This is a genomic window from Pantoea sp. X-Soil-TKNS-1211 (assembly GCF_059730495.1).
Window position 1 is genome coordinate 403390 of the sequence record NZ_AP035953.1, and the last position, 115343, is coordinate 518732.

The following is a 115343-nucleotide window of genomic DNA, read 5'->3' on the forward strand; positions in this document are numbered from 1 at the left end:
TAAATCCCCGTCAGCACAAAGGAGATCACAATCAGACCCACGCCGATGGGGATACCGCGCGTAACGTTAGTGCCGGGATGGAGCGGCGTACCAAGCCAGGCGGGGGCGAAGGCGATCAGCAGGATAAAACCGACGTATAACACCAGCATGATCAGACTGAGCACCAGCGCAAAGGCCTGGCGTTTATGCACCAGTTCCTGAAAACGTGGATTGCTCTCGATTTGTTGCCACACAGCTTCCTGTTGGTTTACGGCTTCGTTCATCACAGTTTCTCCAGAGGCAAGGCAGGCAGTAACCTCACGAAAAAGTGATGGTAACTGGCTGAATGTTCTAATTATTTAGTAAGTGCGATGTTGACGAGTACGACGGAGGGCAGCGGTGACGGCGAGGAGCCTGAGGGGACAGGCTGAACCTCACCGTCGGGTATTATTCCTTACGGCATTTTTATTGACTGTTTCTCTTCCAGCAATTTTTCCACTACGCCAGGATCGGCCAGCGTCGACGTATCACCCAGATTGCTGGTATCGCCGGTGGCGATCTTGCGCAGAATACGGCGCATGATTTTGCCGGAGCGGGTTTTCGGCAACGAGTCGGTCCAGTGCAGCACGTCTGGGGTGGCAATCGGGCCAATCTCTTTACGCACCCAGTTACGTACTTCGGTGTAAAGCTCCGGCGACGGTTCCTCACCGTGGTTCAGTGTAATGTAAGCATAGATCGCCTGACCTTTGATGCTATGCGGGATGCCGACCACCGCCGCTTCAGCAATTTTCGGATGCGACACCAGCGCCGATTCAATCTCAGCGGTGCCGAGACGGTGACCGGAGACGTTCAGCACGTCATCAACACGCCCGGTGATCCAGTAGTAACCATCTTCATCACGGCGTGCGCCATCACCACTGAAATAGCGATTCTTGAAGGTGGAGAAATAAGTCTGCTCGAATCGTTCATGATCGCCAAACAGGGTACGTGCCTGTCCCGGCCACGAATCGACAATCACCAGATTGCCTTCCGTCGCGCCTTCCAACGTATTGCCTTCGTTATCAACCAGCGCCGGTTGCACGCCGAAGAAAGGTTTGGTCGCAGAGCCAGCTTTCAGCTCGGTAGCGCCTGGCAGTGGGGTGATCATGAAACCACCGGTTTCAGTCTGCCACCAGGTATCGACGATCGGGCAGCGGCCATCACCAATCTTGTTGTAGTACCACTCCCAGGCTTCCGGGTTAATTGGCTCACCGACCGAACCCATAATGCGCAGGCTGCTGCGATCGGTGCCTTCAATCGCTTTATCACCCTCGGCCATCAGCGCCCGAATCGCCGTCGGCGCGGTGTAGAGCAGGGTAACTTTATGTTTATCCACCACTTCCGCCATGCGGCTCGGCTTCGGCCAGTTCGGCACGCCTTCAAACATCAGCGTGGTGGCACCGCACGCCAGCGGACCATAAATCAGGTAGCTGTGACCGGTGACCCAACCCACATCAGCGGTACACCAGTAAACATCTTCCGGGTGATAATCAAACACATACTTAAAGGTAGCGGCGGCATACACCAGATAGCCTCCGGTGGTATGCAGCACGCCTTTCGGTTTGCCAGTGGAGCCGGAGGTATACAGAATAAACAGCGGATCTTCCGCATTCATCGCTACCGGTTGATGCTGATCGGCTGCGTCAGCCATCAGATCATGCCACCACAGGTCACGTCCTTCACGCCAGCCGGTATCTTTACCGGTGCGTTTAAAGACCACCACGTTCTTCACGCTGGTGACATTCGGGTTATTCAGTGCGTCATCGACGTTTTTCTTCAGTGGAATACCACGCCCGGCGCGGATGCCTTCATCAGCAGTGATCACCAGTTTGGCGTTCGAGTCGATGATGCGTCCAGCTACGGCTTCCGGTGAGAAGCCGCCAAAAATCACGGAATGCACCGCGCCAATCCGCGCACAGGCCAGCATCGCGATCGCGGCTTCAGGCACCATCGGCATATAGATGGCGACCACATCGCCTTTCTTCACACCGAGGCTACCGAGCACATTGGCGAAGCGACACACGTCAGCATGCAACTGACGGAAGGTCAGGGTTTTGCTTTCGCTGGCGTCATCACCTTCCCAGATGATGGCAGGATGGTCGCCACGCGTTTGCAGATGGCGATCAAGGCAGTTGGCCGCCAGGTTGAGCGTGCCATCTTGATACCAGCGAATGGAGATGTTACCCGGTGCAAAAGAGGTGTTCTTCACCTGAGTGTACGGGGTAATCCAGTCGAGAATTTTGCCTTGCTCACCCCAAAAGGTTTCGGGATCGTCAACCGACTGTTGATACATCGCTGCATATTGCTCTGCATTAATCAGGGCGTTTTCGGCAATCGCAGCAGGAACGGGATGCTTGTGAATTTGGCTCATGGCTGACCTCCTTGAAGATGTTAATCATATGTCAATCAATAGTTAATTGAAGCCCGGCTCTGCGGCTTTGTTTCGGTTTTGCAGACTGGATCACGGCCTAAGCCTGTGGGTATTCGGCCGGCAAATATCACAGAATACTCAGGTGCAACTACGGCGCGCTGCGCGCCAACTCTGAGAAAAACCTGAACAAAATATCGGCAAACGCGCCCGATGGCTTTTTAGGCAATTCTGCATAGCTATGCGGAAAATTATCGAATTAAAACTTTTCATAACAGCGGGTTATGGTTCTCTCACGACATCAGCATTTTATGCTACAACGACGGATAAGATTTAAGCGAACCCGCCAGGGGTTGCATTTACCGTAGTGAAAATGGTACTTATCTCGCCCCTGGCAAGCCAGTATCCACTCAGGCTGCATCACAGGACGCGTGCAAAATGCGCGCAAGGTCGTACCGGATGCAGTCGATAATAACCCTCTATTTTATCGGGCTTTTGCTCACTTCCCTGTGTGTATCGTCTTCTGCACCTTCGCAGCAGAGCAAAGGGGTTTTAACTGAGGAAATAACGCGTTATGAAAGGTTTTAAACTCAGCCTCGCATGGCAGATATTGATTGCGCTGATTCTGGGCGTGGTGGTCGGTACGGTACTGCATAATCAGCCGGACGATCGTGAATGGTTAATCACCAATATTCTCAGCCCAGCGGGCGACATCTTCATTCATCTGATTAAGATGATTGTGGTGCCGATTGTGGTTTCCTCATTGATTGTTGGCATTGCTGGCGTCGGTGATGCGAAAAAACTCGGACGTATTGGTGTCAAAACCATCGTCTATTTTGAAGTGATCACCACCATTGCCATTGTGGTCGGCATCACGCTGGCCAACGTATTCCAACCCGGTAGCGGCATTGATATGTCAACGCTGGTAACGGTGGACATCTCTAAATATGAAGCCACAACCCAGGCGGTACAGGGTGCACCGCACAGCCTGGTGACCACCATCCTGTCACTGATCCCGCAGAACATTTTTGCCTCGCTGGTGAAAGGTGACATGCTGCCGATTATCTTCTTCTCGGTCTTGTTTGGTCTGGGGCTGTCGTCATTGCCTGCGGAACATCGTGATCCGCTGGTGGGACTGTTCGGTTCGGTTTCTGAAACCATGTTCAAAGTGACGCATATGATCATGCGTTACGCACCGGTCGGCGTGTTTGCACTGATTGCCGTCACTATTGCCAACTTTGGCTTTGCCTCGCTGTGGCCGCTCGCCAAACTGGTGCTGCTGGTCTACGTGGCGATTCTGTTCTTCGCTTTTGTGGTGTTGGGTGCAGTGGCGCGCTTCTGCAAACTGCGTATCACTACCCTGATGCGCATTCTGAAAGACGAGCTGATTCTGGCTTACTCCACTTCCAGCTCGGAAACGGTGTTGCCGCGCATTATGCAGAAGATGGAAGCCTACGGTGCACCTAAGGCCATCACAAGCTTTGTGGTGCCTACCGGTTATTCATTTAACCTCGACGGCTCGACCTTGTACCAGAGCATTGCCGCAATCTTTATTGCTCAGCTGTATGGCATTGACCTGTCGCTGACCGATGAAATCATCCTGGTACTGACGCTGATGGTGACCTCGAAAGGGATTGCCGGTGTGCCGGGCGTCTCCTTCGTGGTGTTGCTGGCGACACTGGGAAGTGTTGGTATACCGCTGGAAGGTCTGGCGTTTATTGCTGGTGTTGACCGCATCATGGATATGGCGCGTACTGCGCTGAACGTGATCGGTAACGCGCTGGCGGTGCTGGTGATTGCCCGCTGGGAAAACCAGTTCGATACCGAGCAAGCTGCGGCTTACGAACGACAGCTGCGTACGCAACCCGCTGCGTAATGATTTGACCGCAAACCCGCCACCCGGCGGGTTTTTTTTCTACTTGCTCTGCGCAAAACGCAAAAATTTCCCTTCTCAGCAGGTGAATTAACAATTCAGTTTGATATATAGTTTCGCGAATAAATTATTCTTTCACCGGAGCCTGTATGAAAATCGATCTCAGCCAGATGATCACTGAGGGGCGTAACCCGGCCAGCCAGCATATTGATGAGCTGTCGACGGAAGCGATGCTGCGCGTTATTAATGATGAAGACAAGAAAGTCGCGCTGGCGGTGGAGGCGATTGTGCCGCAGATTGCCGAGGTGGTGGATGCCATCACCGCCGCTTTTAGCCGGGGCGGTCGTCTGATCTATTGCGGAGCCGGGACCTCGGGCCGTCTTGGCATTCTCGACGCCAGTGAATGCCCCCCGACCTTTGGTACTCCGCGCAGCCAGGTGGTTGGCCTGATCGCGGGCGGACACACCGCGATTTTGCAGGCGGTGGAAAACGCGGAAGACAACGTTGAGCAGGGGGCACAGGACTTGCGCGACATCCAGTTCAGTGGCAACGATGTGTTGGTGGGCATCGCCGCCAGCGGTCGCACGCCTTATGTGTTGGGTGCGCTTGATTATGCGAAACAGCAGGGTGCCTTTTGCGCCGCGTTAACCTGCAACCCGAACAGCGCCATGGCACAGGTGGCGGATGTGGCACTGACACCGGTGGTGGGGCCGGAAGTGGTGACTGGCTCCTCGCGCATGAAAGCGGGGACGGCACAGAAGCTGGTGCTGAATATGCTGACCACGGGCGCGATGATCCGCAGCGGTAAGGTGTATGGCAACCTGATGGTGGATGTAGAAGCCACCAACCAGAAGTTGGTACAGCGTCAGATTAACATCGTCAAACAGGCGACAGAATGCGATGACGCCACGGCTCAGCAGGCGCTGGCGGCCTGTCAGGGGCACTGTAAAACCGCGATTGTAATGGTACTGGCGGGATTGCAGGTGGAAGAGGCGCAGGCGCTGCTGCGCCACAGCAACGGTTTTATCCGCCAGGCGTTACGCGAGGCACCATTGCGTTAATGTAAGGTGCCAGCGCGATTACACTGATACCTTTCATTGCAGGCTGGTGTGGATATCGACCCAGCTGTCAGCCGGAATATCGGTATAGTCACCGAGGGCGGCAGTGATGGTGCCATCTGAACTGCTCAGGGTATACTTCAGCGCCCTGATGCCGATGCCAATCGTATTGGCAGAGTCAGACTCGATGGTGGCCATCAGGTTCTGGATGCCTGCTCCGCCCGCGATCGCCGGATTACTGATTTTCCATAAAGATTTTTGCGTGACGATGGATGCGCCGGTGATTTTATATTTTCCCGTCGCTTCTTTGGTGACGGTAAATATACCGGACTGCGCGTAGCCGCGGTTAACCGCGCTAAAGTTATCGTTCTGTTTAAACGCATCTTGTACCGGCGAACGGGTAGCGTCCGCGATGGCGTCAGTGATGCGGATTACTGCCCCGGAGGTTTTCACCACACGTCCATCATTGAGAGGAACGTAGGTATTTGATGTTAAGGAATTTTCAGTCTCAACATACACAATGCCTTCAGGCTCTCTGGTGAGTTGCCGATCATCCGAAGGGTTGATAATGACTTTCTCCGCCCCGGAATTACCCGCCTCGGCATAGCGCAGTGGAATGAATGTTGCGCCTTCACTGCGTGCGGCAATTTTGGCATAGACGGTCAGCGTACTGTCCGTTGCGTTGTAGACGTAGCCGAATTGCGTCAGGTTTGAGATGTCATGCCGGTAATCCGATGGATCACGTAAATTGGTGATACGTAATACATGCTTTGCGGTCGCGGTATTGAGCGATGAGACAAATATGTCATTACACTGAATAAGATAGGTATAGATTGACTCTGCCAGGGTTCCCCCGGAGATATAGAGTCCCGTAAAGTTTGGACCTGAACTTCTTATACCGGTTTTCAGGGTGAATAACGCCACCCAACTCGGCTGGCTGACCCAGGTGGTGGGCTGCACATTTCCCTTCCTCAATGGCGGGATTAAATCCTTATCCGTTAAGGCACGTGGTGCGACGACGCCCGATCCCGCATAGGGTGCGCCATAGTCGGTATATTGCCCAGGTCCGGCAATATACATGTCCGCAGAACCGTCTGCCTTGGGCAGGAAGATCAGCGAAGAATGCAGCGTATCATCTTCAGCACCGGCGAAGGGTAAGCGCAATATGCTGCCATTCCAGCCAGCGACACCTTGCCCATAGGGTTCACTGAACGGAATAGCCACTCTGGCCGCCGTGGGTTTCCCCTCTTTCGACGCATAAGTCTGAAGACGTCCGCGTTCATCCATAATTAAAGCACCGCGGTTATCTGCCCCGCCAAAGGTTAATCCCGCTATCCCTTTGGGATCTGACACGCCTTGCACGACATCAAACTGTCCTCGCTGTTTTACCCGGTCAAATACTGACGATGCTCCGCTGCCCACGACTTGCTTGCCTTCACCGGCAAAGAAACCCCCAATCAGTTTGAACCCATTATCTTTGCCAATTTCAGCGCCTAACTTTTCTGGTTGAGGAACGCCAGGTAAGGGATGGGGAGTGGAATTGGACGCCGAACTTCGGCTGGAGAACAGCGCCAGGAGTGTCGAAGGAAGAACCCAGTGCAAAAGACGTCTTCTTGAAAGGGTCATGATGTCTCTCCGCCTGTAGATGGCTACAGCGCTGTCGATTGCTGTTGCCAGCCAATGTTATTGCCCGCTTTACCCCAGACATCCGGGCTGATATTGGTTGCTCCGGTTTTTAGTGCCGGTGAATCACTGGCAAGTTGCAGGATATTTTTTGCTTCTTTCATACCCGCAGGGGGGACCAGGGGAACGGTAAAGCGGAATTTAGGATCGACATAGCGCAAATCGTGGGTGGCTACACCCGGCAAGGCGGCGGGTGCGTCGGATGGCCAGGCTTCTGAAAAGAAGATGCAATTTTTGAAGGCATATTTGGTCAGCAATGTGCCAAATTCAGACACCTCTGCAGGGCTGATAAGATCGGAATTGTCCCGGTGTTTCCAGTAAAAAATACAATTTTCCAGCGTCATGGAAAGGGCGGCTGGATTGTCCTCTTTGTGTGGGTTGCAATAAAGAATATGATCATTAGCTTGTGAAATGGTGTCAATGAACAGGCAATTGCGCACCACGTTGTTATAGCAATAAAGAAAACAACAGGCTTTTTTCCAGTAAATATCTTCGGTGCGTTGTGTTCGGGCTACGCCATCGTTATAGGAAACAATGTATTCAATCACATTATCCACACAGCCCAGACCCTGGGTGTGGTAAAGCGTATAGATATCATCACTGAGTGGTTTATAGCCGTTAGCATGATACCAACTGTAAGAGAAGGGGCCCTGAACGAACATCAACGATTTCGCATTGTTGGTCAGGTAACCCCAGCGTAACAGGCAATTATTGCAGTGAAAATCCAAATCTAAGGCATAGCGATCGGGGGCGGCAGGGCCGGAACCGTGCACCTCAAAATTCTGCCCGGTGGCGTAAGCGCACGCCGACATCCACAACGGGACATCAGCTCGAGCGGTGGTCCAGGCATGCGGATCTTTTATCGGGTTATAGACATTGGTGCGATAGGACGAGTAATAAATATTATCCCAGCCAGACTCCCATTCATCACCCCGAATATCGCGGTTTTTATTTTTACTCGCCACGCCAGACAATAAAACACCGTAGTTAACAATATTGGTGAATGAAACATCAAGGATACGCACCCCATAACTCTTTCTTTGATCGCCATAATAGGTGCCAGGATCGGAAAGATTAAGATTGCCACGAATGAATATGCCGCAATTAATATTATCGCCATAAATATCATGAATAAATATTTTGTGAGCGATATTGGTCCGCTCTTTTACCATCAGGTGGACACAGGCGACTTCTTTGGCGGGAGCAGAACCCGAGATCGCTGCCGGATCACCAATAAAATCAATGTGGTGAATCTCCAGATTACAAATACCGTTGGCATCCCCCCTGAGCGAACCATACAAATAACCGCCAGTATGTTGTTCACCGGGAGGAGAGGAAAGCTGTAAGGAGTTGATATTAAAATTTTGGAAAATCGTATCGGTGTGACGTGTCGCGGCGTCTTTAGGATACCAGACAGGGTAAGCACCTTCGCCATAGGACGTCAGAACGCTCTGCGTGCCGGAGCGATTGAAGAAAAAGGCTAATGGATTCTGGCTGATATAGGACCAGGTGAAATGCGTGCCACGTTTGATGGACACGGTGACCGGATGGATAACCCCGGATGCGATGACTTCATCCATCGAACGCCAGGGTTTTTCCCGGCTCCCGTTACCCTGAGCCATCGCCGAGGGATCAACATAGATAAACTTCATTCTGAGATACCTTTCAGGCTACGCGAACAGAATCAGTTTGAAACTTACGGGTTTTGATAAAGGGTTTCTGTGCGACCACGTAGTGATCATCGGCAATATTGGTCATCGCAATGGCACCGGCACCAATAATGACATTATGACCAATTTCAATATCATCGCCGAGGATACAGGAGTTAACACCCATAGAAACATTATCACCAATCACAAAGTGTTTAGGATAAGACAGCTTATTCCCTCCGACGGTACAGCATTGTCGGATATTGAAATTTTTCCCAATCACGCAACCACTATTAATGATGACTGAGTAAGCATGCCAGACAATAAATCCGTGACCAATTTTGGTCCGATAGGAAATCTCAACGCCGAACATAAATTCATTAAAGAATTTATGCAGGATAACAAAAGCAAGCGTGACGGGGTAAAACACACGTACTCGTTTAGCGTGTAAAGACGCCATGCGATACAGAAGTACAACCAACTTCGATTTGATGCCAGGATTCATCTTAATTTCTGACAATGTTAGTTTGAGGCTATGAATGATGTTTATCATGATTCACCTTACATCGGATGACAATTAATCCTGTTCACAGGAATCGCCTGCGAGAACAAAATTTTAATATATAAAAATAAGTATGATGGGATAAGGTAATAATTTAAACTTTAGCTCTGTCTACACGATACAGAAGCTCAAGAAATTTCTCTGGTGCAACTCGGGTGGATACCCGAACAAGAAAAGCCGCAAGGTTGTTAGCTATTGATGCTGTCTTCAATTTACGTTTTAAGTTAAAAAGAGACACTTCACTTTTAATGTAGTTAAAACCTCTGCGCTTCTTCAACATGCCAGAGCCTGCCCGCACATTCAACAAAATATCTGTTAAGTTATGGGTGGTGAAATTCCCTGCGATTATTCTTAACCACAGGTTGTAGTCTTCCATAAAGAGATGGTGTTGATAGCCCCCAACTTTTTCCACTACGGATTTTTTAAACAGCACGCTCATATGATTAAACGGGTTTTTGAAACGTGAAAACTGTTTAATGTCATCATGCAGTTCCGGTAAACGTTTAAGTCGATGTTGACCTTCCTCATCAAACTCAATCACGGAGGCTCCCAATAACGCCACATCGCCATTTTCTGCCATATAGGCCATTTGCCGCTGGAATCGATGAGGAAGACATATGTCATCGGTATCCATTCGGGCAATGTATTCATAGGAGCAATGTTTCATCCCTTCAGCCAGCGCCAACCCCAGCCCGATATTGTTTTCCAGCTGGACCCGTCGGATGGGAAGTAAACTTTCCCAACGTGAAACCACGGACTCCAGTAATGAACCCACTGGACCATCCATCACCAGAACAATTTCTGTTGGCTGAAGGGTTTGCTGTTCCAGACTACGAAAACAACTATCCAGATTTTCTGCACTTTCCTTATAGTACAAGGACATCAACACGGAAAAATGTTGCTGTAACATAAGTCACCTTTTGCTGTGTGTGAAAAAATTATATTTTTTGATAAAGTTCGCTATAGCTAAGTGCCATTTTTTTTGCCGAGTAATTTTTTAAGTAATTATTTTTTGCGTTATCTGCCAGACTGGATTTTTCATCAGACAGGTAGTACTCATTCAGGCAGCAGATCAATCCATGTGTTGTTTTGTTAAATAAAAAACCACTTTTTTCTTCAAATGCGTTATGTACCTCTTGATGAGGTTCAATATCTGAGCAGATAAATGTCTTACCTGAAGCCATTGACTCAATCAGTGCGAGTGGCAGACCCTCAGCATGAGATGCCGAAATAAAACAATCAAAATCCTGGTAAACAGCGTGTGGTTGGTCAGTACTACCATGAAAAATGATTTTTTCATTATTGAATTCCTGGCGTAGAAATGCTTCATCGGTGCCTGCACCAATAATATGCAGCTGTGCATTTTTTCCCTGACACCATCCACTAAAAGCCTCAAGAATTTGCTGAACATTCTTTCTTTTGTTAAGTACGCCTAAATAAAAATAGTGAACCACCTTGTCATGATTCTGATTTTGCAGGAGACGTGGCTGTTCCACGCCATTAGGAATAGCGGTAACGTTATGCATCGCATGATAATTTACGCAATGCTTCATAACGGCATAGGAGCAGGCTACTTTATGAAAATGACGAATCATATAGCGTCCGACCAGACCTTCGAGCATGCCTTTAACAAATCCCTTGGTCTGAACAAAGTCCACTTCAAAATAATTATGTATTGTTGTGACTTGTGGCACTGAAGCGAATGATAAATAATTAAATATATCCGAGACGGTACAGTGGCTATGGATCACTGAAAATCCGCCTTTACGGATAAATCTCAATATCTGTAATACTGCGGTCCGTTTGAATAAGGTGATCTTAGCCCGCGTAGCGAATTCATCTTTTCGTTCGCCGTCATTAAGCGCCAGAACTTCTATGTCATAAAACTCTGGCAGGTTTTTGATAATATTGAGACAGACATTGACCGGTCCCGCATTTTTTAAACTTGGGACAATAAAAAGGATCTTATTTTTCATTTTTCTGTGTCTTTTAAATGAGTAATGAAGTTATCGGTGTTTTATCCAGTAGCCGTCATAATCAATATCATTGAGATATTTCTCAAAATCCCGTTCGGAGTAATTCATCAGAAAAACCGGGCTTGTCCAGGCATAAGACCATAGCCCACCCATCGATAACGTCCTGCGTTGCGTATAAATATTAATGATCAGCAGGCTAAGCAGCGCAAAGACGACAAGGTAATTTCTGAGAAGAATGCGAAATTTTTCCGAGTCAAACCCGGTTGCAAATAAATAGGTATAACAAATACGGATTGCCAGCAGATACTGAGCAATGTTGAGATAGCGACCCATAGCGGTATAAGAGATAGACATGATGAAACAGCAAGGAATGAACATATTCAAAAATCTATCGAAACCTTTCACCTCTCCTTTGCTCAAAAGGTAGAAAAAGAAAGTGGCCAATCCGAGCGAGCGGGTAATAATGGCGACGAAAATGGTGTTGCTATCATTCGGCGTCGCACTAAAAGTACCATCAACATAGCCATCCATTGCGTAATCGCCAATGCCCATAAAAGATAAGCTGGGCAGAATCGAGCGTAATGCCACTGAACTCAGCAGCCAGAAGAAAATGCTCAATGGCAAGACAAATTTCTTTTCAACTTTAAAAAATAAACTTGCCACAAATACAAGCAATACAAAAGACATAGAGAAATGCATAAGTAGCGCAAGCACCACAAATACACCACAGCGTAATTTACTTCTGCTGAAGTAGCAGGTGACGGCATAGATCATAAATACCAGTGCCGTACCGTAGCGGATGCCAAGGACGAGATTTAAAATATTCAGTGCCGAAAAAACCGTAAAATAGGCGAGGGCAAGCCTGGTCGAGGAAATATCTCGGTTTTCTCTTCCCGCATTTTCTATCAGCGTTACATTACGGAATGCTGCGAGTAACAAATAACACATCACACCACCGTAGAACGCAGGAATGAAAAAGAAAGGAATCTTCAGTAGCTGAAAAATCCATCCATTAACATAAAGCAGGATATCCGTATGGGCGCTGGCAATATCAGAAAAATTCGTACCAGGACCATAGGCATGGATCTCCAGATAGCGCCTGTAGAGATCGCCTAGCGGCGGAATTTTGATCAGCAGAAAGAAATAGAACATCGACATCACAAAAAAAGGTAGCCGATTCATGCCTTTTTTATCCAGCGATAAAAAGGAAAGAACCAACCCACCTAATGGAATGGTCATGCTCATCGCTAAGCTCAGGGGCATTAGCTTATTCATTCTCATCATAATAATGCGACCCTTGGTTATTGTTTCTGAGAGCGGATGAACTTTCTGACTTTATGTTTGGTAAGGATCAGCAGGTTATCAATGCTGGGATAGTTGAAGAATTCCTTAAAATTGATTTCATCCTTTCTATTCAGCTTGTCTTGAAAATAGAGTGATTTCAGATGCTGACGACTCAGAGAAGGTTGATGCGTAGTGATGAATTTCTGATAACCCTGCCATGCCTTACTACCAGTAGTAATACGAGGTCGGTCATCCTCAATATTCACGACGTAGCTGGCATCATCGATTCTGTAACAGGAACCATACTGCATGATCATCCGATACCAGAGATCATAATCTTGCCAGGCGGGGAAGTTGATATCAAAGCCACCAATATTCTTCATCATACGGGTTTCGATGAATACCTGGTTACCTACCCAATTTTTAAACCCCATCATATTTAGCGTGACATCACCGACATAACTCTTCCATTTTTTTTCAATGTCACGGTTTTTGAAGATCATGTTGGCGCAAAGAAAGGGTTTATTCAGTCTTTGGCTGGCTGTGACGAAATTAGCTATTCTCGTATTCAGAAAATAGTCATCATCATCAAGACCAGTAATAAATTCACCCCTGGCAATCGCAATGCAACGATTACGGGCATGACAGGCTCCCATCGGTACATCATTTTTAAGATAAACGATGCGACTATCCTGTCTTTGCATCTTCATAATTACCCATTCGGTGTCGTCTGATGAACCATCATCACAGATAATAATTTCCAGGTTTTTATAGGTCTGGTTTTGAACAGATGCTATTGCGCGTTTAACCAGTGACGAGCGGTTGTGCGTCGGGATATAGACCGTCACTAATGGTTGTGCGGCGTGCTTAGCATTCATGATGCGATCTCCTGGGGAATATGATGGACATCCCACTTCGTGTGAAATGTTAAAGTTTTAATTGGCTGCGTCAGTATGTGTGAATAATATTTTTATCCTTGCCTGGCGGACTCATAAGCATATTGGATATCACTGTAACGGTAGTATCCCCAGGAACGGAGTTTTGTCCCATTCAGAATGCATCCATTAATATTTATTCCGTTGCGTTCAAAACGACGTTGACTAATTTCGATTTCTTTAAGGGTGTTTTTATCACAGCGCACCACCAGCATGGTTGTTCCGGCATAAGCGCCGATAATTTCAGCGTCAGTAACCGCCAGCACTGGGGGGCTGTCTACCACCACTAAATCATAATTTCTCTCAGCCCAGCGCATCAATTCGCCAAACCTTCTGCTCATCAGAAGTTCTGTAAAACCCTCATTGATAGTGCCACGACCAATAAAGTGCAGGCTGTTACTTATCGTTAGCGGCTGGGTTGATTCAATGGGATTATTCGTAGCCAGAATGTCAGATAACCCTGATTTTTCCTTAACATTAAAAATATGGTGCGCAGTGCCTCTTCTTAAATCGGCATCAATCAGCAGCACTTTTTTTCCTGTTTGAGCCATCACCGCACTGAAATTGGTGCTGACGAAAGTTTTTCCTACACCGGCGCTGGCGCCCGAAATCATCAGAATATTGTTACGTGCTTCCAGCATGGCGAAATGTATATTGGTTCTTAAACTGCGCAACGCTTCGATTGCCAGGTCAGTGGGGTTTTCCCGCACAAGGAAGGCTTTTGCCAGTTTGTAGATATTTTTCTTGTTGCTTTTCTCGAGCCAGAGAGAAAATGGAATGCTGGAATAAACGGTCATTCCACGTTCTTCTAATTCCTCAGACGATTCCACCGTTTTATCCAACGCGAATCGAATAAAAATAATGTTTGCCGAGACCAAAAGACCAAGTAACAAGCCCTGAATAATGGTGATGTATTTATTCGGTGAAACCGGTTCAGGATCATCAAGCGGATGGTCGAGCACGCGCGCATTACCAATTGCACTGGAGACGGTGATTTTCAGTTCCTGCTGTCTGGACAGCAAGTGCATATAAAGTACTTGTCCAGAATCAACATCCCGGGTCAAACGCAATATTTCCTGCTGGACGGCTGGCATTGCCGATATCTTCTCTTTTAGCCCATCTCTGGCGGCCAGCAACGTATTGCGTTTATCCAGCAATGTTTTATAAACCGGATGACCTTTGGTATAGAGTTGTGAGATGTCAGCTTCGCTGATGGTTAGTTCATTAAGTTGATTATCAATATCTACCGATTGATCAAGAACCGACTGCGCTTCCAGCGGCAGGTCAACGGTGCCGTTTTTCTCCCTGGCGGCATTGAGCTTATCTTCATTGCGGTCTAACTCACTGCGCACTGCTGGCAGTTGCTGGTTCAAATACATCAGACTCCGGCTGTCCTGTGCAACCTGCTCGCTGATATTCTGGCTAAGATAATGCGCAGCGATATTATCCAGCACCCGCATGGTTTCGTGTTGATTTTCGCCGGTCAGCGTCAGCCTGATGATGCTGCTGTTGATTTCAGGATCCTGTACTGTCAGCTGATGCTGAAGTTTGTCGATGGCATCCAGTCTGGAGATAAAGGTTGCTGTGAATTGCGCACCGGGCAGCGCGTTAATACTGCCAACCAGAATCTTCATCCCTGCGTGTTCAAAAACTTTGCCAGTTTCTGCCACAAAAGAGGCATTGTTCCAGCCAATTTGATAATGGTGGTTATCAATGACGGTTAATGTCACCTGTTCGGTGTTTTCGTCAGTGGTGCCAGGCAGATAAAGTTGGTTAACATCGATTTTCCCAGTGGACTTTCCTGTCAACTTTGCCAGGGCCGCGCCAATAATCGTCATGTGTTTCGGCTCCACAACGACCTGTAAATTCAGGTCATCAACCGTTGCACCGAGGATATTTCTTGATTGCAGCAACTTCACATCAATCGCAGAGACGGGTTTACCCTCAGGCAGCTTACTATTCTGGTTAGCCAAAATGGCGTTGGTGCGTGCTGGCTCCACCTGAATAAGCGCATTAGCCTGATAAATAACGGGCGTCAATAATGTATAGGCCCATGCCAGCAGCATAAAACTGAGGGTGATAACCAATATTAAAAAACGAGAGTCGAGTAGTTCTGCGAAGAGTCTACTTGCATCGACCCCTTCTTCGTTATCCATTAGCATGCTTACAACGGGTTTCATGGCCATGGTTTTTATCCTGTTACCTTGATTCAGAAGTTACAGGCATAGCCCGCGCCAGACGATTGACGGAGAGAGACGACATTCAGATTGAATGTGTATGCGCTGCTGTAAAATAGTCATATAAAGTAAATCCAAAAAAATAAAATAATGGGCTATGTGTTTTGCGTTATTTATACAAGGATGTTAAAAGTAAAAATGTCCTGGAAAATTTTCTGTCGCAAAATTCATTATTGTTTTTTACGCATTTCAATAGCGAAATCTACTCATTTTTACTGATAAGAAACTATCGCGGAGTTTATCTAACGTGCGCCATTTGCTGGTTAATCCCTGAGACTGCACAAGAGCATAATTCAGGGAATTAACAACCTGTATCGCGACATTAATTTTTTCCGTCTTCAACATTTCTAGCCGGCTAAAGAACCCGGTATCGCATCCGTTTAATGCAAATTGACCGTCGAATACCTTCATGTTTTTTGCGGAAAACTTCTCGATTAATGAGCGATAGATCACCAGACCTAACCCTAATGATTTAACGCTGCTTTCCGTGTTGATGTTGAAACCATCGGCAGCGTTACACACCGACTCATTGATTATCGGATAGTAAACTCGGCCATCGAGCCGCCCACGAATACTGGGTATTTGTAAATCCACACCTTGCTTATGGTAGCGATCCAGACGTTTTATATATTCTTTGTTTAGTGTGCTGTCATCATCGCAAAAGATAAAACGGTCATAGGTTTCGTTTTTGTTGATGACATTGTTACAGACTTCTCCCAGTGGTAGATCACCAATCGACTCTTTGATATCAATGTTATTGACACAAAAACCCAGCGTGTGAATGAAATCTTTATCAAATTGCAACGGGTTTGGCCCCCGGTTGATGATCAGGAGGTCGGTATCCGCATACGATTTATTCATCATGCCATTGAGAATGCGTGAGTCTTTATAATTTTTACCGCTTAAAATTACAACGAAGATTGTTTTACGCATAGGAAAACCTTTAACTATTGAGTTTAGCGTTTAAAAGCACCCTTGTTATTCCGAGGGGGTTTTCATTGACTCAGTTCTGTCATCTTTTTTTTCATCTGCATAGACGTAATTATATTGATTATATCCATAGACATAATAATTACTTGCCTTGTTGAGCACGCTATTAAGAATACAACCTTTGATTTTTACTCCCACCTGTTCGAAACGTTTGATACTGACTTGTACTTCTTTGATCGTATTGACTTCAAATCGTGCAACCAACATCGACGTCCCGGCATAACGTCCAATAATTGCGGCATCGGTTACCGCCAGAATCGGTGCGGTATCAACAATCACCAGATCATAATTATTTGATGCCCAGGTCAATAGCGCTTCGAATCTCTGATGCGAAAGTAATTCTGCCGGGTTTGGTGGAACACTTCCGTGTGAAATAAAATCGAAGCCTGCACCAGAAATTTTTTTGTCTAAGTCAACCGCGCTGACCTGTCCAGAGATAATGTCTGATAGCCCTTTCTCTCCACGATAGTTGAACAGCTTATGGGCATAACCTTTGCGCATATCGGCATCAATAAATAACACCCTCAGTCCAGACTGCGCGACAACTGCGGCTAAGTTACTGGCAATAAATGTCTTACCCGCACCTGGTGTGGCGCTGGAGATCATTAATACGTTGTTTCTGGCTTGCAGCATCGCAAAGTAAAGGCTGGTGCGCAGACTACGCAATGCTTCGATAGCTAAATCAGCCGGGTTATCGATTGCCAGGAACTTGCTCTCAGAAACCAATTTTTTGTCGCCGAAGCGCTTTGCTGTCCTGCTATAGTTCTGCTTATGCAACCATTCGGACACCGGCACACTGGCATAAACACTGACACCCATGTTCTCCAGTTGCTCAGCTGATTCAATTGTCCGGCGTAACAGCATTTTTCCGGCAACCAATATCAGCGATAAAATAACGCCGGCTACCAGACCGGTCGCTACCATTTGTGATTTATTTGGCAGAACAGGGAATGGCTGGGTCACCGCAGTGTCAATAATATGTACATTGCCGATGATGCTTGATTTTGCCACACCCAACTCTTGCTGACGGTTAAGCAACTGCATGTAAATAGCTCGCCCGGAGTTCACGTCAAGACTCAGACGCTCAACTTCCTGCTGGGTCGCAGGCATCGTGGAAATACGCGTATTCAGGTTGTCGCGTGCCTGCAATAAGGTCTGGCGCTTTTCCAGCAACGTTTTATAGGTCGGGTGATCTTTGGTGTATAGCTGCGAAATTTCAGCTTCCCGGAAAGTCAGTTCATTCAGCTGACTATCAATATTCACCACCTGATCCAGTACGGCCTTGGCCTCCAGTGACAAATCCACCGAGTCTTTCTGGCGACGATACAGATTCATTTTGTCTTCTGCTGCATCGAGATCGCTACGCACCTGGGGTAGTTGCTGATGCAGAAAATCAAGGCTGTTGGTATCTTCAGCCCTTTGCCGGGCAACGTTCTGTTCTAAATAGTTCTCGCTGATAACGTTCAGGATCGTAGCGGCCCTGTCTTTGTCCTCACTACTCAATGTCAGCAGCAGGAGTCCGGTGCGCTTGCCCTGATCCTGAACATCGAAGTCATCCTGCAGACTGGCAATGGCCGCCTGGCGCGAAATATATTGCACGGTGAATTGCGTACCTGGTTGGGCATGCATGCTATCGACATTCAGTAACACACCGTCACGGGTGATGGGGCTACCCACTTTGCCATAGAAGTGGAGATTATCGTTCTCGACAAGAAAGCGCTCCTTATCCAGAATTGTTATTGTCACGCGCGGGGATTTAGCCTCTGTGCGCGGCAGATATAATTGATTGATGCTGAGTTCCCCCGGCACCTCTCCCGTCAACCTGGCCCAACCCCGGCCAAACAGCGGAAAATATTTCTGGCTAATGACGGCCTGTAAGTTCAAATCAGTAACGGTTTTGCCGAGGATCATGCGTGATTGCAGCAAGGCAATCTCGGGTGCGGAAACCGGCTCCCTATCTGGCAGTATTTGGCTGATGTCATTAAGCAGCGTATTCCCCTGTTTTTGCTCAATCTGAATCATCGCATTCGCCTGGTAAACTGGCGTGATGAAGAGAGCGTAAATAATCGCCAGCAGGGTAACGGCGCTGGTCACCCCAATAATCAATTTACGATGATCAAGCAATCCACCATAAATGCGCCCCAAATCGATTTCTTCTGATTTAGCGGTGACGATTTTATGTTTAATCGTAGTTGTCATGCCATGATTCCTGTGAAATCTACCAGTGAGCCTTTCGGCCCAACATTTACCGGTCTGATCAATAAATTGACAGACAGCGTAAAAAGCTCCGCTATAGCAGCACATCATTCCTGCCAGTACGGTATTGGTATTTTCAATTTCGCTTTATCTGCTCGCTCTATTTATTATTGGCCCTGAATAAACCTGAGTGATCAGCGTTGCAGGTAAGGAAAAATGCGTGAATATCCATAACGTTACATATGAAGGTGTCTGGAGTGAGCATTGGGTCACAAATTGACAACTTAATGTAAGATGGGACGCATCGTTATTATCTTTTTTGATAAATGCAAACCATAAATTGGTTTATAGAACGATACGAAAATTAGATATCGTCATAATAATTTCCTTACACGAAAGCATCTTTTTCATGCTTAGTAATATCTTCCAATTGGGTGTAAAGGAATATAGCTTATTTCTTAAAATTCGGGTGCCTCAGCGTGAATAGAATTCTCGTCTAAGAATTTGGCTATTCATTTGTGATTGGCTTATTATTTCTGCTTAACAATAATTTTTCGTTGTGTAAATCAGTTAACTTAATAAGCATCAGTTTTTATTGAAATGATTTTTCTCTGTGTCTGTGGGCTTCGGATTATGGCTATTTGACCGGGTTGCGTTAAGGGCATTCTCTCCTGGTAATCATTCACACGCCACGTAGATTTCTTGCGTGGGGAGTTCAGTAATTATCTGATAGAAATTGTGATGCAGAGGTGTTAGGTCATGATTTAACAGGGAGTTAAAACCTGGTTGGCAGGCTGCGAGTAATATGGCGATCCAGAGCCAGTAATCATCTGCGGATTTAACCTGCATGACTGACCAGGTAGCTGAATATATTCATCTGGATCGCTGTCTTGCGATATATATTACTGGACCTAAAAATGATGTTTTTCACAGGAAGCGGTAAAGCATAAAGGGGAGTGGAGAGGCGGTAGCATGATTCATCGCGTGCCTTTCTGTTTGGGGCAACTGTCGATACCCGCATGTCGTCAGGCAGGGAGAGCCAATTTAGCGAGTAAGATATTGATTTCATTTATCGTAACTAAAATTCTATCGATAATTTACGAATGACAGAAAGCTGCACGCCAGCATATCCTGCTTGATTCGAGTCGAAAATTATAAAGCCACGCTAAAGTAAGGTCGTTTGCCTGCCGAAAAGATAAAAAAGCGTTATCAATTTTTCTCCCTCTGCGGGCCTTGCAAGGACTGACTCATGCGTAATAACCAGCCCATCACTCAGCGCGAATACGTCTTTGACGATCATGCCACATTGATGTCCACCACCGATCTCAACAGCTATATCACCTACGCGAATGACGCTTTTATCGAAGTCAGCGGATTCAGCCCGGAAGAGGTCAATGGGCAGCCGCATAATATGGTGCGCCACCCGGATATGCCGCAGGAAGCTTTCGCGGATATGTGGGCAACGTTAAAGCAGGGGGAACCCTGGACTGCGCTGGTGAAAAACCGTCGAAAAAATGGCGATCATTACTGGGTACGCGCCAATGCTATTCCGGTGGTACGTGAGGGGCAGGTGCAGGGTTATATGTCGGTGCGGACCAAACCGACAGCAGAGGAGATTCGTCAGACAGAAGCGCTGTATCGCGATTTCCGTGAAGGGCGCGCCAAAGGGCGACGCTTTCATAAAGGGTTGATTGTTGGCCGGTTCAGTGCAGTACTGAAAACCCTGCCGCTGCGTTGGCGTATTCGTTCCACGCTGACGGTGCTGCTGCCGTTGTCGGTGCTGAGTGTCTGGCTGCTGGGGATGACACCGCTGGCTATCGGCTGCTTTAGCGGTGGCATGGCGGCGTTGTTGTTGCTGACCAGTTTGTGGCTGGAACAGCAAATTTCACGTCCGATAGAGCACATGTGTCGCCAGGCATTGAGCGTGGCAACCGGGGCCAGCCATAAAGTGGAGCAGATGGACCGGGTGGATGAAATCGGCGTCACGCTGCGTGCTATCGGCCAGCTCGGTTTGATGTTTCGCTGGCTGGTCGATGATGTCAGTGGTCAGGCGATCAACGTGCTGAGTGCCAGCGACGCCATTGCGCGCAGCAACGATGAATTAAGCCGTCGCACTGAACAGGCTGCCGCCAATGTGCAGCAAACCGCTGCGACCATGAACGAGATGACCGCGACGGTAAAAAGTAACACCGAGACCGCCAGCGAAGTGAATAACCTCTCCGTCAACACCAGCCATTCGGCGGTGAAGGGCGGCCAGGTGGTGCAGGAGATGGTAGGGATGATGGCTGAAATCGCCGACAGCTCGAAGCGTATCGCTAATATCACCAGTGTGATTGATAGCATTGCCTTCCAGACCAATATTCTCGCTCTGAACGCCGCCGTTGAAGCGGCACGTGCCGGTGAGCAGGGGAAAGGGTTTGCCGTGGTGGCCGGTGAGGTGCGAAACCTGGCGCAACGTAGTGCCACCGCCGCCAGCGAGATTAAAAACCTGGTGGAGACCAGTGCCAGCCGCGTGCAATCAGGTAGCGAGCACGCCGATGCTGCCGGGCGCACCATGCAGGAAATTGTTGAACAGGTGCAGCACGTCACTACGCTTATCGCGCAAATCAGCGGCGCCACCGCAGAACAATCCACTGCGCTGAGTGAAGTGAGTGGGGCGGTAGAAGATCTCGACGACATCACCCATCAGAATGCGGCGCGTGTGCAGGAGGGGGCGGAAGCCTCAGGACGCATGGCGCGTCAGGCGAACCGCCTGGTGGAAGCGATCAGCGTATTTCGTTAAACATCAGGCAGCATCTCCCGTCGGGCGCGCAATGCGCCTGGAGATTGCCCGACAATACGCTTAAACGCCCGACTGAAGGCCGCCAACGAACCGTAACCGAGGTGAAAGGCAACGCTTTCCATCGCCTCGCCCTCGTTGACGATACGCTGCACCGCCAGCCGCATACGCAGCTCGGTGAGGTAGCGCAGGGGCGTCATACCGGTGGCTGACTGAAAGCGTGCGGCAAACACCGAGCGCGAGCTACCGGATGCACGCGCCAACCGTTCGACAGTCCAGTTTTCCCCCGGCGCACGATGCATGGCGGCCATCGCCTGACTGAGACGCGGATCGCGCAGCGCCTGCACCAGGCCACTGCCTTTGCCGCACCCATTCTCGACCCAGCCACGGACAATTTGCGCCGCCACCACATCTGCCAGCCGTGACAGAATCCCGGCGAAGCCTGCCTGCCGTTGGCGCGTTTCACGTTCCATCGCATCAAGAATGGGCTGGATTTCCGGGTATTGCGCCAGCAGTGTGCTGACCAGCATCACGTCCGGCATGGTGTGCACCAGCGGCTGCATGCCACCCAGCTCAAACGCCATACAGGCGCTGAACAGCACCACGTCGGTGTTATCCACGCACTCGCCCTCGGCACCATCAATGGCACACACGCTGGCGCAGATGGGTTTGCTGTTAAAGGTGCTGATGGGTTCGCAATGCACCTCTTCGCTGGAGATCAACGCATGCGGTCGACCATGGGGGATCAACAAGGCATCTCCCGCCTGAAGTGGATAGATCGTCCCGGAGGCGGAACGGATCAACAGCGATCCGCGCCCGACAAAATGCAGCTGTGCCCGGCCTGGCGCGTCGTCATAACGCAGGCCAAACGGGGCGTTAAGGGCGATACGTTGATATTTGACGCCGTACAGGCGCATACCCATCAGCAGTTCGCTGGTCAGATCTTCATAGCGGCTCATACGATTCCAGACGAATTATCAAAAAACAAAGTTTCTGTATCATAGATCGTCTTGCTGTTGCTCACTATGCTCACACTTTAAATTTTTGTGATGGGGATCGCAGATGAGCCTGAATAGTGATGTCGTCGAACAGAGTTTGCCAGTGGAGAAACCCGCATGGGGTGCGGTGTTTGCGATGGCTTTCGGCGTATTCGGCCTGATTACCGCTGAGTTCTTGCCGGTAAGCCTGCTGACGCCAATTGCCGATTCATTGCAGGTTAGCGAAGGACAGGCCGGGCAGACAGTAACGGTGACGGCGCTGGTGGCGCTGCTGACCAGCCTGGTCATCGGCAATATTACCCGTCGTCTCGATCGCCGTATGGTGATGCTGGCGTTTACCCTGCTGCTAATTGCCTCAGCATTGCTGGTGGCATTTGCCCAGGACCTTACCATGATCTTGCTGGCACGTGTGCTGCTGGGGATGGCGATTGGTGGCTTCTGGACGTTATCGACCGCCATCACCATGCGGCTGGTGCCGAACGAACAGGTGCCGCGCGCCCTGTCGATTGTGTTTAGTGGGATTTCGCTGGCGACGATTATTGCGGCCCCGTTGGGCAGCTATCTGGGCGGGTTGATTGGCTGGCGCAATATTTTCCTGCTGACCAGCGCGTTAGGCGTTCTGGCGCTGTTCTGGCAGTTCTTTACCCTGCCAGCGATGCCGCCGGAGAACAAGGCGCGCAACGGAGGTGTGCTCGACCTGCTGCGTCGCGGCGTAATGCGCTGGGGTATGCTGGCGGTGATCATGATGTTTACCGGCCACTTCGCCTTCTTTACCTATTTGCGTCCGTTCCTCGAAAGTGCGGCGCAGCTTAACGTCAATCAACTGTCGCTGGTGCTGCTGGCGTTTGGCGTGGCGAACTTCTTTGGCACCTCGCTGGCGGGTTTCCTGGTGACGCGCAGCGTATCATTGACGCTGAGTGGTATGGCATTGGTGATGAGTGTCACCGCGCTGGTGTTGGTGAGTTTTGGCGGGGTCTCCTGGCTGGTGGGAGCGGGAGTCGCGCTGTGGGGCCTGGCATTCGGTTCGATGCCGACCGGTTGGTCCACCTGGATTTCGCGTGCCGTCCCGGATGATGCGGAGTCAGGCGGGGGTCTGCTGGTCGCCACCATCCAATTGGCGATTACCGTCGGTGCTGCCGCCGGTGGCTGGATGTTTGACTTGCAGGGTGCAGGTGGCGTGTTCCTCTCCAGCGGCGTGTTGATGCTGCTGGCGGCGATAACCATTTTCACCCGCGTGCGTCACCACGGGTAGACAAACCAGGCGATAAATCGCGTCGCTACAAACTGCACCTGCGCGTAGCGGCGCGATTTATCGTGTGCATTAACCTTCACCAATCACAGCGATAAATTCTGCCTTTTAACGAAAAGGCAGATTATTAACACTCTGCGTGAAAGCTAACCATATTGTGCCTTTTATATTCAGTTTATTTGAATAACAACCGCAAATCCCTCCGCTTTTTGTTGATCAATTTTCGGCCTATTATGTATCTCAACAAGGCGATGACGCCTTATCTAATCAAGCATTGACCGAGGAATTGACCATGAAATCTATCAAAACTTTTGCTGCTGTTGTTGCCCTTTCTGTTCTGCCGTTTGCCAGCTTTGCTCAGAGTGTGACAGCTACCGCGTCTACGCTGGACGGTGCCGAAGCGAAAATCGCTGCTCAGGCGCACGAAGCTGGTGCTTCATATAAAGTCACTGAAGCCAATTTCAACAACGGCGTGCACATGACCGCTGAACTGACCAAATAAGTCAGTTAACAATCTGTGCTGACAGGGTGCCTCCGGGCGCCCTGGCCGCGTTTAAGCAGATAAAATCCTGTCACTTTTCTTCTCAAATGATTACTATTCGCAAAAACTAATATCCTTCGTCGGCCCGCCTCGGGCTGTTTTTAACTATCTGGTTGCAATGTCGGGCTTTCATTCACTGCCGTGAGGCGGTGGTTTTGCTATGGAGAAGTCATGAAAGCGAATAAAACTGTGCAGTGGGTGCTGCGTCCACTGTTTCTGGCTACGGCTCTGTTCTCTGGCTCGGCAGCGATGGCGGCTGATGCTCAGGAACTGAATCAGCCAATTTCCAAAGGTGCTTATGAACTGGCGTTCAGCAACAGCGATAACGCGCTGTTCCTCGCTACGTCACAAAATGCCACCAATGAAAAAGGCGGCACCGTCTATCGTCTTGATCCGCAGAACCTGGCGGTGAAGCAGACCATTGACACCGATCTGAAAGCCTTCGGCGCCACCATCAATACCAAAACCAACACCCTGTACATCGGTAATACCGTCAATGCGGCGGTGACGGCTATTGATGCCAGCAGCGGCAAGGTGCTGAATACCCTGGTGCTGGATGCACGTAAACGCAGTGAAACCGTACGTCCGCTGCAACCGCGTGAGCTGGTGGCCGATGCGGCAACCGACCGCGTGTATATCACCGGCCTGGGACCGCAAAGCGTGGTATGGGTGGTGGATGGCAAAACCTTGCAGCTAATCAGCACCGTGCCGAACACCGGCAAAATGGGCACCGGCCTGGCATTGGATTCCGTCGCACAGAAACTCTACGTCACCAACGGTGACGGCGAGTTGGTCACCATCAATACCCGTCTGAACGCGATTGAAAAACGTCAGAAAATTGATGCGGAGAAGGATCACTTCTTCCTGAATATCGCGCTGGATACCAAAGGTCATCGTGCCTTCCTGAGCGACTCCAAACAGCCGCAGGTGCTGGTGCTGGATACCCGCACCCAGCAGGTCATCCATAAGATCGATGTACCGGAATCGCTGGCGGTGCTGTTTAACGCCGACCGTGACGAACTGTATGTGACGCACCGTAAAGCAGGCGAAATCAGCATTATCGACGCCAGCAGCTACAAGGTGAAACGCACCGTGAAAGCACCGGGTCTGCCAAACAGCCTTGCGCTGTCAGCCGATGGCAAAACCCTGTTTGTCAGCATCAAGCAGCCGGGTTCACGTAAAGAGCCACCAAAAAATCCGGATAGCGTGCTGCGTATCGCACTGTAATAAGAAGCCGTCGCGGCGCGATCAATCGTGCCGCGACGGCTGAAGGATGTTATTCCGATTCAGCCGCTTCGCGCATCATCTCTTCGTGCGGGATATCCTGCAAAATCTGCTCAAAACTGCGCAGACGTTTGTAGATCGACATCAGCTCCACCAGCGTTGACCACGAGGTGATCAGATACTGGAAAGACGAGCGTACCTGGTCAAACACGTTGGTGATCTGGTTGAGCAGACCGAGCGTAATGGTGCCCGCCACAATCGATGGAAACAGCAAAAACAGCCCGAACACATTATCCACCTGCAAGTAGAGAATGCGGGTGATGTTGAAGTACAGGTAGTGGAAGTAGAGGCGGAAATAGTTAAAACGCACCCGGCCAAACAGCTCGATCACGGTCGGCGGCGAGGCGCGTGAGGCGTCATCTTCACCGTAGACCAGTTCTTTACGATAGGCGGCTTCCACCCTTTGGTTACGGAACTCCAGCCCCGGCAGCTTAATCCCTACCAACGCCAGCAGGCCGGTGCCAAAAATCGACCACAGCACGGCGGCTATCACCAGCGCATACGGAATATTGCCCAGCAGCGGAATATCTTTCACATGATGAGACAAGGCGATCAGCACCGGCAGGAAAGCAATCAGCGTCATGATCGCCTGAATGAAACTCACCCCCCAGTCTTCCAGCGTGCTGGCGAAGCGCATGGTGTCTTCCTGTACACGCTGTGCAGCACCTTCCACATGACGCAGGCGCTGCCAGTTGTGCATGTAGTAGTTGTTCATCGCGGTACGCCAGCGAAACACCCAGTGGCTGATAAAGAATGAGTTCATCACGCCAATCACCACGGCGATTAACGCAATGCCCAAAAAGGCGATAACCTGCTGGTAAAACTCACCGATCTGCACCGATCCCGCTTTAGTTAACGCTTTCTGAATCAAATCGTAGAACGGACCATACCAGGCATTCACCGCCACACCAACCTGCACACCAAACCAGGTGACAAAGATGATCAACGCCGAACCCAGCACTGACCAGCGCTGCCACGGGTGGTTATCGACAATACGCCAGGCAATGGCAAACAGCGCCACCACCAGCCAGTAATAGGCGTAAAACCACAGTTGGCTGGCAGCGATAAAGCGCAACGCGTTATCAGGTAAGGGCTTACTCATCGCGGCGGCGATATTGGGCCACATTGCGGGTAAATCGCTGGCGAAGCCAAACCAGGCAAAAATCGCCAGCAAACTCCAGATAGCAGCCGAGCTGAAAAACAGCGCTGGCCGGGGAAAATAGGACTTAAACATAGACACTCCGCTGTGATCAGATCCCTTTATACCGTTTTGGGGACTTAACTGTCTGTAGGCTGTTGTATCAGACAATGACAATGTCGCGCCTGCGGTGTAAAGCAGCTGCGCAAAATGTTAATTAATTTGTGCGAATTTGTTTCCTTCCGCTAAATCTTTGTCGGCAACGATGTTACACTGCGATGCAATGTTACCGGTAACGGTGGCGCTGTATCCTTAAGCCCGCACATAAAAATCATTACAACGCAATTAGTTAACCTTTCATGCCACATTATATGCGGCACTGAGGCAATGTCATGTCAGAACACAAAAATGGTCACACGCGCAGGGATTTTCTGCTGAGAACCATCACCCTGGCGCCAGCAATGGCGGTTGGAACGACAGCCATGGGCGCACTGGTCGCGCCAATGGCTGCCGGTGCAGCGGAACAACCTGGTGCGCCGCAAAAAGCGCGCGATTACCAACCAGGGTGGTTCACCGCAGAAGAATTTGCGTTGATTACCGCCGCAGTGGCGCGGCTGATACCCAGCGATGAACGCGGCCCAGGCGCACTGGAAGCCGGAGTGCCGGAGTATATCGACCGTCAGATGAATACCCCATATGCCACCGGTAGCAACTGGTATATGCAGGGGCCGTTCAACCCGGATCTGCCGAAAGAGCTGGGTTATCAGCTGTCGCTGGTGCCACAGCAGATCTACCGTCTCGGTCTGGCGGAAGCCGATAACTGGAGCAAGCAGCAGCACGGCAAAGTGTTTGCTGAGCTGAGTGGCGAGCAGCAGGACGCGCTGCTGAGCGACTTCGAAAGCGGCAAAGCGGCGTTCACGCAGCTTCCGGCCAAAACCTTCTTCTCCTTCCTGTTGCAGAACACCCGCGAGGGTTACTTCAGCGATCCGATCCACGGCGGTAATCAGGGCATGGTGGGCTGGAAGCTGATCGGCTTCCCTGGCGCACGTGCCGACTATATGGATTGGGTGGAGCGCGGTGAACGTTATCCGTTCCCATCGGTGGATATTCGCGGGGAGAGGGCGTAACCGTGGCAAATGAACTGAAGAAAGTGGATGCGGTGGTGGTTGGTTTCGGTTGGGCCGGGGCGATCATGGCGAAAGAGCTGACCGAAGCCGGGTTAAACGTAGTGGCGCTGGAGCGTGGTCCACATCGCGACACTTACCCGGATGGCGCATATCCGCAATCCATTGATGAACTGACCTATAACATCCGTAAAAAGCTGTTTCAGGACCTGTCGAAAAGCACCGTCACCATTCGTCACGATGCCTCACAAACGGCGGTGCCGTATCGCCAACTGGCGGCATTTCTGCCGGGCACCGGCACCGGTGGCGCTGGTCTGCACTGGTCCGGCGTACATTTTCGTGTCGACCCGGTCGAACTGAACCTGCGCAGCCATTATGAAGCGCGTTACGGCAAAAAATTTATCCCGGAAGGTATGACGATTCAGGACTTCGGTGTCAGCTACAACGAGCTGGAGCCGTTCTTCGATCAGGCCGAAAAAGTGTTTGGCACCTCCGGCAGCGCCTGGACCATCAAAGGCACGTTGGTAGGCAAAGAGAAGGGGGGCAACCCGTACGCACCCGATCGTTCCAGCGACTTCCCATTGCCCGCGCAGAAGCGCACTTACTCCGCGCAGCTGTTTGCCCAGGCGGCAGAAGCGGTGGGTTATCATCCGTATGATATGCCGTCGGCCAACACCTCTGGCCCGTACACCAATACCTATGGCGCGCAGATGGGGCCATGTAACTTCTGCGGTTATTGCAGCGGCTACGCCTGTTACATGTATTCCAAGGCCTCGCCGAATGTGAACATTCTGCCTGCGCTGCGTCAGGAGCCGAAGTTTGAGCTGCGCAACAACGCTTACGTGTTGCGCGTCAATCTGACCGACGACAAAAAGCGCGCCACCGGCGTGACCTACCTTGATGGTCAGGGGCGTGAAGTGGTGCAGCCAGCGGATCTGGTGATCCTGTCAGCGTTCCAGTTCCACAACGTGCATCTGATGTTGTTGTCCGGTATCGGCCAGCCGTACAACCCGATCACCAACGAAGGCACGGTGGGGCGTAACTTTGCCTATCAGAACATCTCGACGCTGAAAGCCCTGTTCGACAAAAACACCACCACTAACCCGTTTATCGGTGCCGGTGGCGCTGGGGTGGCGGTGGATGATTTCAACGCCGACAACTTCGACCACGGTCCGTATGGTTTCGTTGGCGGTTCGCCGTTCTGGGTTAACCAGGCGGGCACCAAACCGATTTCCGGCCTGCCGACACCGCAAGGCACGCCCAACTGGGGCAGCAAATGGAAAGCCGCGGTGGCGGATACCTATAACCATCACATCTCGATGGATGCCCACGGGGCGCACCAGTCGTATCGCGCCAACTACCTCGATCTCGATCCTAACTACAAAGATGCTTACGGCCAGCCGTTGCTGCGTATGACCTTTGACTGGCAGGACAACGACATCAAGATGGCGCAGTTTATGATTGGCAAGATGCGCAAAATCACCGAAGCGATGAACCCGAAGATGATCATCGGCGGCGCGAAGGGGCCGGGTAGCCACTTCGATACCACTGTGTATCAGACCACGCATATGAGCGGTGGCGCGATCATGGGTGAAGATCCGAAAACCAGCGCAGTGAACCGTTATTTGCAGAGCTGGGATGTGCCGAACGTCTTTGTGCCGGGCGCGTCGGCGTTCCCGCAGGGACTGGGCTACAACCCAACCGGCATGGTGGCGGCGTTGACTTACTGGTCAGCCAAAACCATCCGTGAACAGTATCTGAAAAACCCCGGTCCACTGGTGCAGGCATAAGGAATTCATTGATGTTCAAAAACATTGTTGCCCTGGTGCTGGGCACGTTGTCGTTCGCCGTGCTGGCGGACGATCAGGCAAATGACGCCCTGGTAAAACGGGGTGAATATCTGGCGCGCGCCGGGGACTGCGTGGCTTGTCACAGCGTGAAAGGCGGCCAGCTTTTTGCCGGTGGCCTGCCGATGGCGACCCCGATTGGCACCATTTATTCCACCAATATCACCCCGGATAAAACCACCGGGATTGGCGACTACAGCTACGACGATTTCCAAAAAGCGGTGCGTCATGGTGTGGCGAAAAACGGTGACACGTTGTATCCGGCGATGCCGTATCCCTCATACGCGGTGGTGAGCGATGAGGATATGCAGGCGCTGTACGCATACTTTATGCACGGCGTTGCTCCGGTGGCGCAGGCCAATAAAGACAGCGACATTCCGTGGCCGCTGTCGATGCGTTGGCCGCTGGCCATCTGGCGCGGCATGTTTGCGCCGGATGTGAAAGCGTTCCAGCCTGTCGCACAGGAAGATCCGCAGTTGGCGCGTGGTCGTTATCTGGTGGAAGGGTTGGGCCACTGTGGTGCCTGCCATACCCCGCGTAGCATCACCATGCAGGAGAAGGCGCTGAGTAACGATGATGCGCACGATTATCTCTCCGGCAGCAGCGCGCCGATCGATGGCTGGAGTGCCAGCAACCTGCGCGGCGACAACCGCGACGGTTTAGGCCACTGGAGCGAGGACGATCTGCGTCAGTTCCTGCGCTATGGCCGCAACGATCACACCGCGGCTTTTGGTGGTATGACCGACGTGGTGGAGCACAGCCTGCAATATCTGAGCGATGAGGATATTGCGGCGATTGCCCGTTACCTGAAATCGCTGGGGGCGAAAGACGCCAACCAGGCGGTGTTTAAGCAGGATGACATGGTCGCGCAGGCGTTATGGAAAGGGGATGACAGCCAACCGGGTGCGTCGGTGTATGTCGACAGCTGTGCGGCCTGCCATAAAACCGACGGTAGCGGCTATCAACGCTTCTTCCCGGCGCTGCGCGGCAATCCGGTGGTGCTGGCGGAAGATCCGACTTCGCTGATCCATATCGTGCTGACGGGCGGTACGCTGCCTGGTGTGCAGGGTGCGCCAACGGCGATCACCATGCCGGCTTTCGGCTGGCGTCTCAACGACCAGCAGGTGGCGGATGTGGTGAACTTTATTCGTGGTAGCTGGGGGAATGGTGCCAAAGCCACGGTGACGGCGAAGGATGTTGCGTCGTTACGTAAGGATGAGACGGTGCAGGCGCACCAGGGTAACGCGGATATTAAGGTGCTGGAGCAGCAGTAGCATTACGTTTGCACTGGGGGGCGTTGGCTCTGAGGTGGTTTCGTTCGCACTGAGCGGGTTTCGTTCGCCACAAGCAGTGGCAGTTTCAGCTCGCCGGTGCGGCGACCGAGCAAAGGGTGCCTGGCCGCACCCTTTGCAATCCCGGGCCTCGCGCCAGCCGCTTTTTTTGCGCGATAAATCGCGCCGCTACAACTCAACGCCGCCTTTCGCCGCATCCATGCGGCTCATCCTGGCAGCATTCATTCGCTCAGCGAGTCCGGATGGCGCCCCACCCACCGCTGCACGTCTTCTGCTTTTCAGTCTCTTTCTTTTTGCTTTGTGTTTTGTGTTTTTTTTCTGCGGTCTTTAAGACGGTGGGGTGGGCGGCATCCACAGCGCCGAGCGCAGAGGGAAGGCCAGGCCGAGCCGCATGGATGCGGCGAGAGAGCGGAATGAGCCATGGATGGCGAATCCGCGCGTGCCGTGCGGCCTGAGTGATAAGCGAGGGGACAGCGCATAGCGCTGCGCGAGGACGCCGCAGGGCGCGGATTGCAAAGGTCCGCGCCCTCGGACCTTTGCCCGTCCGCCTGCACGATGCAGCTGAAACTCCACCATGTCTGGCGGGCGGAACCTTCTCAGAGCCAGACTGCTGCCGTCTGGCGGGCGGAACCTTCTCAGAGCTAAACCGCTGCCAGCAGGCGAACAACTTTAAATATTCTCCAAATCAATCCCACGCGTCTTCGGACCGTAAATCCCCACCGACAGCATTACCATCAACATACTCAGCACGATAAACGCAATCACCCCTTCGCTACCGGCGTACTGCAAAATCAAGCCAATCAGGATGCTACTAAACGCGGTAGACAGGCGGCTGAAGGAGTAGCAAAAACCCACCGCGCGTGCACGAATGTGCGTCGGGAAAATCTCGGTCTGGTAAGCGTGGTAGCTGAAGGTCAGCCAGGCGTTGCTGTAAGTAATCAGGAAACCACAGATAATCATCAGTACCGGGTTGGTCATAAAGGCGAACAGCGTGCCAAACACCACCGTCATCAACGACGACAGAACAATCTGCCACTTGTTCTCAAGCTTATCGGCGTAGCGGCTGCAAATCAGCGAACCCAACGGATAGGCGAGAGTGATGAAAAATGCATACAGCAGGCTGTGCGTTACCGTAGCCCCTTTGCCGGACAACAGCGCTGGCAGCCAGTTACCAAAGCCAAAGAAACCAATCGCCTGGAAGAAGTTCATCACCACCAGCATCAGGGTACGTTGGCGATACGCAGGTGCCCAAATTTCACTGAAACGGCCTTTCTTCGGCAGTTGCGCCGCCGCATCGCTGGCGGAAAAGTCTTCACCCGGCGCAATGCCACAGCGTTGTTCCATCGCGCTCAGCACGCGATGCGCTTCCTGATGCCGTCCCTGTTGCGCCAGCCAGCGCGCCGATTCCGGCAGGTTCTTACGAATAAACCAAATCACCAGCGAGCAGACCGCACCAGCAATCACCACCCAACGCCAGCCTTCCAGGCCCAGAATGGTTTGCGGCACCAGCCACCACGACATCAGCGCCACGGCCGGGACCGAAAGAAACTGGATAAAGAACGAAAAGGCAAAGGCGCGGCTACGCAGATGGGTCGGCACCCACTCGGAGAGATAGGTATCAATCGTCACCAGCTCAATGCCGAGGCCAATCCCCACCAGAAAGCGACACAGGATAATCATCTCGGCGCTTTGCTGGAATGCCATCAACAGCGAAAATGCGCCGTACCACGCCAGCGCACACATAAAGGTCAGACGGCGGCCAAAGCGGTCAGCGTAGGGCGCGAGTAGGCTGGCACCGACAAACAGGCCAAGAAAGGTGGCAGAGGCAAAGGCGGCCTGATCGGCAATACCGAACACTCCCGCGCTGCCGGTGTGGAATACGCCCGCAGCCAGTAACCCGGAGCTGATGTAGCCGGTTTCAAACAGATCGTAGAGTTCAAAGAAACCCCCAAGCGCCAGTAGCGTGATAAAACGCCACAGGCCAGCGGAAGAGGGGAGTGCATCAATGCGTCCGGCTAAGGTGCGGCGATCCGCAGCGATCAAATCGCCAGCCATCTCTGTTGTGCAGGCTGTTGTCATTTTTGTGTGAACCTCGGTATGACGGTGTTTGCAAAACTCGCGAACGGCTGAGATTGGTTTTAAAAATAATTAACCGTTAGCAAGCGAAGGAATAGCAGAATAATCAATTACGCACAGGTTGCCGAGAGGTGAGGCGGTGAGATTTTAGCAACGTACGTTGCAATTCGCGTAAGTGTGATCGCCGTCCCTGGCGATACGGTTAATGCAGGCTGGGATAGACCCCCGGACCGATCGGTAAACCCAGTGCGTACCAGACGATCAGCAACACAATCCAGGTGGCGAAGAACACCAACGGATAGGGGAAGATCAGCACGTACCAGGTGCCAAGTTGTGCATCTTTCTGGTAACGCTGGAGGAAGCCGAGGAACAGTGGCAGGAACGGTGACATCGGGGCCAGCGGTAGCACCGCTGAGTCGGCGATACGGAAGATCATCTGCGCAAAAGCCGGGTGGAAGCCGAGCAGCATAAACATTGGCACAAATACCGGCGCGAGAATCGACCAGATAGCGGAACCGCTGGCGATAAACATACACAGGAACGCCGACAGGAACATCAGACCGAGAAACGCCGGTGCACCGCTGATACCCGCACTCTCCAGCATATCCGTCAGACCAATCGCCATAAACTTGCCCATGTTGCTCCAGTTGAAGAAGGCGACGAACTGCGACAGCGGAAATACCATCACAATAAAGCCCGCCATATTTTTCATCGGATCAACCAGCAACTGCGGAATATCATCCGGGCGACGGATCTGTTTGGTCACCGCGCCATAGGCAATCGCCACCACAAAGAAGAACAGGATGATGATCGGCACAATGCCCTGAATAAAGGGTGACGGGATAATGCCACCGGTTTTCGGGTTACGTAGCGGAGCGTGTTCCGGCACCACCAGCAGCGCCATCAGCGCGATAAACACCAGCGCGGCGATACCTGCGGCTCGCAGTCCACGATTTTCCAGCGCGGTCAGTGGTGGCAGACGATCCTGATGGCCGCCGTTCCATACCGGCAGACGTGGCTCGATAAACTTGTCGGTCAGCACGGCCCCGGCAATGGTCAGCACTACCACCGATGAGGCCATAAAGAACCAGTTATCGATCACGCTAACGTGCACCGTGTCGCTTACCGCTTTGGCCGCTTCGGTGCTGATACCCGACAGCAACACATCGGTGGTGACAATCAGCAGGTTAGCGGTAAAACCGGATGCCACACCGGCAATCGCTGCCAGTAACCCCGCCACCGGATGACGTCCCACGGCGAGGAAGATCAGCGCACCGAGCGGCGGCATCACCACCAGCGCGGCATCTGAGGAGATATGGCTGAAGAAAGCGATAAACAGCACCATATAGCTGGCGTAGCGGCGGCTGACGCGTGACGCCATCTTGACCATCAGCGATTGCAACAGGCCGACCTTCTCTGCCAAACCGGCACCAATCACTAACGCCAGAATCGATCCCAGCGGGGTAAAGCTGCTGAAGTTCTTGATGATGTTGGGCAGGATCCACTGCAAACCGGACACGCTCAACAGGTTGTTGACCCGCACCAGCTCTCCGTTGGTTGGATTTTTCACCGCCAGATCGAAACCACTGATAATGGCGGTTGCGACCATCAGCACCACAATCAAATAGACAAAAAGTAAAAAGGGGTTCGGCACTTTGTTACCAACCCGCTCAATCCAGCTAAACAGCTTCCCTGGGCTGCGATTCTCCGTGGTGACTTCCATCGGCATTTCCTCGTCTCGTTATAGTGTGTTTGCGTAAAACTTTTATTGTTTTGGGTACGACTTCCCGCGCCTGCGTGGGCGCGGGTTTGTTATCAGGATGTCAGCTTCGACGGTTTGACATCGGGCGGAATTGGGCATTGATAAGGTTGATCGCTGCGCACGCGGGTGAACTCGTCGCGGCAGCGTCCCAGCGCGGCATCATCGGTCAGTAGCGTCAGCGCGGTAGCGGCCAGTACTTTTGCCGCGAGGCACATCCCTTTATGGGCGATGGCGGTGCGACCCTGCGCCACCAACTGCCAGGTATGCAGCGGCGTACCGAAGGCAAAGCAGGGGGCGAAGCACTGCGCGGTAGGGGTGACCCAACTGACATCGCCGACGTCGGTGGAGCCGTACAGCAGCTCGCGCGTCACCGCATAAGGGGCGACGGCGTCCATCAGCACTTTGTCACCCAGCGCTTCGCTCCATGCGACCCCGGCTTCACCGCCGGTACGCGCCGCGTTGAGTCGGGCATTGCGCAGATCGTCTTTGGTTAAGGTGGCACGAATCTGCGTGGCAAAGGCACGCTCCTCGTCGCTGTAATCCGGCAGGCCAAACTGATGCAGGTAGCCTTCCATCACCGCTTCCAGCGCGCGGTTCGGCACGTAGTTGGAGCAGGCTTTATCAAAGCGTACCGTCATTTGCGTGTCGGTCATCAGCGCTGCACCTTTGGCGATATTGATCACCCGCTGATAAATATCCTGAGCCTGGTCAAGCTGCGGCGCGCGAATCAGGTACAACACTTCGGCATCGGCTTGCACCACGTTGGGTGACACGCCACCGGTGTTGGTGACGGCATAATGCACGCGCGCCTCCTGTACGATATGTTCGCGCAGAAAGTTCGCGCCGGTGTTCATCAGCGTGACGGCGTCGAGGGCGCTGCGTCCCAGATGCGGCGAATTGGCCGCGTGTGCCGCCACCCCTTTGAAGTGAAAGGCCGCCTGGATATTGGCCAGGGTGCTGAGGTTAAACATGCCGCTGAAGCCTTCCGGGTGCCAGGTCACCGCCGCATCAACATCGTCAAACAATCCTTCGCGCACCATATAAGTTTTTCCGGAACCGCCTTCTTCGCCGGGGCAGCCGTAAAACCGCAGGGTGCCGCGTTGGCCGTGATCTGCCCACCAGGCTTTGATGGCGAAGGCGGCAGCCATCCCCGCCGTGCCCAGCAGGTTGTGGCCGCAACCGTGGCCGTTACCATTCTCCACCAGCGGCTGCGGCTCGGCACAGGCGGCTTTTTGGCTCAGTCCGGCCAGGGCATCGAACTCGCCCAGGATGGCGATCACCGGCTTACCGCTGCCGATGCTGGCGATAAAAGCGGTTTCAATACCGCCCACACCGCGTGCCACGCTGAAGCCTTCCTGCTCCAGCGCATCGGCCAGTAACGCCGAAGATTGCGTCTCTTCGAAACGGGTTTCGGGCACATCCCAGATAGCGTCGCTGATGGCGCTGAAGCGTGCCTGATGCTGATTGATGTAGTGGTCGATAAAGTCATGGTGGCTCATGACTGACCTCCGAACTGCGCCTGATTCAGCGCCAGCGTGGCGAGGGTTTGTACCGCGACCGCCATGATGCCTTCATCGAAATCGAACTTCGCGTTGTGGTGGCCTGCTGCCAGCTCGCAACCGAAAATTACGTAGGATGCCTGACCGCCGCGCTGTTGTACGCGCTCCAGCATATAGGTGGCGTCTTCGGAACCGGCGGCCTGTTTTTTGGTATCGACCACCGAATTGAACAGCCCCAGCGCTTCCGCCTGCTGGTGGATAAACGCCACCCACGGCTGGCTCGGCGTGCAACTGCGCGCGCCGCCCATCAGTTTGACCTCGGATTCAACGCCATACATCGCTGCGGCACCGGCGATCACGCGTAACGCCTGCTGATAAATATCGTCGTTCACCTGGTTGCTGACGCCGCGCGTCTCCACCTTCATCAGCGCGGTGTCTGCCACCACGTTGCGCCCGGTCCCCGCCTGCAATACGCCGACGTTAACGCGCGCCACGCCACCGCTATGTTGCGGCAGATTATGCAGCGCCAGCGTGGCCTGGGCGGCGGCCAGTAAGGCGTTGCGCCCCTCTTCCGGGCGACCACCCGCATGCGCACCGACGCCGGTGAACTGCACGTCGAGTTTGGTGGTGGCGAGGAAGCTGTCGCTGCCGCAAACGATTTCGCCAGCAGGCACACCTGTGCCGAGATGGATCGCGGTGAACAGATCCACATCATCCACCACGCCCGCAGCAACCATCGCTTTTGCGCCGCGCACACCCTCTTCGGCGGGCTGGAAAATCAGTTTGATGGTGCCGCTCAACTGGTCTTTCATCGTCATCAGCACGTTGGCGAGTCCGAGGCCGATAGTGGTGTGACCGTCATGACCGCAGGCGTGCATCATGCCCGCATTGCAGGAGGTAAAGCCCTCGCGTTGCGGCAGATGATCGGCGGCGCTGCTTTCATTGAGGTCGAGCGCATCCATATCGACGCGAAAGCCCATCACTGGGCCAGGGCGACCGGTTGCCAGGGTGGCAACAATGCCGCAGAAGCCGCCAGAGAAGTGACTGAGCCACTGCGGCAGTGCCCCTTGCGCCAGGGCGCGTGCTTCTTGTGCCGCCAGTACCTCAGCAGAGGGCAGCCCCATACGCGCTCCAGCATCAACCACTTCACGGCCCAGTTGCAGTTGATAACCAAGACGATGCAGTTCCTCGGCGACAAGGGTGGCGGTACGAAATTCCAGCCAGCCCGATTCCGCAAATTGATGCAGATCGCGCCGCCAGTTTTGCATCTGCGGCACCAGCGCACTGACGCGGTCGGAAAGGGTTTTCATCGGTTTATCCTTAATGTTGGTTTTTTATGCATTATCCCGAATCTACACAATGGTATTGGCATGCATAAGATGCGAATATCTTGTGCCTGATAAACAATGGTTATCACTGAGTAACTATGCCTGCTAACTTAAAACTGCATCAGCTACGTGCCTTTGTCGCTGTGGCCCGCCAGGGCAGTATCCGCGCTGCCAGCCGCCTGTCAGGTGTGTCACAGCCTGCGCTGACTAAGTCGATCCAGGAACTGGAATTGGTGCTTGGTGCGCGGTTATTTGAACGACGCCATCAGGGCGTCACCCTGACCGATATCGGTGATAACTTTTTCCGTCATGCCAGCCTGGTGCTGGAGGAGCTGCGTGTCGCGCAGGAGGATATCCACCAGCGACTCGGGCTGGCGGGCGGCAGGGTGAATATTGGCGTCGGCGGCAGCATCGCGCGTACCGTGATGCCACAGGTGATCAATCATTTTCACCGTGAATACCCGTTGGTGAAGGTGCGCATCGTCGAAGGCCAGTTGGTGGCGATGGTGCATGAGCTGCGCCAGGGAGAGCTGGATTTCACCATCAATACCTACGACCAAAGCCATCTCGATCAGGAGCTGACCTACGAACGACTGATGGAGCGTGATTATCAGGTGGTGGTGCGGAAAGGGCATCCGATGGCCCATGCACGCTCGCTGGCTGAGTTGCAGCATTGCGACTGGACCATGCCGACGCCGCAGGGCAGCTATTATCGGTTGCTGCACGATATGTTCGGTGAACGTGGCATGGCACCGAAAATCGTCGTCACCTGCGAAACGTTTATGGCCTGTACCAGCCTGGTGGCAAAGACCGATTTCGTCAGCATTATCTCGCGTGATGTGATTGAAGACCCGACCCACGGCGGCCAGCTGGTAGCGCTGGAGCTGGATGATCCGCTGCCCAAAGCGAACTTTTATCTGATTCAACGTAAGGACACAGCGTTGACACCGATGAGCGCCTATATGGCGCAGTTGTTCCGTCGCTATTGTCAACAAAGGTAAGAGTGCGGCCCGGCTCGCGTCCTGTTTTGCTGGCAGCCACTACACTTGGCATCGGGCGTTCACTGTGGAGAACAGACCATGCAAATTACACCTTATTTGTTTTATGACGGTCGCTGCGAAGAGGCCATCGCATTCTACCTTGAGGCGACTGACGGCGAGTTGCTCTTTAAAATGACCTTTGGCGATATGCCAGAAACAGAGTCAATGGACGGTTGCCCATCCGGTATGACTTTCCCGCCGGAACATATCATGCACGCGCATCTGCGCATCGGCCAGGGCGAAATTATGTTGAGTGATGGTAATCGCGAGGCGCATTACAGCGGCTTCGCGGTGAGCCTTTCCACGCCGGATGAATCGCAGGGCAAGCGTTGGTTTGATGCGTTGTCGGAAGGTGGTCAGGTGACGAAAAGCTGGGAGCCGACGTTCTGGGCTAACGGCTTTGGCATGTTTACCGATAAGTTCGGCGTGCCGTGGATGGTGAATGCGTATAAGCCAAGGTAACCCGTAGCGGCGCGATTTTTCGCGCAATTCCGTGCGCTGTGCCGAAAAACATTGCGCGATGAATCGCGCCGCTACGTATAGAAGCTTAACTGGTTTAGAAGTTGTAACCCACCACCAGGTAGTAACCCCAGCCGGTTGATTTCACTTCAAACGGACCATTGCCGAAGTTCAGCTCCTGGCCATCAGCCCACTGTCCACCATTGTGGAAATAACGCGCCACGGTAGAAACGTGCCAGTGGTCGTAGTTCAGCGACAGAATGTGGCTGGACGCAATCGAGTTGCTGGTACGCGATGGACCGGTTTCGTCACGCAGATCGGAACCCCAGTCAAAGTTGGTGAAGCCGATATAGCTCAGCTTACCGCCCCACAGATCGGTAATCGGCACAAAGTATTTCACTTTGAAGCGATAACCATCCCAGCTGTTTTCGTTGGCGGCACCGTAGTTCTGCCACTGGTATTTCGCATACACGTTCAGTGACAGGCCCACATCAGAATGGGTGTCGATGTCAGTGCCGAGACCCATATACCAGGTGTTCTGGCGCTGCGACGCATTGCGGCCCATGTCGTAGATGTAGTTGTTGGCGAAGTACCACTCTTTAAACGGACCGAATGCCAGGCTGGTGCCGGTCAGCTTATCGATGGAGAAACGCGGCTCAATTTCCATGAACAGCGGCGAACCGTGGTCGAAAATACCGTTAGCGTTGCTGTTGCCCAGACCGAAGAAGTTGGTCAGGTCGGCGTAGCCGTAGAAATCAAACCAGTCCTTTTTGGCAAAGGCTTCGTATTCCAGATACACGTCGTTATTAAACTGTGGTCCGAAACGGGTGTGGTAGCTGCCGACGACGTTGACGCTCTGATGCCACCAGTCGGAAAGGTATTGCGGATTGCTGTCTGCTGCTTGTGTTGCGCCGGTCCAGCTGCTGGCCAGTAAGGCCCCTGCTATCAATGCTTTATATTTCATTATCGTTAACCACATGCTCGTGATCGTCGCAAAAAAGCGCGATCGGTGTCAGTCGATCCCAGGGGTGGGCGGTGAATTGTTTTAAGCCGGTCTGAGCCGCCGGTTTTTAAAGCTCGCGTAGGGTGCCTGTAACAGTTCGATAGAAAATAGATTTTGATCACGTTTGTCAAAAAATGTTGCAATTCCATTCATTAAAAATGTGAGTTATGTCACATAAATGTCATGAATCGAACGGAACCCCGCAACCGTTTACGTTGTCGCGACGCGTCGCAAAATGCTATGGGGGAATCGGATGTAGCGGCGCGATTCATCGCGCATCTTTTTGCCCGTAACAGCGCGATAAATCGCGCCGCTACCGGAAGGTGAGGGGGTTAAGGTAAGGTGACTCGCACCTGCAAACCGCAAATCTGACCTTGCGGATTGTGGCAGTTCGACAGCGCCACCTGCATACGGTGCTTTTGCGCCACGCTGCGCACAATCGACAGCCCAAGGCCGCTGCCCTGCGCCTGCACATTGGGCGAGCGGGTAAAGCGGTCAAACGCGCGTTCAATAAAGCCTTCCGGCATCCCCGGTCCGTTATCAACAATGTCCACTACGGTGTGATTGCCGACGCGATGCAGCAGCACATCCACCAAACTCCCCTCGGGGGTATGCAGCATGGCATTGCCGATCAGGTTGTCAAACAGGCTGCGTAAATCGGAACGGCTGGCCTGGATACGGTAGTGGGTGGTGCCGTTAAAACCGATATCGATACCGCGCTTGTCGGCCACCACCATCAACTGTTCGATGCTCTCTTTCAGCAGATCTTCCAGCTCAATATTTTCTACGGTGGCGACCACCGACTGATCTTCCTGGCGCGAAATATTCAGCAGTTGCGTCACCAGATGGCGCGTACGCGTAACGCCCGCTTCCAGCTGATCAAACTGACGGCTGGCCTCGCCTGGTTGAATATGTTGGCGCAGATTCTCCAGTTGCAGCGTCACGGCAGTGACCGGCGTGCGCAGTTCGTGTGCGGCATCTTCGAGGAACTGCCGCTGCGACGACCAGGCGGCACGCAGTTTATCGAGCAGCGAGTTATAAGCCGCCACCAGCGGCAGGATTTCGTCTGGCAGGCCATCCGGCGGTACGCTATCGGGATGCAGCGTCTCCTGGGCAGCAATCTGGCGCGATGCCACGCGCAAATCTCGCGTAATGGCACGTACCACCAGCCAGATCACCAGCAGGGAGAGTGGCATCATTAAAATCAACGGGATAATGGCGGATAGCGCACGTTTCACCATCACGCTTTTCATATAACCGATGTTGTAGAGCACCTGAATGGCAGCGATTTCACTGCCGGGTTCACCGGGGCGATTGAAGACACGCCAGTCGCAATCTTCACAATCGCCGATCTTCACGTCACTCCAGCCTTTTTTCGTTTGCAACGGCGCATTTAGCTCCGGCCAGGAACTGGCACGCAACTGGTCATTATCATCCCACAGTTGAACGACATAGGCGCTTTTGAGCTTGTCGGCGTTGAGCATCAGCGGCATCAGGGCAGGGATGCGTTTGCTGCTGGCCCAGGCATCAGCGATCTTCGCCAGCTGATCGTCTTTCATATTGCCGATCATGTCGCCGTAGCAGCTATAAAAATAGGAGGTGACGCCGCCGATCATCGCCAGATGCATCACCAGCAGGGTGGTCAGCAGTTTATTACGTAAGGAACGCATAAAGGTGAAGGGTTTCATATTGCAGGGACTCGCCACCCCAGGCCGCGCACGTTGCGAATTACTTCATTATCCAGCTTGCGGCGCATGCCGTGAATTAAGACATCAACCGCATTGCTGGTGACTTCTTCGCCCCAGCCGTAGATGCGGTTTTCCAGTTGTTCGCGCGACAGAATGGCTCCCGGACGCTCCAGCAGCGCATACAGCAGGGCGTATTCACGCGCGGTAAGCTGCTCGCGCTGCCCTTTGTACAGTACTTCACGCGTCATCATATCGAGCTGTACGTCGCCGCTGCCTAACAGGGAATCCGCCGCACCGTGACGACGTCGGGTAATTGCTCGCATTCGTGCCAGTACCTCTTGCAGATCAAAGGGTTTGAGCAGGTAATCATCGGCACCACTGTCGAGACCCTGGACACGTTGGGCAACGGTATCACGCGCGGTGAGCACCAGCACCGGCGTCATATCGCCACGGGTGCGGGCGCGACGCAGCACATGGATGCCATCTTCACGCGGTAAACCCAGGTCGAGCAACACGCAGCTGTAGCCGCCTTCGCTCCAGGCATTGGTAGCAAACACCCCATCCCGCACCCAGTCCACCGACCAGCCCGCGGCTTCCAGCGCCTGCTGCAAGTTAGCGCCAATCATTTCATCATCTTCAACCAGCAGCACACGCATGATGTCCTCCCCAATGTATGCACAAAGTGTAGCGCCGTAAAATTAGCGCAGAATTACACCCGTTTTCCCCTTTGCTAATTCTGCGCTAATTTTCCGCTAATTAAGGGATAAATTTAACGCGCTAAAGTGGCTTTACTGGACATCACGTCGTATCAGGAGGAGCCATGAATCAGAGTCAATTTATCCGCAGTTTGCTGGACTGGATAGAAGACAACTTAGGACACGATTTGCATCTGGATGAGGTCGCACGCCGTTCCGGGTATTCCCGCTGGCATCTGCAACGTCTGTTTCGTCAGCACACCGGATTTTCACTGGCTGAGTACATTCGCCAGCGCCGGTTGACGGAGTCTGCGTTGACGCTGCTGAACAGTGATGAGGCGATCCTGCAAGTGGCGATGAGCTACGGCTTCGACACGCAGCAGGCTTATACCCGCACGTTTAAAAACTATTTTCGCGTCACACCGGGTCAGCTGCGTCGTCAGCGCCGCGTTGAACCGGATCGTCTGCTGTTTCCGCTGGCGGTGGCCAGTTGAGTCGCTAACCTGATTTCCCGTTGTTACGTCGTCGCGGGAAATCAGGTGCTATTCCGCATCAATCCTTTTAAGCTGCTGTTCTCCCTTACTCTGCCGGTTATGGACAATGGACAACAGCGACAATCTCACCGCCATGATGTTGTTTGCGCGCGTGGTTGAACGGCAAAGTTTCAGCGAAGCTGCTCGCACCCTTGGCGTATCAAAATCCTATGTCAGCCGTGAAATTGCCCGGCTCGAAGTGCGTCTCGGCATCAAATTATTGCAGCGCACCACGCGAAAGGTGGCGCTGACGGAACTCGGGCAGGCTTATTATCCTTTCTGCACCCGCCTGATTGATGAGATGCATCGTGCTGATGCCTTTGTGCAGCAGGTACATCAGCTGCCGACCGGCAATGTACGTTTGCAGGCACCAGTGACCTTTGGTTGCCAGTGCGTGGTGCCGACGCTGAACAGTTTTATTCGCCGCCATATTCATATCAATGTTGATCTCGAACTGACCGATCGCGTCAGCGAGGACCTGGACAGCGGCGTGGATGTGGCGATCGTGATTCGTGCACGCGCGCCGGAAACCCCTGATTATCGGGAATTGAATACCATCGACTGGGGCTTATACGCGGCCCCGGATTATCTGGCTGCGCATCCGGTCATTGAGCATCCCGAAAGACTCACGCGCCACGATTTGCTGCTGTTCCACGGCCCGGCTCATACCGCCGCGTTGCCGTTTCGCCGTGATAAACAACGTCTGGCGCTGGATGTGCGCAGCCGCTTCCGTGCCAATAACAGCATGGCGCTGCTTAACGCAGCACTGGCAGGAACCGGGATTGCCTATCTGCCTGCCTATATGACACGTGAGGCGCTGGTACGCGGGGAGATTGTGCAGGTGCTGCCGGAGTGGCAAATGGATCGTCTGCACAGTTATCTGCTGCTGAAAGCCCAGCCAGAGCCTTCCTCGCCGGTAACTTTGCTGTGCGATGCGCTGATCACCGCATTGGGTGAGAACTGATTGTTGCATTTTGGCAACAATAGCGTGCTGCATGGCAAATATCCCTGCCGATCTGTTTTCCACCGAATGCTGCTGTTAGCCTGAATATCAGCTTAATACAGGGATATGATCATGCAGCAACCTCCAACGGCGTTAGCGTCCGAACAGCAACACTGGAAACGCAATTTGTTTGTTTGCGTACTTGGTTCCTTCAGTACCATCGTAGCGATGACGCTGCTGCTGCCGTTTTTGCCGCTGTATGTGCAGCAGCTCGGGGTGCAGGAGCCGGCGGCGATTGCGCGCTGGTCGGGGGCGGCATATGGCGCAACCTTCCTCAGCGCCGCACTGACCGCGCCACTGTGGGGCAAGCTGGCGGATCGCTATGGCCGCAAATTGATGCTAATTCGCGCCAGCCTGGGGATGGCGATCGCCATGTCGCTGATTGGGATGGCGACCGCTCCGTGGCAACTGGTGGCATTGCGTCTGCTGGCGGGTTTGCTGGGCGGCTATGCCTCTGGCTCCACCATCCTGGTGGCGGCGCAAACGCCAAAAGAACAGACCGGCTGGGCGCTGGGAATGCTGTCGTCCGGCATTATGGCGGGCAACGTGGTGGGGCCATTGCTGGGTGGTGTGCTGCCGCCGTTGATCGGCATTCGTCATACTTTCTGGCTGACCGGTGCGGTGATTTTTCTCGCTTTTCTCGCCACCACTTTTTTACTGAAAGAAGCGCCGCGCCAGGCAAAAAAAGCGGTGCAGAGCAGCAGCGTCGAGGAGAAAGCGGTGAACCTGCCGGTGGTCCGTTTAATGTGGCTATCTGGCATGTTGCTGATTTTTGCCAATATGTCGATTGAGCCGATTATCACGTTGTATGTCGGGCAATTTGTCAGCGGCGATCATGCAATTACCGTCACCGCCGGTCTGGTGATGGCGGCGGCGGCTCTCGGCAGTATTCTTTCTGCCCCGCGTCTCGGGCGGCTGGCGGATCGTATCGGTCATGGCCGGGTGCTGGTTTTCGGTCTGATAGCCTGTGCGCTGCTGCTGATTCCCCAGGCGTTTATTACCGCCGCCTGGCAACTGGTGGTGCTGCGTTTCCTGATGGGGATGGCCTTGGGTGGGTTGATGCCGTGCGTCACGGCGTTGATTCGCCATAATGTGCCACAAACACAGGTGGGAAAAATGCTGGGGTACTCGACTTCAGCGCAGTATGTCGGCCAGGTCAGCGGTCCGCTGTTTGGGGGCTTTGTCGGCGGCGCGTTCGGCATGCGTCCGGTGTTTCTGGCAACTTGCGTTATCATGGCGTTGTGTGCGGTGCTGAATGCGCGGGTGCTGCGGAAGCATTGATTCGTAGCGGCGCGATTTATCGCGCAATTCTGTGCTCGGCACTGGTAAAACCTGCGCGATAAATCGCGCCGCTACGGACGCTGATATAAAAAAGCGGACCTAAGTCCGCTTTATTTATAGCTATTTCTCATCCGGCAGTGCATAGGCAATCACGTAGTCGCCCAGCTTGGTACCAAACGAACCGTGACCACCCGCAGCGATGACAACGTACTGCTTGCCATCCACTTCATAGGTCATCGGCGTTGCCTGGCCGCCTGCTGGCAGACGCGCCTGCCACAGCATTTCACCGGTGTTGGTACTGAAGGCACGCAGGTAGTTATCTGCGGTCGCACCGATGAAGAACACGTTACCGGCTGTGGTGATTGGACCGCCGAGCATCGGCATACCCATCTTGAACGGCAGCGGAACCGGCGCGCTATCGCGAACCGTACCAATGCGTTTTTTCCACACGGTTTCGTTGGTTTTCAGGTCAACGGCAGAGACATAGCCCCACGCCGGTTGTTTACACGGCAGACCAAACGGTGACAGGAACGCGTTCAGTTCCACGCCATACGGCACGCCGTACTGCGGCTGGACACCAGATTCAGTACCAGAACCGCCTTCCGCGCCTTTCGGCGGCTCGATCGGGTTGCCCGGACCGCGCGGAATCAGTTTGGAGACGAACGGCAGCGCCATCGGGTTAGCGATCGCGATCTGGCGATGCGGATCGACCGCAATACCGCCCCATTCAAACATACCGAGGTTGCCCGGGAACACCAGCGTACCCTGCTCAGACGGCGGGGTGAACGGACCGTCATAGCGCAGACGCTTGAAGATCACGCGGCACACCAGTTGGTCGTACATGGTTGCGCCCCACATATCCTTATCAGTCAGATTCTGCTTCGGACGGAAGGTCAGTTCTGAATAAGGCTGGGTCGGGGAAACGTGGTCACCTTTCGCTGCGCCCTGCGGAACCGGGGTTTCCGGCGCCGGAACCACTGGCTTACCGGTGCGACGATCCAGCACAAAGATGTTACCGGTTTTCGCCGGGGCATAAATCACCGGTACGGTGTTGCCATCTTTGTCGGTGATATCGGCCAGCGTCGGCTGTGACGGCAGGTCCATATCCCACAGATCGTGATGCACGGTCTGATACGACCACACCAGCTTGCCGGTAGTGGCGTTCAGCGCCAGTACGCTGCTCGCATAACGCTCCTGGTCTGGTGTGCGGTTACCGCCCCAGATATCCGGGGTAGACACGCCCATTGGCAGGTAAACGATATCCAGTTTCGGATCGTACACTGCCGGTGCCCAGGAGTTCGGCGAGTTCATGGTGAAGGTGTGTTCATCATCAGGAATCGCGTTAGGATCTTTCGCGCCCGGATCGAAGACCCACAGCAGTTTACCGGTGTTGACGTCAAAACCACGGATGGCACCAGACGGCTCACGGGTGGAGTAATTATCGGTCACCGCACCGGCAATGATGATGGTGGTATCGGTGATGATGGGTGGTGAAGTCGGCTCATACTGGCCCGGGGTCAGCACCGGCTGTTTGTGTTGCAGATCCAGCTCGCCGTTGTTGCCGAAAGAGGCACAACGCTCACCGGTTTCTGCATCCAGCGCGAACAGACGACCGTCGTTTACCGGCAGGTAAATACGGCGTGAGCACAGCGCAGGCTGGGTGTTGGACGCATCAGCAGCGGCCGGAACCTCATGGTAAGAAACACCACGGCAGGTTACGTGCTGGAAGGTCGGGTTTGGCTTCAGACCGGGATCAAATTTCCACTTCTGCTTACCGGTTTTCGCATCCAATGCGAACAGGATTTGGTGCGGTGAGCAGAGATACAGGGTGTCGCGGATTTTAATCGGGGTCACTTCATCAGTGATTTCACCCGGATCGTTCGGCGTCTTCAGGTCACCCGTCTGGAACTGCCAGGCAACTTGCAGATCTTTCACGTTATCCGCGTTGATTTGCTTCAGTGGTGAGAAGCGAGTGCCTTGCTGGTCACGCGCGTAAGCAGGCCAGTCGCCATCGGCGATGTTACTCAGCGGTTGTGCCTGCGGGGCATTGGCTGCGGTGGCTGGCAGGGTGCCATTCAGCTCCTGCGGATCGTGGAAAACTGCCCACGCCAACACCATGGCACTGGCTACCAGAGCGATGCCCATAATGCCCAGTGCACCTTTTCCGGCGTTGTTAAGTTTGCGATAGACAAACGGCAACACCAGCCAGACGCCAAAAATCACCAGCACGTCGGTACGCGGTGCCAGCGCCCAGAAGTCGAAACCGACTTCCCATACGCCCCACACCAGCGTAGCCAGCAGCAGCAGGGCGTACAACACCAATGCTGAACCGCTACGACGCCACAGCAGAATAGCGGTGATTAACATAATCACACCGCCAATTACGTAGTACCAGGAACCTCCAATGGCGGCTAACCACGCGCCGCCAATCAGCATAAACGCCCCTGTCAGTAGTGCGAACAGCACTGTCAGGAAACGAATTACGCCAAAAGATGAGGAATTTTTCCCCATAATGTTGACCTCTTTTTTCGCCATAAACTAAAGGAAACAACGCGTTGCGTCGTATCCCGATATAAGGTACGAGGTGATGTAAATGTTCTCTCCAAAACGCTTCCGTGACGTCTGATGATCCCTTTGCGTTAAATTTTATCTTAAAAACGTTAACAGGTTTGATCTTTTTAGCGCTTTGGACTTTGGAAGGGGGAATGACACAACATTTTATAAGGGCATTACCGGTAACATGCCCGAATTAATCGGGCTGTTTTGATAGAGTGCGCTATTTTGTGTAACCGTTTACACTTCAAGTAAATCGCTGCTGGTGCGTTGTTCTTGCCAGCCACTGATATGTAATCGAGCATAGCACTCATCCGTCAGTGTTAAAGCCGGAGTGCGTAATATCACCTCAGCCCCTCTTTCCCGGAAGGCAGAGAGCAGGAAAGGAAAGCTGAACTTGAGATAATTTTCGTTAAAAAAATCACCCGTAAGAACAATGCCACTGAGAGGAAATGTCTCAATATTTCGCCATTGTGTGCCTGGTGGTGCCAGGTCATACAACCAGAAGTGAAAATCTGCTGCCAGTGACGTTAATGCTGAACCTGCCTGATGTAATGCCGCATAGTTGATTGCCAGACGGACATTGTCAGACCGCAGCCAGGAATAATTATCCGGTGCCTGTAAAAAATCCGTAAGCCTATTTCCTTGTAAAGGGGTAATTATTAATGCTGTTTCATCAAAGAATTGGTTATGTAAGGAAACTATGTTGCGATCGTTAAGTGAGGTATAGCCATTCTGCCCGCAATTTATAAAGGGTGATGAATAGCAAACGCCCGTTATCCGGCCATCAAAGTGACGGATGCGCTCGGTAACATAAGGGTTGTATGAACTGTTTTCCATTTATCTCTATAAATATATTAATTAACTGGAAGGGTTTATTTATAATAAAAATGGTGCGACTGCTGCTGTTATCCGTTTTCTAATATAAAACGTTTCCTTCGTGAAAATCACTCTTTTTATCTGTCTCTGATATAGTGATATTAGGTATTATTAATACATTAATTAACGCCTTATTGTTGCTGTCTGGTGATTTACTCTATTTCACTAATAAAAAATAAGCCTGCTAATATTCAGAGTTCTATGCGTGGACATTTTTAATATAACCAATTGTTTTTAAAGCGCACGCCTTGCCGTTGCCTGTGGCGAAAAAATCCCGCACTCTGTTGCCTGAAAAAAAAGATAAGGAAAACCTTACCGGGGTTTTTCATAAGGGTTGGCGCAACGACGCTCACCGGAACCACAATTCAGGATGGGATATATATGGCTTCACTGACATCGGCAGCGGATAGCTCGCTGCTGCGGCACCGGTCGTTTGTCGCCTTCTGGCTGGCACGCACCTGTTCCTCATTTGGTTTTCAGATGTTTTCTGTTGCCGTTAGCTGGCAAATCTACTCGCTGACCAACAGCGCAATGGCGTTGGGAATGATCGGTCTGATGCAGTTTCTGCCGTCGGTATTGCTGGCGTTACCTGCCGGGCATCTGGCGGATCAGTTTGATCGGCGGCGTATTGTGCTGCTGGGGCAACTGGTCGAATGGGGAGCGTTGCTGGCGTTAGTAGCACTGACGTTGTTCAACTGGGCGGATAAAACCGCGATCTGGAGCCTGGTATTTCTGATTGCCGTGGCGAAAGCGCTGGAGTGGCCCGCGTTATCTTCGATGCTACCCGCGCTGGTGCCACCACAGATTCTGGCACGCGCCACAGCGGCTAACGCGGTTGGCGGCCAGGCGGCGGTGATCATCGGGCCAACGCTCGGTGGCTTGCTATACGTGGCCGGGCCGGATGTCGTATACGGCGTCTCCGCGTTGTTCTATCTGTTCTCGCTGCTGCTGGTCAGTCGTATCCGCTATGAACGCCCGCCGCAGACACGTTTGCCGATGAACCTCACCAACCTGTTTGCCGGTGTGCATTTCATTCGTGAGCGCAAGGATGTGTTGGGGGTGATTTCGCTCGATTTGTTTGCGGTATTGCTGGGTGGTGCAACTGCGTTGTTACCGATCTTCGCCAAAGACATTCTGCACACCGGTCCCTGGGGACTGGGGATGTTACGTGGTGCGCCGTCGGTGGGCGCGTTGGTGGTTGGCGTATGGCTGAGTCGCCACAAGCTGGAAAAGCACGTCGGGATGATCATGTTTGGCGCAGTGGCCGGTTTTGGCGTAGCGACGCTGATCTTCGCGCTCTCCAGTCAGTTGTGGCTGTCGCTGCTGGCGCTGGCGGCACTTGGGGCATTTGATATGGTCAGCATGGTGATTCGCGGTGCGCTGGTACAGCTGGATACCCCGGACGATATGCGTGGCCGCGTCAACGCAGTAAACGCCATCTTTATTAATACCTCCAACCAATTGGGCGAGTTTGAATCCGGCATGCTGGCGGCGTGGCTGGGCGCGGTGCCTGCTGCGGCGCTGGGTGGCATTGGTACGCTGGTGGTGGTGGCGATTTGGATGACTCTTTTCCCGCATCTGCGTAAACGTCAGCGGCTGGAGAATGAAGCTATGGTGCCGCAGGCAACAAAAACCGGCCAACAGGCCGGTTAAGGGTATTGCCAGTCCGTACTGCCATGACAAAGCTCGCGATCCGGGGGGCGGCGATCGCGAGCAGTGGCCGTCAGACGGCCGCTGTTTTCCCCAGGCTGGCGTCAAATTGTTTCCAGCTTTCTGTCATATCCACCACGGTTTTCGATTTTCGCGCTTCATCGATTTTTATCGCGGTGAGTCCCGCTTCCAGCGCGTCCACCACCGTGACCTTCAGCGGCGTTCCCTGTTTAATGTGTTTCACAATTTCTTCGGCCATCAACGCATCAGCGCCATAGTGACCATCGTAAGCGTTGCCACTGTAGACCGTGTCCACTTCGCGTTCTCCGGTTCGGGCGTTATGCACGCGGAAGTAGTTGCGTACAAAGTCGCCTTCCGCCATGCCGTCGGTGCCCATCACACAGAAACGACGGAACTCATCCGGCACGTTGAGGTTGGCGTGAAAGGCGAGGGTGGCACCACCGGCGTATTCAATCAGTGCGGTCTGGTAATCGACGATATCGGCGTCGCTATCAAACACCGCGTCGGTACTTGACCAGCCGCTCGGCTTGACGTGATACAGCTCGGAATCCGCGGTAACGGCACCCTGCGGCGCGTGTTGCGGGGTAAAGGATTTACGGCCGCCAAAGCTGGCGACGCGCACCGGACGCTCCCCCATCAGTCCCTGATACAGATCGATATCGTGGCAGCATTTTTCCAGAATGTAGGGACCGGCGTATTTCTCCAGGCGACGCCAGTCACGCTGGAAGAAGGCGCCGTGGTACGGCTTGATATGTTCAGTGGCTTCGATGGAGGTGATTTCGCCGAGACGTTTGTCATCACGCGCTGCCAGCAGATCGTGATACAGCGGTGAGTAGCGCAGCACCAGGCCCACCAAAATGCGTTCGTGACCGTACTGCTGCACCAGCTGAGCCATCGCCATGGTCTGTTCTTCGTTGATCACTACCGGCTTCTCAGTGAAGACGGTATAACCCGCAGCCAGCCCCTGGCGAATATGCTCAAGGTGCATAAAGTTCGGCGAACCGACCAGCAGCAGATCAAAGCCACCATGACTCAGCAGTGCGTCGATGCTGTCGAATGCCTTGCCGGGATCGATACCGAAGGTGTGAAGATTAGGTAAACCCGCCGGAGCTGGATCGACATAACCTACGACGGAGAACTCTGTATCGGCTTTGCTGAACTCTTTCACCACATGGGAAAGACGAAAGCCAAGACCAATAATGCCCACTTTCATGTTGTACCCCTGAAGCCCGTTGCCTGTTAGCCGCCCGACCCATCAGGCTGCTGATAATCTGACCGCTAACTTATTACGGCAGAAAAACTAATGTCAATGTATATCCTGGCGTGATAAATGTGTTATTTTGTTATTTATATGATTTTTATCATTTTTATTTGATGATTTGGCTTCCATATTTATTTGTTATTGCGATTTAAGTTTTTTTACCCTATCTTTCGCACATCTATAAAGAGTCATTCCGTGCGGTGCAAAGCAGGAGGAAGCGCGTGCAGTCACTGATGCTGGGTATTGATGGTGGTGGTACGCACTGTCGTGGACGTCTCACCGACGCTCAGGGGCAGTTGCTGGCGGAAGCGCGCGGTGGGCCAGCTAATGTCTGGTCTCAGTTTGACGCAGCGATTGACGCTATCGACCGGGTGATTGACGATCTTTTCACGCAAGCCGCATTACCTACGGCTGTGCGGGCGCGAACGGTGCTGGTGGCGGGGCTGGCTGGAGCCAATGTGGCGTCTGTTAAGGCGCGACTGGAGAGCTGGCAGCCGGTTTGTCTGGCGCGCTATGTTTTCACCGATGTCGAAATCGCCTGTGCCGGTGCGCATAATGGCGCGCCAGGTGCGGTATTTATCACTGGCACCGGCAGCCAGGGCGCGGCATGGGACGGCACGCAGTTTACGCTACTCGGCGGTTGGGGCTTTGCGCTATCCGATGCGGGTTCGGGTGCGGTACTGGGCCAGCGCGCACTCCGGCTGGCGTTGTTGGCACACGAAGGCATTGTACCCGCCTCGGCGCTGACACAACGCCTCATGGCGCATTACCACAACAGTCCGGAACAGATGCTAATCTGGTCACGTCAGGCAACACCAGCTGACTGGGGGCAGGTAGTACCGGAGGTTTTCGCTGCCGCGCAGGCGGATGATGTGCATGGCACGGCGCTGATTCAGCAAACCGCCGCCGATATTGCACAAATGGTGCAGCCGCTGCTGGCACGCAGCCACGGTAATCTGGCGCTGATGGGCGGCTTAGCTAAGCCGATTCAACCCTGGCTTCCGGCGGAGATCGCGGCCCTGCTGGTGCCGCCGCAGGGGGACGCGCTGAGTGGCGCAATTCGGCTCGCCAGCCAATTCAGCCAGAGCCAACCCGCATAACCTTTTCATTCTGCTGATAAAGAGAACCATGATCGCTCCGAACGTAACCGCCCGTATTCTGCGACTGATTGTCGAAAATGCACCCATCAGCCAGTCCGATCTTAAAGTGCGCAGCGGCCTGAGCATGTCAACGGTCTCGCAGGCGACCAATCGCCTGCTGACGGGCGGCATTGTGCAGGAGCTGGGGCTGCGACGTGTCTCGATGGGACGCCCGAAAACCCTGCTCGGTCTCAATCCTGACCACGCCAGCGTGGTGGGTATCCAGCTCAATGCTGAACGCAATCTGATCGTACTGACGGACCTTGGCGGCAACATTATCGGTGAGCAGCAGATGCCTTCCGGCGCGATGACGCCCAAACAGTTGGGTGATGCTCTGGCGAAATTTCTGCGTGGTGTTGAGGGCAAGAAAGTGGGCGCGATTGGCCTGGCGCTCTCCGGCCTGGTGGACGCCAGTAATGGCTATTGCGTTCGTTCGCGGGTGCTGGACTGGGACAATGTCCCGATTGCCCGACTGCTGGAAGAACGCTTCTCGCTGCCGGTATTTATCGAAAACGACGCCAACGCGTTAGCCATGGCGGCGCTGGTATTTGGTCAACTCGGCCATGCGCAATCGGCGATTATCGCCACCTTTGGTAAAGGGATTGGTGCCGGGATTCTGCTCGATCGCCAGCTCTATCGTGGGCGTCATGGCAAAGCGGGGGAGATTGGTAATGCCCTGCTGGGTGATGGCTCCGAACGCCTGCTGGAAGATGTTGCCTCATCGCAGGCGATTCTGCACCGGGTGGCTGCCACGCTGAAAGATGAGGTGCCGCAGGCGCTGCGCGACCTCGATATGCGCCCGACACCGGAAGTGTTGAGTGCGTTGGCGGAAGCCGGACATCAGTTGGGCATGTCGCTGGCGAACCTGTCGATTGCCTACGACCCGGACGTGGTCTATCTGGCGATGGAGCCACAGATGGCGTCGCGGATCCTGCTGGACCATATCACCCAGAGTTTCCAGAACTATCGGCTGAAATTGACGCCGCATATGACGCCGTTGCAGTTCCTTACTGAATCTAATCGGATGTGGGCGCAGGGCGCGGCGGGTTTTGCGGTGAATAAGTTGTTGGATTTGTTGGCCGCGCAGGCGGATGAAGAGATCGCGTCTTAAATCTGCGATAACCGATGTTCAACTGAGCGGGTTTCGTTCGCCTCGGGCTGATGCAGTTTCAGCTCGCCGGTGCGGCGACCGAGCAAAGGGTGCCTGGCCGCACCCTTTGCAATCCCGGGCCTCGCGCCAGCCTCCCTCGCCGCTGCGCGGTGCCTTCGCTCATTCACGCTGCCGACGGACCGGCGTCGATTCGCTCCTGCTCAACGCCGCCTTTCGCCGCATCCATGCGGCTCATCCTGGCAGCATTCATTCGCTCAGCGAGTCTGGATGGCGCCCCACCCACCGCTGCAAAACCTGTGCTTTGCCGTCTCTTTCTTTTTGCTTTGCGTTTTTTATTTATTGTTTTTCCTGCGGTCTTGCAGACGGTGGGGTGGGCGGCATCCATAGCGCCGAGCGCAGAGGGAAGGCCAGGCCGAGCCGCATGGATGCGGCGAGAGAGCGGAATGAGCCATGGATGGCGAATCCGCGCGTGCCGTGCGGCCTGAGTGATAAGCGAGGGGACAGCGCTATGCGCTGCGCGAGGACGCCGCAGGGCGCGGATTGTTAAGGCCCGCGCCCTCGGGCCTTAACCCGTCCGCCTGCACGATGCAGCTGAAACTACCTAATGTCTGGCGGGCGGAACCTTCTCGGTGTCATCCCGCACCAGCAGCCAGGACACACTCACCGCACCCGCATCCCCTGCTCATCAAACAACAAACAACTCCCGGCATCCAACTGATAGCGCATCGGTTCCCCGATCACATGATCAGCGACGTGCCGCTCCTCAATCACCAGCAGACGCTCCTGCCCGACATCCAGATAGAGATAATTGGTATGCCCCAGCATCTCGCTGAACGACAACGGTGCACTAAAACTCAGTGGCGCATCAGCTGCGCTGGCAAGCTGAAAATGCTCAGGCCGCACTCCCAGCGTCACTTTCTGCCCCTCACGGCAGGTCGCTGCCAGCTTCAGGGTTAACGCATGAATCCCCAACGATGGCACGCGCAGCTGCACCTGGCCGGGTGCCAGCGCCGCTACTTCAGCCGGTAAAAAGTTCATCTTCGGCGAGCCAATAAACCCGGCGACAAACAGGTTATCCGGGTCGCGATACAACTCCAACGGTGCACCAACTTGCTCAATCTGCCCCTTACGCAGCACCACGATACGGTCGGCCAGCGTCATCGCTTCCAGCTGATCATGGGTGACGTAAATCATGGTATTGCCGAGTGAAGCGTGCAGGCGAGCGATCTCAATACGCATCTGCAAACGCAATTCGGCGTCAAGGTTCGACAGCGGTTCATCAAACAGGAAAATGCGCGGATGGCGAATAATGGCACGGCCTATCGCCACACGTTGCCGCTGCCCGCCTGACAAGGCGCGTGGCAGGCGATCCAGTAATTCCGTTAAATGCAGACGCTCGGCGGTTTGGCGTATTGCCTGTTCAATCTCCGCTTTCGGGCGTTTCATCACCTCCAATGGATAGGCGAGGTTGCCGCGTACCGTCATGTTTGGGTAGAGCGCGTACGACTGAAACACCATCGCGATGCCACGCTCGGTAGCGGGTTGATGCGTCATATCAGCCCCCTCAATCAGCAGCTTACCGTCGCTGATTTCCTCCAGCCCGGCAATCATGCGTAACAGCGTCGATTTACCGCAGCCGGAAGGGCCAACAAACACCACAAACTCTCCGCTGTTGATGGTGAGATCGATACCGTGAATCACGTTCACGTTCTCATAGGATTTCTTAACGCTTTGCAGATGCAGGCTGGTCATGCTGTGTCTCGCTTAAAGTAACTGGCCCATATAGATGGCGTTGCTGCGCACGATCGGTGTGAAGCCGAGGCGCTGATAGAAACCGCACACCTGCTCGTTTTGCAGACTGACGCCAAGATGTACGCCGGAAACACCGGCCTGACGCAGCAGCGTCAGTAACTGCTCAATCAGCTTGCGGCCCCAGCCGCCTTGCTGTGCCGCAGGTAGCAGATTGATATGCAGATGCGCGGGCCATTGGCTTACCAACTGCTCGGCGGCGGCATCCGGCTGGCGGATGGCATCCAGTACTTTGCTGTCGAGTGGTGCACTGGCGGGCGTCGCACGATATTGCGCCTGCAACATTGGCCACCATTGTTGATTGAGGATCGCCTCAAATGCCCGCGTGTCCGGTACCGCCACCGCGTAACCGACCACCTCACCCTGCTGTTCCAGCACCAGGGCAAACTCAGGGACGAAGCGCGCGTAGGGGATCACAAAACGCAGGCCCGGCAGGGCGGGATCGGAATAGAGCGCAGTGGCGTCTTTACCCGCGTTGGCGGTTTCTAAGCAAATACGCGAGAGCGCGGGAAAATCTGCTGCGGTGGCGTGGCGAATAACACCTTCAGCCGTCATGGTGGAGCCTCTGTGGTCAGGAGATGAACAGTTTTTACGGTAATGAAAGCTGACTTAGTTTTCAAGGTGTAATAATTGCGTCATCCCGCAAAGCCAGAAAGAAACATAACCGCAGCGCATGACGGGGAGATGGCTACCGGGCCAGGCAGCGCTGGCTGGCCCTTGTTGCATGGGCCTTGCGCCCATTTATCTCCCTTTCCTTGCCATAACTATACGATTTTCATATGTTCTATCAGTGGCTTAATGGCTAGAAAAATTACGAGTGATTTATGCTGTTCATCATCAAGGCCAGACGGATTACTGCCGATTTTTGCTGAATTAAGCAGCATTCCCTGCTGATCAGCGGGCTTTTCTTCTCACTTTTTGCACTGCATCACAGAGCAAAAATTCCACGCTGCGTAGGTTTGACTTTCTTTTATTCATAAAGTAAGTATGGATAAGCGCGTTATTTCTGCTGAATCAACCTGCGGGATCTGCGGGTGTCGAGATGAAGGGATGCCAGTCATCTGTTGGAGAAACCGAGCATTATGTGTGAGTCAACCGTACGTTCGCAGTACTTCCATCGCTCTCTGCGCACCCTGTCTTGTCTGGTTTCCGCTGGGATACTGCTCGGCGCATCAATGGCGCAGGCCGCCAGCGTGACCCTGAACGAATGGGACATTTATAACTATCCGCAGCAGACCGAAGCGGTGGATCAGGCGATTAAAGTGTTCCAACAGCAGAATCCCGGAATTGTTATCCAGCGTTCAGTGCACTCCTTTGAAGATACCCGTATCCCACTCAAGCTGGCGCTGACTGCCGGTGATGGCCCACAGATCGCCCAGGTCAATCAGGGCGGTGGCGATATGGGATCGCTGGTGAAAGACAAACTGCTCTGGCCGCTGGATGATTACGCCAAAACCTATGGCTGGACCACCCGCTTCCCGGATTCGATTTTGAAACGCAACCGCTGGTCCGATACGCAGGATTTCGGCAGCGGCAAGTTGTATGGCGTTGCCAGCCTCGGCGAAATGGTTGGCTTGTACTACAACAAAGCGCTGCTGGATAAAGCCGGTATTGCGGTGCCGAAAACCCTGCCGGAGCTGGAACAGGCGATGGAAAAACTGAAAGCGCAGGGCACTGCGCCGATGATGCTGGGTCTGCTGGACGGTAATATGGGGCAGCAACTGCTGAGCACCCTTTGGGAAGCGCAGATTGAAAGCAGCGACCGCAAAAAACTGGATGACCTGATTTACGACGTCGGCGGCACCTTTAAAGATGACAAATTAGTCAAAGCCGCCAACATGATGAAAAGCTGGAATGACAAAGGTTACTTCTTCCCCGGTTTCCAGGGCATTGGTCATGACGATGCTGCTACGCTGTTCCAGAATGGCCAGGCAGCCTTCCTGGTAAGCGGCACCTGGTATCTCGGTCAGTTCAAAGACAACAAAGATATTCACTTTGCGGCAATGCCGATGGGTGAGGGCGTGCAGCATGCGTTAATGGTCGGCGGTACTGACCTGGCGTTCTCCATCACCAGCACGGCGAAAAGCAAAGAACAGCAGGACGCCGCCGCGAAGTTTATCGATTACATCGTGTCAGATGAGATGGCGAACCGCTGGCTGAAAGTCGGCTTCCTGCCAGCCAGCGCCAGCAAAAACGCGCAAATCCCATCGGATAATCCGCTGCTGGCGGAAACCTATCAGGTGTGGGTGACACTCAATGAACACGATGGCCTTGGTCACTACGTTGACTGGGCGACACCGACCATGAATGCCGAGCTGAACCAGAACGTGCAGTTGCTGCTGGCGGGACGTCAAACCGCTGACCAGATGGTCACCAACTTTGACAACAACTATCAACGTTACCTGAAAACCCTTAAGCACTGATAAATCCGGTCCGGCAGCGATGCCGGACCGCAAGCGAGTAAGGTTATGCTGAACAAATCTGCCTGGCGCAATGCGCTCTATCTGCTGCCCGCGGTGCTGGTGTACGCGGTCTTTCTGTTGCTGCCGCTGCTGGCGTCGCTGGGCATCAGTTTTACCGAGTGGGACGGCACCTCGATGCCGATCTTTACCGGCATCAGCAACTATATGCGCATGTTCAGCGACCCGGTGTTCTGGGTGGCGCTGGGCAATAATGCGCTGTTGATGTTGTTCTACACCCTGTTACCGATTGGCATCGGGCTGCTGCTGTGCAGCTTCCTGTATGAAACGCGCAGCAACAAGGAGCGCAGCCTGCTGCGTATCTTCTTCTTTCTGCCTTATATCATGCCGATGGCGGTACTTGGCGTGGTGTGGCGCTGGCTGTATAACCCGGCATTTGGCCCGATTGACCAGTTTCTGCGCGCCATCGGTTTGCCGCAACTGGCGATCTCCTGGCTGGGAGACTTCACCTGGGCGCTTCCTGCCGTAGGCTTTGTTGCCACCTGGTACTTCTTTGGTTTTTGTCTGGTGCTGTTTATGGCTGGCCTACAACGGATGGACCCATCGCTGCTGGAAGCGGCGGATCTGGACGGCTCCTCGCGGCGGCAGAAATTTATGCGTATCACGCTGCCGTCATTGCGCCCGGAGCTGCGCATTGCCTTGCTGCTGACGGTGATCGCCAGCCTGAAAGCCTTTGACCTGGTATATGTGATGACCCAGGGCGGACCGGGCACGGCGACGATGGTGACCAACATCTTTATGTATAAGCAGGGCTTTGACCTGCACTACTTCGGCTACGCCTCGGCAGTGGCGGTGTTCAGTATGATGATTGTGTTGTTGATCAACGCGTTAATTCACTTTGTTATTCGGGAGCGTCACTGATGCGTGGCACGCCAGTTGTTTCTCGTGCGCTTATCTGGATGGTCGCGCTGATGACCATCCTGCCATTTTTGATGGCGCTGATGACCTCATTCAAAACCCAGATGGAGCTGTTCCAGGGGGTGTTTACCCTGCCCTCTTCGCTCAACTTTAAAAATTACGTCACCGCCTGGCAGCAGGGCCATTTCAACGTTTACTTTATGAACTCGGTGCTGGTGGTGATCCCGGTGGTGATTTGCAGCATCCTGCTGGGCATTCTGGCCGGTTTTGGTTTCGCCTGGTTAAAGATCCCCGGCAAAAAGGTGATCGCCGCGTTACTCGCTCTGGGCATGGTGTTGCCCAGTGAAGCCTTTATTATCCCGCTGTACCACGAGTTGCGCTGGATGGGGCTGACCAATACTTATCTGGCGTTGATCCTGCCGCAGATTGCGCTGTCGTTACCCTTTACCACCCTGATGATCGCCACGGCGTTGCAACAGGTGCCGCGCGAACTGGTGGAGGCGTCGGTGATGGATGGGGCATCGCGGCGCAAAATTTTGTGGGGCCTTCTGGTGCCCGCTATCTGGCCGACGCTGTCAACGCTGGCGCTGCTGCTGTTTATCTGGACATGGAACGAATTCCTGATCCCGCTGATTCTGGTCAACAAGGACGAGTTGCGCACCTTGCCGATTGGCATGATGTTTTTCCAGAACAAAAACACCATCGATATTCCGGTACTGATGGCTGGCGCGATGATCGTGATCCTGCCGCTGGTGGCGGTGTTCCTGGTGTTCCAGCGCAAATTTATCAGTGGCGTGACCGAAGGCGCAGTGAAATAAGCGCCTTGTCCATCAGCGAAAGGTTTTCGCGCCGTGTGCATGCTGCAATGGTCTTACGCTGCAACTCAGGAGAACCGCATGCACCTTTCACTGGTTGATTTTCACCCCGTCGCGGATGGTGAAACCCTCGATACCGACTGTTTTCAACGCGCTCTGGATCAACTGGCGCAGCAGGGTGGCGGTACGCTGTCGGTGCCGCCGGGTCGCTATCGCCTCGGTACCCTCACGCTGGGTTCGCATCTCCACCTGCATCTGGCGGCGGGGGCCACCTTACTCGCCAGCCAACGTGTGGAGGATTATCAACACTGCCTGGCGCAGAGTCAGGCTGAACTGTCGCAGCATGTGCTGCTGTATGCGGTCGGTCAGCGCAATATCAGCATCAGCGGCAAAGGGGTGATTGATGGCGACGGTGAAGCCTGGTTTGCCGCCGAGAAGGATGAGCAGGGTTATCGCCTGCCGCGTCCGCAGCGCCCACGTATCATCGTGTTTGAAGATTGTGAACAGGTGACGCTACAGGAATTCACTATTGTGCAGGCACCGATGTGGACCGTCCATCTGGTGAGCTGCCGCCATGTGCACATCGATCACCTGACCATTGATAACGCCATGACCATGCCCAACACTGACGCGCTGGATATCGACAGCTGCGAAGCGGTGTTTGTCAGCAACAGCTACCTGAGTGCGGCAGATGACGCCATCTGCATCAAAACCACGCAAAAACCCGCCCACCTGCGACGCGCGGCGCGCCAGATTATGATCAGTAATTGCCAGCTACGTTCCTGGAGCTGCGCGTTCAAGATTGGCACGGAAACCTTTGATGATGTGGAAGATGTCACGGTCAGCGGCTGCACCATTTTCGACTCCAACCGGGCGATTGGCTTGCTGTCGCGCGATGGCGGCAATTTCCGCCGTCTGTTGTTCAGCAATCTGACGCTGGCCTGCCACCTTGCGCCACCCTGCCACTGGGGCAAAGCCGATGCGCTGTTTGCCTCGGTGCGCCCCCGTGATCCGGCGATCGCTCCGGGCATGATCGAACAGCTGCAATTCAGCAACGTCAGCGGCGTGATGGAAGGGGCAATTAACCTGCATAGCGAGGTGGCGGGACAGATCCGCGAGGTGATGCTGAGTAACGTGCAGTTGCGCCAGGTGGCAGCAGAAGGGCAGGGATATTACGATGTGCGCCCGCCGTGTAATCCTGAATCACCAACCGGGATGGGACTGGATAATGCCTACAAGTTGGATAGCGAGACCGGGCAGGCATTTGGGGTTGCCGCTTATCCACATGGCCTGCCGGGCGTGTTTGCGCGCGGGGTGGAGAATCTGCAATTGCACAACGTCACCATTGTGCGCCCGCAGCCTTTGCCAGCAGGCTGGCATAGCGAAACGGTGCAGATTCTGCCGTAACGGTGACGGATATTGCGCGATAAATCGCGCCGCTACGGTAACATCATGAAATCACGCCGCGACGATAACATCGCGCCCTGTGGTAGCGGCGCGATTTATCGCGCAGATTTTTCGGTTACAGCGCGGCGGCAATCGCTGCGCCCAGATCCTCGGTTGATGCCTTGCCGCCCAGATCCCGCGTCAGGCTAGTGCCCGCCGCCAGCGTACGTTCAATGGCATCCAGCACCGCCGCACCGGCTTCTGCATAGCCCAAATGCTCCAGCATCATTGCGCCACACCAAATCTGTCCGATCGGGTTGGCGATGCCTTTGCCCGCGATATCTGGCGCCGAGCCGTGTACCGGTTCGAACAGGCTGGGGAACTTCCCTTCCGGGTTGATATTGGCCGAAGGCGCGATGCCGATGGTGCCGGTACAGGCTGGGCCGAGATCCGACAGGATATCGCCAAACAGGTTGCTCGCCACTACTACATCGAACCAGTCCGGGTGCAGCACAAAATTAGCGGTCAGAATATCGATATGATATTTATCGACTTTAATTTCCGGGTAGCTGGCTGACATCGCTTCCACGCGGCTGTCCCAGTACGGCATGGTAATGGCGATACCGTTAGATTTGGTCGCCGAGGTCAGGTGTTTTTTCGGTCGCTTCTGCGCCAGCTCGTAGGCAAATTTCAGGATGCGATCGACGCCGGTACGGGTCATCACTGTCTCCTGAATCACCACTTCACGCTCGGTGCCAGGGAACATGGTGCCGCCGACGCTGGAGTACTCACCTTCGGTGTTTTCACGTACCACGTAGAAATCGATATCGCCCGGTTGACGATTCGCCAGTGGTGCTTTGACGCCCGGCATCAGACGGACCGGACGCAGGTTAACGTATTGATCGAACTCGCGGCGGAACTGCAACAATGATCCCCACAGCGAAACATGATCCGGAACGACATCCGGCCAGCCGACCGCGCCGAAGTAGATCGCATCAAAGGTTTGCAGAGTGGCAAACCAGTCATCCGGTAACATCTTGCCGTGCTGCTGCCAGTACTCGGCGCTGGCAAAATCAAACCATTGCCACTCCAGCGGAATATTGAATTTTTTTGCTGCCGCGTCCATCACGCGGATGCCTTCCGGCATCACTTCCTTACCAATGCCATCGCCAGGGATGACGGCGATTTTAAATGTTTTGCCGTTCATAGGGTCTCTCGCAGGTTGCTGTTGATGTTCTGCCCGCAGTATAACTTTGCATCATGGGGAAATAATTAGCCTGAGCAGCAAGCCAATGTTGAATAAAAGTAGAGAATCGCGCACTTCCACCGACGACCTGGCGTTTTTCGTGCGCATCGCCACCCTCGGTAGCCTGACGGCCGCGGCGCGCGAGCTGGGGCTATCGTTACCGGCAGTGAGCAAACGCCTGAGCCAGCTGGAGTTGCGGCTGGGGGTACAATTGCTACGTCGTACCACACGGCGGCTGGAACTGACACCGGAAGGCAAACGTTATCTGGAGGGAGCGCGTCCACTGCTGGATCAACTGGCGGAATTGGAAGAGTCAGTCAGCAGCCAGACGGCGGTGTTGCGCGGTTCACTGAATATCAATGCGTCATTTGGGTTCGGTCGCCGCCATGTTGCGCCGCTGGTATCGCGTTTTGCAGCGTTGCACCCGGAGTTGTCGCTCAGCCTGCAACTTAGCAGCCAGCCGCTAAGTTTCCTCGATGCGCACATCGATATCGATATCCGAGTCGGCGAGCCGCCGGATGCACGTCTGATGGCACGTAAGCTGCGTACCAATCCGCGTGTACTGTGCTGTGCCCCTGCCTATGCAGCACGCTGCGGCCTGCCCGACAGCGTGGCGGCGCTGGCACAACATAACTGCATTTTGCTGCGTCAGTACGAAAGCGATTTTGCCTTGTGGCGACTGACGGATGGCAGGCAACAAGTGACGCAAAAGGTGCGCGGCACTCTGGTCACCAATGACGGCGAGGTGGCGATGCAGCTGGCGCAGGACGGGCATGGTATTTTGCTGCGTTCGTGGTGGGATGCGCAGCACAGCATCAACAGTGGCGAGTTGTTGCATGTGTTGCCCGACTGGAGTGCGCCAGACGGCGATATCTTTGCCGTCTGGCAGCCGCAGCGTCAACTGCCGGTGCGTATCAGCGCCTTTGTGGAGTTTTTGCAGCAGACGTTATAAAGGCACATTCCATAACGACGCGATTTATCGCGCGGGTTTTGAATCTACCGCCTGACGATGGCGCTGCTGAATCGGGTAAAAGTCCCCCTCTTTCAGCGAGGTTTCTATTTCCTCCAGCGAGCGGCCTTTGGTTTCCGGCATCAGGAAGTAAACAAAGACAAAGCCAAGCAGATTAAGCAGCGCGTAGAACCACATCGCCCCGCCGATGCCCAGCCAGTTGACCATTGACAGCGCCGTCGCGGTCAGCAGCAGGTTAGACCCCCACAGCATCCCGGCGTGCAGGCTGGTCGCTTTTTCACGAATGCCCAGCGGATAGAGTTCCGATCCCATCAGCCAACCAATCACCTGAATACCGCCAGAGTTAAACACCATAAAACCAAACAGGCAGATGACGATCAGCCAGCTATGGCCACCGCCGTGTGCATCAAGACGGAACACCGCGCCCAGCAGCACCAGGCTGAGGATCGCCCCCGGCATCATCCACAGGGTGAGGGCGCGACGGCCAACATGGTCAACCAGCAGTTTGCCGATCACCGTTAATGTCAGGTAAATCACCGCCACACCCAGCGCCGAATACAGCGCCGTATCCCGGCTGAATCCGGCATTGGTGAGGAAGGTAGGGGTGTAGTAGATCATCATTTCAATGCCGGAAAGCTGGGTAAACGCGGCAATACCCAGCCCGACCAGCAATGCCGGGCGCAGCCAGGGTTGCTTCAGGTCGCGCCAGCTGGCGCTGGTTTTGCGTTCCACTTTGTCATGCACGCGCTGAATCGCACGAATCTCCTGACGCACCTGTTTTTCGCTGTCGCGTACCGTATCCAGCGCCAGATGCGCCTCTTTCAACCGCTTCTGGCTTACCAGCCAGCGCGGGCTTTCCGGCAGTGGCAGCATTCCCAGCAGCAGAATTACCGCCGGGATGGCGGCCACGGCAAACATGGTGCGCCAGCTCCAGATATCCTGCATAAAGGTACCAACCAGCGCAGCAGTGACAATGCCGACACCAATCGAGATATTGAAGAAAGTCACCAGACGGCCACGACGATCCGGGGGAGCCAGCTCGGCGATATACACCGGGACGATCTGTGACGCGCCTCCGACCGCGAAGCCAAGCACCAGACGTGCCACGCCCAGCCACACTGCGTTGGGCGACAACCCGGAGCCAATCACGCCGACGGCGAAAATCGCCGCGACAATCATCACCGTATAACGGCGGCCCAACTGGCTGGAGAGCCGTCCGCAACTGAGTGCGCCAATCACCGCGCCGACCAGAATGGCGCTGGTGACTAACTCCTGCGCATGAGACGAGAGCTGGAAATCATGGGTTATCTGCAACAGCGCGCCGGAAATAATGCCGGTGTCATAGCCATAAAGAAATCCGGCAATGGCGGCGATGGCGGTTGCTGTCAATAAAAAGGCATCTGCGCTGAGGAAGCGGTTGTTCTCTTCGCTGGCGCTGGCGGATAACTTTTCATTGTCAGCCTGTGCAGACGTGGGTTTCGGCGAATATCGCCAGGCGTTATTTTCTGATTCAGGCATAGTATTCCTTGCAGATGAATGACGTTATTTTTTATGCAGGGTTACAGTGCGGCCGAAATAATCGGCATTCACTCCTTGGTATTATTTTTAAGGTTTAAAGATATAGCATGACATGTGACCTGTGTCACATTTATGCGGTGAGTTATTAATCGGTTGAACCCAATTTAAAACAAATAAATGGGCGTAATTTTAATGCAATGCATTGTTTTTGTTTGTTTTATTTTTTGTGATTTTATTATGTTCTGAATTTCTCTGTTCGGTATTCTTGTTCTTTGCTAAATAAAAATAATCACTCCGTTTCGGACGGAATAATATCTCCTTATCCGAGCTATTCACAGAAAATATCACTGCTGTGTCGAAGATGTTATATGTTCGCTTGTTACCGTATCCCTCACACCGCTACGAGAATGATGCTTTGATTGTATTCAATCATATTTGACTATCTGTGAGCATGATCAAACAAATTTATCCCACTATCACTTATAAAGTAGCCCTGTAAGTGCGTAATCTTGCGCGTTTTTGAGCGATATAAATCATTTTATCTTTGGCGGTAGCGCCCGGTGCACAGACACCAGACACAATAATTGTCGCTATCCCAGTTATAACGGCGCGCGTGAAGCCCAGCGCCTGCCACGACCCTACGTTATCGATGAGGCTGAAATGAAACAATTCTCTGCAGAAGGGATGGTGATTATTGTCGGGATTGTGATCGCATATATCCTGTTTACCACCTGGCTGACCTGGCGTTTACGCAGTAAAAATACCGGCGATTTTATGGCTGGATCGCGCGCAATGCCGGCGTTTATTGTCGGGGTGATGCTGATGTCAGAATATATCGGTGCCAAATCCACTATCGGCACCGCCCAGGCCGCCTTTGAGGATGGCTTTGCCGCCTCCTGGTCGGTGATTGGTGCGGCGATTGGTTTCCCGTTGTTTGGTATGTTGCTGGTCAAACGTATTTATAACACCGGGAAAATTACTATCTCCGGCGCGATTGCCGAGCGTTACGGTAACTCGACCAAAAACATCATTTCGCTGATCATGATTTATGCGCTGCTGCTGGTGAACGTGGGTAACTACGTCAGCGGCGCTGCGGCCATTTCCACAGTGCTGAATCTGGATCTCACCACTGCCGCCTTTATCACGGCGGTGGTCAGTACCTTTTATTTTATGTTTGGTGGCATGAAAGGTATCGCCTGGGTGACGCTGCTGCATAGCGGACTGAAATATATCGGGATTATGATTATTCTCGGCGTTGCGCTGCATATGACCGGCGGTGTCAGCCCGATGATTAAACAGATGCCGCACTTCTACTGGACCTGGGATGGCAACGTCGGCGGTAGCACCATTTTTGCGTGGCTGATCGGCACCATCGGTTCCATCTTCTGCACCCAATTTGTGATTCAGGCCATTGCCTCCACCAAAAGCGCCGCCTCAGCCAAGCGCGCCACCTGGGTTGCGTTCTTCTTTTGTATGCCGATTGCTATCGCCATCGCGCTGATTGGCGTGGCGGCGAAATTTCTCCATCCCGATATCAAAAGCCTGTATGCACTGCCGGTGTTTTTACAGGATATGAGCCCGTGGCTGGCCGGAATTGTCACCACCTCGCTGGTGGCCTCGATTTTCGTCAGCGTCAGCACCGTGGCACTGGCGATTGCCTCGCTGGTGGTGAAAGATTTTTATGTCCCATACCGTAACCCGACGCCGGATCGTGAATTCCGTATGACACGCTGGCTGTCGCTGGTGATTGGTTTCCTGCCGCTGATCTTCGTATTGTTCGTGCCTGAAGTGCTGAAGTTGTCGTTCTTCACCCGTGCCATCCGTTTGTCGATTTCGGTGGTCGCCATCATTGCCTTCTACCTGCCATTCTTTAAAAGCACGCGTGGGGCGAATGCCGGTTTGATCGCCGCTTGTGTGGTGACGTCGGCGTGGTATTTGCTGGGCGATCCCTTTGGTATCAATAACATGTATGTGGCGCTGATCACCCCGGCGATTGTGATGGTGATTGATCGCCTGATCCCGTCGCGCCAGGTACAGGATAAAAACGCCCCGAAACGAACTATGCAAAACAGTGGAGCCTGATATGACCGATTCAACTCTTACCGTCGAACGTAACGGTAACCTTCATCCGCATGCGCAGGACGCGCAGCAGCTCACCGCGATGCTGCCTTCGGTCTGTCCACAAAACCATGCGGCCAATCTGCTGCCGCTGCCGAATGGCGACCTGCTGTGCGTCTGGTTTGGCGGCACCCAGGAAGGGATCGCGGATATCTCGGTCTGGTGTTCGCGTCTGGCAAAAGGCAGCGAACAATGGAGCGAGGCGGAGAAGCTGTCGGACGATCCGACGCGATCTGAACAAAACCCGGTGCTGTTCCTCGATCCGCAGCAGGTGCTGTGGCTGCTGTGGACCGCGCAGAAGTCCGGCAATCAGGATACCGCGATTGTGCGCTATCGCCAGTCTCGCGATTTTGGCCGTAGCTGGTGCGCTATCGATACGTTGCTCGACCAACCCGGCACTTTTATCCGCCAGCCGATCGTCGTGCTGCCAAATGGCAACTGGCTGCTGCCGGTATTTTATTGCCGCACCCAGCCGGGGGTGAAATGGGTTGGCAACGATGATGTCAGCGCGGTGAAAATTTCCAGCGATCAGGGCAAAAGCTGGCGCGATGTGGCGGTGCCGGACAGCCTCGGGTGTGTGCATATGAATATCACCCTGTTGCAGGATGGCCGCCTGCTGGCGTTGTATCGCAGCCGCTGGGCCGATTACATTTATCAAAGTCGTTCCAGCGACGGTGGCGAAAGCTGGAGCGCACCGCAGGCGACGACGCTGCCGAATAACAACTCCTCGATTCAAGTCACCACGCTGCACAACGGCCATCTGGCGCTGGTGTTTAACGCCATGAGCGCTAAAGATGCCAGCGAACGTCGCCTGTCGTTGTATGACGAGATCGAAGATGAAGAAGAGGGGGACGTCGCAGTGGCGGCGGAGCCGGTGGTGCACAGTGGTCGAACCGCATTCTGGGGCGCGCCACGCGCACCAATGACGCTGGCGATCTCGGCCGATGGCGGTCAGAGCTGGCCGTGGCAGCGTAACCTCGATGAGGGTGATGGCTACTGTATGACCAACAACTCCCAGCAGAAATTGAACCGTGAGTTCTCCTATCCCAGCATTAAGCAGAGCGAGGATGGTGCGTTGCATATCGCTTATACCTATTTCCGCCAGGCGATTAAGTACGTGCGCGTCGATGAATCCTGGGTTGTCTCATGAGCCGACATGCGCTGGTGACTGGTGTTAGCTCCGGGATAGGCGCGGCGATTGCCGACCATCTGTTACAGCAGGGCTGGCAGGTGACCGGCTTCAGCCGCACCCAGGTGAAAAATGATCATCCGGGTTTTACCTCGGCCAGCGTTGATCTGTTTGATGCTGCGCGACTGAAGCAGGCGCTATTGGTGCTGCCAACCGTGAATGCGCTGGTGCATGCCGCCGGGATGATGGCGGCAGCGCCACTGGGTGAGCTGGATGAAGAGGCCAGCAGCAGGCTGTGGTATCTGCATGTGCAGGCGGCACAGATTATGGCCAATGCGTTGCAGCCGAGGATGCAGCGGGGCGATCGGATTCTGTTGATTGGCAGCCGTACCTCACGCGGCGCGGCCGGGCGTAGCCAGTACGTCAGTACCAAGGCGGCAATGGTCGGCATGGCGCGGAGCTGGGCCGCCGAGTTAGCACCTCAGGGGATTACGGTGAATGTGATTGCTCCGGGTGCCACCGAGACGCCGATGCTGCTGCAACCCGGACGCGCCAGTTCGCCGCCCAAACTACCGCCGATGGGGCGTTATATCCAACCGCAGGAGGTGGCGGCGCTGGCCGGATTTGTGCTGTCGCCCGCTGCGGATGCCATTACCGGGCAGGAGCTGGTGATCTGTGGTGGGGCGTCCCTGTCATAACGGAAACGTAGCGGCGCGATTTATCGCGCGCCTTTGACTTTGAAGCTGCGGTAGACATGCGCGATAAATCGCGCCGCTACGGTTCTTGCTGGCTGGTAGCGGCGCAATTTATTGCGCTGTGACGAATAATCAGCGTTACGTTTACTCGATAATCGTTAATACGTATGATTCTCATTCTTTTTATAACTCCCTGATGGAGCTAAGAATGAAATCCTTGTTCAATCCGCGTATTGCGGGCGTGGCGCTGGCTGTAGTGACGGCGCTCAGTTTGACAGCCTGCCAGGCACCGGCTAAAAAAGCTGCCGCCCCGGTCGTTGCCCCCCAACCGGTTGCCAGCAACGTGCAGCAGCGTGTACTGGCGGAAGGCCTGTATGAGATGGCGTATGTCCCTGGCAGCACCTCTTCGTTGTTTGTCGCCAGTGCCCAGAGTTTTAAAGGCGTTAACGGTGGGGTGATCTACCGCCTCGATCCTGCCACGCTGAAAACCCTCGGCGAAACCCACACCGATCTGAAAAACTTCGGCATGACGATGGAGCCGGACGGCAGCCTGCTGTATGTCACCAATACGCTGGATGGCGGAATCTCAAAAGTGGATGCGCAGAGCGGCAAGGTGTTGCAGCGTCTGATGTTTGGCGTGATCAACGACAAAGGCTTCCCGACCGGTGCGCGTGAAATCATGCTACACGATGGTCTGCTGTATATCGGCGGCGTGGCCGATCCGGGCCTGATCTGGGTGGTGGATGCCAAAACCTTTAAGCTGAAAACCACCATTAAAAATGCCGGCAAGTGGGTCACCGGTCTGCTCTACTCACCGGTGACCAAGCGTATCTATGCGGCCAACGGCAGTGGCGAGATCCTGGTGATCAACCCGCGCAATCACAAGATCGAACAGCGCTGGACGCCGGGCGATGACAAAACCTATTTGCTGCTGAATCTGGCGGAAGATCCGGCCACCGGTCGCCTGTTTGTCACCGACAACTCTAAAGCGAAAACCACGCTGGTGTTTGATGAGCGTACTGGCAAGGTGATCAAACGTCTCGACGGTGACGCGCTGGGCATCAAGTTCAATGCCAAACGCAATGAGATCTATATCAGCCAGCGTGAATCCGGCAAGGTGCTGCAACTCGATGCCACCACCTATGCGGTGAAAAACAGCTGGACGTTGCCAACCCATCCCAACAGCCTGCTGGTGTCGCCGGATGGTCAGACGTTATTCGTGACGGTGAAGCAGGGCTTCAACAAAGATCATTCCGCGAAGGGACCGGATAGCGTAGTACGTATCCCGTTGAATTGATAAGCAAATGGCGGTGGTGACACCGCCCTTTTGCACGATAAATCGCGCCGCTACGTTTGGTTATTTATGCCACACCTTGCACCAACAACACGCGATAGTTCGCCCCTTTCAGACGATGTGCCTTCGCTTCCTGGTACGCCGGGCTGTAATACCAGCCTTTCGCCGCATCGATATCCGGGAATTCCAGCACCACCACGCCTTCGGCTTGCGGGCCTTCCAGCGTTTCCAGCGCGCCGTAAAAGGCGAGCGGATTAATCGGATGATCGCCGCGTGCTTCCCCCGCTTTTTGCGCGTAGGTTGCCATTTCGCCGTCGTTCAGGGTTTCATCGCGGATAAAAATTACGTACGCACTCACTATTTCTCTCCTCGCGCCTGGCGTTTGTCTTCGGTGTTGGTATCAAAATCGGACGCATCATGGCGTTCCAGCAACTGGTCTTCCGGTGCGGCACCAAAGGCGCGGTTCACCTTACGGCCACGAATCACCGCCGGACGCTGCGCAATCTCTTTCGCCCAGCGCACCACATTTTTATATGACTGCACATCCAGGAACTCAGCGCCGTCGTATTGGTTGTTCAGCACCAGGTTGCCGTACCATGTCCAGGTGGCGATATCGGCGATGCTGTATTCCTCACCGCCCAGATAGCGATGATCAGCCAACTGACGATCCAGCACATCTAACTGACGTTTTGCTTCGAGGGTAAAGCGGTTGATGGCATATTCGATTTTTTCCGGCGCGTAGAAGTAGAAATGACCGAAACCACCGCCGAGGTAAGGGGCTGAACCCTGTAACCAGAAAAGCCAGTTCAGCGCTTCGGTACGACCTGCGATGTCTTTCGGCAGGAAGTGACCAAATTTATCCGCCAGATACAGCAGGATGTTGCCGGACTCAAATACGCGTAGCGGCGGGTTAACCGAGTGGTCGCGCAACGCCGGGATTTTCGAGTTAGGGTTGACCTCAACGAAGCCACTGGAGAATTGATCGCCCTCACCGATACGAATCAACCAGGCGTCGTATTCGGCTTCTTTAATGCCAAGCGCCAGCAGTTCTTCCAGCAGGATGGTAATTTTCTGGCCGTTCGGCGTTCCCAGCGAGTACAGCTGGAGCGGATGTTTGCCGACCGGTAGGGCCTTCTCATGCGTCGGCCCGGCGGTTGGACGGTTGGTTTTCGCGCCGTTGCCTTTGGCTTCCGGGTCCCAGGTCCAGACTTTTGCGGGCTGATACTGATGTTCCGACATAGTGATTTCGCCTTGTTGTGGTTGCATTTTTTGCTGCCACTGAGTGTAGCAGTCGCGGTCAAAGGCGATTTAACCGCGCTGGCGGTGAGATGCAAAGTCCGGTTATGCAAAGTTCTCTTGCGTAAAAAGCATAAAGTCGACTTTGCCCGGCTGATAGGTTTCCGGCTGTTCGCCTTCTTCCAGATAACGCAGCAACAATGTCAGGGCCAGCTGCGCATGGCGCAGGGTGTTTTGATCAAGGGTCAGCGTCAGCACCTGTTTCTCCAGCAACTGACGCGTGATGTGGTATAGCTCATGGGTGACATACACCACCTTGCCGCACAGGCGATGACGCGCCAGTGCTTCATGGATCTGCGTATTGCCCAGCCCGGTGTTATACAGACCGACGATCTGCTTTGAACCCGCCAGCGTTTTTTCCAGCAGGTGGCTGATACGCTCGCGTTCATCCTGCCCGGCGAGGATGGCGTTGAGGCGCAATTGTGGAAAACGCTCTGCCAGCACCGCCTGAAAGCCTTCGATGCGTTGGCGATGGGCGCGATAGTCAGCGCGACCACTGACCAGCACGACCTCTCCAGGTTGTGACAGCATGCTGCCCAGCATCAACCCGGCGGTACGCCCGGCCTTGTATTGATCGATGCCAACATGGCACAGGCGCGCAGCATCGGGCAGGTCCGTCACCAGCGTAATCACCGGCACGCCACGTGCTTTGCAGGCCGCCAGCGCCTGATAAATCAGCGGATTTTCATGGGCGAAGACAATCAGTGCATCCATTTTTTTGCTGCTGGCTTCGATGTGCGCCGCCAGTTTCTCCGGCGCGTTTTCCGGGATCAGGGTGCGATGCAGCCGCAGGCGGCGATAACCGATTTGATCGGCGAGGGTGGCAAAATCCTGTGCCAGCTGTTGAAAGAAGAACGAACCGTTGCCGCTCAGCAGCACTTCAATCTGCCATGAATGACGATGCTCCTCCGGCAAAATACGGTTTAACCCGGCATCGCGGGCGATCTGCAACACCTTTTTGGTCATTGCCGGTGAGACGCCGCCACGATCGTTGAGCACGCGATCGACCGTGGCGACGCCTACACCTGCCCGCTTCGCCATTTCCGCCAGCGTCATTGCTTTCATCTGAGTGAATTCCATCAAAAACCGCGTTCAGCCAGCCTGCCAGAAGCGGCTATTTTGACAAGCACGCTACGTCTGAAATGTGAACAAACAGGAGCTTTATCATGCGGTCACCGCAACGTTTTGCTTTGATTGGTAGTGGTTTTATCGGCCAGGTCCATGCTGCTAACCTGGCGGCACATCCCGGCGTGGAGTTGGCGCTGGTGTGCGATATCGATGCCTCACGCGCCGAAGCGGTAGCGCAGCGCTACGGCGCAAAAGCGGCCAGCGTGCAACAGGCGCTTGCCAGTGATGCCATTGACGGGGTGTTGATTGCCAGCGCCACACCAACCCATGCGACACTGCTGGAACAGGCGGTGACAGCGGGGAAAGCGGTGTATTGCGAAAAGCCGATCGATCTGTCACTGGCGCGCGCGCAGGAGGCCGTGGAGAACATCTCGCCGTTGCAGGTGCCGGTCACGGTGGGCTTTAACCGTCGTTTTGACCGCAGCCATCAACAACTGAAAACGCAATTGCAGCAGGGGGTGATTGGTCGTGCTGAACTGATCCAGATGGTGTGCCGTGCCTCGGAGCTGCCGCCATTAAGTTATTTGCAGGCATCGGGTGGGCAGATGCGCGATCAGGCGATTCACTTCTTCGATCTGCTGCGCTGGCTGACCGATGACGAAGTCACCACCGTTGGGGCAATGGGGGCAGCGCTGGCGATGCCGGAAATCCGGGACTTTGATGTTGATACCTCGGTGCTGATCATGCGGATGCAGCGCGGCGCGCTGGCGCAGTTGGATAATACCCGGCGTACCGCTTATGGCTACGATGAACGCATCAGCGTGATGGGCAGTGAAGGGATGCTGGCGTCAGAAAGCCAGTCGGTGCGCGGCGCAACCCTGTACCAGGGGCTGCGGATTAACCAGCCGGGTCTGTATGCCGATTGGTTCAGCCGGGTGCATGAAACCTATTACACCCACCTCGATGCGTTTTTGCGTCATATCGCCGGAGAGAAAGTCGAAGGGCTGCCAGGGCTGCTGGATGGCCTGCGCGCGCAGGCGATTGCCGAAGCGGCGCAGCTATCGTTAACGCGCGGGGAATTTGTTGAGGTGGTGACGTAGCGGCGCGATTTATCGCGCGGATTTTTCTGGCATCGCGCACGGGGCTGCGCGATAAATCACGCTTGAGATTGCGCGATTTATCGCGTCGCTACGATTGATATCACACCGTTACAACAATTCACGCTCAATCAGTTCGCGGGTTTCCACCGCCTGATGCTTCATCTTCTCGGGATAGCCAAACAGCGCCGCCGAGATAATCGATTCACCACCGACCTTAAAGCTGCGGTTGGCAAAATCCATCTCACGTAACGCTTCGAACAGCGCATCGAAATTGACCTCACCTTCACCCACGCCGACATGCTGGTGGATAGTGGCGTCCACGCCCGGCGGGTTGACGATATAGCGGCAATGTTTGGTGTGGTTCATGGTGTCGGCAATCAACATATGCGACAAATCGTCACCGGCATAGTGAAGCATGCTTTTCACATCGCCTTTGCCTTTGTCATAGAAAAAGGTGTGCGGCGCGCTGTAGATATACTTCACGTGGTCGCTGCGGAAGGACTTCACGATATCGGCGGTTTCGTTGCTCTCCTCGCAGAAATCCCACGGGTGGGCCTGAATTTCCACGCGAATACCTTCACGTTCGATAATGGGCAACAACTCTTCCATCGAACGGTAGAACATCTCTTCGCAAATCTCTGGCTCGTTCGGATTGCCGGACAGCTCGGTATTGATCACCGGCACCCCCATTTCCACGGCGATCTCGATCATGCGTTTCCAGTTCTTCACCGCCGCCTGACGGCGCGCTTCGTCCGGGCCAGACCAGCGATACACCACGATAAACGAGGAGATTTCCACCCCGGTGGAACGCAGCGCGTTCTTGTATTCGGTGATGATTTCACGGCTGGCTTTCGGGTGTTTATAGAACGGGTTGATTTGCGGATGGGGCGACTGTTCGATGTACTTGTAGCCCCATTCCGCCACCTGATGCACCATGCGGGTGATACCCAGATCGCGGATTACATCCACGTCAAAAGCGATTTTCATTATTTTCTCCTGCGCGTTCTTCATTGAAAACCACACCGATCTGGCGTCTCACCTCATCCATCGTGTTGAGCGTTGCCAGCGAAGCGGCAAACGGACGCACCGGTGAGTCAGACAGACCCTGATGGATACACCAGGCGGTATGTTCGATTTCATGACAAAGCTGGATATAGCGATTGTTGGGCTCTTCCCAGCGCAGCGTGTGGCGGCCATCGCTGGAAGTCAGACGGAAATGACCGGGTGCGTAAAACTGGCCGTCGAGATACAGCGTGGCATCGCGACCGGCAATTACCGCCGTGCCCGGCGTGTTACTGAATAAGGTGGTGTTGAGCACCGCCTGCATGCCTTGCGGGTGGGTCAGCAACATCGAGGTCTGACCGTTAACGCCGCCTGGTGCGGGCTGACCTTTTGCGACAATGCTATCTGGCGCGCCACTGACCAGCACGCTGAAGCTGATCAGATAGCTGCCCAGGTCCAGCATCGGGCCACCAGCAAGATCGGCATTGAAAATGCGGTGATCCTGGGTGAAATACTCGCCATGATCGGCAATCAGGGTGTGCACGTCCCCGAGCGCACCGTCGGCCAGCAACTGACGGATCACATCATATTTCGGCGCATAGTCGCACCACATCGCCTCCAGGCACAGACGTTGTTGCTGCTGTGCTTCCTGTTGCAGCTGCAATGCCTGCTGCGCGTTAAGCGCCAGCGGCTTCTCAATCAATACATGCTTGCCGGCGTTAAGCGCGCGTAGGCCATCCGGGAAATGGTGGTTATGCGGTGTGGCGATATACACCACATCAATGTCGTCGCGGCTCAGCAACGCATCAATGCCTGCGCAGGCGTGGGGAATCTCCCACTTGTGGGCAAAGGCCTGCGCTTTCTCCAGACTGCGCGATGACACCGCCACCAGTTGCTGCTGCGTGTGGTGGCGCAGCGCGTTGGCAAAGTGGTCGGCTATCCAGCCAGGACCGACAATACCCCAGCGCAGCGCGGGTATCTGGTTTACAGGGTGACGACGGGGTACAGGTAAGGTTGAGGGGAACATATCATCTCCGTTTTTCTTCGCTACGAAACACATCGGGCGACCAGGCAGATCATTCACCACTATAGAAAGGCTGAGCAGGGCGCTCTAACGCTTTGCTGATGCAAATCCATCAACCTCACCGCAGGTGTCGTCGGGCAGCATAATTATCAAACATTTGTTCCGTTTTGTAGGTGTTTTAAGAATTTTCATTTCATTATGCGATGGTGATCAAAGTTATGAGAGATTCTCTATCAGGAATTACGATTTAATGACGATTTTTGCTGCGAACACCTCGCACTTTTTATGCCGCTCAGGCATTATTTTTGATAATTTTTCTATCATGGATATCTTGCATGAGTAAAATCACCATGAATGCTATTGCCGCTGCTGCCGGTGTCGGTGTGGCGACGGTCGATCGTGTGCTGAACCGCCGTGCGCCGGTGCGTGCCGCCACCGAGCAGAAGGTGTTGGAAGCGGCGAGTCGTTTGGGCTATCGCGCTGACCTGATGCCGTTACTCAGCAGCCGCGCTTTAGCGCCTGCTGTCGCCTTGCGTATGGGGTTTATTCTGCTGGCAAAAAGTTATTCGTTTTATCAGTCGTTAACCGATGCATTGCGTGAACAAACACAGCCACTGCATCCCGCAGGCAGCGAAGCGCAGTTTTGCTGGCATGATATTGACGACGTGGATGCGGTGGTGGCTTCGCTGTATGCGCTGGCGCAACAGGTCGATGTCATCGGGCTGGTGGCGCTTGATCATCCGCTGATTCGCCGGGCGATTGAAACGGTGTCGCGACAGGGCGTGCGGGTTTATGCGCTGTTTTCCAACTTCTCTCCCTGTGGTCATGCCGGTTATTTCGGGCTGGATAACCAAAAGGCCGGGCGTACCGCGGGTTGGATGGCAACGCACCTGCTGCATCAGCCGGGACCGGTGGGGGTGCTGGTGGGTGACCACCGTTTTACCTGCCAGGAAAGCTGCGAAATCAGTTTCCGTTCTTACCTGCGCGAGCAGGACAACGCACGTCAGGTGCTGGAACCGCTCAAAACCCATGAGTCGATTGAAGGGGGCTATCTTGCCACGCGCCGTTTGCTGGATGAGCATGCCGATCTGGCGCTGATTTTTGCGCCCTGTGGCGGAGTTGAAGGGGTGATGCGCGCGCTGCGTGAACAGCCGCAACGGCGAGTAGCGTTGATTTGCCACGGCCCGGTCAGTGACGGCGATCTGGCATTGATTGATGGCACCATCACGGTGATGCTGCGCCATCGAATTGAGGATCTGGCGACCACCCTGGTGCAGACACTGCAACAGCATCAGGCGGAGGGCCGCGAGCATTTCATGCAGGTGACGCTGCCGTTCGATATTGTGACGCGGGAGAATTTATAACGCAGTTGGAAAACGCGCGATAAACGGCTGTCCATCGGTAGCGGCGCGATTTATCGCGCAATATGATAGAATATCTATCATTTAAATGATAACAAATAACTTGATCGCTATCAAAAAATGAAAATTCCATGCTTGTGAAGAATGAAATTTTAATTTGATACTTGCTGCATCAATCACAGCAAGGAACGATCATGACTATCCATATCGCCAATGCGCCCTGTAGCTGGGGCGTTGATGATCCAAAGAATCCTTTCCTGCCGCCGTGGCAAAAAGTCCTGAGTGAAGCGGCACAAGCTGGGTATCGCAGCATTGAACTGGGGCCGTGGAGCTATCTGCCGGTGGAGGCCAGGGAGCTACGCCAGCAACTGGAGCATTACGGGTTGTCGCTGGTGGCAGGCACTATTTTTGACGACCTGGTCAGCGCAGCCAATTTCCCGGCGATGGTGGAACTGACCCACAATATCTGCCGCAATCTCTCCCTTGTGCCAACGGCCGAGAAAACCCACGCAGACAACGCGCCAGCCCCGTATCTGGTGATTATTGATTTCGGCAATCCGCAGCGGGCGAAATATGCCGGTCAGTCGGATAAAGCGCCACGCCTGTCGGCTGACGACTGGCAACGCATGATGCAGCACATCACCACCCTGAGTGAGATCGCCTGGAACGAGTATGGCGTCCGTGCGGTGATCCATCCCCATGCCGGGGGTTGCATTGAATTTGCCGATGAACTGGAACAGCTGGTGCAGGACATTCCGCACGAGGTGGCGGGTTTGTGTCTTGATACCGGCCATCTGTACTACTCCGGCATGGACCCCATTCCTTACCTCAATCGCTACTGGGATCGCATCGATTATCTGCACTTTAAAGACGTTAACGAGGCGGTATGGCGCGATGTGATTGCGCGTGGCGTCGACTTCTTTGCTGCTTGTGCCGAAGGGGTGATGTGCCCGATAGGTAAAGGAGCGATTGACTATCCGGCGGTGCGCGCTTTCCTCGTGGAACGTGACTATCAGGGCTGGATCACCATCGAGCAGGAACGTGACCCACGCCATGCTGACACCAGCCTGCGCGACGTCACGGCTAGCCTGCACTATCTGCAATCGGTCGGATTCTGAGGACAACATCATGATTAACGGTACAAAAGCTCTCGATCGTTCACTGCGCTGGGGTATGGTGGGCGGTGGTGGCACCAGCCAGATTGGTTACATTCATCGTTCTGCTGCGTTGCGTGACGGCAATTTTGTGTTACAGGCCGGGGCATTTGATATCGATGCTGCGCGTGGCCGGGCTTTCGGTGCAGCGTTGGGGGTAACGGAAGATCGCTGCTATCCCGATTACGAGACGATGTTTGCTGCCGAAGCGGCACGCGCTGACGGCATTGAAGCGGTGTCCATCGCCACGCCTAACAACACCCACTTTGCTATCTGCCGGGCGGCGCTCAATGCCGGGCTGCATGTGGTGTGTGAAAAGCCGCTGTGCTTCACCGCTGCCGAGGCTGACGAGCTGGAAAGACTTTGCGCTGAGAAGAAAAAGATCATCGGTGTGACCTACGGTTACGCCGGGCATCAGCTGATTCATCAAGCGCGGGAGATGATCGCCGCAGGGCTGCTGGGGGAGATTCGCATCATCAATATGCAGTTTGCCCACGGGTTCCATAACGAGGCGGTGGAGCTGCAAAATGCCAGCACCAAATGGCGCGTTGATCCACGCTTTGTTGGTCCGAGCTATGTACTGGGGGACCTGGCGACGCACCCGCTGTTTATCGCTGAAACCATGGTGCCACAGCTGAAAGTTAAACGCCTGCTGTGCAGCCGTCAGAGCTTTGTCAAAAGCCGTGCGCCGCTGGAAGATAACGCCTTTGTGATGATGGAGTATGACAACGGCGCGGTAGGCACCATGTGGGCGTCGGCGGTGAACTGCGGCTCAATGCACGGCCAGAAGGTGAGGGTAATTGGTGATAAGGCCAGTCTGGAGTGGTGGGATGAACAGCCAAACCAGCTGCGCTATGAAGTGCAGGGGCAGCCGGTGCAGATTCTGGAGCGTGGCATGGGGTATTTGCATGGCCGCGCCTTAGAGGAAGATCGTATTGGTGGTGGTCATCCTGAAGGGCTGTTTGAAGCCTGGTCCAATCTCTATCGCCGCTTTGCGCTGGCGATGGATGCGACTGACCGTGATGACCAAACCTTCCTGCGCGATTTCTGGTATCCCGATGTGCATGCCGGGTTGATGGGCGTGCGCTGGGTTGAGCAGTGCGTGAAATCCGCAGACGCGGGCGCGGTGTGGGTGGAATGTGATGCATTGCCAGTGCACGCCGACTGAGCGAGCATCATTGTCTGCCAGACAGGCATAATAAATCTGAGTTCAGAGAAATATCAGGAGTGACAATTCTGTGGCTTCTGATATTCAGAATTAATTTGATTTTTAATTGAGAGGGAAGTGATAAAATAAAAGAGTTTATATCTGCAGGAGCAAGGATGATCATGAAGCGATATTCCATGGAAATACCCGATCACGAAAAATACAAGGGTAATTTTGATGTTATCATTGAGGCATTACAACTGTTAGGTTGCAGTTTAGAAGATTTCAATGAGCATGAAATGCACTTCCCGATTAAGATCGATTACCATTATAGCTTTTCACTTTATATCGATTTTGAACACGCCGCAGTCAGGCTTGTCTCAGTGATTGAAAAAAGCGGATCGTTAGAATATTTGCAGGATGTATTTGGTGAAAATTATCAGGCTGAGGAGGGGGAAGAATGCTTTATCATCAGGCTGAAAACAGATGATGATAATCAAATTGACGCAGAAACATTAGCGCTTTCATTGGTTGATATTAAAGAAAAATCCATGTTTTTTCTTCATTGAAAAGGAATTTGTAATGATTGCCTTTAACGGAATGCCGAGTGCAGATATGGCTTTAAGAGTACTTACGGGCCAGCCTGAATCACGTATTAATCACAAACGCCAGCGATCTTTTCTTGAAGGATTTGCATCTATTTCAATGAATGATGGTAATCGAAATAATAATATCGATCCCTATCTTAAAAGAATGAAGAGGACGGCAACTGCCGAGGCAAGGTATACCTTTAATACAGCGGTGAATGAAGCTAATAGGGTATATGGCTTTATGGTTCAAGGAATTGAAAATGATTATATTAGTGATAAATCCCCATCAAAAGATGCAACCAGATAAAATAGGCTGAGCCAGGCAAATGATGATCTGGCTAGAAAATTAAATGCTGCAAGAGTAAATTATGATGACGCAATATCTAATATTCAACGTATGTGAGTCTGCATATTACTGTTAATTTAGATATTCTTCTGTAAAAAGACCTTCCTGTCCATTCTGTTAAAGGATATGGACAGGACTTATTTTAAATTGTGTTGAACTGAGCCTGGTATGCACTTGCAGGACTGCGGTGTTGTGGTTTTTAGTGGGATCGTAAATCGCTTAAAAACCGTTGTGCGCGCGGGTGCTGCGGCTGGGTGAAGAACTTCTCCGGCGTGGCCTTTTCCAGAATCTGCCCCTGATCCATAAACCAGATGGTATCCGCCACTTCACGGGCAAAGTTCATCTCGTGGGTGACGCACATCATCGTCATCCCTTCCTGCGCCAGACCACGCATCACCGATAACACCTCGCCAACCATTTCCGGGTCGAGCGCTGACGTCGGTTCATCAAACAGCATCACCGGAGGCTTCATCGCCAGCGCACGGGCAATCGCCACGCGCTGTTGCTGACCACCGGAAAGCTGTGCCGGATAGGCATCCGCCTTGTGCGACAGCCCAACGCGTTCCAGCAACTCGCTCGCCTGTTGACGCGCCTCTGAGCGTTTCATGCCCAGCACTTTCATCGGCGACATCATAATGTTCTCGGCGACTGAAACATGCGGGAACAGGTTGAAGCTCTGGAAGACAAAACCGATACGGGTGCGCAGCTGATTCAAACGCGTACTGCTACCGTGGATATCGATACCATCGAACACAATCTGGCCGCCTTCAATCGGCTCCAGGCGGTTAACGGTGCGGATCAGTGTCGATTTGCCGGAACCGGAGGGGCCACAGACCACCACCACTTCGCCGGGATTGATCTCGGCACTCAGGTCAGTCAGCGCCTGATACGCGCCGTACCATTTGTTGACCTGATTAAACAGAATCATCGGTCTCATAGCGGTTCCTTATTGCGATTGGGTTTTAGTCATCATCACCGCCGGTGCTACCGTGAGCGTCTCCACCGGTGACTGACGACGTTTCTGCGCAAGGCGCGCTTCGAGTTTGTTGGCGAGCCACGTCAGGCTGAAGCAGATGATGTAGTAGCTCAGCGCCACGATGGCGAACACCTGGAAAGGTTTGGTCAGCAACTGGTTGCTCACCTGGTTGGCCGCAAAAGTCAGCTCCGGCACGTTAATCACGTAGCCAAGGGTGCTGTCTTTGATGATCGATACCAACTGGCTCACCAGGCTCGGCAGGGTGTTAAATAACGCCTGCGGCAGGATGACCAGACGCAGAGTCTTGATGTGTCCCATGCCCAATGCGCGCGCCGCTTCGTACTGGCCGTGCGGTAACGCCTGAATGCCGCCGCGTACGATCTCGGCGATATAGGCGCTCTCATAAATTACCAGCGTACACAGCATGGTGGAGAAACCGCTGATGTTATGACCAATCAACAGCGGTACGCAGAAGTAGGTCCAGAACACCACCATCATCAGCGGGATGCCACGCAGCAGATAGACCCAGCAGGTGGCAGGCCAGCTCAGCCAGCGCCACGGCGACAGGCGCGCCAGCCCCAGCAACACACCAACCGGAAAGGCAAACAACACCGCCAGCAGCGAGATTAGCAGGGTGCAGAGCACCCCACCCAGCGGCCCATTCGGGTACTGGCCCATTAACAGCAGCATGCCGTTGTCATGCAAAATGGTGAACATCTCAAACATCGCCATTACCTCGCATAGACGCGCTGAAAGCGGCGGGCTAGTAACGCGCCAAGGCCCATCAGCATCAGGGAGAAGAACAGATAGCCAACGGTTGCCACCAAATAGGACTCGAAGGTACGGAAGGTCTGGTTCTCAATATCACGGGTGACATAGGTCAGCTCCGCCACGCCAATCACCATCGCCAGGCTGGTGTTTTTGAACAGCAGCACCGTATGGTTGATCAGTGCAGGCAGTGCGTTACGAATCCCCTGCGGCAGGATCACTGACCACATGGCTCGCACAAAGCTCATGCCGAGTGCGCGGGCGGCTTCGTTCTGTCCATCCGGGATGGCGCGCAAACCGCTGCGGATATCTTCCGAGAAGTACGCCGCCTGGCACAGCCCCAACGCCACCAGTGAGAACAGAAACTCGGCGTTGAAGTCGTTAATCCACATTTGCAGCGCTTCCGGTAGCAGCGTCGGAATGGCGAAATACCACATCATCAACTGAATCAGCGTGGGTACGTTGCGGTGATACGAGACATACGCTTTCACCAGCCCGACGGCGATGCGTTGATCGGTCAGGCGGATCACCACCAGCAGCATGGCGAGGATCATCGCCAGCAGCCAGGCACCCAACGCCAGTTCAAGAGTGACCACCGTTCCGTCAACGATCATCTGGCCGAAGTGGCCGGTTATCACACTGCTGAAATCGAGTGCCATAGGTTTACCTCATTACTCGGCGCGGTCGCCCGGTCGCATGGTGGAAAGGCCGCCCGGCACTTGCAACGTCGGGGTGATTTCGATATTGCCGATATTCACCGCCACTGGAGCAGAGAGGGCAAAGGCCACACAGTCGGCGATATCTTTCGCCTGCGGCAGCTCAAAGCCATCGATAAAGCGACGACGCGCCTCTTCGTGGTCACCAGAGACATTGCCGAAAATATCGGTGGCGACACGACCCGGACAGATCTCGGTGATACGCACACGTTTGCCATAGCAGTCGACGCGCAGCTGGCGCGACAGGGCATGGACCCCCGCCTTGGTGGCGTGGTACACCGAGTTGCCACCGAAGTTGTAGATCGCGGCGATGGAGGTGATGTTGAACACATGACCACGATCGCGGGCCACCATGCCCGGCACCAGCAGACGACACAGATGCAGCACGGCGCGCAGGTTGACATCTACCTGGGTCTCAATCACGTTCTCGTCAGCGTCGAGGATGGAACCCGGATGCGACAGCCCGGCGTTGTTCACCAGAATGTCGATTTGCAGGTCCTGACACAGTGCGGTCAGGGCGTTGAGATCGCTGACATCTACCGCATGCGGGATGCAGCCAGTGCGCTCAGACAGTGCCGCCAGTTGTTCTTTCCGACGCGCTACGGCGTGGACGGTGATTCCTTCCTGGCACAGACGCTCAACAATCGCTTCGCCCATCCCGGCGGATGCGCCGGTGACCAGTGCGGTTTTGTAATCTGAAAATGGCATTTGCCTCTCCTGTCATCGCCGGGCCTGTGGCAGCGGCGCGTTTCTGATCTTTTTCTGACTGTATGCAGTTATGTTCAATGGGGATAAGACATAAAAATTTTGAGGCAATAAGCGACCCTTATAACCACGATTTTTACCTGTTATCATCATGAATTATAAGTATTTCTTCATCATATTCCACGCGTGCGCCATCACTGATAGCGATAGTGTTCACCGTACCGCTCACCGGGCTGGTGATCGGTAGATAGAGCGGGCCAACTTGCACCAGCGCCAGCACATCATCGGGTTTAACCGCCTGCCCGGTCTGGACAAAATCCTGCTGGCTGAGTGGATGGCGCAAGCGCAGCGTACCGGGCATTGGCGCGCCGACCGGGTGAGTCGCGATCGGAGGTGCGGGAACGGGTTGCGGCACGGAGGGGGGCACTGCATCAAATGTCATTTTTACCGACCAGGTTTTGCCACCCAGCGCGAGATGATTTAGCCCGGCGGTTTGCATTTTGCGCGCGACGGCACGCAGCGTCGGCAGCGGGATTGCGGTTTTTTCCATAGGGTTTCCGTCAAAGCGAAACTGGCTAAAAAGCCCGCCGGAGCGGGCTGCTTACGAAGTCAATCTAGCGCGTTCGTCAGACGGGCAGTAAGAGGGTTTCGCTTTGCGGTAATAAGCGAGGCTTATCCCACCAGCGTCAGGGGATGGTTTTCCACATTGCGGCGTGACATTAGCGACAACAGAATCGATTTCACCGCTTCTGCCGGTTGCGATAGCGGCAGATGATCCGACATACAGAACGACAGCGAAGCCTGCACATCCGGTTCGACAATCTTCGCCATCCACGAGTCTGAAGTTTTCAGCATCGCACGCGCAGCGGATTCCGGCATGATGGTGGCACCCAGACCGGCAGTCAGTGCGGCGTTGAGCGTGGTTTGTGATTCGATCTCGCACTTAACGCGATATTGCAGGTTGTTTTGCACAAAGGCATCGTCCAGCACCTTACGCATGATGTTGTAGATGCGTGGCAGGAACAGATCGTACTGCGCCACTTCTGCCAGTCGGATCTCTTTCACCGGCTTTGCCAGGCTGAACGGACAGACGAAGCACAGGTCTTCCTTCATCAGCGGCATAAAGCGCAGGCCGTGGATATTGCGATGGTCATAGATCACCGCCATGTCCATGCGACCATTCATGATCAGCTCACTTAACGTGGTGCCAAAGTTCTCATTGAAATAGAGCACAATGCCGGGATGTTGTTGCTGCACTTCCATCATCAGTGGTAGTGCAAGGTTTTGTGCCGCCGTGCCCGGTGCCAGACCGACAGAGACGCTGCCGCTGAGCGACGCGCCGACACGATCAATCGCACTTTGCGCCTGTTCGCACTGGCGCAAAATGGACTGGGCATGAGAATAGAGTGTTTTACCCGCTTCGGTAGGGGTGACGCCACGCTTGGTGCGGATCAGCAATTGCTGGTTCACTTCCCCTTCCAGCGTCGCCAGTTGCTGGCTCAGGGCGGGTTGGGCGATATGCAAAATATCGGCGGCCTGCGTCAGACTGCCGACATCGACAATTTTAACGAAGTATTTAAGACGGCGAAGATTCATGGTCACTCCCTCCAACGGAACGCATATCAACATCAAGCAAAGTTGATGCCAGAATAAGGTTTAGTGATTGAACTCAGGCAGGAGGGTACGGCGCAGATGCCTCCTAAGGCTTTTGCTGAGTTGACGCTATGCCTGCTCAACAAATGTTCAGACAGGATGTTTTGCACCATTATGGTGCGTTTTCCCATTAGCGTTACCAATGGCTGACGGCAGCAATGCGCTACGATGGCACGTGCAGCGGCTTGAAAGTAACAGTTTTTTAACATATCTGGTGCGCAAGCTACGTGACCCGCCGCGCATTTCCGGGCAATTCACTGACTTTGCTGAAAAAGTGTGCAGCCGGTCCAGTCATCGTTTTGTGTTATATCACCACAACAAAGCTCTATTAGCGGTGGCTGTCGGTGAAAACCTATGCTCAGAGAACTTTGCTGGCCGTGCGCGTTTTGGCGTGCCGCGCCGTTTCTGCTGACACTGAGATCAGGAAGTGTTCCCCATGCCCGAGATAGCCGATCGACTAAAGAATGTGACTGTTTCCGCCTCCGTCGCCATGACCCAAAAAGCACGCGATCTCGCGGCACAGGGTATTGATGTGGTGGCACTCTCCACTGGCGAACCCGATTTTCCGACGCCGGATCACGCCATTGAAGCGGCTTACGCGGCGGCACGCGCTGGGGATACCCGTTATCCACCCACCGATGGCACACCCGCCCTGCGTAAAGCGATCCAGCTAAAATTCAAACGTGATAACAAGCTGGATTATGACGTCAGCCAGATCCTCACTGCCGGTGGTGCCAAGCAGATCATCTTTAACGCCATTCTGGCGACCATCAATCCGGGCGACGAAGTGGTGATCCCAACGCCGTCATGGATCAGCTATGCCGATATCGTGAAATTTGCCGGTGGTATTCCGGTGCCGCTGCCGTGCGCCCAGGAGAATGGCTTTAAACCACTCCCGGCGCAGCTGGAAGCGGCGATCACCGATAAAACCAAATGGCTGCTGCTCAACTACCCAAGCAACCCGACCGGTTCGGTGGCGAGCAAAGCGGAATTGCAGGCGCTGGGGGAAGTGCTGCTGCGTCATCCGCAGGTGTGGATCATGACGGATGATATCTACGAACACCTGATTTACGACGATGTGCGTTTTTACACCCTGGCGCAGGTGGAACCACATCTGTATGACCGAGTGCTGACGGTAAACGGTGTCTCTAAAGCTTACTCGATGACCGGCTGGCGTCTTGGCTTCTGCGGCGGCCCGGCTCCGCTGATTAAGGCGATGAGCAACGTCAACACCCAGAACAGCGGCGGCGTGACCACGCTGACCCAGGCTGCGGCAGTGGCGGTGTTGGAAGGCCCACAGGATCTGTTGCAGGAGCGCGCGCGTATCTACCGTGAGCGCCGTGATTACGTGCTGGAGCGTCTGACCTCGATTGATGGTCTGCGCTGCCATAAGCCACAGGGCGCGTTTTATCTTTTCGTCAATATCGCGGGTTATATCGGCAAAGTCAGCGCCGGTGGTCGTCAGATTAACAACGATGCAGATTTCGTACTGGCGTTAATTGAGGAACAACATGTGGTGACGGTGCAGGGCGCGGCCTACGGTATGAGTCCGTTTATCCGCCTGTCCTACGCCACGAGCATGGAGCGTTTGCAGGCTGGCTGTGACCGTATTGCGGCGTTTTGTGCCGGTTGTCGGTAATAAAAAAGCGGCCAATGGCCGCTTTTTTATGTCGTAGCGGCGCGATTTATCGCGCTTTTTTTATGGGGTTTTAAAGCCGCGCGATAAACCGCGCCGCTACGACCGGGAGCGTTAAGCCAGCACCTCAGCAGCCGGAGCCACCTGATGGCCGTTGGCTTCGATTTCGCTGCGTACGATGGTGGCGAGTGCCAGCGAGCCGGGCGTATCGCTGTGGACCAGAATCGAGCGGGCGTGGACCGCGATCTCTTCACCTTCAAGGGTGGTGACGGTGCCGCGTTGCAGGAACTGGCGTACACGGGCGCGCAACGCGCCTTCTTCTTTAATCACCGAACCGGTGATGCCACGCGGCACCAGATGGCCCTGAGCATCGTAAGCACGGTCGGCGAGGAACAGCGTCAGGGTTTTCAGTCCGGCGGCCTGGGCAGCGCGCTCAATGATGGTATCCGGCTGGGCGAAGATAATCAGCGAGCGATCAATGCGTGCCACCAGCTCCATCACCTGCTGCGCCAGCGCGGCATCACGGTTGACGATATTGCCCATTGCGGCGTGGAAACTGAAATGGGCCACGTGGGTGCCTTCAGCGCGAGCAATTGCCATCAACGCCCCCAACTGATACGCCACCTGCTGGCAAATTTCGTCAGCGGAAAAAGGCAGCTCGCGGCGGCCAAACCCCTGGCGATCCGGCAGGCCCGGATGTGCGCCAATCCCCACGCCATGTTGCTTCGCCAGCCGGACCATGTTGGTCATGATCGCCGGATCACCGGCATGGAAGCCACAGGCGATATTGGCGGATGACACCACCTGCATCAGCGCGGCGTCATCACACAGCTGATAAACGCCGAAGCCTTCTCCCATATCGGAATTCACATCAATCTTCATCGTTTTGGTTCCTTGCCAGGGTTAAACGCTCACTGCCTTGCGCAGCGGCAGGCAGCTCAGACGCAGCCGGGTGAGCCAACGCGTCACTTCGTGTTCAATGGCGATGGCAGCACGCGCATCACTTTTCACTAACTGGATCGACTGGCCCGGTAACACCTGGCCGAGTCGCCACAGATCCTGTTCGATCACCCCGGCGATCTTCGGGTAGCCACCCGCCGTGTTGGCATCGCTTAACTGGATGATCGGCTCACCTGCCGGGGGCACCTGCACGATGCCGGGGATCAGGCCATAGGATCGCATCTCCACCGTTTGTGACGGGAAGATCGGATCGCCTGCCAGCCGATAACCGGTGCGGTTGCTCTGGTTGGAAACTTGCCAGGATTGTTGCCAGAAACGCGCGGCGTCAGCCGCAAATAATGCGTACTCGCCAGAGGGGATGGCGCGCAGCTGGATTTCGCCGGAACTGTTACGTGGGAACCACTCGCGTAACGCACTTTCTGGCGGTTCGATACCGATGCCCGTAAAGGGTAACGTCGGGCCAGTCGTCGGGCCGAGTGGTAACTGATCGCCACGTTGCAATGCCCGACCATGATGACCGCCGAAGGCACCGCGCAGAGCGGTACTGCGCGAATCCAGCACCACCGGTACATCGATACCACCGGCAATGCACAGATAACCACGGGCACCGCTGCGCGGGTAGCGCAGCTCCAGCACCTGACCGGCGCGTACGCCGCACCCCCACCAGGGCGGCAGCGGGCTGCCATCCAGCGTGGCGCGGCAGTCAGCGCCGGTCACGGCGATACTGGTGCCCTGTAAAAAGCGCACGCGAAACGGAAACAGCTGCACTTCAATCGCGGCGGCATTTTCCTCGTTGCCGAGCAGCAAGTTACCCGCTCGCAACGCCAGCGGGTCCATCACGCCGCTCACCGACACACCCATATGACGATAGTTGAAACGGCCCAGGTCCTGCACCGTATTGAGCGCACCGCTCTGTTCAATCTCAATCACAGCTCAATCCTCTGCGGCAGAAAGCGAATGCGATCGCCGGGGGCCATCAACGCTGGAGAGTCTGCCAGCGGATCAAACACCTCCAACTCGGCATAGCCGATAGCGTTCCAGCCGTTGGGGCCAGTCAGCGCCGAGACACCCGCCTGTGCACCGCCAATGGTGACGGTGCCTTTCAACATGCTGAGCGACGGCACTTTTTTGCGCGGCGTTGCCAACTGCGGGTCCAGGCCATGCAGATAGCCAAAGCCTGGCGCGCTGCCGAGGGCAAATACCGTGTATTCGCTCTGATGATGACGGCGTACCACTTCACGCGCGCTGAAACCGGTATGACGGCAAACTGCATCAAGATCGATAGCGTGCTCGCCACCGTAATCCACCGGAATTTCAATCAGTTTGCCCTGCGGATGGATGGCCTGAGCCTGTTCCCAGGCGGCATGCAGCCGGGTGCGGATCGCGGCGTCGTCGGGCGGAATCTGGCGAAACAGCACCAGCAGATTGGTGACACCAGGGATCAACGATTCAACGTCATCGCAGCTGGCGAGCAGCCGTGCCAGCGACCAGACGCGACGTTGTGAGGGCAAATCAAAACCACCCGGCGCTTCCACCAGCCAGGCGCGTGCGCCAATGGTGGAGAGGGTAATCGTGGAGGAGCAAGCCAGCGCGGGTGCGCTGGCGGGCTGGATATCAGAGGGCGACATCACGGGCATGGTTATTCCAGCGGTTCAAATTTCAGACTGGAGAGCGGCTGAACGCGCTCCTCACGCACCATTTTGTATTCGGTCTTCGGCCCAATCCAGGTATCCCAGATCTTGTCGATGGTACCGTCGTCATCCATCGCTTTCAGGCCATTGTTGACGCTGGTCAGCAGCGCAGGTTCATCACGCTTCATACCCACGCCAATTGGCTCCAGCGCCATCGGTTCTTTGATCATCGCCAGGTCGATACCGTCTTTTTTCGCCTGGGTGATCATTTTGATGCCGGTCATGGTGTTGGTGACAAAACCCAGTGCTTTGTTCTGCTCCACCGCGAGGAAGGCGGAAGCGGTGTCCTGGAAGGTCACGGCTCGTGCGCCTTTCAGGTGGATTGACTGTTCCGAGGTGGTGCCTTTGGTGGCGCTGATGCGTTTGCCTTTGAAGTAGCTAAGCGGTTTGTCGCCCAGTGGGGCTTTCACCAGCAGCATCTCTTTAGCAACGTAGTATGGGTCGCTGAACTGGATCTGGTTGCCACGGGTTTTGGTGTAGGCAAGGTTAGCGATCAGTACGTCGGCACGGCCGGTGGCGATCACCGCGATACGCGCTTCTACGGAAGTCGGCACCAGGGTGACTTTGACCCCCATCTGTTTAGCCAGTGCATTGCACAGGTCAACGTCCATACCCGCCAACTGGCGGGTTTGCGGATCCGGTGAGGAGAACGGCGGTACATCAGAATAGACCGCGCACTTGAGTTCGCCGCTCGACTTAATGTTTGCCATCAGGTCAGCATGGGCGGAAGAGATAGCCAGCAGCGGCAGCAGCGCCAGCCCGATGGTGGTACGTCTTTTCATGGTCATGTGATTCCCCTCGGTAATCCGTCAATGTTCGCTTTTCCTGGACTATATCGGCTTTGTTTTGCGGCGAATAAGAGGGAAACCCTGTCGCGCGATAGCGAAATGCTATGACGGTGGACGATAAGTTATTGCTATTCAGGCAGAGCAAAATAGTGTTATCCCGGCCCTCTTTCTCTCCATATGGTATGCGCGTTGTCCTCTCGGCAATCAAGTCGGTTGCGAGTGGTAGAGAGAGAATAGGGTCAAAGCAATGAATGCCAGATTAGGCGTAGTACTGAAGATAATGGCGGCGCTGTGTTCAACGCTGATGTTGGCGTGTGTGAAAGGGTTGAACGGCACCATTCCCACCGGGGAAGTGATTTTTTTCCGCAGTTTTGTCGCGCTGTTTCCGCTGCTGATATGGTTGAAAATTCAGGGTAACGTGTTGGAAAGCCTGAAAACCCGCAATCTGTTCGGGCATCTGATTCGTGGCTTTTCCGGCACCGGCGGTATGTACTTCAACTATCTGGCGCTGGTGTATATCTCACTGGCGGATGCCACCGCACTCAGCTACGCCGCGCCGCTGTTTACCGTCATCATGGCGGCGGTGCTGCTGAAGGAACGGGTCAGGGCGTCGCGTTGGCTGGCGGTGATGGTCGGCCTGTGTGGCATTCTGATCATGCTGTCGTCCAAACTGACGCTGCTCTCCGGAAGTGCCGCCCATGCCAGCGCGGGTATCGGCGTGCTGTGCGCCCTGGTGGCGGCGATCTGTACTGCTACCTCCAACGTGCAAATTCGTTTTCTCAATGGCATCGAAAAGCCCGGTGCGATTGTGTTCTATTTTTCGCTGATGACCACGGTGATTGGCCTCGCCACGATTGTTTTTGGTTGGGCGATGCCCAGCGGCAGCCAGCTGTTGCTGCTGATTGGCTGCGGGCTGTTTGGCGGTCTGGCGCAGATTCTGGTCACGCTCAGTCTACGTTACGCGGATGCTTCGCTGCTGGCCCCGTTTGATTACACCACCCTGGTATGGTCGATGGTGGTCGGTTACCTGTTCCTTAATAGCCTGCCGGGTCCCACCACGCTGTTTGGCGCATCGATTGTGGCGCTGGCCGGGATTTTTGCCGTATGGCGTGAGCAACGGCAGCGCAAGTTGGCGCTGGTGTAAGAAGCGCGCCGCATTGTTGCGGCGCGTTTCCTGTTAACGATAAATATCGTCAATAATCTCCACCTGCTTACTGCGCAACGTTTCATCCAGCCAGCCACGTTCCAGTGAGCCGGTTTTCGCCAGCTCGAAGTTACGTTCATCCACCTGTAAATACGCCAGCGCATCCTCCAGGATACGTGCCGCGTCCTGGCGTGGAATCACGATCACGCCATCAGCATCACCGAGGATAATATCGCCCGGAGAGACATGGATTTTGCCGCAGGCGATCGGCACGTTGATTTCACCCGGACCGTCTTTAAACGGGCCACCTGGTGTCACACCCGCGGCATAAATCGGGAAATCCATGCGTGATAATCCGTCGATGTCGCGCACTGGGCCATCCAGCACAATCCCTTCCATGCCGCGCTGTTTTGCATAGGTTGCCATGACCTCACCCATCAGCGACTGGCTGCGATCGCCCTCGTTCGACAGAATAATCACATCGTTGCGCCCGGCGATATCCAGCGCTTTGTGCAGCATCAGGTTGTCACCCGAACGGGCTTTCACCGTCACTGCCAGCCCACACATAATCGGTTGCTGGGGTGCAGTCTTCAGGTTGATCTCCGCTGACAGTGCGGGCAGGCGGCTCATACAATCGGCGACCACGGCGGCTGGCAGCGTGCGGAAGGTTTCCAGCAGCGGTTCAGCATCATTCGGACGGCGTAAATAAATGCGGTTTCCTGCACTCATGTTATCTCCTTTCAGGGTTTGCCTGAGTTAAGCGGGGTAAGATCCTGTGCGGCACGTTCTTCACGGGTGAATGCGCCAGCAAGTGGGGTGCCATCGACGGTGTCGTAATGGCGCAGCGCCTGCGGTTTCAGCCAGCGCTGCACGCGCGAGGGCATATCAAAGCCGATCAACAACATCACCACGAAGGTAAGGCCAAACGACAGGCCACCGAGCGCGCTGCCCAGTGAGGCGTGTTGGGCAATCAGCGCGCCCAGCACCGGTGCCAGTGCACCGCCGAGCGAGCCGATGTTGTAGATAAAACTGAGGTTGGCCGCGCGTTGTTCGGTATCGAAGTAGCCGCTGATCATCTTCGCCAGCAGGCCGCCGACGCCCTGGCTGAACAGTTGTTGCAGGAAGATAAGCAGACATAGCAGCCAGACGCTGGAGCCGTTGAGCATAAATACCGGGATGATAATCATCTGGGCGATCAGCAGGCTCAGCACATAGGTTTTGCGGGTGCCGATACGATCGGCGGCGATCCCCGCCACACAGCAGCCGAGGCCCATGCCGAAGCGGCTAAAGGAGAACACCAGCGCCACCACTTCCGGCGAGTAGTGCAGCTCGGTTTTCAGATAAGTGGGCAGCAGCGCGTGGATCGGCCAGCCGTAGAGAAATACGCAGACGATGGTGACAGTAAGCATCAGGCTGGTGGGCCAGCGTTCGCCGCCGCTCTGCACCAGAAAACGGATAAAGATTGCCGCGATGATCACTGCCAACACCCCGGTCACCAGCCCTGAGGTTTGATGGTCAAAACAGAAGTAGAGCGCGATGGCAGCCAGCAAACCGAGTAACAGGTTGAGGGTATTGCGCCCCTGGTTCGGCCCGCGAAACAGCGTGTCGATCATGGTTTCTGCCGGTTTGGCGGCTTTGGCTTTGGCCGCTGCCCACTCTTCGGCTTCCGGGATGGCGCGGCGTAGCCACAAGGCATAAAACACCGGGATAATGCCGAGGTAAAACAGCGATCGCCAACCCCACAGCGGCACTACCCAGCTATACGCCATCACTGACAAAATCGCCCCAGCGGAAAAGCCGGAGTTGAGGAAGGCGCTGGCTTTATTGCGCATATCTTTCGGCCAGGTTTCGATGGCATAGGCGGAGCTGGTGCCATATTCGCCCGCCATGCCAATCCCAACCAACACGCGGGCAATAAACATCCAGGTATAATTGGGCGCGATACCGCAGGCGAACGTGCCACCGGCAAATAATATAATGCTGGTGATCATCGCACTTTTACGGCCATATTTATCGCCCATAGCACCGAGCGCCAATCCACCAAACCAACGCAAAATAAATGCGGCAGAAATTAATGCGGCAGCTTCAGCGGTGGTGACATTAAATTCCGCCATTATTTCCGTCAGCACTAAGGTAATAATGACGAAATCAAAACCGTCCAGCATATAGCCCATCCATGCGGCCCAGAAGGCTTTCCATTGCTGGCGATTCAGCCGTTTATACCAGGGTAATAGCATCGTTTTTTCAGGCATGACTGACTCCTGATGTTATTTATAGGGTAAGAGGAAATAAGCGGCGCGTAGGCACGTCCGGTTCAGGGTATTTATTTTTCTGTTTGATGAAGCCTACCGGATAAATAGCGTGTTACGGATGTTGTGTTACGGCTAACGGTGGAGTGATCACGAAATAAAAACCAGGATTGATTTAACTCAATGATAAATAAATTTATTGAATTTTATTATGGGGGGATAAATTTATTGTATGGTGCTCTGCTATCATCAGTGAAAAGAAACGGAGCCGGGTCACATTTATCCCGATTTCAGCTTGCCGTGTGATGCCAGGCATTTATGATGGAGCGGATTGTTACTGTGTTCCTCCACACAGGCAAAACCTGACAGCTCGCTTCGCGGGAGGTCAGGTTTTTTCGTTTTCAGGGTGCCAAATGAAGATTGCGAAAATACTTAATAATAATGTGGCCATCGTGCTGGGCGAGCAGGGCCAGGAACAGGTGGTGATGGGGCGCGGGTTGGCCTTCAACAAACGCGTCGGCGATCCGTTGGATGCTCAGTTGATCGAAAAAGTGTTTGCGTTACAGAATCATACGCTGACTCATCGTCTGAGCGAGCTGTTGTCGGAGATCCCGATCGAGGTGATCACCACCACCGAGTTGATCATCGCCCGAGCCAGAGAGCAACTGGGATCGAAACTGCACGAAAGCCTGTCGATCGCGTTGTGCGATCACTGCAACTTTGCCATTGAACGGCATCGGCAAAATTTGCCGATCCGCAATGTGTTGATCTGGGAGATCAAAACCCTCTATCCCAACGAGTATGCGCTGGGGTTGGAGGCGCTGGCGATCATTGAGAAACGCCTCGGTGAACGCCTGCCGGAGGATGAAGCCGGTTTTATCGCTATGCATCTGGTCAATGCTCAGCTCGACAACGATATGTCGGATGTCGCGCATATCACGCGGTTTATGCAGGATATTTTGCAGATTGTGAAGTATCGCCTGCAGCTGGATTACCGTGTTGAAAGCCTGAGCTACAACCGCTTTGTTAACCATCTGAAATTTTTCGCGCAGCGTATGCTGGGCAAACGTGGTGTGTGCAGTGAGGATGAATCACTCCATGATGTGGTGCGTGACAAGTACCCGGAAGCGTACCAGTGCAGCATCAAGGTGGATCAGCATATTCAGCAGAAATACCACTACGCCTTGTCGAATGAGGAACGGATGTTTCTCACCATCCATATTGAGCGGGTGCGGAAAGAGACGCGGGCGTTGCAAATCGGGGATGACGAAGCCTGAATATTCCGTAATGGCGCGATAAATCGCGTAATGCTTACTTACTCTGCTGTGGGGCCATAGCCCCTCTGCTGCTGCCGGGCAGTCCTCGCGCCGCTGACGCGGTGTCTTCGGCTTCAACGTCGTGCCGACGGACCGTTCGGGGAAGTCCATCCCTGTCCACCCCGAACTGACTCACGCATCCCTGCGTGAGTCTCCTGGCACAACGTCAAAGCCTCAGCGCTGCGGATAGCCCTTTTCAGCAGCAGAGGGGCTATGGCCTTCACGATTGTGCCCTTTCTGACAACACACACCAGACGGCGTTATCACCGATTGCTTAACTGACCAGCATTACACGATAAATCGCGCCGTTACGACAGGTGCTTTACTTCAGAGAGGCACCGTGGCTGCCAATCACTTCCTGATACCAGAAGAAGCTTTTCTTACGTGAACGCGTCAGCGTGCCGTTGCCGTTGTCATCACGATCGACGTAGATAAAGCCGTAGCGTTTGGAGAACTCTGCTTTTGAAGCGCTGACCAGATCGATCGGTCCCCAACAGGTGTAGCCCATCACTTCCACGCCGTCCTCAATCGCTTCACGCACCTGCACCAGATGGTCATTGAGATACTGAATGCGGTAGTCATCGTTGATGCTGCCATCGGCTTCGACCTTGTCTTTCGCGCCCAGGCCATTCTCCACGATAAACAGTGGTTTCTGGTAGCGGTCGTACAGCAGATTCATCAGGATACGCAGCCCTTCCGGGTCAATCTGCCATCCCCAGTCGGAACTGGCGAGATGCGGGTTTGGCACCATCGACAGAATGTTGCCGCGCGCTTTCTGATTCTCTTCTTCATTGGTGGTGACGCAACCGGTCATGTAGTAGCTGAAGGAGATGTAATCGATGGTGTTTTGCAGGTCGCGTTTGTCCTGATCGGTAACGTTGATCTGGATCTGACGGTCGGCAAAGAAGCGTTTCATATAAGCCGGATAGTAACCACGTACCTGCACATCACCGAAGAACAGCCATTCACGGTTCTGCTGCAGGGTTTCCATCACATCCGCCGGGCGGCAGCTAAGCGGGTAGAGCAGCGCACCGAGCAGCATGTTGCCGATTTTGCCTTCTTTAACGATTTCATGGCAGGCTTTGACCGCACGGCCACTGGCGACCAGTTGATGATGGATAGCCTGATAAATATCCTGCTGGTTGCTCTCTTCCGGCAGACCGACGCCAGTGAACGGTGCGTGCAGCGACATATTGATTTCATTGAAGGTCAGCCACAGTTTCACCTTGTGCTGGAAGCGGGTGAATACCGCGCGTGCGTAACGCTCGAAGCAGTCGATAGTGGTGCGGCTGCCCCAGCCGCCGTATTTTTTGATCAGCCCGTACGGCATTTCATAATGCGACAGCGTGACCAGCGGCTGAATGTTGTATTTCGCCATCTCGTCGAACAGGCGATCGTAAAAGGCCAGCCCTTCTTCGTTCGGCTCGGCTTCGTCGCCCTGTGGAAAGATGCGCGTCCAGGCAATTGAAGTACGTAGCACGGTGAAGCCCATTTCGGCGAACAGTTTGATGTCTTCCGGGAAGTGGTGGTAGAAATCAATCGCGGTGTCTTTAATACCGAAATCACCGGCGTGGCGCTCAACGCGATCGCCAAAAATGCCTTTCGGTTGCAGATCGGAGGTGGATAAGCCTTTGCCACCGGTCTGATACGCGCCTTCTACCTGATTGGCGGCAACGGCACCGCCCCATAAAAATCCATCCGGGAAACGTAAGGTCATCTTGTAGCTCCTCAATTATTTCACCGCACTGAGTAACGGCGTACAGGCCGTTACCGTTGACGGTTGCAGGGATAAAACATCAATAAATTCATCGCTGTTGGTGACCACGACTGGCGTGGTGAGATCGTATCCAGCCGCCTGAATGGCGCTCAGATCGAACTCCAACAGCAGATCACCTACTTTCACCACATCATCGACGGTGACATGCGGAGTGAAAAATTTTCCATCCAGTTTAACGGTGTCGAGACCGACATGAATCAACACCTCTACGCCATCCTCGGCCGTCAGCCCAATCGCGTGGTGGGTGCGGAAAAATGATGACACTACACCATCAATCGGCGACACCACGCGACCATTATCCGGCACAATCGCGACACCCTTGCCCAGCAGGCCGCTGGCGAAGGTCTCATCTTTGATCGATTCCAGCTTCAGTACCTTGCCCGAGATCGGGCTAAACACGGTTTGTTTGCGCACTGGTGACGCATCGGCAGTCGGCGCTGGGGCAGTTTCTACCACCGGAGCGGGGGCAGGCAGGCCAAACAGCCAGGTGGCGATGGTGGCGAACAGCAACGCGACGATGGCACCGGCAAAAGAGGCGTAGACGCTGGCATCAATGCCGCTGGGCGGCACCACCTGAATAAAGGTGAAGATGCTGGGGAAACCAAATGAATAAATAGTGGTGTGCCAGAAACCGAGGATTGCCGCACCCAGCGCGCCGCCGACGCAGCCAAAGATAAACGGACGACGGTTGGGCAGGGTGATGCCATACACCGCCGGTTCGGTGATGCCGAAGATGCTGGCGCTAAAGGCAGAACCGGCCATCGCTTTCACTTTGGCATCATGGGTACGTAACATCACACCGAGCGTGGCACCCGCCTGGCCGAGCACCGCAGGCATCAGGAGCGGCAGCAGGGTGTCGTGGCCAAAATTGGTGAGGTTATTCAGCATAATTGGCACCAGTCCCCAGTGCAGACCGAAGATCACACACACCTGCCAGATAGCGCCCATCACCGCACCAGCGATGGTCGGGCTGAGGCTGTAGATCCACAGATACCCTTCTGCCAACATGCGGCTCAACCAGGTGGCAGCGGGGCCGATGGCGAGGAACGTCAGTGGCACGGTGATAATCAGGCATAGCAGCGGGGTGGTGAAGTTGCGCACCGCGCCGGGCGAGCGGGGATGTACCGCGCGTTCCACCAGGCTGGCAACCCAGGAGGCAAAGATAATCGGGATCACTGACGAGCTGTAGTTGATGATCTCCAGCGGGATGCCGAAAAAGCGCAGACTATCGCCCTGTTGCTGCTGTTCCAGCGCAGTGAGGATCAGCGGATGGACCAGCGCGGCGGCGATAGCCATGCCGACAAACGGGTTGCCGCCAAATTTTTTGCTGGCGCTGTAGCCGAGCAGAATCGGCAGGAAGTAAAACAGGCCATCACTGGCGACAAACAACAGCTTGTAGCTGCCGGTCTCCTGATGCATGACGCCCAGCACCAGCGCCAGGGCCAGCAGTCCTTTGATGATACCGGAGGCGATCATCACGCCAATAAACGGGGTAAAGATGCCGGAAACCAGATCGATAAAACGAGCGAACAGCGTTTGTTTGGGTTCATCGGCGCGATCGCTGCTGTCGTTCTCCAGTCCGTGGCGGCTAGCCACCTGCTGATATACCTCGCCAACGTGGTTGCCAATCACCACCTGATACTGGCCGCCGCTCTCCACCACCATGATGATGCCGGGATTATTCTTCAACGCGGCGGTCTGTGCCTTACCCGGCTGCTTGAGTTTAAAGCGTAAACGTGTGGCGCAGTGAATCACGCTGATGATGTTGGCTTTACCGCCGACACCTTCGACAATTTCGTCGGCCAGTTCCTGATATGGCATACCTACTCCCGCTGATAATCGCTGTTGTTCTCGGGTTGTCCCGGATTGGAGGCAAAAAAAAACCTAAATCGCACCGCGCTCGAAAAATGAATGCGGTGCGATTTAGGTTTTGCCTGATGTGCAGTAACAATCCTGAATCGCGAACATCTTCAGCAATCAATGGCAAACTGGCAAGAGGGGAAAGGGAGGAAGTGTGAGCCGAGTCAAAAATTACGGGGCGTTTTGCCCCGCCAGCGCCTCTTCGTTTTGCATTAGGGCGAAAAACGACTCCAGCTCGCGCAGCATCATCGAGGCGGCAATGGAGAGCTGACGCTGTGGCGCAACGCACAGCGATAGGGTAAACGGCTTCAGCATGCCATCAATCAACGGGATAAACTTCAACTCACCACGCCGGTATTCATCCACAATATCCAGCCAGCACATCAGACTGATGCCAACGTCATCGCGTACCAGCGAACGCAGCATATGGATATTGTTGGTGCGACCCACCTCATTCAGCGTAATGCCAGAGCTGTTGATCAGCGCTTCAAGCGGCTCGGCCAGCATCAGCGGCGCGGCGGGGACGATAAACGGCCAGGATTCACAATGGCTGAAGCGGATAGTCTCCAGCTTCGCCAGTGGGTGCTGGCTGCTGACCACAATACCTAGCCGCAAATCAGCAAACGACTTCACCAGCAGTTCGCGCGAGCTTTGTGGATTAAGCATGATGCCAAAATCTGCGTCGCCACTGGTCAGCGCATTGGCGATATGGATGTTGCTCATGGTGGTGAGCGTAAAGGAGATGCCGGGATATTCGCTGCGAATACGTTGCAGAATCGCCGAGAAAAAGCCACGGTTGATGGCATCAATGGTGGCGATATGCACGTGGCCGTGGCGCAGGCCGCGCAGATCATCGAGCTGAGTACAGACGCGACCAAATTCGCGTTGCCAGTTTTTCGCCGCGTTCAGCAGGATTTCCCCGGCCGCCGTCATACGTAATCCTGATGGATGACGTTCAAACAGCGGCATATCCAACTGCTGTTCCACCCGCAAAATCTGTCGATCGATGGAGGATGCCGACACGTGAAGTGTCTCGGAAGCCTTGCGCAGTGAACCCTGGCGGGCTACCTCGGTGAAATAGATCAGAAACCGGGAGAAGGCGAACATAACGGGTGCTCTCTTTTTTGCAACGCTTCGTGCGAATTAAACTGATGGACGCTTACACACAGGCAAAATAATAATCGCAATCACGATAAAAACAAGACTACGCGCGGCCTCCCGGCTGATGACGTGTCCGTCGTATGCAGGATTATTATGAAGCAGGCAGAGAATCTGGCTGTCACCGTCATCGCAAAGCAGTTCAACGGTGCTGGCAATGTATTACTGACCCTGGCATCTGCCAGTGTTCACCCACTACCGGTGTTTACCCCCGGTGCCCATATTGATGTGACCATTCCTGACTGCGGTAAGCGGCAGTATTCGCTGTGCTCAGATGCCGGAGCGGCACACTACCAAATTTGCGTCCGTCTCGATCAGGCATCGAGCGGTGGCTCACGTTGGCTACACCACCAGGTGCAGACAGGGGCGAGCTTATCCATTTCCGCACCACGCAACCATTTTCCGCTGCCGGATGCGCCGCGTACGCTGTTGTTTGCTGCCGGTATCGGCCTGACGCCGTTGCTGGTGATGGCCGAGCAACTGGCGGTGCAGAATGCCGAGTTCACACTGCATCTGTATCTTAAACGTCAGGATGAACTGCCGTTTAGCGCACGTCTGGAGCAACTTGGCGCGCGTGTGGTGCTGCATTACAGCAGCGAAGGCGACAGCCTGCGCCAGCGTGTACCGGCCGATCTCAAACTGCCGCATAACAGCGTGTTGGTGAGCTGTGGACCGGCCGGGTTTATGGATCATCTGCAACAGCTGGCGTTGCAACATGGCTGGTGTGCCGATCAACTGCATAGCGAAAAATTCAAACCTGGTGCAACTACGCAATCGGTTGCTGGCGACACGTTCGCGGTAGAAATTGCTTCCAGCGGGGCGCGTTATACCATCAATGCCGATGAGAGCATTGCCGATGTGCTGGAGCGTGAAGGCATTGAGATCGAACTCTCCTGCGAGCAGGGGATGTGCGGAGCCTGTATCACCGGCGTGTTGAGCGGCGAGCCGGATCATCGCGATGAAATATTGAGCCAGAAAGAGCGCGCCGCCAATGACTGCATCGTGCTGTGTTGCTCCCGCGCCCGTTCCCCACTACTGGTACTGGACCTGTGAACGCGTATCCAGGCGCGACAGGCGCGCGTTTACCTCGCTGGCTGCTGCCGCAGGACTGGCCGATGCACGGCGATCAACCGGTGCTGGCGACGTTACATTTCAACGAAGATGGCACCCATATCGAACCCGATCGTGACATTAGCGGCTATCTGGCGCTGAACGGTGCACTGGTGCTGCCGCCGTTGCTTGAACCGCATGCCCATCTCGATAAAACCTTCACCGTGCAGCGCAGCCCGGCGTTACAACCGGGCCTGCTGGCGGCAATTGCCGCCATGCATCAGGACCGGGCGCACTGGAGCGCGGACGATCTGCGCCAACGCGCCCACCAGGCGCTGAACTGGGCGGTGGAGGCCGGGGTTGGCCTGCTGCGTACCCATATCGACTGGTTCTCGGTTGATGCGCCGCTGGCGTGGCAGATCGTCGGTGAGTTGCAGCATCCGCTGTGCACTATCGAACGGGTGGCGCTGGCCCCGGTGACTTTTTTTGCTGATGCCGATCAGGCGGAGCATATCGCCGCCCAAGTGGCCGCCAGCGGTGCGTTGCTGGGCGGTTTTATTCACAGCAGCAACTGGGATGCGCAGGCGTTTACCCACCTGTTGCAGGCGGCAGAACGCTGGCAGCTGGATATTGATCTGCATATCGACGAAGAACTGAGCCATGAAGCGCAAGGGCTGCGCTGGCTGGCGCGCTATTTGCAGCAACATCCATTTAGCGGACGCATTACCTGTAGCCACGGCTGTGCGCTGGCGCAGCAGGAAGACGGTGAGGCGATCCTTGATGTGCTGGCGCAACATCGCGTCACCCTGATTGCGCTGCCGCTGACCAATCTGTTGTTGCAGGACGCGGTGCCGGGACGCACACCGCGCCAGCGCGGTTTAACCCTGATTAAAGAGGCACAGGCGCGCAGTATTCCGGTGTTGCTGGGGGCGGATAATGTGCAAGACGCTTTCTGCCCGGTCGGCAGTTACGACCCGCTCGATACCTTGTTTAGCGGCCTGCTGAGTGCACAACTGGGCGTGGCCTTTGATGAAGCATCGGCACTGATTTGCCAGCGTGCGGCGTTGCATGACGGTGCAAATCTGCTGGCTAACGATTTTGTCATTTTCCCTGCTGCCGAGGCGGCGAGCTGGCCACTGCGTAGCCGCAGTCGCTATCGGTTGAAACAGGGGATCTGTTATGGGGAATTCAGCAATGACGCTTGAAGCAGGGGCGGGTAAACCGCTGGCGAAATATGCCGCGTGGCGACGCGCGGGCGACTTTATCTTTCTCTCCGGCATCATCCCGGTGAACCCACAAACCGCGCTGATCGTGCGTGGTTACGATGATATCCCCGCCGAGGCGCAGCAGCTGTTGGGGCGTACCGGCGAGTTCTCCACCGATATCAAAGAAGGGCCAATTTTGGCGCAGAGCTGGTATGTGCTGGAGAGCATCCGCACCACCATCGAGAGCGCAGGCGGCCAGATGAGCGATGTGATCAAGCTGGTGCAGTACTTCCGCAATCTGGACCACTTTCCTCACTACAGCCGGGTGCGCAAGTTGTTTTACCCCGATACACCACCGGTTTCTACCGTGGTGCAGGTCAGCGAAATGCTGCCCAGCCCGGAAGTCTTAATTGAAGTTGAAGCGACGGCGTGGTTGCCGCAATAACACGAGGAAGCGAGATGTTACATGGTTATATTCCGGCAAACCGCTTTTTGCCGTACCTGAGCTGGACCGATATCGCCACGCTGGAAGATAAAGCCAACACGGTGATTGTGCTGCCGACTGGCGCGATTGAACAACATGGCCCGCATCTGCCGTGTGCGGTGGACAGCGTGATCTCCTCCGGGGTAGTCGGCCATGCGCTGGCACGCTTACCGGCAGCGATCCCGGCGTACGCCATTCCGCCCATCACCTATGGCAAATCGGACGAGCATCTGCATTTCCCCGGCACCCTGACGCTGACCGGTGAGACGCTGCTGCACACCATTCTGGAGATTGGCGAATCGCTGTACCGCGCCGGTTTCCGTAAGTTCCTGATGGTAAACGGTCATGGCGGTCAGCCGCAGCCATTGCAGATGGCGATGCGTGAACTGCGTCTGCGTCATGGCGACATGATCATCATCATGCAGGACACCTTCAAAGTGCCGAACTGCGCCGAAAGTTTTATGGACGAGAAAGAACGGCAGATGGCGATGCACGCCGGTCATGCCGAAACCGCCCTGATGCTGGCGTTGGCACCCGATACCGTGCAAATGGAGAAAGCGGTGGCTAACTATCCACCGGCGTTCCCGTGTCCGACGCTCTCCAGCACCCGTCCGATGGCGGCATGGGCTTCGTATGATTTCGGCCCCAGTGGGGTGATTGGCGATCCGCTGCCCTCCACCAAAGAGCAGGGCGAGGCGATCCTTGAGTCGCTGGCCATCAGCTGGGCGCAGGTGATCACCGAAGTGCATCAGATGACGTGGGTAACTCGTGCCGAACCGGCGTGGGGCACCGGGCAGTGGCAGGGCAAAGTATTAGATCAAAACGACGCAGCATCATTATTACAACCGCGCTAATTCGGGGATCGGCTATGAAAAAAACATTGAGCATTGTCGCCGCGCTTGCTGTGGCATTGTCGGCACCAGGTATGGCCGCCGAGAAATTTACCTTTATGACCAACTGGTATGCTCAGGCCGAGCATGGCGGTTTTTATCAGGCCCAGGCGCAGAATCTGTACCGCGATGCCGGGCTGGATGTCACCATTAAAATGGGTGGTCCGCAGGTGCACACCATGCAGTTGATGGCCGCCGGTCAGGCTGACTGCATCATCAGCGATAACATGCAGGCGCTGGAGTCCTGGCAGCAGGGCGTGGAAGCGGTGCCGGTTGCTACCACCTTCCAGCACTCGGCGATTGTGTTTATTACCCACCCGGATGTGAAAAGCCAGGCTGATTTGCAGGGTAAAACCTTCCTGTTAGCCGCCGAAGCCTATACCTCTTACTGGCCGTGGGCGCAGAGTGCGCTCAACCTGAAAAATGCGCGCGTACGTCCGTATACCTTTAGCGTGCAGCCGTTCCTCGCCGATAAAACGCTGGTGCAGCAGGGCTACGTCACCTCCGAACCGTTTGCGGTGCAGAAAGCCGGTGCGCAGGCCAATGTTTACCCGATCAGCGACTGGGGTTACCCGCCGTACGGCAACAGCATCGTTTGTATGAAATCGACCATCGAGAAACGCCCGCAGGTGGTAGCGGCGTTCGTCAAAGCCTCGATGCAGGGTTGGAAAAACTACCTGGAAAATCCGGCAGCGGGCAACGTGCTGATTAAGAAAGAAAACCCGCAGATGACTGACGATCAGATCGCCTTCAGCATCGCGCAGATGAAGAAGTATCAGATGCTGACCGGCGGCGATGCGCAGACCGGGGGTATCGGCATCATGACCGTACCGCGCCTGAAGCAGACCTGGCAGCTGTTGGTGGATAACAAGCTGATCGATCCGACGAAAGTCCCGTTTGACGGCAGCTATACCCTGAAATTCATTCAAGACGTGAAGGTTATGCCATGAATGCCGCCAGCCGACTGACCCTGATGAGCAATGATGCGCAACCGGTGCCGCTGCATGCGGCCCCCCCGGCGATTGAAGTGCTCTCCGCTGAGAAAATTTACCCGAACGGTACGCGTGCCTTGCTGCCGGTGGACCTGACGATTCGCCAGGGCGAATTTGTCTCGCTGCTCGGTCCGTCCGGCTGTGGCAAAAGTACCTTGCTGAAAATGATCGCCGGGCTGATTGAGCCGAGTGATGGCAAGTTGATGCTGTTTCGTCGCGATCGGCGGGAAAAACAGCGTGATCTGCCGCTATCATTCGTGTTTCAGGAGGCGACGCTGATGCCGTGGAGCAGCGTGCACAAAAATGTGCGCCTGCCGCTCGACCTGGCCGGGGTGCCGCGTGCCGAAGCGGATACCCGTGTGTGTGAAATCCTTGAACTGGTGGGGCTGGGGCAGTTTGGCCATGTGTTGCCGCGCGAGCTGTCCGGCGGGATGCAGATGCGTGTGTCGATTGCCCGTGGTCTGGTGACACGGCCAAAAGTGTTGCTGATGGATGAACCGTTCGGCGCACTGGATGAGATCACCCGTAACAAGCTGGACAGCGACCTGCTGCAATTGTGGCAGGAGCAGAAGCTGACGGTGGTGTTTGTCACCCACTCAATTCAGGAAGCGGTGTTCCTGTCGCAGCGCGTGATCATGATGGCGGCTCGACCGGGTCGCGTGGTGGATGACATCAGCATTGATGCGCCGTTCCCGCGTGATGATGAGTTTCGCGTTAGCCAGCAGTTCACTCAATATGCGCAGCAGTTGCAGCGCGGTCTGTTTGCCGCCAGTCAGGAGAGCAAATGATGAAGAAGCCCTTAGCCGCGCAGCGTAAATTCCAGCAGTGGCTGTTTCCGACGCTGTTCGCCATCGTGCTGTTGTTGCTGTGGCAATTTCTGGTGACCTCGCTGAAGATCCCTGCCTTTCTGGTGCCGTCACCGTTGGTGGTGGCGCAAAGCCTGGTGCAGAACTTCCCGACGCTATTTATGTCCTTGCTCTACACCCTGAAGATCACCGTGATCTCCTTTGCGGTGGCGATTGTGATTGGTTCTGTCGTGGCGTTTTTGCTGGTGCAGAACCGCTTTATCGAAAGTGCGCTGTTTCCCTACATCGTGTTTTTGCAGGTGACGCCGATTGTGGCGATTGCGCCGCTGATCATCATCTGGGTAAAAGACACCACCCTGTCGCTGGTGGTGTGTGCCACGCTGATGGCGGTGTTTCCCATCATCTCCAATACCACTCAGGGGCTGCGCAGCGTTTCGCCGGGCCTGCTGAGTTATTTCAAACTGAACCATGCGTCGCGTTTGCAGATTCTGCTGCGTCTGCGCATTCCTTCGGCGTTGCCGTACTTTTTCGGCGCGCTGCGCATCTCCAGCGGCTTGTCGCTGATTGGCGCGGTAGTGGCGGAGTTTGTTGCTGGTACCGGTGGCACCGATACCGGGCTGGCGTACCAGATTTTGCAGGCCGGTTATCAGCTCAATATTCCGCTGATGTTTGCCGCGCTGCTGCTGATTTCTCTGGCGGGGTTCCTGCTGTTTGCCCTGATGTCCTGGTTAACGCGCCGTGTGCTGGCCGCCTGGCATGAGAGCGAACTCAGCCCGACCTGATACCTCAACTACAGGAAAGAAAGATGTCTGATTCCGATCGTCAGTCTGCACTGGCGGCGCTGGTTGCGGCGTTGCCTGAACTTGACTGGATTAAAGAAGCGCCAAAGGTCAAACGCCTGTCGCGCGATTTTCACTGGTTCAGCCCGGTGCTGAAACCGCAGCTGGAAGAGAAGTTTGCCGAGCTGGCAGTACGCCCGCGTGATGAGCAGGAGCTGGCGGCGGTGGTGGCAGTCTGTGCCGCGCAGCGCATCCCACTTAACCTGCGCGGCGGCGGCACTGGCAACTACGGTCAGTTGATCCCGCTGGAGGGGGGGTTGATGGTCGATATGACCAAACTCAACGCCGTGGTGAGCATGGGGCAGGGTACGGTGTGTGCGCAGGCCGGGATTCGGCTCGGCGAGCTGGAAGCCCACACCCGACCGTTCGGCTGGGAGCTGCGTTGTATGCCCTCCACCTGGAAACTGGCGACACTCGGCGGCCTGTTTGGCGGCGGCTTTGGTGGCGTGGGTTCCATCAATTATGGTCCGCTGGCGGCACCCGGCAACGTGTTGTCGGTGAAGCTGATGACCATGGAAGAGACGCCGCGCATCCTGACGCTGCAGGCTCCAGATGCCTTGCTGCTGCACCACGCATACGGCAGCAACGGCATTGTGCTGGAGATTGAGCTGGCGCTGGCCCCACGTCACGACTGGATTGAACGTCTCGACACCTTTGCCAGTTTCCCGGAGGCGATGGCCTTTGCCGATGCGCTGGCAAAATCGCCAGGGCTGGTGAAGCGTCAGGTAGCGGTGATGGCTGCGCCGGTGCTGGATTATTTCACCGATCTGGCTGAGGCGGATGTGGCGGGGCAGCATGGCGTGATTTCTGTGGTTGGAGTGGAAAGCGACCGGCTCATGCCATCGCTGCTGGCGCAGCAGGCTGGCCGCAGTGCGCTGCGTTTTGCCGAGGGAGAGAACCACGGCCATTCGCTGATTGAATATTGCTGGAACCACACCACGCTCCAGGCGCTGAAGGTGGATAAGACTCTGACCTATCTGCAAACCGCCTATGCGCCGGAAAATTATCATCAGCAGGCGCTGGCGATGGAAGCGCAATTATCAGATGAGGTGATGTCGCATATTGAATTTCTGCGCGATATGAATGGTACCTTAACGTGCAGTGGTCTGCCGCTGGTGCGTTACAGCAATGAAGAACGCCTGAATGCCATCATGCAAATTTACCGTGATAACGGCGTGAAAATAAATAACCCGCACGTTATTCATATTGAAGATGGTAAACAGGGGATGGTGCGAGCGGACGTTGTGGCTATGAAACGCGCCTGCGATCCGTATAATTTACTTAATCCCGGCAAATTACGTGGCTGGGAAGTGCGCGATACATTGCCGGATGTGAAAATAACCGGTGTAAATAATTAATCAATAATAAAACTTTTTTACAGCAAAGCGAGCCACCCTCCGTACATTTATTGTGCGGGTGGCCATGCTTTGCTCTTTTTAAAAAGTGACGAGGCTTGGGACTATGCAATTAAAAACACTGAGTGGTGCGTGTCTTGCGGCGCTGTTTTTCCCGCTTGCTTCGGCTGCACTGGCGGCAACACAAAGTAATATCAGCGATTGTCAGTACGGTGCGAGTGGCGTAAATAGTTTTACCGATATCTTCACCTGCGGCACCGTGAGTGGTAGTTTGCGTACGCTTTATTATTCGACACATAACGCGTATTTCTCTAAAGGATTTAATCAGGACACCGTGAGCTACGGTGGCAGCATCAAATATGAAACCGCACCGTTTTATGGTTTCCGTGCTGGCGTGAGCGGTATTTTTCTGCGCGGCATTGATCATCCTGATGAAGCCAATACCATCAGCGATATTGGTGATAATCAAACCAACGTCGGTGAAGCGTATTTAAGCTGGCAGCAGGATAATTTTAAAATTACGGCCGGTGATCAACGAATCAATATTCCATTCGTCGGTGATTACGACTGGCGTATTACGCCAATTCTGTTCCGTGGCGTTGATGCGAATTACGGCGACAGTACCAATTATCTGCATGCCACCAAAGTCTGGCGTTATAAACCGTGGGGTGACGATCAGTTCCTCAATACCACGGCCTATACCGATGTGGATGAACGCACCAACGGCATGTGGGCACTGGGCGGTGGTCGTGGCACGCAGTGGGAGGGTAAAAAACTCACCGGGCAGTTGTGGTATCAGGAGTACGCTGATTATACGCGTCTGGTGTATGGCGAGAGTCATTTGCAATGGCAGGATACGCTGTTCCAGCCGGATTTTGGCGTGCAATTTATTCGTGGCACCAGCCTGGGCAAAGCGCTCGCTGGTGAGGTGAACAGCACGTCCTATGGTGCACAACTGGCGCTGACCTTTACCCCAGCCCTGAGCTGGAAACTGGGCTATGACCATATCGCCGCCAGCGGTAACAGTTGGAACAACGGTTCGCTGGTGACGCCTTACGCGCACAACACCTCGTCCGGTCCTTACTTTGCACAGCCGTTCTTTACCAGTACGCAGGATCTCGGTAGCGGCAACGCGTATATGACCAACCTGAACTACGTGATGAATGAAAACCTGTCGCTCGGGACACAGTATTCGTTTATGGATCTGAAACCGTCACCGGCTTCGGCCAGCATCAACCAGTCGGAATATCTGGTGTATTTCACCTGGAGTTTCAGTGGCGTGCTGAAGGGCCTGAGTCTGACCGATTTCGCCGGGGTACAGACATCTCCCCTGTATGATTCGCACTTCTGGCAGAACCGTTTAAGCCTGCAATACGATTTTTAAATCATCAGGGAGGTCGCCGGGCCTCCCGCTTTTTTTCGTAGCGGCGCGATTTATCGCGCTTTTTGCTGCCACGTCGACCTCAAATGCGCGCGATAAATCGCGCCGCTACGTCAGCGTTGTCATTTGTCATTACACCGCTGCGCGACAGAATGCTTTCATACAGGGCGGATAACGTCGAAGCCCGGGACAGATTGTGCGAAACCAGAATTAAGCCTGACATAGAATTTTCCCTTTGATCACGATGGAAATCGTTCCCTGTGATTTAAGCCGTCGGCATATAAAAAAGGCGTAAAAAAACGACGGACAGATATAAAAATCAGGCAAAAACGGGAGGTTGTACGCTTTACCCGAGGCAACGCTACCGGGGGCAGCAGCTATAATATTTTCAGTCCGTCACCTCCCTCTGAAAGGATGCGTCTCGTATGGCTTCAGCTAAGCAGTCTCTTCCGGCAGGCATGCTGGCAGCGGCAGGTATCGTGTTCGGTGATATCGGCACCAGCCCGCTGTATACGCTGCGGGAATGTCTTTCCATATTACCCGACGGTGGTACGACGCCCACGGCGGTGATGGGGTTTCTCTCGCTGATTTTTTGGGCGCTGACGCTGATCGTCACCGTGAAATACGTCTGTTTTGTGATGCGCGCCGACCATGATGGCGAGGGTGGAATTCTGACGCTGATGTCGCTGGCACGTCAGCATGTGACTGGCCGGGCCGGATATTTCATTGTGTTGGCCGGGTTGATTGGTGGCGCATTCTTTTATGGTGATGGTGTGATCACCCCCGCCATTTCCGTGCTGTCAGCGATTGAAGGGATCGAAGTGGTGGCTCCGGCACTCGATCACGTGATCGTGCCGTTGTCGGTGCTGATCCTGACCTTGCTGTTTATGATCCAAAAGCACGGTACCGAGCGGGTCAGCCTTGTCTTTGGTCCGGTGATGCTGGTGTGGTTTCTCACCCTTGCCGCGTTGGGCGTACGGGGGATTTTGATGCATCCGGACGTGCTACAAGCCCTGAATCCGTTATATGCGCTGGAATTTCTTAACAGCCATAAGGCGCTTTCGTTCGCAGCGTTAGGCATGGTGGTGCTGGCGGTAACCGGGGCGGAAGCCTTGTATGCGGATATGGGGCATCTGGGCAAAGCGCCGATTCGGCTGGCCTGGTTGATCATTGCGATGCCCGCGCTGGTGCTGAACTACTTTGGTCAGGGAGCGTTGGTGCTGGCCGATGCGGATGCCGTGCGCAATCCCTTTTATCTGCTGGCACCGGGCTGGGCGCAGATCCCCCTGATCGTCCTGGCCACGTTATCAACCGTGATTGCAGCGCAGTCGGTGATTTCCGGCGTTTATAGCCTGACACATCAGGCGATACGCCAGGGATTTCTGCCGCCAGTGCGGATTGTCTACACCTCATCGACGGAATCCGGGCAAATCTACATTCCGGTGGTTAACTGGCTACTGTTTGCCGCCGTGACGGTGATTATTATCTCTTTCCGACAATCTTCTGCGCTGTCGGCTGCGTATGGCATCGTGGTGACCGGCACCATGGTGCTGACGGCCTGTCTGGCGAGCGTGGTGGCGTTCAAAAACTGGCGTTGGCCGCTGCCGCTGGCGGTGGTTTTTCTCCTGTGTATGCTGACCATTGATGTGCCACTGTTTGGCGCCAATCTGATGAAATTACTCTCCGGCGGTTGGGTTCCGGTATTGCTGGCGATGACGATGCTGGTGTTGATGCTGATCTGGAGTAGTGAGCGCTCACTGTTGATTCGCCGTCTGGCGGATGACCCGGTGGGGCTGAAAGCGATGATCAGTTCGCTGGAAGCGGCACCGCCGATGAGAGTCGGAGGCACGGCGATCTTTCTCGCTCGCAAGGAGTATGAAATTCCTCAGGCACTGCTGCATAACCTCAAACATAACCGAGTGTTGCATGAACGTACCGTGCTGCTGCATATCCGCACCATCGACACGCCAAGGGTGCACAACCAGAAGCGTATCAGCATGCAGCAACTCTCCCCTTCATTCTGGCAGGTGACGGCGTCCTATGGCTGGCATGAGGTACCCTCAATGCAGGAGATTTTGCATTTATGCGGCCTGGAAGGTTTTGGCTGCTCGCTTCAGGAAGCCTCGTTCTTTACTTCTCACGACACGCTGGTGATGAAAAAACGCCGTGGGCTGGCACGGGCGAAAGGGGCGATTTTCCATTTCTTCCAGCGTAATGCTTTACGTGCACATGAGCAGTTTATGATCCCGCCAAATAGAGTAATTGAGTTAGGTGGGCAGAAGGAGTTTTAATCTGAACCAGGAAAGATGTTCTGGCAGAAAGACTTTTTAGATGGAATCTCAGAATATTCGTTAGTGATATTTTTAATAATGGCCGAGCACAGCAGAAAGCTGAATGGGTAAGGTTTGCATTCTGGCTAAATTGTATTTCACTTAAACCCACAGGAACAATAGTCAATTACATGGAGTATCGTTGTGAGAATGGAACCGCTGACTGATAAAACCGGACATTTAGCGTGGTGTGCCCTGATTGCGTTGCATGTCGCACGCCTGGATGGATTAGTTCGTTCAGTGTCGCAGGAAAATATGTTCCTGATCCGTTGGCTCGCTACCGCATTGAAACAACATCGCTTTCCCCGTGAGGTCGCTCCCGATATTCACTGGTTGCTGAAACAGGGGCGAACGCTTGGGGCCAGGTCTGAACTGCGCGATAAGCTTGATTATCTCTGGCGTACCTGTAATGGCATATTGCTGGAGCAAAACGATCTATTCAGACTGACTTATGCCATAGAAACCGCGAAGCAAATGGATTTTTCCTTTCATCATCTCAACGACCGGGAATGGTCAGGACGTCGTTTGATGAACGCAAATACGGAGGCGGACGCGATTTATTTATCACGTAACGCGTTGGACGTTTCTTTTAATGAAGACGGAAAACAAATCGCCCCGTTGCTGGTTCGACTGACAGGAAATACCGCACGGCTGGAAAAAATATTTAATCGCTACGGATGGTGCACGATAAACTGTCTCGATAACCCAATGCCTTTTCTTTATCAATTAGTTGTACCTGCACCATTGAGCCAATAGTTTGCGTATTCTATTTTCCCGCTAAAAGCCAACCTAGATGGCCCATCAACTGCGGCCAGATAGTTATTCCCCGAAAACTAAACCAAGGTATAGTAATGGCTACCTTGGTCATTCGTGGAAATGTTATGGTCATCACTCACCTGTTACATCTGCGCGAAATGCTGCAAATGTTGTTCGTTATCCTCTGCGTGATTCTGAAGCATTTTTCCCATCGCAGTTTGTGCTCAAAAATCGTGCTGGCTTGTCTCATCTATACAGCTCAGGCACTACTGTGGTGGTTTTACCCTTCTGGTTAACTCTCACCAGCAACGCCTTGACCGATTGTGCACGGGGTGCGGAAAGGGCTCATGTCCAGCATGGGCCTTTTTCAGGATCCATTTTACTGGCAACCAGCTCTGTAAACTTTCGTCAGGGAATAATAGATCTCGGGAGGTAAATTATAAATGTTACCTATTGGTTATATTTGTTGTAAATAATCGAATGAAAGGTTATTGGTATAGCCATTATGATAATAAGGCTATCGAATTTTTTGTGAATTTTATGTTCCTTTATATTGAATAAAGGTTATCGTAAACCTTGGTAATTATTATTTTTCTGGCAGGAAAGATTCTTTATATAGGGACTGAAAGCGATTTCCCAGATTAATAACAAAAAGCATAAATCAATGTATGATGCTGATTTTTAAATGTAATTTAAGTTGCGTGTAATGTTTTCATTGTCCTTGTATGTTGTAGTTTGACTTAGAAATGCCAACGCCATTAATGATTGATTTTCTTTTGGTTACAGTTGGTTGATTGATTGATTCATTTTTTGTTTCTTGTGAATGAATATAAGATGTCGTGCAACAAAAAAACGATTTACCCACATTTTTCTTGACAATATCCGGGTGGGGAGGAATATACTGACCCTCATTCGGACTACACAGCTCCTATATTGTGCTTTATCGACAATATAAGCGTCTCGAAACCTGGATCATCTCAAATAAGCAAATTTCAGCTCTCAGGATCATTTGCTTATCGTCGAGTACTGTTAGTAGCTTCGTCGGCAATCAACCGGGTGTCAGCATGACCAGATGGTCAGGCTCCACTTCTCTTGTCCATGCTGTCGGATATTATCCTGTTTCTTGTGTGTTTAGCAGGGATAAATGCTAACAATGATGCATCGGCGTGTAGACTAATCCGATGGTGCGGCACCTGTTTCTACACTCCCCGTTCTGACTCTTACCACTTCACCTGCCATGTAAGGGGAAGGGCGTTCGGTTGTCGCTGGCTAATCTGGTCACTTAATAGAAAAGAAGATAGTCATGTTAAGTAACGATCTCACATCGCTGATTACGCGAATCGACTTCGCGCTAATCTCATCAGTACATATCATTTATCCACCACTGACCATTGGTCTGGCCGCGCTGTTGTTCATTTCTGAACTGATGTGGGTTAGAAAAAATGATGAAAAGTGGTACCGCCTGTGTCGCTTTTTCGAAAAGTTGTTCATCGTTAACTTCGGGGCCGGTGTGGCTACCGGTGTCACGATGGAGATGGCTTTTGGTATCCTGTATGGCCGCTTTTCTCAAGCCGCCGGGCCATTCTTCGGCCAGGTGTTGGGATACGAGACCATCACCGCCTTTATGTACGAAGCCGGTTTTATTGGATTGATGATTTTTGGCTGGGGCAAGATCAGCCGTGGCATGCATCTTTTCGCCACTTTTAACGTTGCTCTCTCCTCAACGCTTTCAGCGATGTGGATTCTGGTTGCCAACTCCTGGATGCAGACGCCAACCGGGGTTGAATACAAGAACGGCATCTTCCATGTGACTGATTGGGTGGCTGCGCTTCTCAATCCTAACGTCAAAACCGCCTTCCCCCACATGTTACTCGCCAGCTTCGAGCTGTCGCTGTGCTTCGTGGTCGCGACTTGTGCCTGGTTCGTGCTGAAACGCCGCAATGTCGATCTTTTCCTGCGACCGCTGAAGTATGCCCTGGTTTTGCTGGCCTTCGTGGCGGCAGCCCAGGTCTATATGGGGGATGTGCTGGGTGAAGAAACGCTGGAGCACAAACCTGCAGCTCTGGCTGCGATGGAAGGGCATTACGACACCTATGATTCCGCCGGCAACGTCAACAGCGCCTGGCATATCATCGGTTGGCCGAATGCGGAAGGAAATGGTCTGGCCTGGTCGATTTCTATCCCGCATGCACTCAGCCTGATCGAAACCAAAACCTGGAACGGTCCGGTGCGAGGCCTGAACAGCTTCCCGAAAGATGAGCAGCCGCCTGTGGTGCTGCCGTTCTACGCGTTTCGCGCCATGGCGGGAGCGGGTGGGGCCATCCTGCTGGTCAGCCTGTGGGGTATTTGGTTGATGTGCCGTCGCCGTATGACGGTGGAACTGGCTCCGCGTAATACGTTGTTCCTGTTCATCGCGGTTGCGATGGTGGTGCTGCCTTATGTTGCGGTGATCGCCGGATGGTGGACACGTGAAATCGGTCGTCAACCGTGGATTGTCAACGGGTTGATGCGTACTGAAGACGGTATGAGCGCCATGACGCTTGGGCTGGCTATCTTCTGGCTGGTCGGCTTTGCCATCTTCGAGTCAGCGGTGGTTGCCGGTACGATTTGGTTCCTCGCGAAGGTTGTTCGCCAGGGGCCGGATTTAACCAGCCCGTTGCCGGGTGAAGGTCATGAACACCTCGGCCAGCTCGACCTGCCGGCAGGCGGTCATGCTGATCATCCTGAATACGTAAGACCGGTCTGACGCGGAGAAGACACCCATGGATATGCTTACTCATACCCAGCAATTTCTGACGATTGCCTGGTGGCTGGCCTTTGGCGTCAGCGTGCTGTTGTACATCGCGCTGGATGGCGCAGACCTTGGAGCGGGGATCTTCTCGCTCTTCGTAAGAGATCATGACGAACGCGGCGCGATTATGGCGGCGATGGCGGGTACCTGGGATGCCAACGAAACCTGGTTGATCGTGGCCGGTGGTATCATGTTTGGTACTTTCCCCTTTGTTTACGGTTCCGCTTTCAGCTACCTCATGATACCGATGGCGCTGGTGCTGTGGGGCATTATGTCCCGTGCAGTGGCGCTGGAGTTCCGTCACCTGGCGTCACCGTTCTGGCAGCGATTCTCGGACGGAGTGTTTGGTATCGCCAGCCTGACCGTGACCTTCTTTGGTGGCATGTGTGTCGGTGCCGTGTTGCAGGGATTTGCGCTGGATACCCCGGCGCAGGGCGTGCCGCATTATGCGGGTGGGGCGTTTAACTTTATTTCTCCTTTCTCCATCTGGACCGGCATCTCCTCCTGCGTCGCCATGACGTTCTCTGGTGTGCTGTTTGTACGTGCGCGTTTCGAAAAGTCGGAGCCGATTCGCCAGGATGCCGCGCGCTGGACCGCGA

Annotated in this window: 99 protein-coding genes (2 of these 99 only partly in view); 50 read left to right on the plus strand and 49 right to left on the minus strand. The window is 54.3% G+C overall.

The annotated features are described in order from the left end of the window. On the minus strand, positions 1-263 hold the 5' portion of the coding sequence (locus tag AC6I8W_RS01795) for a DUF485 domain-containing protein (protein WP_497836731.1). The gene continues 67 nt to the left of window position 1, outside the view; 263 of the gene's 330 nt are visible here — the first part of the coding sequence; its start codon is at positions 261-263; its stop codon lies beyond the left edge, outside the window. Between the two features lie 170 nt (positions 264-433). Continuing rightward, complete coding sequence (acs, locus tag AC6I8W_RS01800) at positions 434-2389, minus strand: acetate--CoA ligase (protein ID WP_497836732.1); 1956 nt, start codon at positions 2387-2389, stop codon at positions 434-436. Between the two features lie 571 nt (positions 2390-2960). On the opposite strand from acs, the gene gltP reads away from it, so the two are divergent. Further along, on the plus strand, positions 2961-4262 hold the full coding sequence (gene gltP, locus AC6I8W_RS01805; RefSeq protein ID WP_497836733.1) for a glutamate/aspartate:proton symporter GltP: 1302 nt from the start codon (positions 2961-2963) through the stop codon (positions 4260-4262). A 146-nt stretch (positions 4263-4408) separates the two neighbouring features. Then, positions 4409-5320 (plus strand): N-acetylmuramic acid 6-phosphate etherase, encoded by a 912-nt coding sequence (gene murQ / locus AC6I8W_RS01810; RefSeq protein WP_497836734.1) that lies wholly within the window; start codon positions 4409-4411, stop codon positions 5318-5320. Positions 5321-5353: 33 nt separating this feature from the next. Here murQ and AC6I8W_RS01815 read toward each other — a convergent pair whose 3' ends face one another. From AC6I8W_RS01815 to AC6I8W_RS01860, 10 genes are all read right to left on the minus strand, one after another. Continuing rightward, on the minus strand, positions 5354-6943 hold the full coding sequence (locus AC6I8W_RS01815; RefSeq protein ID WP_497836735.1) for a hypothetical protein: 1590 nt from the start codon (positions 6941-6943) through the stop codon (positions 5354-5356). A 23-nt stretch (positions 6944-6966) separates the two neighbouring features. Beyond that, the gene (locus tag AC6I8W_RS01820) at positions 6967-8580 is read right to left on the minus strand and encodes a hypothetical protein (protein WP_497836736.1); all 1614 of its coding nucleotides are present in this window, start codon (positions 8578-8580) and stop codon (positions 6967-6969) included. 85 nt (positions 8581-8665) lie between these two features. Further along, positions 8666-9202, minus strand: coding sequence for an LbetaH domain-containing protein (locus AC6I8W_RS01825; protein WP_497836737.1), 537 nt, complete (start codon positions 9200-9202; stop codon positions 8666-8668). A gap of 103 nt (positions 9203-9305) precedes the next feature. After that, the gene (locus AC6I8W_RS01830) at positions 9306-10121 is read right to left on the minus strand and encodes a glycosyltransferase (RefSeq protein WP_497836738.1); all 816 of its coding nucleotides are present in this window, start codon (positions 10119-10121) and stop codon (positions 9306-9308) included. Between the two features lie 28 nt (positions 10122-10149). Further along, positions 10150-11187 carry a glycosyltransferase family 4 protein gene (locus AC6I8W_RS01835; protein ID WP_497836739.1) on the minus strand — a complete coding sequence of 346 codons (1038 nt, stop codon included), beginning with the start codon at positions 11185-11187 and terminating at the stop codon, positions 10150-10152. 30 nt (positions 11188-11217) lie between these two features. After that, positions 11218-12432 (minus strand): hypothetical protein, encoded by a 1215-nt coding sequence (locus tag AC6I8W_RS01840; RefSeq protein ID WP_497836740.1) that lies wholly within the window; start codon positions 12430-12432, stop codon positions 11218-11220. A gap of 56 nt (positions 12433-12488) precedes the next feature. Next, the gene (locus tag AC6I8W_RS01845) at positions 12489-13349 is read right to left on the minus strand and encodes a glycosyltransferase (RefSeq protein ID WP_497836741.1); all 861 of its coding nucleotides are present in this window, start codon (positions 13347-13349) and stop codon (positions 12489-12491) included. A 92-nt stretch (positions 13350-13441) separates the two neighbouring features. After that, positions 13442-15592: a polysaccharide biosynthesis tyrosine autokinase gene (locus AC6I8W_RS01850; RefSeq protein ID WP_497836742.1), complete on the minus strand. Its 2151-nt coding sequence runs from the start codon at positions 15590-15592 to the stop codon at positions 13442-13444. 240 nt (positions 15593-15832) lie between these two features. Continuing rightward, a complete protein-coding gene (locus tag AC6I8W_RS01855; RefSeq protein WP_497836743.1) occupies positions 15833-16576 on the minus strand; it encodes a hypothetical protein in 744 nt (247 codons plus the stop codon). Between the two features lie 45 nt (positions 16577-16621). Continuing rightward, entirely contained in the window at positions 16622-18832 is a 2211-nt protein-coding gene (locus AC6I8W_RS01860; protein WP_497836744.1) for a polysaccharide biosynthesis tyrosine autokinase, read from the minus strand. A gap of 1246 nt (positions 18833-20078) precedes the next feature. Here AC6I8W_RS01860 and AC6I8W_RS01865 point away from each other — a divergent pair. Continuing rightward, the gene (locus AC6I8W_RS01865) at positions 20079-21611 is read left to right on the plus strand and encodes a methyl-accepting chemotaxis protein (RefSeq protein WP_497836745.1); all 1533 of its coding nucleotides are present in this window, start codon (positions 20079-20081) and stop codon (positions 21609-21611) included. On the opposite strand, the gene AC6I8W_RS01870 is transcribed toward AC6I8W_RS01865, so the two are convergent. After that, a complete protein-coding gene (locus AC6I8W_RS01870; RefSeq protein WP_497836746.1) occupies positions 21608-22567 on the minus strand; it encodes a cupin domain-containing protein in 960 nt (319 codons plus the stop codon). The two genes, AC6I8W_RS01865 and AC6I8W_RS01870, sit on opposite strands and share 4 nt — an antisense overlap. Positions 22568-22670: 103 nt before the next feature. On the opposite strand from AC6I8W_RS01870, the gene AC6I8W_RS01875 reads away from it, so the two are divergent. From AC6I8W_RS01875 to yncE, 3 genes are all read left to right on the plus strand, one after another. After that, positions 22671-23858 carry an MFS transporter gene (locus AC6I8W_RS01875; protein WP_497836747.1) on the plus strand — a complete coding sequence of 396 codons (1188 nt, stop codon included), beginning with the start codon at positions 22671-22673 and terminating at the stop codon, positions 23856-23858. A 289-nt stretch (positions 23859-24147) separates the two neighbouring features. Then, positions 24148-24357, plus strand: a complete 210-nt coding sequence (locus tag AC6I8W_RS01880) for a YdgH/BhsA/McbA family protein (protein ID WP_013507539.1) — start codon at positions 24148-24150, stop codon at positions 24355-24357. A gap of 210 nt (positions 24358-24567) precedes the next feature. Beyond that, the gene (yncE, locus tag AC6I8W_RS01885) at positions 24568-25623 is read left to right on the plus strand and encodes a 7-bladed beta-propeller protein YncE (protein ID WP_497836748.1); all 1056 of its coding nucleotides are present in this window, start codon (positions 24568-24570) and stop codon (positions 25621-25623) included. Between the two features lie 49 nt (positions 25624-25672). Here the strand turns inward: yncE and sbmA are convergent, their stop codons facing one another. Then, the gene (gene sbmA / locus AC6I8W_RS01890; RefSeq protein ID WP_497836749.1) at positions 25673-26914 is read right to left on the minus strand and encodes a peptide antibiotic transporter SbmA; all 1242 of its coding nucleotides are present in this window, start codon (positions 26912-26914) and stop codon (positions 25673-25675) included. 296 nt (positions 26915-27210) lie between these two features. Between sbmA and AC6I8W_RS01895 the strand changes: the two genes are divergently transcribed. From AC6I8W_RS01895 to AC6I8W_RS01905, 3 genes are read left to right on the plus strand one after another with little or no spacing between them, the layout of a single operon-like run. Further along, complete coding sequence (locus AC6I8W_RS01895; RefSeq protein ID WP_497836750.1) at positions 27211-27945, plus strand: gluconate 2-dehydrogenase subunit 3 family protein; 735 nt, start codon at positions 27211-27213, stop codon at positions 27943-27945. 2 nt (positions 27946-27947) lie between these two features. Beyond that, a complete protein-coding gene (locus tag AC6I8W_RS01900; RefSeq protein WP_497836751.1) occupies positions 27948-29732 on the plus strand; it encodes a GMC family oxidoreductase in 1785 nt (594 codons plus the stop codon). Between the two features lie 11 nt (positions 29733-29743). Next, the gene (locus tag AC6I8W_RS01905) at positions 29744-31063 is read left to right on the plus strand and encodes a c-type cytochrome (RefSeq protein WP_497836752.1); all 1320 of its coding nucleotides are present in this window, start codon (positions 29744-29746) and stop codon (positions 31061-31063) included. Positions 31064-31750: 687 nt separating this feature from the next. Here AC6I8W_RS01905 and AC6I8W_RS01910 read toward each other — a convergent pair. The 4 genes from AC6I8W_RS01910 to AC6I8W_RS01925 form a co-directional block, all read right to left on the minus strand. Beyond that, entirely contained in the window at positions 31751-33160 is a 1410-nt protein-coding gene (locus tag AC6I8W_RS01910) for an MFS transporter (RefSeq protein WP_497836753.1), read from the minus strand. 199 nt (positions 33161-33359) lie between these two features. Further along, positions 33360-34880 carry a p-aminobenzoyl-glutamate transporter gene (gene abgT / locus AC6I8W_RS01915; protein WP_497836754.1) on the minus strand — a complete coding sequence of 507 codons (1521 nt, stop codon included), beginning with the start codon at positions 34878-34880 and terminating at the stop codon, positions 33360-33362. 92 nt (positions 34881-34972) lie between these two features. Continuing rightward, the gene (locus tag AC6I8W_RS01920; protein ID WP_497836755.1) at positions 34973-36418 is read right to left on the minus strand and encodes a M20 family metallopeptidase; all 1446 of its coding nucleotides are present in this window, start codon (positions 36416-36418) and stop codon (positions 34973-34975) included. Continuing rightward, positions 36415-37728, minus strand: a complete 1314-nt coding sequence (locus tag AC6I8W_RS01925; protein ID WP_497836756.1) for an amidohydrolase — start codon at positions 37726-37728, stop codon at positions 36415-36417. The genes AC6I8W_RS01920 and AC6I8W_RS01925 overlap by 4 nt, the downstream gene beginning before the upstream one ends. A gap of 116 nt (positions 37729-37844) precedes the next feature. Between AC6I8W_RS01925 and AC6I8W_RS01930 the strand changes: the two genes are divergently transcribed. Then, complete coding sequence (locus AC6I8W_RS01930; protein WP_497836757.1) at positions 37845-38747, plus strand: LysR family transcriptional regulator; 903 nt, start codon at positions 37845-37847, stop codon at positions 38745-38747. Between the two features lie 78 nt (positions 38748-38825). Then, positions 38826-39248: a VOC family metalloprotein YjdN gene (gene yjdN, locus AC6I8W_RS01935; RefSeq protein ID WP_497836758.1), complete on the plus strand. Its 423-nt coding sequence runs from the start codon at positions 38826-38828 to the stop codon at positions 39246-39248. 94 nt (positions 39249-39342) lie between these two features. On the opposite strand, the gene AC6I8W_RS01940 is transcribed toward yjdN, so the two are convergent. The 3 genes from AC6I8W_RS01940 to AC6I8W_RS01950 all read right to left on the minus strand — a co-directional run bounded on the left by AC6I8W_RS01940 (position 39343) and on the right by AC6I8W_RS01950 (position 42592). After that, entirely contained in the window at positions 39343-40209 is an 867-nt protein-coding gene (locus AC6I8W_RS01940; RefSeq protein ID WP_036626344.1) for a nucleoside-specific channel-forming protein Tsx, read from the minus strand. Between the two features lie 371 nt (positions 40210-40580). Continuing rightward, positions 40581-41936, minus strand: coding sequence for a sensor histidine kinase (locus AC6I8W_RS01945; RefSeq protein WP_497836759.1), 1356 nt, complete (start codon positions 41934-41936; stop codon positions 40581-40583). Next, positions 41933-42592 carry a response regulator gene (locus AC6I8W_RS01950; RefSeq protein WP_497836760.1) on the minus strand — a complete coding sequence of 220 codons (660 nt, stop codon included), beginning with the start codon at positions 42590-42592 and terminating at the stop codon, positions 41933-41935. Before AC6I8W_RS01950 ends, AC6I8W_RS01945 begins: the two co-directional genes overlap by 4 nt. A gap of 164 nt (positions 42593-42756) precedes the next feature. Between AC6I8W_RS01950 and AC6I8W_RS01955 the strand changes: the two genes are divergently transcribed. The 3 genes from AC6I8W_RS01955 (at position 42757) to AC6I8W_RS01965 (ending at position 45448) form a co-directional block, all read left to right on the plus strand. Further along, positions 42757-43125, plus strand: a complete 369-nt coding sequence (locus AC6I8W_RS01955) for a helix-turn-helix domain-containing protein (RefSeq protein ID WP_013507554.1) — start codon at positions 42757-42759, stop codon at positions 43123-43125. Between the two features lie 106 nt (positions 43126-43231). After that, positions 43232-44128: a LysR family transcriptional regulator gene (locus AC6I8W_RS01960; RefSeq protein WP_497836761.1), complete on the plus strand. Its 897-nt coding sequence runs from the start codon at positions 43232-43234 to the stop codon at positions 44126-44128. Positions 44129-44239: 111 nt separating this feature from the next. Continuing rightward, complete coding sequence (locus AC6I8W_RS01965) at positions 44240-45448, plus strand: MFS transporter (protein ID WP_497836762.1); 1209 nt, start codon at positions 44240-44242, stop codon at positions 45446-45448. Between the two features lie 120 nt (positions 45449-45568). Here the strand turns inward: AC6I8W_RS01965 and AC6I8W_RS01970 are convergent, their stop codons facing one another. Together AC6I8W_RS01970 and AC6I8W_RS01975 are read right to left on the minus strand one after the other, a co-directional pair. Further along, positions 45569-47959 carry a glucose/quinate/shikimate family membrane-bound PQQ-dependent dehydrogenase gene (locus AC6I8W_RS01970; RefSeq protein ID WP_497836763.1) on the minus strand — a complete coding sequence of 797 codons (2391 nt, stop codon included), beginning with the start codon at positions 47957-47959 and terminating at the stop codon, positions 45569-45571. A 282-nt stretch (positions 47960-48241) separates the two neighbouring features. Continuing rightward, positions 48242-48841 carry a hypothetical protein gene (locus AC6I8W_RS01975; RefSeq protein WP_497836764.1) on the minus strand — a complete coding sequence of 200 codons (600 nt, stop codon included), beginning with the start codon at positions 48839-48841 and terminating at the stop codon, positions 48242-48244. 420 nt (positions 48842-49261) lie between these two features. On the opposite strand from AC6I8W_RS01975, the gene AC6I8W_RS01980 reads away from it, so the two are divergent. Further along, entirely contained in the window at positions 49262-50533 is a 1272-nt protein-coding gene (locus AC6I8W_RS01980) for an MFS transporter (protein ID WP_497836765.1), read from the plus strand. Between the two features lie 70 nt (positions 50534-50603). Here AC6I8W_RS01980 and AC6I8W_RS01985 read toward each other — a convergent pair whose 3' ends face one another. Continuing rightward, positions 50604-51764, minus strand: a complete 1161-nt coding sequence (locus AC6I8W_RS01985; protein WP_497836766.1) for a Gfo/Idh/MocA family protein — start codon at positions 51762-51764, stop codon at positions 50604-50606. A 281-nt stretch (positions 51765-52045) separates the two neighbouring features. Between AC6I8W_RS01985 and AC6I8W_RS01990 the strand changes: the two genes are divergently transcribed. Beyond that, positions 52046-52912, plus strand: a complete 867-nt coding sequence (locus AC6I8W_RS01990) for a glucosamine kinase nucleotide-binding domain-containing protein (protein WP_497838088.1) — start codon at positions 52046-52048, stop codon at positions 52910-52912. A gap of 28 nt (positions 52913-52940) precedes the next feature. After that, the gene (locus AC6I8W_RS01995) at positions 52941-54062 is read left to right on the plus strand and encodes an ROK family transcriptional regulator (RefSeq protein WP_480367565.1); all 1122 of its coding nucleotides are present in this window, start codon (positions 52941-52943) and stop codon (positions 54060-54062) included. 660 nt (positions 54063-54722) lie between these two features. Here the strand turns inward: AC6I8W_RS01995 and AC6I8W_RS02000 are convergent. Further along, a complete protein-coding gene (locus tag AC6I8W_RS02000) occupies positions 54723-55814 on the minus strand; it encodes an ABC transporter ATP-binding protein (protein ID WP_497836767.1) in 1092 nt (363 codons plus the stop codon). A gap of 12 nt (positions 55815-55826) precedes the next feature. Continuing rightward, positions 55827-56426 (minus strand): GNAT family N-acetyltransferase, encoded by a 600-nt coding sequence (locus AC6I8W_RS02005; protein ID WP_497836768.1) that lies wholly within the window; start codon positions 56424-56426, stop codon positions 55827-55829. Between the two features lie 527 nt (positions 56427-56953). Between AC6I8W_RS02005 and AC6I8W_RS02010 the strand changes: the two genes are divergently transcribed. The 4 genes from AC6I8W_RS02010 (at position 56954) to AC6I8W_RS02025 (ending at position 61431) form a co-directional block, all read left to right on the plus strand. Then, positions 56954-58294: an ABC transporter substrate-binding protein gene (locus tag AC6I8W_RS02010; RefSeq protein ID WP_497836769.1), complete on the plus strand. Its 1341-nt coding sequence runs from the start codon at positions 56954-56956 to the stop codon at positions 58292-58294. 45 nt (positions 58295-58339) lie between these two features. Beyond that, positions 58340-59212: a carbohydrate ABC transporter permease gene (locus tag AC6I8W_RS02015; protein ID WP_497836770.1), complete on the plus strand. Its 873-nt coding sequence runs from the start codon at positions 58340-58342 to the stop codon at positions 59210-59212. Continuing rightward, on the plus strand, positions 59212-60027 hold the full coding sequence (locus tag AC6I8W_RS02020) for a carbohydrate ABC transporter permease (protein WP_497836771.1): 816 nt from the start codon (positions 59212-59214) through the stop codon (positions 60025-60027). The genes AC6I8W_RS02015 and AC6I8W_RS02020 overlap by 1 nt, the downstream gene beginning before the upstream one ends. Positions 60028-60105: 78 nt before the next feature. Continuing rightward, positions 60106-61431, plus strand: coding sequence for a glycoside hydrolase family 28 protein (locus tag AC6I8W_RS02025; RefSeq protein WP_497836772.1), 1326 nt, complete (start codon positions 60106-60108; stop codon positions 61429-61431). A 115-nt stretch (positions 61432-61546) separates the two neighbouring features. On the opposite strand, the gene AC6I8W_RS02030 is transcribed toward AC6I8W_RS02025, so the two are convergent. Then, complete coding sequence (locus AC6I8W_RS02030) at positions 61547-62617, minus strand: tartrate dehydrogenase (RefSeq protein WP_497836773.1); 1071 nt, start codon at positions 62615-62617, stop codon at positions 61547-61549. 85 nt (positions 62618-62702) lie between these two features. On the opposite strand from AC6I8W_RS02030, the gene AC6I8W_RS02035 reads away from it, so the two are divergent. Further along, positions 62703-63608: a LysR family transcriptional regulator gene (locus AC6I8W_RS02035; RefSeq protein WP_497836774.1), complete on the plus strand. Its 906-nt coding sequence runs from the start codon at positions 62703-62705 to the stop codon at positions 63606-63608. Positions 63609-63632: 24 nt separating this feature from the next. On the opposite strand, the gene AC6I8W_RS02040 is transcribed toward AC6I8W_RS02035, so the two are convergent. After that, complete coding sequence (locus tag AC6I8W_RS02040; protein ID WP_497836775.1) at positions 63633-65144, minus strand: sugar porter family MFS transporter; 1512 nt, start codon at positions 65142-65144, stop codon at positions 63633-63635. A gap of 660 nt (positions 65145-65804) precedes the next feature. Between AC6I8W_RS02040 and AC6I8W_RS02045 the strand changes: the two genes are divergently transcribed. From AC6I8W_RS02045 to AC6I8W_RS02060, 4 genes are all read left to right on the plus strand, one after another. Further along, a complete protein-coding gene (locus AC6I8W_RS02045; RefSeq protein ID WP_497836776.1) occupies positions 65805-67226 on the plus strand; it encodes a sodium:solute symporter family protein in 1422 nt (473 codons plus the stop codon). Between the two features lies 1 nt (position 67227). Continuing rightward, positions 67228-68412, plus strand: coding sequence for a sialidase family protein (locus AC6I8W_RS02050; RefSeq protein ID WP_497836777.1), 1185 nt, complete (start codon positions 67228-67230; stop codon positions 68410-68412). Next, on the plus strand, positions 68409-69089 hold the full coding sequence (locus tag AC6I8W_RS02055) for an SDR family NAD(P)-dependent oxidoreductase (RefSeq protein WP_497836778.1): 681 nt from the start codon (positions 68409-68411) through the stop codon (positions 69087-69089). Before AC6I8W_RS02050 ends, AC6I8W_RS02055 begins: the two co-directional genes overlap by 4 nt. Positions 69090-69294: 205 nt before the next feature. After that, positions 69295-70383, plus strand: a complete 1089-nt coding sequence (locus AC6I8W_RS02060; protein ID WP_497836779.1) for a YncE family protein — start codon at positions 69295-69297, stop codon at positions 70381-70383. Between the two features lie 64 nt (positions 70384-70447). Here AC6I8W_RS02060 and AC6I8W_RS02065 read toward each other — a convergent pair whose 3' ends face one another. The 3 genes from AC6I8W_RS02065 to AC6I8W_RS02075 all read right to left on the minus strand — a co-directional run bounded on the left by AC6I8W_RS02065 (position 70448) and on the right by AC6I8W_RS02075 (position 72741). Then, a complete protein-coding gene (locus AC6I8W_RS02065; RefSeq protein WP_497836780.1) occupies positions 70448-70738 on the minus strand; it encodes a DUF1330 domain-containing protein in 291 nt (96 codons plus the stop codon). Beyond that, positions 70738-71619, minus strand: a complete 882-nt coding sequence (gene yghU / locus AC6I8W_RS02070; protein ID WP_497838089.1) for a glutathione-dependent disulfide-bond oxidoreductase — start codon at positions 71617-71619, stop codon at positions 70738-70740. The genes AC6I8W_RS02065 and yghU overlap by 1 nt, the downstream gene beginning before the upstream one ends. A 102-nt stretch (positions 71620-71721) precedes the next feature. Further along, on the minus strand, positions 71722-72741 hold the full coding sequence (locus tag AC6I8W_RS02075) for a LacI family DNA-binding transcriptional regulator (RefSeq protein WP_497836781.1): 1020 nt from the start codon (positions 72739-72741) through the stop codon (positions 71722-71724). A gap of 101 nt (positions 72742-72842) precedes the next feature. Here AC6I8W_RS02075 and AC6I8W_RS02080 point away from each other — a divergent pair, with 101 nt between their 5' ends. After that, positions 72843-73844: a Gfo/Idh/MocA family oxidoreductase gene (locus AC6I8W_RS02080; protein ID WP_497836782.1), complete on the plus strand. Its 1002-nt coding sequence runs from the start codon at positions 72843-72845 to the stop codon at positions 73842-73844. Positions 73845-73952: 108 nt separating this feature from the next. On the opposite strand, the gene AC6I8W_RS02085 is transcribed toward AC6I8W_RS02080, so the two are convergent. Together AC6I8W_RS02085 and AC6I8W_RS02090 are read right to left on the minus strand one after the other, a co-directional pair. Continuing rightward, positions 73953-74831: a sugar phosphate isomerase/epimerase family protein gene (locus tag AC6I8W_RS02085; RefSeq protein WP_480367612.1), complete on the minus strand. Its 879-nt coding sequence runs from the start codon at positions 74829-74831 to the stop codon at positions 73953-73955. Beyond that, positions 74815-75873: a Gfo/Idh/MocA family protein gene (locus AC6I8W_RS02090; protein ID WP_497836783.1), complete on the minus strand. Its 1059-nt coding sequence runs from the start codon at positions 75871-75873 to the stop codon at positions 74815-74817. Before AC6I8W_RS02090 ends, AC6I8W_RS02085 begins: the two co-directional genes overlap by 17 nt. A 332-nt stretch (positions 75874-76205) precedes the next feature. Between AC6I8W_RS02090 and AC6I8W_RS02095 the strand changes: the two genes are divergently transcribed. The 5 genes from AC6I8W_RS02095 to AC6I8W_RS02115 all read left to right on the plus strand — a co-directional run bounded on the left by AC6I8W_RS02095 (position 76206) and on the right by AC6I8W_RS02115 (position 80429). Continuing rightward, entirely contained in the window at positions 76206-77234 is a 1029-nt protein-coding gene (locus AC6I8W_RS02095) for a LacI family DNA-binding transcriptional regulator (protein ID WP_497836784.1), read from the plus strand. Positions 77235-77425: 191 nt separating this feature from the next. Then, a complete protein-coding gene (locus tag AC6I8W_RS02100) occupies positions 77426-78349 on the plus strand; it encodes a TIM barrel protein (protein WP_497836785.1) in 924 nt (307 codons plus the stop codon). A 10-nt stretch (positions 78350-78359) separates the two neighbouring features. Further along, positions 78360-79553, plus strand: coding sequence for a Gfo/Idh/MocA family protein (locus AC6I8W_RS02105; RefSeq protein ID WP_497836786.1), 1194 nt, complete (start codon positions 78360-78362; stop codon positions 79551-79553). A 155-nt stretch (positions 79554-79708) separates the two neighbouring features. Continuing rightward, entirely contained in the window at positions 79709-80101 is a 393-nt protein-coding gene (locus AC6I8W_RS02110) for a hypothetical protein (protein WP_497836787.1), read from the plus strand. A 13-nt stretch (positions 80102-80114) separates the two neighbouring features. Further along, positions 80115-80429, plus strand: a complete 315-nt coding sequence (locus AC6I8W_RS02115; RefSeq protein ID WP_497836788.1) for a hypothetical protein — start codon at positions 80115-80117, stop codon at positions 80427-80429. Positions 80430-80667: 238 nt separating this feature from the next. Here AC6I8W_RS02115 and AC6I8W_RS02120 read toward each other — a convergent pair whose 3' ends face one another. The 6 genes from AC6I8W_RS02120 to nac form a co-directional block, all read right to left on the minus strand. Next, positions 80668-81405 (minus strand): amino acid ABC transporter ATP-binding protein, encoded by a 738-nt coding sequence (locus AC6I8W_RS02120; protein WP_497836789.1) that lies wholly within the window; start codon positions 81403-81405, stop codon positions 80668-80670. Positions 81406-81414: 9 nt separating this feature from the next. Next, positions 81415-82170, minus strand: a complete 756-nt coding sequence (locus AC6I8W_RS02125; protein ID WP_497836790.1) for an amino acid ABC transporter permease — start codon at positions 82168-82170, stop codon at positions 81415-81417. 5 nt (positions 82171-82175) lie between these two features. Next, on the minus strand, positions 82176-82871 hold the full coding sequence (locus AC6I8W_RS02130) for an amino acid ABC transporter permease (RefSeq protein WP_497836791.1): 696 nt from the start codon (positions 82869-82871) through the stop codon (positions 82176-82178). Between the two features lie 12 nt (positions 82872-82883). Continuing rightward, positions 82884-83636: an SDR family oxidoreductase gene (locus tag AC6I8W_RS02135; protein WP_497836792.1), complete on the minus strand. Its 753-nt coding sequence runs from the start codon at positions 83634-83636 to the stop codon at positions 82884-82886. Between the two features lie 133 nt (positions 83637-83769). Beyond that, entirely contained in the window at positions 83770-84183 is a 414-nt protein-coding gene (locus AC6I8W_RS02140) for an acetyl-CoA carboxylase biotin carboxyl carrier protein (protein ID WP_497836793.1), read from the minus strand. A gap of 122 nt (positions 84184-84305) precedes the next feature. Continuing rightward, entirely contained in the window at positions 84306-85229 is a 924-nt protein-coding gene (gene nac, locus AC6I8W_RS02145; RefSeq protein ID WP_497836794.1) for a nitrogen assimilation transcriptional regulator NAC, read from the minus strand. 199 nt (positions 85230-85428) lie between these two features. Here nac and AC6I8W_RS02150 point away from each other — a divergent pair, with 199 nt between their 5' ends. Then, positions 85429-85698, plus strand: a complete 270-nt coding sequence (locus tag AC6I8W_RS02150) for a hypothetical protein (protein ID WP_497836795.1) — start codon at positions 85429-85431, stop codon at positions 85696-85698. Positions 85699-85722: 24 nt separating this feature from the next. Then, positions 85723-86925, plus strand: coding sequence for a pyridoxal phosphate-dependent aminotransferase (locus tag AC6I8W_RS02155; RefSeq protein ID WP_497836796.1), 1203 nt, complete (start codon positions 85723-85725; stop codon positions 86923-86925). 111 nt (positions 86926-87036) lie between these two features. On the opposite strand, the gene AC6I8W_RS02160 is transcribed toward AC6I8W_RS02155, so the two are convergent. Genes AC6I8W_RS02160 through AC6I8W_RS02175 form a run of 4 tightly spaced genes read right to left on the minus strand, consistent with a single transcriptional unit; the run spans position 87037 to position 90361 of the window. After that, complete coding sequence (locus AC6I8W_RS02160) at positions 87037-87804, minus strand: 5-oxoprolinase subunit PxpA (protein WP_497836797.1); 768 nt, start codon at positions 87802-87804, stop codon at positions 87037-87039. A gap of 21 nt (positions 87805-87825) precedes the next feature. Then, positions 87826-88812, minus strand: a complete 987-nt coding sequence (locus AC6I8W_RS02165; RefSeq protein WP_497836798.1) for a 5-oxoprolinase subunit C family protein — start codon at positions 88810-88812, stop codon at positions 87826-87828. Beyond that, positions 88809-89510 carry a 5-oxoprolinase subunit PxpB gene (gene pxpB / locus AC6I8W_RS02170; protein WP_497838090.1) on the minus strand — a complete coding sequence of 234 codons (702 nt, stop codon included), beginning with the start codon at positions 89508-89510 and terminating at the stop codon, positions 88809-88811. The genes AC6I8W_RS02165 and pxpB overlap by 4 nt, the downstream gene beginning before the upstream one ends. Positions 89511-89521: 11 nt before the next feature. Continuing rightward, positions 89522-90361: a transporter substrate-binding domain-containing protein gene (locus tag AC6I8W_RS02175; protein WP_497836799.1), complete on the minus strand. Its 840-nt coding sequence runs from the start codon at positions 90359-90361 to the stop codon at positions 89522-89524. A 247-nt stretch (positions 90362-90608) separates the two neighbouring features. On the opposite strand from AC6I8W_RS02175, the gene AC6I8W_RS02180 reads away from it, so the two are divergent. Then, entirely contained in the window at positions 90609-91505 is an 897-nt protein-coding gene (locus tag AC6I8W_RS02180) for a DMT family transporter (protein WP_497836800.1), read from the plus strand. A 33-nt stretch (positions 91506-91538) separates the two neighbouring features. On the opposite strand, the gene AC6I8W_RS02185 is transcribed toward AC6I8W_RS02180, so the two are convergent. Both AC6I8W_RS02185 and AC6I8W_RS02190 read right to left on the minus strand, forming a co-directional pair. Then, on the minus strand, positions 91539-92234 hold the full coding sequence (locus AC6I8W_RS02185; RefSeq protein ID WP_497836801.1) for an RraA family protein: 696 nt from the start codon (positions 92232-92234) through the stop codon (positions 91539-91541). 11 nt (positions 92235-92245) lie between these two features. After that, entirely contained in the window at positions 92246-93757 is a 1512-nt protein-coding gene (locus AC6I8W_RS02190; protein ID WP_497836802.1) for a sialate:H+ symport family MFS transporter, read from the minus strand. 410 nt (positions 93758-94167) lie between these two features. Here AC6I8W_RS02190 and licT point away from each other — a divergent pair, with 410 nt between their 5' ends. After that, positions 94168-95031: a BglG family transcription antiterminator LicT gene (gene licT, locus AC6I8W_RS02195; protein WP_497836803.1), complete on the plus strand. Its 864-nt coding sequence runs from the start codon at positions 94168-94170 to the stop codon at positions 95029-95031. Between the two features lie 361 nt (positions 95032-95392). Here licT and AC6I8W_RS02200 read toward each other — a convergent pair whose 3' ends face one another. From AC6I8W_RS02200 to AC6I8W_RS02210, 3 genes are all read right to left on the minus strand, one after another. After that, the gene (locus AC6I8W_RS02200) at positions 95393-96787 is read right to left on the minus strand and encodes a glycoside hydrolase family 1 protein (RefSeq protein ID WP_497836804.1); all 1395 of its coding nucleotides are present in this window, start codon (positions 96785-96787) and stop codon (positions 95393-95395) included. 15 nt (positions 96788-96802) lie between these two features. After that, positions 96803-98668 carry a PTS beta-glucoside transporter subunit IIABC gene (gene bglF / locus AC6I8W_RS02205; protein WP_497836805.1) on the minus strand — a complete coding sequence of 622 codons (1866 nt, stop codon included), beginning with the start codon at positions 98666-98668 and terminating at the stop codon, positions 96803-96805. A gap of 210 nt (positions 98669-98878) precedes the next feature. Next, entirely contained in the window at positions 98879-99814 is a 936-nt protein-coding gene (locus AC6I8W_RS02210; RefSeq protein ID WP_497836806.1) for a LysR family transcriptional regulator, read from the minus strand. A 147-nt stretch (positions 99815-99961) separates the two neighbouring features. Here AC6I8W_RS02210 and AC6I8W_RS02215 point away from each other — a divergent pair, with 147 nt between their 5' ends. The 9 genes from AC6I8W_RS02215 to AC6I8W_RS02255 all read left to right on the plus strand — a co-directional run bounded on the left by AC6I8W_RS02215 (position 99962) and on the right by AC6I8W_RS02255 (position 108870). After that, positions 99962-100918, plus strand: a complete 957-nt coding sequence (locus tag AC6I8W_RS02215) for a PDR/VanB family oxidoreductase (protein ID WP_497836807.1) — start codon at positions 99962-99964, stop codon at positions 100916-100918. After that, the gene (locus AC6I8W_RS02220; protein ID WP_497836808.1) at positions 100915-102120 is read left to right on the plus strand and encodes an amidohydrolase family protein; all 1206 of its coding nucleotides are present in this window, start codon (positions 100915-100917) and stop codon (positions 102118-102120) included. The genes AC6I8W_RS02215 and AC6I8W_RS02220 overlap by 4 nt, the downstream gene beginning before the upstream one ends. Continuing rightward, entirely contained in the window at positions 102110-102565 is a 456-nt protein-coding gene (locus tag AC6I8W_RS02225) for a RidA family protein (RefSeq protein ID WP_497836809.1), read from the plus strand. Before AC6I8W_RS02220 ends, AC6I8W_RS02225 begins: the two co-directional genes overlap by 11 nt. A gap of 14 nt (positions 102566-102579) precedes the next feature. Further along, positions 102580-103458 (plus strand): creatininase family protein, encoded by an 879-nt coding sequence (locus AC6I8W_RS02230; RefSeq protein WP_497836810.1) that lies wholly within the window; start codon positions 102580-102582, stop codon positions 103456-103458. 14 nt (positions 103459-103472) lie between these two features. Then, positions 103473-104444: an ABC transporter substrate-binding protein gene (locus tag AC6I8W_RS02235; protein WP_497836811.1), complete on the plus strand. Its 972-nt coding sequence runs from the start codon at positions 103473-103475 to the stop codon at positions 104442-104444. Then, complete coding sequence (locus AC6I8W_RS02240; RefSeq protein ID WP_497836812.1) at positions 104441-105274, plus strand: ABC transporter ATP-binding protein; 834 nt, start codon at positions 104441-104443, stop codon at positions 105272-105274. Before AC6I8W_RS02235 ends, AC6I8W_RS02240 begins: the two co-directional genes overlap by 4 nt. Next, positions 105271-106074: an ABC transporter permease gene (locus tag AC6I8W_RS02245; RefSeq protein ID WP_497836813.1), complete on the plus strand. Its 804-nt coding sequence runs from the start codon at positions 105271-105273 to the stop codon at positions 106072-106074. The genes AC6I8W_RS02240 and AC6I8W_RS02245 overlap by 4 nt, the downstream gene beginning before the upstream one ends. Before the next feature lie 23 nt (positions 106075-106097). Next, entirely contained in the window at positions 106098-107489 is a 1392-nt protein-coding gene (locus AC6I8W_RS02250) for an FAD-binding oxidoreductase (RefSeq protein ID WP_497836814.1), read from the plus strand. A gap of 103 nt (positions 107490-107592) precedes the next feature. Beyond that, a complete protein-coding gene (locus tag AC6I8W_RS02255) occupies positions 107593-108870 on the plus strand; it encodes a TonB-dependent receptor (protein WP_497836815.1) in 1278 nt (425 codons plus the stop codon). Between the two features lie 79 nt (positions 108871-108949). Here the strand turns inward: AC6I8W_RS02255 and AC6I8W_RS02260 are convergent, their stop codons facing one another. Further along, positions 108950-109090 (minus strand): hypothetical protein, encoded by a 141-nt coding sequence (locus AC6I8W_RS02260; RefSeq protein ID WP_497836816.1) that lies wholly within the window; start codon positions 109088-109090, stop codon positions 108950-108952. A 202-nt stretch (positions 109091-109292) separates the two neighbouring features. Here AC6I8W_RS02260 and kup point away from each other — a divergent pair, with 202 nt between their 5' ends. From kup to AC6I8W_RS02285, 5 genes are all read left to right on the plus strand, one after another. After that, complete coding sequence (gene kup / locus AC6I8W_RS02265; protein WP_497836817.1) at positions 109293-111158, plus strand: low affinity potassium transporter Kup; 1866 nt, start codon at positions 109293-109295, stop codon at positions 111156-111158. Between the two features lie 189 nt (positions 111159-111347). Beyond that, a complete protein-coding gene (locus AC6I8W_RS02270) occupies positions 111348-111953 on the plus strand; it encodes a DUF2913 family protein (RefSeq protein WP_497838091.1) in 606 nt (201 codons plus the stop codon). Between the two features lie 95 nt (positions 111954-112048). Then, on the plus strand, positions 112049-112249 hold the full coding sequence (locus AC6I8W_RS02275; protein ID WP_497836818.1) for a hypothetical protein: 201 nt from the start codon (positions 112049-112051) through the stop codon (positions 112247-112249). Positions 112250-113256: 1007 nt separating this feature from the next. Beyond that, complete coding sequence (locus AC6I8W_RS02280) at positions 113257-114699, plus strand: cytochrome ubiquinol oxidase subunit I (RefSeq protein WP_497836819.1); 1443 nt, start codon at positions 113257-113259, stop codon at positions 114697-114699. Positions 114700-114715: 16 nt separating this feature from the next. Then, positions 114716-115343, plus strand: the 5' portion of a protein-coding gene (locus AC6I8W_RS02285) for a cytochrome d ubiquinol oxidase subunit II (RefSeq protein ID WP_497836820.1). It continues 419 nt past the right edge of the window; the window shows 628 of its 1047 coding nt (coding positions 1-628); it begins with the start codon at positions 114716-114718; the stop codon falls past the right edge of the window.

What these genes read in the sequence shown, in the direction of transcription:
- sbmA (WP_497836749.1), bottom strand. Translation starts at nt 26,914, where the DNA reads ATGTTTAAGTCCTATTTTCCCCGGCCAGCGCTGTTTTTCAGCTCGGCT.
- AC6I8W_RS02110 (WP_497836787.1), top strand. Translation starts at nt 79,709, where the DNA reads ATGATCATGAAGCGATATTCCATGGAAATACCCGATCACGAAAAATAC.
- AC6I8W_RS01950 (WP_497836760.1), bottom strand. Translation starts at nt 42,592, where the DNA reads ATGCGTGTGCTGCTGGTTGAAGATGATGAAATGATTGGCGCTAACTTG.
- gltP (WP_497836733.1), top strand. Translation starts at nt 2,961, where the DNA reads ATGAAAGGTTTTAAACTCAGCCTCGCATGGCAGATATTGATTGCGCTG.
- AC6I8W_RS01815 (WP_497836735.1), bottom strand. Translation starts at nt 6,943, where the DNA reads ATGACCCTTTCAAGAAGACGTCTTTTGCACTGGGTTCTTCCTTCGACA.
- AC6I8W_RS01970 (WP_497836763.1), bottom strand. Translation starts at nt 47,959, where the DNA reads ATGGGGAAAAATTCCTCATCTTTTGGCGTAATTCGTTTCCTGACAGTG.
- AC6I8W_RS01855 (WP_497836743.1), bottom strand. Translation starts at nt 16,576, where the DNA reads ATGCGTAAAACAATCTTCGTTGTAATTTTAAGCGGTAAAAATTATAAA.
- AC6I8W_RS02080 (WP_497836782.1), top strand. Translation starts at nt 72,843, where the DNA reads ATGCGGTCACCGCAACGTTTTGCTTTGATTGGTAGTGGTTTTATCGGC.
- AC6I8W_RS01865 (WP_497836745.1), top strand. Translation starts at nt 20,079, where the DNA reads ATGCGTAATAACCAGCCCATCACTCAGCGCGAATACGTCTTTGACGAT.
- AC6I8W_RS02030 (WP_497836773.1), bottom strand. Translation starts at nt 62,617, where the DNA reads ATGAACGGCAAAACATTTAAAATCGCCGTCATCCCTGGCGATGGCATT.
- AC6I8W_RS02270 (WP_497838091.1), top strand. Translation starts at nt 111,348, where the DNA reads ATGGAACCGCTGACTGATAAAACCGGACATTTAGCGTGGTGTGCCCTG.
- AC6I8W_RS02040 (WP_497836775.1), bottom strand. Translation starts at nt 65,144, where the DNA reads ATGCCTGAATCAGAAAATAACGCCTGGCGATATTCGCCGAAACCCACG.
- AC6I8W_RS01985 (WP_497836766.1), bottom strand. Translation starts at nt 51,764, where the DNA reads ATGAAAGTGGGCATTATTGGTCTTGGCTTTCGTCTTTCCCATGTGGTG.
- AC6I8W_RS02115 (WP_497836788.1), top strand. Translation starts at nt 80,115, where the DNA reads ATGATTGCCTTTAACGGAATGCCGAGTGCAGATATGGCTTTAAGAGTA.
- AC6I8W_RS02050 (WP_497836777.1), top strand. Translation starts at nt 67,228, where the DNA reads ATGACCGATTCAACTCTTACCGTCGAACGTAACGGTAACCTTCATCCG.
- AC6I8W_RS02200 (WP_497836804.1), bottom strand. Translation starts at nt 96,787, where the DNA reads ATGACCTTACGTTTCCCGGATGGATTTTTATGGGGCGGTGCCGTTGCC.
- AC6I8W_RS02135 (WP_497836792.1), bottom strand. Translation starts at nt 83,636, where the DNA reads ATGCCATTTTCAGATTACAAAACCGCACTGGTCACCGGCGCATCCGCC.
- AC6I8W_RS02125 (WP_497836790.1), bottom strand. Translation starts at nt 82,170, where the DNA reads ATGTTTGAGATGTTCACCATTTTGCATGACAACGGCATGCTGCTGTTA.
- AC6I8W_RS01910 (WP_497836753.1), bottom strand. Translation starts at nt 33,160, where the DNA reads ATGACAACAGCCTGCACAACAGAGATGGCTGGCGATTTGATCGCTGCG.
- AC6I8W_RS01895 (WP_497836750.1), top strand. Translation starts at nt 27,211, where the DNA reads ATGTCAGAACACAAAAATGGTCACACGCGCAGGGATTTTCTGCTGAGA.
- AC6I8W_RS02275 (WP_497836818.1), top strand. Translation starts at nt 112,049, where the DNA reads ATGGCTACCTTGGTCATTCGTGGAAATGTTATGGTCATCACTCACCTG.
- AC6I8W_RS02095 (WP_497836784.1), top strand. Translation starts at nt 76,206, where the DNA reads ATGAGTAAAATCACCATGAATGCTATTGCCGCTGCTGCCGGTGTCGGT.
- AC6I8W_RS01930 (WP_497836757.1), top strand. Translation starts at nt 37,845, where the DNA reads ATGCCTGCTAACTTAAAACTGCATCAGCTACGTGCCTTTGTCGCTGTG.
- AC6I8W_RS02155 (WP_497836796.1), top strand. Translation starts at nt 85,723, where the DNA reads ATGCCCGAGATAGCCGATCGACTAAAGAATGTGACTGTTTCCGCCTCC.
- AC6I8W_RS02000 (WP_497836767.1), bottom strand. Translation starts at nt 55,814, where the DNA reads ATGACCAGCCTGCATCTGCAAAGCGTTAAGAAATCCTATGAGAACGTG.
- yncE (WP_497836748.1), top strand. Translation starts at nt 24,568, where the DNA reads ATGAAAGCGAATAAAACTGTGCAGTGGGTGCTGCGTCCACTGTTTCTG.
- AC6I8W_RS01995 (WP_480367565.1), top strand. Translation starts at nt 52,941, where the DNA reads ATGATCGCTCCGAACGTAACCGCCCGTATTCTGCGACTGATTGTCGAA.
- nac (WP_497836794.1), bottom strand. Translation starts at nt 85,229, where the DNA reads ATGAATCTTCGCCGTCTTAAATACTTCGTTAAAATTGTCGATGTCGGC.
- acs (WP_497836732.1), bottom strand. Translation starts at nt 2,389, where the DNA reads ATGAGCCAAATTCACAAGCATCCCGTTCCTGCTGCGATTGCCGAAAAC.
- AC6I8W_RS01955 (WP_013507554.1), top strand. Translation starts at nt 42,757, where the DNA reads ATGAATCAGAGTCAATTTATCCGCAGTTTGCTGGACTGGATAGAAGAC.
- AC6I8W_RS02085 (WP_480367612.1), bottom strand. Translation starts at nt 74,831, where the DNA reads ATGAAAATCGCTTTTGACGTGGATGTAATCCGCGATCTGGGTATCACC.
- AC6I8W_RS02075 (WP_497836781.1), bottom strand. Translation starts at nt 72,741, where the DNA reads ATGAAAGCAATGACGCTGGCGGAAATGGCGAAGCGGGCAGGTGTAGGC.
- AC6I8W_RS02060 (WP_497836779.1), top strand. Translation starts at nt 69,295, where the DNA reads ATGAAATCCTTGTTCAATCCGCGTATTGCGGGCGTGGCGCTGGCTGTA.
- AC6I8W_RS01875 (WP_497836747.1), top strand. Translation starts at nt 22,671, where the DNA reads ATGAGCCTGAATAGTGATGTCGTCGAACAGAGTTTGCCAGTGGAGAAA.
- murQ (WP_497836734.1), top strand. Translation starts at nt 4,409, where the DNA reads ATGAAAATCGATCTCAGCCAGATGATCACTGAGGGGCGTAACCCGGCC.
- AC6I8W_RS02245 (WP_497836813.1), top strand. Translation starts at nt 105,271, where the DNA reads ATGATGAAGAAGCCCTTAGCCGCGCAGCGTAAATTCCAGCAGTGGCTG.
- AC6I8W_RS02090 (WP_497836783.1), bottom strand. Translation starts at nt 75,873, where the DNA reads ATGTTCCCCTCAACCTTACCTGTACCCCGTCGTCACCCTGTAAACCAG.
- AC6I8W_RS01945 (WP_497836759.1), bottom strand. Translation starts at nt 41,936, where the DNA reads ATGAAACCCTTCACCTTTATGCGTTCCTTACGTAATAAACTGCTGACC.
- AC6I8W_RS01990 (WP_497838088.1), top strand. Translation starts at nt 52,046, where the DNA reads ATGCTGGGTATTGATGGTGGTGGTACGCACTGTCGTGGACGTCTCACC.
- AC6I8W_RS02005 (WP_497836768.1), bottom strand. Translation starts at nt 56,426, where the DNA reads ATGACGGCTGAAGGTGTTATTCGCCACGCCACCGCAGCAGATTTTCCC.
- AC6I8W_RS01880 (WP_013507539.1), top strand. Translation starts at nt 24,148, where the DNA reads ATGAAATCTATCAAAACTTTTGCTGCTGTTGTTGCCCTTTCTGTTCTG.
- AC6I8W_RS02215 (WP_497836807.1), top strand. Translation starts at nt 99,962, where the DNA reads ATGAAGCAGGCAGAGAATCTGGCTGTCACCGTCATCGCAAAGCAGTTC.
- AC6I8W_RS01870 (WP_497836746.1), bottom strand. Translation starts at nt 22,567, where the DNA reads ATGAGCCGCTATGAAGATCTGACCAGCGAACTGCTGATGGGTATGCGC.
- AC6I8W_RS02190 (WP_497836802.1), bottom strand. Translation starts at nt 93,757, where the DNA reads ATGCCTGAAAAAACGATGCTATTACCCTGGTATAAACGGCTGAATCGC.
- AC6I8W_RS02255 (WP_497836815.1), top strand. Translation starts at nt 107,593, where the DNA reads ATGCAATTAAAAACACTGAGTGGTGCGTGTCTTGCGGCGCTGTTTTTC.
- AC6I8W_RS02250 (WP_497836814.1), top strand. Translation starts at nt 106,098, where the DNA reads ATGTCTGATTCCGATCGTCAGTCTGCACTGGCGGCGCTGGTTGCGGCG.
- AC6I8W_RS01965 (WP_497836762.1), top strand. Translation starts at nt 44,240, where the DNA reads ATGCAGCAACCTCCAACGGCGTTAGCGTCCGAACAGCAACACTGGAAA.
- AC6I8W_RS01905 (WP_497836752.1), top strand. Translation starts at nt 29,744, where the DNA reads ATGTTCAAAAACATTGTTGCCCTGGTGCTGGGCACGTTGTCGTTCGCC.
- AC6I8W_RS01850 (WP_497836742.1), bottom strand. Translation starts at nt 15,592, where the DNA reads ATGGCCATGAAACCCGTTGTAAGCATGCTAATGGATAACGAAGAAGGG.
- AC6I8W_RS01980 (WP_497836765.1), top strand. Translation starts at nt 49,262, where the DNA reads ATGGCTTCACTGACATCGGCAGCGGATAGCTCGCTGCTGCGGCACCGG.
- AC6I8W_RS02160 (WP_497836797.1), bottom strand. Translation starts at nt 87,804, where the DNA reads ATGAAGATTGATGTGAATTCCGATATGGGAGAAGGCTTCGGCGTTTAT.
- AC6I8W_RS02260 (WP_497836816.1), bottom strand. Translation starts at nt 109,090, where the DNA reads ATGTCAGGCTTAATTCTGGTTTCGCACAATCTGTCCCGGGCTTCGACG.
- AC6I8W_RS01835 (WP_497836739.1), bottom strand. Translation starts at nt 11,187, where the DNA reads ATGAAAAATAAGATCCTTTTTATTGTCCCAAGTTTAAAAAATGCGGGA.
- AC6I8W_RS01840 (WP_497836740.1), bottom strand. Translation starts at nt 12,432, where the DNA reads ATGAGCATGACCATTCCATTAGGTGGGTTGGTTCTTTCCTTTTTATCG.
- AC6I8W_RS02105 (WP_497836786.1), top strand. Translation starts at nt 78,360, where the DNA reads ATGATTAACGGTACAAAAGCTCTCGATCGTTCACTGCGCTGGGGTATG.
- AC6I8W_RS02230 (WP_497836810.1), top strand. Translation starts at nt 102,580, where the DNA reads ATGTTACATGGTTATATTCCGGCAAACCGCTTTTTGCCGTACCTGAGC.
- AC6I8W_RS02175 (WP_497836799.1), bottom strand. Translation starts at nt 90,361, where the DNA reads ATGACCATGAAAAGACGTACCACCATCGGGCTGGCGCTGCTGCCGCTG.
- AC6I8W_RS02020 (WP_497836771.1), top strand. Translation starts at nt 59,212, where the DNA reads ATGCGTGGCACGCCAGTTGTTTCTCGTGCGCTTATCTGGATGGTCGCG.
- AC6I8W_RS01925 (WP_497836756.1), bottom strand. Translation starts at nt 37,728, where the DNA reads ATGAAAACCCTTTCCGACCGCGTCAGTGCGCTGGTGCCGCAGATGCAA.
- AC6I8W_RS02185 (WP_497836801.1), bottom strand. Translation starts at nt 92,234, where the DNA reads ATGAGTGCAGGAAACCGCATTTATTTACGCCGTCCGAATGATGCTGAA.
- AC6I8W_RS01940 (WP_036626344.1), bottom strand. Translation starts at nt 40,209, where the DNA reads ATGAAATATAAAGCATTGATAGCAGGGGCCTTACTGGCCAGCAGCTGG.
- AC6I8W_RS01825 (WP_497836737.1), bottom strand. Translation starts at nt 9,202, where the DNA reads ATGATAAACATCATTCATAGCCTCAAACTAACATTGTCAGAAATTAAG.
- AC6I8W_RS02235 (WP_497836811.1), top strand. Translation starts at nt 103,473, where the DNA reads ATGAAAAAAACATTGAGCATTGTCGCCGCGCTTGCTGTGGCATTGTCG.
- AC6I8W_RS01845 (WP_497836741.1), bottom strand. Translation starts at nt 13,349, where the DNA reads ATGAATGCTAAGCACGCCGCACAACCATTAGTGACGGTCTATATCCCG.
- yghU (WP_497838089.1), bottom strand. Translation starts at nt 71,619, where the DNA reads ATGTCGGAACATCAGTATCAGCCCGCAAAAGTCTGGACCTGGGACCCG.
- AC6I8W_RS02225 (WP_497836809.1), top strand. Translation starts at nt 102,110, where the DNA reads ATGACGCTTGAAGCAGGGGCGGGTAAACCGCTGGCGAAATATGCCGCG.
- AC6I8W_RS02150 (WP_497836795.1), top strand. Translation starts at nt 85,429, where the DNA reads ATGGCTGACGGCAGCAATGCGCTACGATGGCACGTGCAGCGGCTTGAA.
- abgT (WP_497836754.1), bottom strand. Translation starts at nt 34,880, where the DNA reads ATGGAAGTCACCACGGAGAATCGCAGCCCAGGGAAGCTGTTTAGCTGG.
- yjdN (WP_497836758.1), top strand. Translation starts at nt 38,826, where the DNA reads ATGCAAATTACACCTTATTTGTTTTATGACGGTCGCTGCGAAGAGGCC.
- AC6I8W_RS02100 (WP_497836785.1), top strand. Translation starts at nt 77,426, where the DNA reads ATGACTATCCATATCGCCAATGCGCCCTGTAGCTGGGGCGTTGATGAT.
- AC6I8W_RS02130 (WP_497836791.1), bottom strand. Translation starts at nt 82,871, where the DNA reads ATGGCACTCGATTTCAGCAGTGTGATAACCGGCCACTTCGGCCAGATG.
- AC6I8W_RS02180 (WP_497836800.1), top strand. Translation starts at nt 90,609, where the DNA reads ATGAATGCCAGATTAGGCGTAGTACTGAAGATAATGGCGGCGCTGTGT.
- pxpB (WP_497838090.1), bottom strand. Translation starts at nt 89,510, where the DNA reads ATGTCGCCCTCTGATATCCAGCCCGCCAGCGCACCCGCGCTGGCTTGC.
- AC6I8W_RS01975 (WP_497836764.1), bottom strand. Translation starts at nt 48,841, where the DNA reads ATGGAAAACAGTTCATACAACCCTTATGTTACCGAGCGCATCCGTCAC.
- AC6I8W_RS02035 (WP_497836774.1), top strand. Translation starts at nt 62,703, where the DNA reads ATGTTGAATAAAAGTAGAGAATCGCGCACTTCCACCGACGACCTGGCG.
- AC6I8W_RS02120 (WP_497836789.1), bottom strand. Translation starts at nt 81,405, where the DNA reads ATGAGACCGATGATTCTGTTTAATCAGGTCAACAAATGGTACGGCGCG.
- bglF (WP_497836805.1), bottom strand. Translation starts at nt 98,668, where the DNA reads ATGCCATATCAGGAACTGGCCGACGAAATTGTCGAAGGTGTCGGCGGT.
- AC6I8W_RS01860 (WP_497836744.1), bottom strand. Translation starts at nt 18,832, where the DNA reads ATGACAACTACGATTAAACATAAAATCGTCACCGCTAAATCAGAAGAA.
- AC6I8W_RS02045 (WP_497836776.1), top strand. Translation starts at nt 65,805, where the DNA reads ATGAAACAATTCTCTGCAGAAGGGATGGTGATTATTGTCGGGATTGTG.
- licT (WP_497836803.1), top strand. Translation starts at nt 94,168, where the DNA reads ATGAAGATTGCGAAAATACTTAATAATAATGTGGCCATCGTGCTGGGC.
- AC6I8W_RS01960 (WP_497836761.1), top strand. Translation starts at nt 43,232, where the DNA reads ATGGACAACAGCGACAATCTCACCGCCATGATGTTGTTTGCGCGCGTG.
- AC6I8W_RS01820 (WP_497836736.1), bottom strand. Translation starts at nt 8,580, where the DNA reads ATGGATGAAGTCATCGCATCCGGGGTTATCCATCCGGTCACCGTGTCC.
- AC6I8W_RS02055 (WP_497836778.1), top strand. Translation starts at nt 68,409, where the DNA reads ATGAGCCGACATGCGCTGGTGACTGGTGTTAGCTCCGGGATAGGCGCG.
- AC6I8W_RS02025 (WP_497836772.1), top strand. Translation starts at nt 60,106, where the DNA reads ATGCACCTTTCACTGGTTGATTTTCACCCCGTCGCGGATGGTGAAACC.
- AC6I8W_RS02240 (WP_497836812.1), top strand. Translation starts at nt 104,441, where the DNA reads ATGAATGCCGCCAGCCGACTGACCCTGATGAGCAATGATGCGCAACCG.
- AC6I8W_RS02280 (WP_497836819.1), top strand. Translation starts at nt 113,257, where the DNA reads ATGTTAAGTAACGATCTCACATCGCTGATTACGCGAATCGACTTCGCG.
- AC6I8W_RS01830 (WP_497836738.1), bottom strand. Translation starts at nt 10,121, where the DNA reads ATGTTACAGCAACATTTTTCCGTGTTGATGTCCTTGTACTATAAGGAA.
- AC6I8W_RS01920 (WP_497836755.1), bottom strand. Translation starts at nt 36,418, where the DNA reads ATGAGCCACCATGACTTTATCGACCACTACATCAATCAGCATCAGGCA.
- AC6I8W_RS02015 (WP_497836770.1), top strand. Translation starts at nt 58,340, where the DNA reads ATGCTGAACAAATCTGCCTGGCGCAATGCGCTCTATCTGCTGCCCGCG.
- AC6I8W_RS02210 (WP_497836806.1), bottom strand. Translation starts at nt 99,814, where the DNA reads ATGTTCGCCTTCTCCCGGTTTCTGATCTATTTCACCGAGGTAGCCCGC.
- kup (WP_497836817.1), top strand. Translation starts at nt 109,293, where the DNA reads ATGGCTTCAGCTAAGCAGTCTCTTCCGGCAGGCATGCTGGCAGCGGCA.
- AC6I8W_RS02010 (WP_497836769.1), top strand. Translation starts at nt 56,954, where the DNA reads ATGTGTGAGTCAACCGTACGTTCGCAGTACTTCCATCGCTCTCTGCGC.
- AC6I8W_RS02140 (WP_497836793.1), bottom strand. Translation starts at nt 84,183, where the DNA reads ATGGAAAAAACCGCAATCCCGCTGCCGACGCTGCGTGCCGTCGCGCGC.